The organism is Pseudomonas sp. PGPR N4 (genome assembly GCF_059693665.1).
The window spans coordinates 1317494-1429216 of the sequence record NZ_JCAUKV010000001.1 but is presented as its reverse complement, the minus strand read 5'-3'; the positions used below and the strand labels follow the sequence as shown (position 1 = coordinate 1429216).

103 protein-coding genes, 2 tRNA genes and 5 pseudogenes (1 of these 110 running past the window's edge) are annotated in these 111723 nt (G+C 62.0%); 48 read left to right on the top strand and 62 right to left on the bottom strand.

What is annotated here, in order from left to right; all coding sequences use genetic code 11:
* The 6 genes from gnd to AC58X1_RS06425 form a co-directional block, all read left to right on the top strand.
* On the top strand, positions 1 to 930 hold the 3' portion of the coding sequence (gnd, locus tag AC58X1_RS06450; protein WP_497428542.1) for a phosphogluconate dehydrogenase (NAD(+)-dependent, decarboxylating). 54 nt of this gene lie to the left of the window's left edge; only the last 930 of its 984 coding nucleotides appear in the window; its start codon lies off the left edge, out of view; it ends in the stop codon at positions 928 to 930.
* Positions 927 to 2429 carry a glucose-6-phosphate dehydrogenase gene (gene zwf, locus AC58X1_RS06445; protein ID WP_497428541.1) on the top strand — a complete coding sequence of 501 codons (1503 nt, stop codon included), beginning with the start codon at positions 927 to 929 and terminating at the stop codon, positions 2427 to 2429. Before gnd ends, zwf begins: the two co-directional genes overlap by 4 nt.
* A 72-nt stretch (positions 2430 to 2501) precedes the next feature.
* On the top strand, positions 2502 to 4292 hold the full coding sequence (locus AC58X1_RS06440) for a glycoside hydrolase family 15 protein (RefSeq protein WP_259072553.1): 1791 nt from the start codon (positions 2502 to 2504) through the stop codon (positions 4290 to 4292).
* A 38-nt stretch (positions 4293 to 4330) separates the two neighbouring features.
* Complete coding sequence (locus tag AC58X1_RS06435) at positions 4331 to 4789, top strand: GNAT family N-acetyltransferase (protein ID WP_312391725.1); 459 nt, start codon at positions 4331 to 4333, stop codon at positions 4787 to 4789.
* A gap of 121 nt (positions 4790 to 4910) precedes the next feature.
* On the top strand, positions 4911 to 6101 hold the full coding sequence (locus AC58X1_RS06430) for an MFS transporter (RefSeq protein WP_181108559.1): 1191 nt from the start codon (positions 4911 to 4913) through the stop codon (positions 6099 to 6101).
* A 54-nt stretch (positions 6102 to 6155) separates the two neighbouring features.
* Positions 6156 to 6776 (top strand): TetR/AcrR family transcriptional regulator, encoded by a 621-nt coding sequence (locus tag AC58X1_RS06425; RefSeq protein WP_101320893.1) that lies wholly within the window; start codon positions 6156 to 6158, stop codon positions 6774 to 6776.
* A 52-nt stretch (positions 6777 to 6828) separates the two neighbouring features.
* On the opposite strand, the gene preA is transcribed toward AC58X1_RS06425, so the two are convergent.
* The 3 genes from preA to hydA all read right to left on the bottom strand — a co-directional run bounded on the left by preA (position 6829) and on the right by hydA (position 11041).
* Positions 6829 to 8103, bottom strand: a complete 1275-nt coding sequence (gene preA / locus AC58X1_RS06420) for an NAD-dependent dihydropyrimidine dehydrogenase subunit PreA (protein WP_101320890.1) — start codon at positions 8101 to 8103, stop codon at positions 6829 to 6831.
* Complete coding sequence (locus AC58X1_RS06415; RefSeq protein ID WP_497428540.1) at positions 8104 to 9471, bottom strand: NAD(P)-dependent oxidoreductase; 1368 nt, start codon at positions 9469 to 9471, stop codon at positions 8104 to 8106. It abuts the gene before it with no gap.
* Between the two features lie 130 nt (positions 9472 to 9601).
* Positions 9602 to 11041, bottom strand: a complete 1440-nt coding sequence (gene hydA, locus AC58X1_RS06410) for a dihydropyrimidinase (RefSeq protein WP_150573604.1) — start codon at positions 11039 to 11041, stop codon at positions 9602 to 9604.
* 599 nt (positions 11042 to 11640) lie between these two features.
* Between hydA and AC58X1_RS06405 the strand changes: the two genes are divergently transcribed.
* Together AC58X1_RS06405 and AC58X1_RS06400 are read left to right on the top strand one after the other, a co-directional pair.
* Positions 11641 to 13131 carry an NCS1 family nucleobase:cation symporter-1 gene (locus AC58X1_RS06405; RefSeq protein WP_150569886.1) on the top strand — a complete coding sequence of 497 codons (1491 nt, stop codon included), beginning with the start codon at positions 11641 to 11643 and terminating at the stop codon, positions 13129 to 13131.
* A gap of 50 nt (positions 13132 to 13181) precedes the next feature.
* Positions 13182 to 14465: a Zn-dependent hydrolase gene (locus AC58X1_RS06400; RefSeq protein ID WP_101320881.1), complete on the top strand. Its 1284-nt coding sequence runs from the start codon at positions 13182 to 13184 to the stop codon at positions 14463 to 14465.
* A gap of 43 nt (positions 14466 to 14508) precedes the next feature.
* Here the strand turns inward: AC58X1_RS06400 and AC58X1_RS06395 are convergent, their stop codons facing one another.
* Positions 14509 to 14814: an NIPSNAP family protein gene (locus AC58X1_RS06395; protein ID WP_101320879.1), complete on the bottom strand. Its 306-nt coding sequence runs from the start codon at positions 14812 to 14814 to the stop codon at positions 14509 to 14511.
* 152 nt (positions 14815 to 14966) lie between these two features.
* Between AC58X1_RS06395 and AC58X1_RS06390 the strand changes: the two genes are divergently transcribed.
* Both AC58X1_RS06390 and AC58X1_RS06385 read left to right on the top strand, forming a co-directional pair.
* Entirely contained in the window at positions 14967 to 17327 is a 2361-nt protein-coding gene (locus AC58X1_RS06390) for an FdhF/YdeP family oxidoreductase (RefSeq protein WP_150573602.1), read from the top strand.
* 135 nt (positions 17328 to 17462) lie between these two features.
* Positions 17463 to 18104 carry a LysE family translocator gene (locus AC58X1_RS06385; RefSeq protein WP_101320875.1) on the top strand — a complete coding sequence of 214 codons (642 nt, stop codon included), beginning with the start codon at positions 17463 to 17465 and terminating at the stop codon, positions 18102 to 18104.
* Between the two features lie 10 nt (positions 18105 to 18114).
* Here AC58X1_RS06385 and nhaB read toward each other — a convergent pair whose 3' ends face one another.
* The gene (gene nhaB, locus AC58X1_RS06380; protein WP_497428539.1) at positions 18115 to 19617 is read right to left on the bottom strand and encodes a sodium/proton antiporter NhaB; all 1503 of its coding nucleotides are present in this window, start codon (positions 19615 to 19617) and stop codon (positions 18115 to 18117) included.
* A 217-nt stretch (positions 19618 to 19834) separates the two neighbouring features.
* Here nhaB and AC58X1_RS06375 point away from each other — a divergent pair, with 217 nt between their 5' ends.
* Together AC58X1_RS06375 and nudC are read left to right on the top strand one after the other, a co-directional pair.
* Positions 19835 to 20647, top strand: coding sequence for a crotonase/enoyl-CoA hydratase family protein (locus AC58X1_RS06375; RefSeq protein WP_101320871.1), 813 nt, complete (start codon positions 19835 to 19837; stop codon positions 20645 to 20647).
* A 35-nt stretch (positions 20648 to 20682) separates the two neighbouring features.
* Positions 20683 to 21513, top strand: a complete 831-nt coding sequence (nudC, locus tag AC58X1_RS06370; protein ID WP_497428538.1) for an NAD(+) diphosphatase — start codon at positions 20683 to 20685, stop codon at positions 21511 to 21513.
* On the opposite strand, the gene AC58X1_RS06365 is transcribed toward nudC, so the two are convergent.
* A complete protein-coding gene (locus AC58X1_RS06365) occupies positions 21481 to 22260 on the bottom strand; it encodes a TSUP family transporter (RefSeq protein ID WP_101320867.1) in 780 nt (259 codons plus the stop codon). The genes nudC and AC58X1_RS06365 overlap by 33 nt on opposite strands.
* Positions 22261 to 22366: 106 nt before the next feature.
* Positions 22367 to 23707, bottom strand: coding sequence for a glutamine synthetase family protein (locus tag AC58X1_RS06360; protein WP_497428537.1), 1341 nt, complete (start codon positions 23705 to 23707; stop codon positions 22367 to 22369).
* 136 nt (positions 23708 to 23843) lie between these two features.
* Between AC58X1_RS06360 and AC58X1_RS06355 the strand changes: the two genes are divergently transcribed.
* From AC58X1_RS06355 to AC58X1_RS06345, 3 genes are all read left to right on the top strand, one after another.
* Positions 23844 to 24731 carry a LysR substrate-binding domain-containing protein gene (locus AC58X1_RS06355; protein WP_101320864.1) on the top strand — a complete coding sequence of 296 codons (888 nt, stop codon included), beginning with the start codon at positions 23844 to 23846 and terminating at the stop codon, positions 24729 to 24731.
* A 96-nt stretch (positions 24732 to 24827) separates the two neighbouring features.
* Positions 24828 to 25937, top strand: coding sequence for an agmatine deiminase (gene aguA / locus AC58X1_RS06350; protein ID WP_188036308.1), 1110 nt, complete (start codon positions 24828 to 24830; stop codon positions 25935 to 25937).
* Positions 25937 to 27034, top strand: coding sequence for an extracellular solute-binding protein (locus AC58X1_RS06345; RefSeq protein ID WP_497428536.1), 1098 nt, complete (start codon positions 25937 to 25939; stop codon positions 27032 to 27034). The genes aguA and AC58X1_RS06345 overlap by 1 nt, the downstream gene beginning before the upstream one ends.
* Positions 27035 to 27049: 15 nt before the next feature.
* On the opposite strand, the gene AC58X1_RS06340 is transcribed toward AC58X1_RS06345, so the two are convergent.
* From AC58X1_RS06340 to AC58X1_RS06305, 8 genes are all read right to left on the bottom strand, one after another.
* A complete protein-coding gene (locus AC58X1_RS06340) occupies positions 27050 to 29017 on the bottom strand; it encodes a DNA topoisomerase III (RefSeq protein ID WP_497428535.1) in 1968 nt (655 codons plus the stop codon).
* 175 nt (positions 29018 to 29192) lie between these two features.
* Positions 29193 to 29627, bottom strand: a complete 435-nt coding sequence (locus AC58X1_RS06335) for a GNAT family N-acetyltransferase (RefSeq protein ID WP_101320856.1) — start codon at positions 29625 to 29627, stop codon at positions 29193 to 29195.
* On the bottom strand, positions 29620 to 30786 hold the full coding sequence (locus tag AC58X1_RS06330) for a ribosomal protein uL16 3-hydroxylase (RefSeq protein ID WP_497428534.1): 1167 nt from the start codon (positions 30784 to 30786) through the stop codon (positions 29620 to 29622). Before AC58X1_RS06330 ends, AC58X1_RS06335 begins: the two co-directional genes overlap by 8 nt.
* Positions 30787 to 30867: 81 nt before the next feature.
* A complete protein-coding gene (gene purB, locus AC58X1_RS06325; protein WP_101320851.1) occupies positions 30868 to 32238 on the bottom strand; it encodes an adenylosuccinate lyase in 1371 nt (456 codons plus the stop codon).
* 258 nt (positions 32239 to 32496) lie between these two features.
* The gene (gene hflD, locus AC58X1_RS06320; protein WP_101320849.1) at positions 32497 to 33123 is read right to left on the bottom strand and encodes a high frequency lysogenization protein HflD; all 627 of its coding nucleotides are present in this window, start codon (positions 33121 to 33123) and stop codon (positions 32497 to 32499) included.
* Positions 33120 to 34244, bottom strand: coding sequence for a tRNA 2-thiouridine(34) synthase MnmA (gene mnmA / locus AC58X1_RS06315; RefSeq protein ID WP_101320847.1), 1125 nt, complete (start codon positions 34242 to 34244; stop codon positions 33120 to 33122). Before mnmA ends, hflD begins: the two co-directional genes overlap by 4 nt.
* A 56-nt stretch (positions 34245 to 34300) precedes the next feature.
* Entirely contained in the window at positions 34301 to 34741 is a 441-nt protein-coding gene (locus AC58X1_RS06310) for an NUDIX hydrolase (protein ID WP_101320845.1), read from the bottom strand.
* 67 nt (positions 34742 to 34808) lie between these two features.
* Positions 34809 to 37034 carry an NADP-dependent isocitrate dehydrogenase gene (locus AC58X1_RS06305; RefSeq protein ID WP_101320843.1) on the bottom strand — a complete coding sequence of 742 codons (2226 nt, stop codon included), beginning with the start codon at positions 37032 to 37034 and terminating at the stop codon, positions 34809 to 34811.
* A gap of 427 nt (positions 37035 to 37461) precedes the next feature.
* On the opposite strand from AC58X1_RS06305, the gene icd reads away from it, so the two are divergent.
* On the top strand, positions 37462 to 38718 hold the full coding sequence (gene icd, locus AC58X1_RS06300; RefSeq protein ID WP_103437880.1) for an NADP-dependent isocitrate dehydrogenase: 1257 nt from the start codon (positions 37462 to 37464) through the stop codon (positions 38716 to 38718).
* A gap of 69 nt (positions 38719 to 38787) precedes the next feature.
* Here icd and cspD read toward each other — a convergent pair whose 3' ends face one another.
* Positions 38788 to 39048, bottom strand: coding sequence for a cold shock domain-containing protein CspD (cspD, locus tag AC58X1_RS06295; protein WP_178080777.1), 261 nt, complete (start codon positions 39046 to 39048; stop codon positions 38788 to 38790).
* A 228-nt stretch (positions 39049 to 39276) separates the two neighbouring features.
* Between cspD and clpS the strand changes: the two genes are divergently transcribed.
* Together clpS and clpA are read left to right on the top strand one after the other, a co-directional pair.
* On the top strand, positions 39277 to 39639 hold the full coding sequence (gene clpS, locus AC58X1_RS06290) for an ATP-dependent Clp protease adapter ClpS (protein ID WP_101320839.1): 363 nt from the start codon (positions 39277 to 39279) through the stop codon (positions 39637 to 39639).
* A gap of 30 nt (positions 39640 to 39669) precedes the next feature.
* Positions 39670 to 41940: an ATP-dependent Clp protease ATP-binding subunit ClpA gene (gene clpA / locus AC58X1_RS06285; protein WP_101320837.1), complete on the top strand. Its 2271-nt coding sequence runs from the start codon at positions 39670 to 39672 to the stop codon at positions 41938 to 41940.
* 87 nt (positions 41941 to 42027) lie between these two features.
* Here clpA and infA read toward each other — a convergent pair whose 3' ends face one another.
* From infA to aat, 3 genes are all read right to left on the bottom strand, one after another.
* A complete protein-coding gene (gene infA / locus AC58X1_RS06280) occupies positions 42028 to 42246 on the bottom strand; it encodes a translation initiation factor IF-1 (RefSeq protein ID WP_002553999.1) in 219 nt (72 codons plus the stop codon).
* A gap of 102 nt (positions 42247 to 42348) precedes the next feature.
* Positions 42349 to 43056, bottom strand: coding sequence for an arginyltransferase (locus tag AC58X1_RS06275; protein ID WP_101320835.1), 708 nt, complete (start codon positions 43054 to 43056; stop codon positions 42349 to 42351).
* Positions 43057 to 43111: 55 nt separating this feature from the next.
* The gene (gene aat, locus AC58X1_RS06270; protein ID WP_497428533.1) at positions 43112 to 43792 is read right to left on the bottom strand and encodes a leucyl/phenylalanyl-tRNA--protein transferase; all 681 of its coding nucleotides are present in this window, start codon (positions 43790 to 43792) and stop codon (positions 43112 to 43114) included.
* A gap of 402 nt (positions 43793 to 44194) precedes the next feature.
* Between aat and ftsK the strand changes: the two genes are divergently transcribed.
* The 6 genes from ftsK (at position 44195) to cysG (ending at position 51654) form a co-directional block, all read left to right on the top strand.
* Positions 44195 to 46561: a DNA translocase FtsK gene (gene ftsK, locus AC58X1_RS06265; RefSeq protein WP_178080833.1), complete on the top strand. Its 2367-nt coding sequence runs from the start codon at positions 44195 to 44197 to the stop codon at positions 46559 to 46561.
* 62 nt (positions 46562 to 46623) lie between these two features.
* Positions 46624 to 47247 (top strand): outer membrane lipoprotein periplasmic chaperone LolA, encoded by a 624-nt coding sequence (gene lolA, locus AC58X1_RS06260; RefSeq protein WP_101320829.1) that lies wholly within the window; start codon positions 46624 to 46626, stop codon positions 47245 to 47247.
* Between the two features lie 12 nt (positions 47248 to 47259).
* Positions 47260 to 48585 (top strand): replication-associated recombination protein A, encoded by a 1326-nt coding sequence (locus AC58X1_RS06255; protein WP_101320827.1) that lies wholly within the window; start codon positions 47260 to 47262, stop codon positions 48583 to 48585.
* Positions 48582 to 48956, top strand: coding sequence for a fluoride efflux transporter CrcB (gene crcB / locus AC58X1_RS06250; RefSeq protein ID WP_497428532.1), 375 nt, complete (start codon positions 48582 to 48584; stop codon positions 48954 to 48956). The genes AC58X1_RS06255 and crcB overlap by 4 nt, the downstream gene beginning before the upstream one ends.
* Before the next feature lie 28 nt (positions 48957 to 48984).
* The gene (gene serS / locus AC58X1_RS06245) at positions 48985 to 50265 is read left to right on the top strand and encodes a serine--tRNA ligase (RefSeq protein WP_101320823.1); all 1281 of its coding nucleotides are present in this window, start codon (positions 48985 to 48987) and stop codon (positions 50263 to 50265) included.
* The gene (gene cysG, locus AC58X1_RS06240; protein WP_150569898.1) at positions 50266 to 51654 is read left to right on the top strand and encodes a siroheme synthase CysG; all 1389 of its coding nucleotides are present in this window, start codon (positions 50266 to 50268) and stop codon (positions 51652 to 51654) included.
* A 90-nt stretch (positions 51655 to 51744) separates the two neighbouring features.
* Here the strand turns inward: cysG and AC58X1_RS06235 are convergent, their stop codons facing one another.
* The 5 genes from AC58X1_RS06235 to AC58X1_RS06215 form a co-directional block, all read right to left on the bottom strand.
* Positions 51745 to 53055: an OprD family porin gene (locus AC58X1_RS06235; protein WP_497428531.1), complete on the bottom strand. Its 1311-nt coding sequence runs from the start codon at positions 53053 to 53055 to the stop codon at positions 51745 to 51747.
* Between the two features lie 110 nt (positions 53056 to 53165).
* Positions 53166 to 53564, bottom strand: a complete 399-nt coding sequence (locus tag AC58X1_RS06230; protein WP_101320816.1) for a PPC domain-containing DNA-binding protein — start codon at positions 53562 to 53564, stop codon at positions 53166 to 53168.
* Entirely contained in the window at positions 53561 to 54112 is a 552-nt protein-coding gene (locus AC58X1_RS06225) for a PPC domain-containing DNA-binding protein (protein ID WP_497428530.1), read from the bottom strand. The genes AC58X1_RS06230 and AC58X1_RS06225 overlap by 4 nt, the downstream gene beginning before the upstream one ends.
* The gene (locus AC58X1_RS06220) at positions 54109 to 55686 is read right to left on the bottom strand and encodes an acyl-CoA synthetase (RefSeq protein ID WP_497428529.1); all 1578 of its coding nucleotides are present in this window, start codon (positions 55684 to 55686) and stop codon (positions 54109 to 54111) included. Before AC58X1_RS06220 ends, AC58X1_RS06225 begins: the two co-directional genes overlap by 4 nt.
* Positions 55683 to 56852, bottom strand: coding sequence for an acetyl-CoA acetyltransferase (locus tag AC58X1_RS06215; protein ID WP_497428528.1), 1170 nt, complete (start codon positions 56850 to 56852; stop codon positions 55683 to 55685). Before AC58X1_RS06215 ends, AC58X1_RS06220 begins: the two co-directional genes overlap by 4 nt.
* Positions 56853 to 57243: 391 nt before the next feature.
* Here AC58X1_RS06215 and AC58X1_RS06210 point away from each other — a divergent pair, with 391 nt between their 5' ends.
* The 3 genes from AC58X1_RS06210 to AC58X1_RS06200 are packed head-to-tail and all read left to right on the top strand — an operon-like array spanning position 57244 to position 60962.
* Positions 57244 to 58275, top strand: coding sequence for a TRAP transporter substrate-binding protein (locus AC58X1_RS06210; protein ID WP_497428527.1), 1032 nt, complete (start codon positions 57244 to 57246; stop codon positions 58273 to 58275).
* Positions 58275 to 60155, top strand: a complete 1881-nt coding sequence (locus tag AC58X1_RS06205; protein WP_202883886.1) for a TRAP transporter large permease — start codon at positions 58275 to 58277, stop codon at positions 60153 to 60155. The genes AC58X1_RS06210 and AC58X1_RS06205 overlap by 1 nt, the downstream gene beginning before the upstream one ends.
* Positions 60156 to 60167: 12 nt before the next feature.
* A complete protein-coding gene (locus tag AC58X1_RS06200; protein ID WP_101320806.1) occupies positions 60168 to 60962 on the top strand; it encodes an SDR family NAD(P)-dependent oxidoreductase in 795 nt (264 codons plus the stop codon).
* A gap of 3 nt (positions 60963 to 60965) precedes the next feature.
* Here AC58X1_RS06200 and AC58X1_RS06195 read toward each other — a convergent pair whose 3' ends face one another.
* Complete coding sequence (locus AC58X1_RS06195) at positions 60966 to 61889, bottom strand: LysR family transcriptional regulator (RefSeq protein WP_312388700.1); 924 nt, start codon at positions 61887 to 61889, stop codon at positions 60966 to 60968.
* A 158-nt stretch (positions 61890 to 62047) separates the two neighbouring features.
* Between AC58X1_RS06195 and AC58X1_RS06190 the strand changes: the two genes are divergently transcribed.
* Both AC58X1_RS06190 and AC58X1_RS06185 read left to right on the top strand, forming a co-directional pair.
* Positions 62048 to 63088: a sigma-54-dependent Fis family transcriptional regulator gene (locus AC58X1_RS06190; protein ID WP_497428526.1), complete on the top strand. Its 1041-nt coding sequence runs from the start codon at positions 62048 to 62050 to the stop codon at positions 63086 to 63088.
* Positions 63089 to 63178: 90 nt separating this feature from the next.
* A complete protein-coding gene (locus tag AC58X1_RS06185; RefSeq protein ID WP_497428525.1) occupies positions 63179 to 63961 on the top strand; it encodes an SDR family NAD(P)-dependent oxidoreductase in 783 nt (260 codons plus the stop codon).
* 36 nt (positions 63962 to 63997) lie between these two features.
* Here AC58X1_RS06185 and AC58X1_RS06180 read toward each other — a convergent pair whose 3' ends face one another.
* From AC58X1_RS06180 to AC58X1_RS06145, 8 genes are all read right to left on the bottom strand, one after another.
* Positions 63998 to 64960, bottom strand: a complete 963-nt coding sequence (locus AC58X1_RS06180) for a glutathione S-transferase family protein (protein ID WP_497428524.1) — start codon at positions 64958 to 64960, stop codon at positions 63998 to 64000.
* A 96-nt stretch (positions 64961 to 65056) separates the two neighbouring features.
* A complete protein-coding gene (locus tag AC58X1_RS06175; protein WP_497428523.1) occupies positions 65057 to 66070 on the bottom strand; it encodes a glycosyl transferase family protein in 1014 nt (337 codons plus the stop codon).
* On the bottom strand, positions 66067 to 66402 hold the full coding sequence (locus AC58X1_RS06170) for a TusE/DsrC/DsvC family sulfur relay protein (protein WP_497428522.1): 336 nt from the start codon (positions 66400 to 66402) through the stop codon (positions 66067 to 66069). Before AC58X1_RS06170 ends, AC58X1_RS06175 begins: the two co-directional genes overlap by 4 nt.
* Positions 66399 to 66695 (bottom strand): sulfurtransferase complex subunit TusB, encoded by a 297-nt coding sequence (gene tusB, locus AC58X1_RS06165; protein ID WP_101320794.1) that lies wholly within the window; start codon positions 66693 to 66695, stop codon positions 66399 to 66401. The genes AC58X1_RS06170 and tusB overlap by 4 nt, the downstream gene beginning before the upstream one ends.
* Positions 66695 to 67054, bottom strand: coding sequence for a sulfurtransferase complex subunit TusC (gene tusC / locus AC58X1_RS06160; RefSeq protein ID WP_497428521.1), 360 nt, complete (start codon positions 67052 to 67054; stop codon positions 66695 to 66697). Before tusC ends, tusB begins: the two co-directional genes overlap by 1 nt.
* Before the next feature lies 1 nt (position 67055).
* Positions 67056 to 67448, bottom strand: coding sequence for a sulfurtransferase complex subunit TusD (gene tusD / locus AC58X1_RS06155; protein ID WP_101320790.1), 393 nt, complete (start codon positions 67446 to 67448; stop codon positions 67056 to 67058).
* A 73-nt stretch (positions 67449 to 67521) separates the two neighbouring features.
* The gene (locus tag AC58X1_RS06150) at positions 67522 to 68901 is read right to left on the bottom strand and encodes a nucleobase:cation symporter-2 family protein (protein ID WP_101320788.1); all 1380 of its coding nucleotides are present in this window, start codon (positions 68899 to 68901) and stop codon (positions 67522 to 67524) included.
* 185 nt (positions 68902 to 69086) lie between these two features.
* Positions 69087 to 69758, bottom strand: coding sequence for a Bax inhibitor-1/YccA family protein (locus tag AC58X1_RS06145; RefSeq protein WP_101320786.1), 672 nt, complete (start codon positions 69756 to 69758; stop codon positions 69087 to 69089).
* A gap of 120 nt (positions 69759 to 69878) precedes the next feature.
* Here AC58X1_RS06145 and AC58X1_RS06140 point away from each other — a divergent pair.
* Positions 69879 to 69966, top strand: a tRNA-Ser gene (locus tag AC58X1_RS06140).
* A 160-nt stretch (positions 69967 to 70126) separates the two neighbouring features.
* Here AC58X1_RS06140 and AC58X1_RS06135 read toward each other — a convergent pair.
* From AC58X1_RS06135 to AC58X1_RS06115, 5 genes and pseudogenes are all read right to left on the bottom strand, one after another.
* Positions 70127 to 70648, bottom strand: a pseudogene (locus AC58X1_RS06135) (phage tail protein).
* Positions 70632 to 70898: an Rz1-like lysis system protein LysC gene (gene lysC / locus AC58X1_RS06130; RefSeq protein ID WP_219860468.1), complete on the bottom strand. Its 267-nt coding sequence runs from the start codon at positions 70896 to 70898 to the stop codon at positions 70632 to 70634. The pseudogene AC58X1_RS06135 and the gene lysC overlap by 17 nt, the downstream one beginning before the upstream one ends.
* Positions 70819 to 71190: pseudogene (locus AC58X1_RS06125) on the bottom strand (Rz-like lysis system protein LysB); the annotation flags it as partial. The gene lysC and the pseudogene AC58X1_RS06125, both read right to left, overlap by 80 nt.
* A gap of 235 nt (positions 71191 to 71425) precedes the next feature.
* The gene (locus AC58X1_RS06120) at positions 71426 to 72259 is read right to left on the bottom strand and encodes an N-acetylmuramidase domain-containing protein (protein ID WP_101320782.1); all 834 of its coding nucleotides are present in this window, start codon (positions 72257 to 72259) and stop codon (positions 71426 to 71428) included.
* Positions 72256 to 72369, bottom strand: a pseudogene (locus AC58X1_RS06115) (phage holin, lambda family); the annotation flags it as partial. The pseudogene AC58X1_RS06115 and the gene AC58X1_RS06120, both read right to left, overlap by 4 nt.
* A gap of 199 nt (positions 72370 to 72568) precedes the next feature.
* On the opposite strand from AC58X1_RS06115, the pseudogene AC58X1_RS06110 reads away from it, so the two are divergent.
* The 3 genes and pseudogenes from AC58X1_RS06110 to AC58X1_RS06100 form a co-directional block, all read left to right on the top strand.
* Positions 72569 to 72904, top strand: a pseudogene (locus AC58X1_RS06110) (terminase gpP N-terminus-related DNA-binding protein); the annotation flags it as partial.
* Between the two features lie 275 nt (positions 72905 to 73179).
* Positions 73180 to 73578, top strand: coding sequence for a TonB family protein (locus AC58X1_RS06105; protein WP_497428520.1), 399 nt, complete (start codon positions 73180 to 73182; stop codon positions 73576 to 73578).
* Positions 73579 to 73825: 247 nt separating this feature from the next.
* Positions 73826 to 74122 (top strand): annotated as a pseudogene (locus AC58X1_RS06100) (transposase); the annotation flags it as partial.
* 169 nt (positions 74123 to 74291) lie between these two features.
* On the opposite strand, the gene AC58X1_RS06095 reads toward AC58X1_RS06100, so the two are convergent.
* On the bottom strand, positions 74292 to 74924 hold the full coding sequence (locus AC58X1_RS06095; protein WP_150569947.1) for a polysaccharide lyase family 7 protein: 633 nt from the start codon (positions 74922 to 74924) through the stop codon (positions 74292 to 74294).
* A 314-nt stretch (positions 74925 to 75238) separates the two neighbouring features.
* A complete protein-coding gene (locus AC58X1_RS06090; RefSeq protein WP_497428519.1) occupies positions 75239 to 75970 on the bottom strand; it encodes a LexA family protein in 732 nt (243 codons plus the stop codon).
* Positions 75971 to 76086: 116 nt separating this feature from the next.
* Between AC58X1_RS06090 and arfB the strand changes: the two genes are divergently transcribed.
* On the top strand, positions 76087 to 76500 hold the full coding sequence (gene arfB / locus AC58X1_RS06085; protein ID WP_181106836.1) for an alternative ribosome rescue aminoacyl-tRNA hydrolase ArfB: 414 nt from the start codon (positions 76087 to 76089) through the stop codon (positions 76498 to 76500).
* Positions 76501 to 76593: 93 nt separating this feature from the next.
* Positions 76594 to 77211, top strand: a complete 618-nt coding sequence (locus AC58X1_RS06080) for a hypothetical protein (protein WP_497428518.1) — start codon at positions 76594 to 76596, stop codon at positions 77209 to 77211.
* Positions 77212 to 77438: 227 nt separating this feature from the next.
* On the opposite strand, the gene AC58X1_RS06075 is transcribed toward AC58X1_RS06080, so the two are convergent.
* Positions 77439 to 78056 carry a glutathione S-transferase family protein gene (locus AC58X1_RS06075; RefSeq protein WP_497428517.1) on the bottom strand — a complete coding sequence of 206 codons (618 nt, stop codon included), beginning with the start codon at positions 78054 to 78056 and terminating at the stop codon, positions 77439 to 77441.
* Between the two features lie 237 nt (positions 78057 to 78293).
* Between AC58X1_RS06075 and AC58X1_RS06070 the strand changes: the two genes are divergently transcribed.
* The 4 genes from AC58X1_RS06070 (at position 78294) to AC58X1_RS06055 (ending at position 84110) form a co-directional block, all read left to right on the top strand.
* Positions 78294 to 78812 (top strand): sigma-70 family RNA polymerase sigma factor, encoded by a 519-nt coding sequence (locus tag AC58X1_RS06070; protein ID WP_101320772.1) that lies wholly within the window; start codon positions 78294 to 78296, stop codon positions 78810 to 78812.
* On the top strand, positions 78796 to 79755 hold the full coding sequence (locus AC58X1_RS06065) for a FecR domain-containing protein (RefSeq protein WP_497428516.1): 960 nt from the start codon (positions 78796 to 78798) through the stop codon (positions 79753 to 79755). The genes AC58X1_RS06070 and AC58X1_RS06065 overlap by 17 nt, the downstream gene beginning before the upstream one ends.
* 116 nt (positions 79756 to 79871) lie before the next feature.
* Positions 79872 to 82358, top strand: a complete 2487-nt coding sequence (locus tag AC58X1_RS06060; protein ID WP_497428515.1) for a TonB-dependent siderophore receptor — start codon at positions 79872 to 79874, stop codon at positions 82356 to 82358.
* Between the two features lie 153 nt (positions 82359 to 82511).
* On the top strand, positions 82512 to 84110 hold the full coding sequence (locus AC58X1_RS06055; RefSeq protein ID WP_497428514.1) for a histidine kinase famiy protein: 1599 nt from the start codon (positions 82512 to 82514) through the stop codon (positions 84108 to 84110).
* 21 nt (positions 84111 to 84131) lie between these two features.
* On the opposite strand, the gene AC58X1_RS06050 is transcribed toward AC58X1_RS06055, so the two are convergent.
* Positions 84132 to 84734, bottom strand: coding sequence for a LuxR C-terminal-related transcriptional regulator (locus AC58X1_RS06050; protein WP_101320763.1), 603 nt, complete (start codon positions 84732 to 84734; stop codon positions 84132 to 84134).
* Between the two features lie 123 nt (positions 84735 to 84857).
* Here AC58X1_RS06050 and AC58X1_RS06045 point away from each other — a divergent pair, with 123 nt between their 5' ends.
* A complete protein-coding gene (locus tag AC58X1_RS06045; protein ID WP_178080831.1) occupies positions 84858 to 86462 on the top strand; it encodes an ATP-binding response regulator in 1605 nt (534 codons plus the stop codon).
* Here the strand turns inward: AC58X1_RS06045 and AC58X1_RS06040 are convergent.
* From AC58X1_RS06040 to AC58X1_RS06025, 4 genes are all read right to left on the bottom strand, one after another.
* Positions 86452 to 86787, bottom strand: a complete 336-nt coding sequence (locus tag AC58X1_RS06040) for a hypothetical protein (protein WP_150572300.1) — start codon at positions 86785 to 86787, stop codon at positions 86452 to 86454. The two genes, AC58X1_RS06045 and AC58X1_RS06040, sit on opposite strands and share 11 nt — an antisense overlap.
* A 190-nt stretch (positions 86788 to 86977) precedes the next feature.
* Positions 86978 to 88219 carry a DUF1835 domain-containing protein gene (locus AC58X1_RS06035; protein WP_497428513.1) on the bottom strand — a complete coding sequence of 414 codons (1242 nt, stop codon included), beginning with the start codon at positions 88217 to 88219 and terminating at the stop codon, positions 86978 to 86980.
* A 215-nt stretch (positions 88220 to 88434) separates the two neighbouring features.
* Positions 88435 to 88770, bottom strand: coding sequence for a hypothetical protein (locus tag AC58X1_RS06030; RefSeq protein WP_150569952.1), 336 nt, complete (start codon positions 88768 to 88770; stop codon positions 88435 to 88437).
* A 105-nt stretch (positions 88771 to 88875) separates the two neighbouring features.
* Positions 88876 to 89142 (bottom strand): hypothetical protein, encoded by a 267-nt coding sequence (locus AC58X1_RS06025; protein ID WP_497428792.1) that lies wholly within the window; start codon positions 89140 to 89142, stop codon positions 88876 to 88878.
* On the opposite strand from AC58X1_RS06025, the gene AC58X1_RS06020 reads away from it, so the two are divergent.
* A complete protein-coding gene (locus AC58X1_RS06020; RefSeq protein WP_101323060.1) occupies positions 89129 to 89443 on the top strand; it encodes a hypothetical protein in 315 nt (104 codons plus the stop codon). The genes AC58X1_RS06025 and AC58X1_RS06020 overlap by 14 nt on opposite strands.
* Before the next feature lie 11 nt (positions 89444 to 89454).
* On the opposite strand, the gene AC58X1_RS06015 is transcribed toward AC58X1_RS06020, so the two are convergent.
* On the bottom strand, positions 89455 to 89658 hold the full coding sequence (locus AC58X1_RS06015; protein ID WP_224785525.1) for a hypothetical protein: 204 nt from the start codon (positions 89656 to 89658) through the stop codon (positions 89455 to 89457).
* A 246-nt stretch (positions 89659 to 89904) separates the two neighbouring features.
* Positions 89905 to 90852, bottom strand: coding sequence for a LysR substrate-binding domain-containing protein (locus tag AC58X1_RS06010; RefSeq protein ID WP_497428512.1), 948 nt, complete (start codon positions 90850 to 90852; stop codon positions 89905 to 89907).
* Between the two features lie 126 nt (positions 90853 to 90978).
* On the opposite strand from AC58X1_RS06010, the gene AC58X1_RS06005 reads away from it, so the two are divergent.
* A complete protein-coding gene (locus tag AC58X1_RS06005; RefSeq protein WP_150569954.1) occupies positions 90979 to 91470 on the top strand; it encodes a GNAT family N-acetyltransferase in 492 nt (163 codons plus the stop codon).
* Between the two features lie 64 nt (positions 91471 to 91534).
* Positions 91535 to 91888 carry an SH3 domain-containing protein gene (locus AC58X1_RS06000; protein WP_150569955.1) on the top strand — a complete coding sequence of 118 codons (354 nt, stop codon included), beginning with the start codon at positions 91535 to 91537 and terminating at the stop codon, positions 91886 to 91888.
* A 545-nt stretch (positions 91889 to 92433) separates the two neighbouring features.
* Here AC58X1_RS06000 and AC58X1_RS05995 read toward each other — a convergent pair.
* The 3 genes from AC58X1_RS05995 to AC58X1_RS05985 all read right to left on the bottom strand — a co-directional run bounded on the left by AC58X1_RS05995 (position 92434) and on the right by AC58X1_RS05985 (position 96378).
* Positions 92434 to 93846 carry a GGDEF domain-containing protein gene (locus AC58X1_RS05995; RefSeq protein ID WP_497428511.1) on the bottom strand — a complete coding sequence of 471 codons (1413 nt, stop codon included), beginning with the start codon at positions 93844 to 93846 and terminating at the stop codon, positions 92434 to 92436.
* A 104-nt stretch (positions 93847 to 93950) separates the two neighbouring features.
* Positions 93951 to 95780, bottom strand: coding sequence for an SLC13 family permease (locus tag AC58X1_RS05990; RefSeq protein WP_497428510.1), 1830 nt, complete (start codon positions 95778 to 95780; stop codon positions 93951 to 93953).
* A 202-nt stretch (positions 95781 to 95982) separates the two neighbouring features.
* Complete coding sequence (locus AC58X1_RS05985) at positions 95983 to 96378, bottom strand: glycine zipper domain-containing protein (RefSeq protein WP_220633972.1); 396 nt, start codon at positions 96376 to 96378, stop codon at positions 95983 to 95985.
* A gap of 244 nt (positions 96379 to 96622) precedes the next feature.
* Here AC58X1_RS05985 and AC58X1_RS05980 point away from each other — a divergent pair, with 244 nt between their 5' ends.
* Positions 96623 to 97783, top strand: coding sequence for a GGDEF domain-containing protein (locus AC58X1_RS05980; RefSeq protein WP_497428509.1), 1161 nt, complete (start codon positions 96623 to 96625; stop codon positions 97781 to 97783).
* Position 97784: 1 nt separating this feature from the next.
* Here AC58X1_RS05980 and AC58X1_RS05975 read toward each other — a convergent pair whose 3' ends face one another.
* On the bottom strand, positions 97785 to 98081 hold the full coding sequence (locus tag AC58X1_RS05975) for an RcnB family protein (RefSeq protein ID WP_497428772.1): 297 nt from the start codon (positions 98079 to 98081) through the stop codon (positions 97785 to 97787).
* Positions 98082 to 98204: 123 nt separating this feature from the next.
* Between AC58X1_RS05975 and AC58X1_RS05970 the strand changes: the two genes are divergently transcribed.
* Positions 98205 to 98555 (top strand): hypothetical protein, encoded by a 351-nt coding sequence (locus AC58X1_RS05970; RefSeq protein ID WP_101320737.1) that lies wholly within the window; start codon positions 98205 to 98207, stop codon positions 98553 to 98555.
* 9 nt (positions 98556 to 98564) lie between these two features.
* On the opposite strand, the gene AC58X1_RS05965 is transcribed toward AC58X1_RS05970, so the two are convergent.
* From AC58X1_RS05965 to AC58X1_RS05950, 4 genes are all read right to left on the bottom strand, one after another.
* Positions 98565 to 99332 carry an SDR family oxidoreductase gene (locus tag AC58X1_RS05965; protein WP_497428508.1) on the bottom strand — a complete coding sequence of 256 codons (768 nt, stop codon included), beginning with the start codon at positions 99330 to 99332 and terminating at the stop codon, positions 98565 to 98567.
* Positions 99333 to 99355: 23 nt separating this feature from the next.
* Positions 99356 to 100423: a phosphotransferase family protein gene (locus tag AC58X1_RS05960; protein ID WP_497428507.1), complete on the bottom strand. Its 1068-nt coding sequence runs from the start codon at positions 100421 to 100423 to the stop codon at positions 99356 to 99358.
* Positions 100424 to 100640: 217 nt separating this feature from the next.
* Entirely contained in the window at positions 100641 to 100958 is a 318-nt protein-coding gene (locus AC58X1_RS05955; RefSeq protein ID WP_101320731.1) for an SCP2 sterol-binding domain-containing protein, read from the bottom strand.
* Between the two features lie 54 nt (positions 100959 to 101012).
* On the bottom strand, positions 101013 to 101723 hold the full coding sequence (locus AC58X1_RS05950; protein ID WP_150568823.1) for a histidine phosphatase family protein: 711 nt from the start codon (positions 101721 to 101723) through the stop codon (positions 101013 to 101015).
* 197 nt (positions 101724 to 101920) lie between these two features.
* Between AC58X1_RS05950 and sohB the strand changes: the two genes are divergently transcribed.
* Together sohB and AC58X1_RS05940 are read left to right on the top strand one after the other, a co-directional pair.
* A complete protein-coding gene (gene sohB, locus AC58X1_RS05945) occupies positions 101921 to 102940 on the top strand; it encodes a protease SohB (protein WP_101323058.1) in 1020 nt (339 codons plus the stop codon).
* Positions 102941 to 103093: 153 nt separating this feature from the next.
* A tRNA-Cys gene (locus AC58X1_RS05940) sits at positions 103094 to 103167 on the top strand.
* 200 nt (positions 103168 to 103367) lie between these two features.
* Here AC58X1_RS05940 and AC58X1_RS05935 read toward each other — a convergent pair.
* The 3 genes from AC58X1_RS05935 to AC58X1_RS05925 all read right to left on the bottom strand — a co-directional run bounded on the left by AC58X1_RS05935 (position 103368) and on the right by AC58X1_RS05925 (position 105862).
* Positions 103368 to 103730 carry a response regulator gene (locus AC58X1_RS05935; RefSeq protein ID WP_101320727.1) on the bottom strand — a complete coding sequence of 121 codons (363 nt, stop codon included), beginning with the start codon at positions 103728 to 103730 and terminating at the stop codon, positions 103368 to 103370.
* 44 nt (positions 103731 to 103774) lie between these two features.
* Positions 103775 to 105193 carry an ATPase domain-containing protein gene (locus AC58X1_RS05930; protein WP_101320725.1) on the bottom strand — a complete coding sequence of 473 codons (1419 nt, stop codon included), beginning with the start codon at positions 105191 to 105193 and terminating at the stop codon, positions 103775 to 103777.
* Positions 105194 to 105373: 180 nt separating this feature from the next.
* Positions 105374 to 105862 (bottom strand): Lrp/AsnC family transcriptional regulator, encoded by a 489-nt coding sequence (locus tag AC58X1_RS05925; protein WP_150571736.1) that lies wholly within the window; start codon positions 105860 to 105862, stop codon positions 105374 to 105376.
* A gap of 131 nt (positions 105863 to 105993) precedes the next feature.
* Here AC58X1_RS05925 and AC58X1_RS05920 point away from each other — a divergent pair, with 131 nt between their 5' ends.
* Positions 105994 to 107454, top strand: a complete 1461-nt coding sequence (locus tag AC58X1_RS05920) for an L-lactate permease (protein ID WP_259072916.1) — start codon at positions 105994 to 105996, stop codon at positions 107452 to 107454.
* Between the two features lie 69 nt (positions 107455 to 107523).
* On the opposite strand, the gene AC58X1_RS05915 is transcribed toward AC58X1_RS05920, so the two are convergent.
* From AC58X1_RS05915 to AC58X1_RS05905, 3 genes are all read right to left on the bottom strand, one after another.
* A complete protein-coding gene (locus tag AC58X1_RS05915; RefSeq protein WP_497428506.1) occupies positions 107524 to 109233 on the bottom strand; it encodes an FAD-dependent oxidoreductase in 1710 nt (569 codons plus the stop codon).
* A 112-nt stretch (positions 109234 to 109345) separates the two neighbouring features.
* The gene (locus AC58X1_RS05910) at positions 109346 to 110155 is read right to left on the bottom strand and encodes a sugar phosphate isomerase/epimerase family protein (protein WP_497428505.1); all 810 of its coding nucleotides are present in this window, start codon (positions 110153 to 110155) and stop codon (positions 109346 to 109348) included.
* Positions 110156 to 110178: 23 nt separating this feature from the next.
* Positions 110179 to 111522 (bottom strand): MFS transporter, encoded by a 1344-nt coding sequence (locus AC58X1_RS05905; protein ID WP_101320714.1) that lies wholly within the window; start codon positions 111520 to 111522, stop codon positions 110179 to 110181.
* Positions 111523 to 111723 lie beyond the last annotated feature (201 nt).

The following is a 111723-nucleotide window of genomic DNA, read 5'->3' as shown; positions in this document are numbered from 1 at the left end:
CTGATGCGTGCCGGGCATCGTACCGTGGTTCATGACCGCAATCGCGACGCGGTCACCGCCCTGGAAAATGAAGGCGCCCAGGGTGCCCACGACCTGGGCGCAATGATTCAAAAACTCAAAGCTCCGCGCGCCGTGTGGGTGATGCTGCCAGCCGGCGAGCCGACCGAGCAGACCATCCGCCAGCTGGCCGACCTGCTCGAGCCAGGCGATGCGATCATCGACGGCGGCAATACCTTCTACAAAGACGACATGCGCCGCGCGGCCGAGCTGTCCCAGCGTGGCCTGCATTATCTGGATGTCGGCACCTCCGGCGGCGTCTGGGGCCTGGAGCGCGGCTATTGCATGATGATTGGCGGCGAGAAAGACGTGTTTGAGCGCCTGGAGCCGCTGTTCAACGCACTGGCCCCGGGTGTTGGCGAGATCCCGCGCACCCAGGGCCGCGAAGGTGAGCACGCACGTGCCGAGCACGGTTACATCCATGCCGGCCCGGCAGGCTCCGGCCACTACGTGAAGATGATCCACAACGGCATCGAATACGGCTTGATGCAGGCCTATGCCGAAGGCTTCGACCTGCTGCGCAGCAAGGGCGGTGATGAATTGCCCGAGGCCGAGCGCTTTGACTTGAACGTGGCAGAAATCGCCGAAGTCTGGCGCCGTGGCAGCGTGGTCACCTCGTGGCTGCTCGACCTGACCGCCGACGCGCTGGTCGCCGACCCGGCCTTGGCTCAGTTCAGTGGTTCGGTGTCGGACAGTGGTGAAGGCCGCTGGACCATCGACGCTGCCGTCGAGCAGGCCGTGCCGGTACCGGTATTGTCCAGCGCGCTGTTTGCCCGCTTCCGTTCACGCCAGCAGCAGGGCACCTTCGGCGACAAGGTCCTGTCGGCCATGCGCCTGGGCTTTGGTGGGCATGTCGAGAACAAGCGCCCATGAGCCAAACGAAGATACCCGCAGCACCGCCGTGCACGTTGTTCCTGTTCGGCGCCAATGGTGATCTGGTCAAGCGCCTGCTGATGCCGGCGCTGTACAACCTCAGCCGCGACGGCCTGCTCGATCGCAATCTGCGTATCGTCGGCGTTGACCACAACGCCGCCAGCGCAGAGGAGTTTGCCGAGCGCCTGCACAGTTTCATGGCCAACCGCGAGCAGGGCGAGGGCGCGCCCAAAAATCTCGATGAAAAGGTCTGGGCGCGGCTGGCCAAGCGGCTGGATTACCAGACCGGTGATTTCCTCGACCCGGCCACTTATCAGGCCCTGGCCAAGCGCATCGAGGGCACCCGCCATGGCAATGCCATCTTTTATCTGGCCACCTCGCCGCGATTCTTCCCTGAGGTCGCGCAGCGGCTGGGCGAGGCGGGCTTGCTCGATGAGTCGGCAGGGGGCTTCCGCCGGGTGGTCATCGAAAAACCGTTTGGCACCGACCTGGCCAGCGCCGAAGCGCTCAACGCCTGCCTGCTCAAGGTCATGCATGAACGACAGATCTACCGCATCGACCATTATCTGGGCAAAGAGACCGTACAGAACATCCTGGTCAGCCGCTTCTCCAATGGCCTGTTTGAATCGTTCTGGAACAATCACTACATCGACCACGTGCAGATCACCGCTGCCGAGACCGTCGGCGTCGAGACCCGTGGTGCGTTCTACGACAACACCGGGGCGCTGCGCGACATGGTCCCCAATCATCTGTTCCAGCTGTTGGCCATGGTTGCCATGGAGCCGCCAGCGGCATTCGGCGCCGATGCGGTGCGCGGCGAAAAGGCCAAGGTGATCGGCGCCATCCGTCCCTGGTCGACCAAGATGGCCCTGAAGAACTCGGTGCGCGGCCAGTACAGCGTCGGCAAGCAAGGCCGCAAGCGCGTGCCGGGATACCGCGAAGAAGCCAACGTAGCCCCTGACAGCCAGACCGAAACCTATGTCGCCTTGAAGGTGATGATCGACAACTGGCGTTGGGCTGGGGTGCCGTTTTACCTGCGTACCGGCAAGCGCATGAGTGTGCGTGACACCGAGATCGCCATCTGCTTCAAGCCAGCGCCGTACGCACAGTTTCGTGAATCGGAGCTGGAGCGGCCCAAGGCCAACTACCTGAAAATCCAGATCCAGCCCAATGAAGGTATGTGGTTCGACCTGCAGGCCAAGCGCCCGGGGCCGGAGATGATCATGGAGAATGTCGAGCTCGGCTTTGCCTACAAGGACTTTTTCAAGATGCCGCCGGCCACCGGCTACGAGACGCTGATCTACGACTGCCTGACCGGTGACCAGACGCTGTTCCAGCGCGCTGACAACATCGAAAACGGCTGGCGTGCCGTACAGCCTTTTCTGGATGCCTGGGCCAGCGAGAGCAAGGTGCATGAATATCCTGCCGGCGAGGATGGCCCGGAAGCGGGCAACGAGCTGCTCAGCCGTGACAAGCGCGAGTGGCATAGCCTGGGCTGATGTTGCCGGGTCGGTAGAACTTTTCGGTGATTTAACCCGCCAAACCTGTTCAACCCATGCCAAGGAGTTTCAATGCCAGCCCCGATCGAAGACTACGCTCTGCTCGGCAACTGCCGTAGCGCCGCCTTGGTCAGCCGCGACGGCTCGATCGACTGGCTATGCCTGCCGCGCTTCGACGCCCCGGCGGTGTTTGCCGCCTTGCTCGGCAACGAAGAGAACGGCCGCTGGCGCCTGGCGCCCTCCGATCCGGTTGAGAGCAGCACGCGCCAGTACCTTGAAGACAGCCTGATTCTGGAGACGGTGTACAGCACCGCCAGCGGTCGGGCGCGGGTGCTTGATTTGATGCCGCTGGGTGACACCAACTCGGTGATTCGCATCGTCGAGGGCCTGGCTGGCGAAACCAGCTTCGAGATGGATCTGGTGCTGCGTTTTGATTATGGCCGCAGCGTGCCGTGGGTGGAAAAGATCGACCCGCTGACCCTCAGCGCGGTGGCTGGGCCCGACCGCCTGATTCTTTCCAGCAGCGTCGCCACTCATGCCTGGGATCACCATACCGGTGTGCGCTTTCGCGTAGCTGCCGGCGAGCGCCATGTGTTCAGCCTGCGCCATCAGCCTTCGCATCTGCCGGTGCAGCCCGACTGCGACCTGGACGAGGCATTTGCCCATACCCTCAACGAGTGGCAGACCTTTGCCGGCCGCTGCCCCGACGTTGGCCGCTATAGCGCTCAGGTGCGGCGTTCACTGATTACGCTCAAAGCGATGACCTATGCGCCAACTGGCGGCATCGTCGCGGCGGTGACCACCTCGCTGCCAGAACGGGTCGGTGGTGAGCGCAACTGGGACTACCGATATTGCTGGCTGCGCGATGCGACCATGACCTTGCTGGCATTCATGAACCTGGGCTACTTCGACGAGGCGCAAGCCTGGCGCGAATGGCTGCTGCGTTCGGTGGCGGGCAACCCGGAGCAGATGCAGATCATGTACGGGCTGGCCGGCGAGCGCGATCTGCAGGAGTACGACCTGCCGTGGCTGGCGGGCTATGAGCACTCTCAGCCGGTACGGGTCGGCAACGCTGCGGCCGGGCAGCATCAGCTGGATATTTATGGCGAAGTTGCCGATGCCATGACCCAGGCGATCAAGGGTGGCCTGCCGCGCCATCCCCGCAGCGCGGCCATTGCGCGGTTGATTCTGCCGTATGTGGAGAGCATTTGGCGCGAGCCCGATGAGGGTATCTGGGAAGTGCGCGGCGGCACTCAGCACTTTGTGCACTCCAAGGTCATGGCCTGGGTCGCCTTTGATCGTGCCGCCAGCCTGGCAGAAACCACCGAGGAAGAGGTTGAGCGCGGCCAGCATTACCGCAGGGTAGCGGACGAGATCCACCGTGAAGTCTGTGCCAACGGGCTGGACCCGAGTGGCGAGTATTTCGTTCAGGCCTATGGTTCCAGTGAAATGGACGCAAGCCTGCTGCAGATTGCCCTGACCGGATTTTTGCCCGCCGACGATCCACGTTTTGTGCGCACGCTTGAGCAGATCGAAAGCCGGCTGTTGAAGGATGGCTTGCTGCTGCGTTACGACAGTGAGAGCGGCGGCGATGGGCTGTCGGCGGGCGAGGGGACGTTCCTGGTGTGTTCGTTCTGGTTGGCTGATGTGTACGTGTTGCAGGGCCGTCACGAACAGGCCGAAGCGTTGTATCAGCGCCTGCTCGGGCTGTGCAACGACCTCGGCCTGCTGGCCGAGCAATATGAGCCGACAGCACAGCGCATGCTTGGCAACTTCCCACAGGCGTTCAGCCATATCGGCATCATCAACACCGCGTTGAACCTGCACAAGGCACAGTGCCCGGCGCGGGCGCGTTGTGGTTGAATGCGGTCTTCAGGGATCTGCCTGTAAAGGATTTGCTCATGCATTCGCTGCACTGGCTCGAACAGCACATGCACCACTGCGCCGATATGGCGCAACGGCTTCACCAGCAATTCAGCTACGAGTATGCAACCCAGCCGCTGGCCGACTGGCAAGCGGAGTTTGCCGAGGGCCAGCGCAATGGTGACTGGAAATGCCTGGTCGCGCTCGAGCAAGGGCGCTTGCTGGGCGGCGCCTGCCTGGCAGCCGCTGACCTGCCTGAGCGACCAGACCTCGGCCCTTGGCTGGCATGTGTACTGGTCGAACCCGAGGCTCGCGGCAGGGGCCTGGCGGCGCAGTTGATCGAAGCGATCTGCGCCCATGCCAGCTCACTGGGCATTCCTCGCCTGTACCTGCACACCCACGACCAGAGCGCTTACTACGCCAAGCGCGGCTGGCATGTATTGGAGCGCTTTGAAGCCTGGGACAAGCAGCAGTGGCTGATGGCTCGCGATCTCTAGCGAGCGGGGTCATCCAGACTGAAAGATGCAATCCTGGTTAACTCAACTCCGGCATTGGCATGCCTAAGGCAGCCTCCGGCCGTGTTAGAAAGCAACTCCCAGTCGCCCACGGATCGCGCCGATGAACTCACCCGCCACCCCTCGATTCGGCGCCTTTTGCTTTGCCAGCTTCCTGCTCTCGATTGCCTATGGCGCGACCTTTCTGCTGTCGCTGCTGGTGCGCTCGTTCGGCGGTAACGAGCACGATGCTGGTCAGGTATTCGCGGTGGCCATGGTCAGTACTCTGATCGCGGTGCTGGTATCCGGCCACGTGCTGCAGCGCTTGGGCGCGGCCCGCTGTATTGCGCTGGGTGCACTGTGCCTTGTGCTCGCGTCACTGGGCTTCGCCACGGCGCCGGGACTGGGCCTGATGCTGATGGCCTGCGGTGCACTGCTTGGCATCGGCTGGGGCGTGTTCTACACCGTGGGGCCGATCATGGTCGCGGCGATGGTCGCGCCGGCGCGGCGCACGCACTGCTTTGCGCTATTGTCCGGGAGCATGCTGGCCGGCATCGGCAGCGGCCCGTTGGCGGGCAAGTTGGCGGCGCTGGCGGGGCTGCCGGTGCAGGCCGCGTTCATCACTGCCGCGTTGACCGCAGCGCTGGGCGGTGGCTACTTCTGGCGCTTGGGCGCGGCCACTGCCATCGCCCAGCAGCGCCCCAGCGAGCCGGTACAGATCAGCCTGCGCTCGGCGGCCGAGGTGCTGCGCTCGCGCTCGGCGTTGTCGATCGTGATGGTCGGCCTGGGTGGGGCGATCTTTGGCGGCATGGGCAGTTTCCAGACCAGTTACGCGGCCAGTCTTGGTCTGGACTATTCGCTGTTTTTCATCGGTTTCATGGGCGCCGCCATCACCTGCCGGTTGTTGATCGCCGGTTGGGTGGTCAAACGCAGTCCGCTGCCGGCCTCGCTGGCCTTGACCACACTCATGCTGATCGCCGTGCTGGGCTTTGCCAGCTGGGTGCATGACAGCTTCAGCTATGTGCTGGCTGCCGGCGTGCTGGGCATCGGCTACGGCCTGAATTACTCGGTGATCAATGGCCTGGCAGCCAATGAAGCGCCGCCGCACCTGACCGCGCAGGCGTTGCTGCTGTTCAGCCTGGCGTATTTCATCGGCGTATTCGGCTTCCCGTTCTTCGCCGGCAAGCTGATCAGCCAGAGCGGCGTCTCGGGCATGCTGTTCAGCGTCAGCGTGATCGCGCTGTTGGTCTGGGCGCTTGCAGCTGGCCGTTGCCTGCTGCAACGCCTGCAGCGCAGCGCGCCGCTTGCCGAGTGAGTAACGCCGGCAAAACTGTTAGCCTTGACGGGTTTCAGTCGTTTTGGACAGGCCATGGCCAACCACAAGATCGAGATCCGCCGCCGTAACGTCGAAAAGATTCTGCACGCTGCCGAAAAGGTTTTCGCCGAGAAGGGCTTCGGCGCGACGTCGATGGGTGATATCGCCGAGCAGGCCGAGCTGCCGCGGTCCAACCTGCATTACTACTTCAACACCAAAGACGACCTGTACCGCGCCGTGCTGCAGGACCTGCTCGAGGTTTGGAAGCAGGACGCCCTGTGCTTCGAGCGTTTCGACGACCCGCGGGTGGTGCTGACCAGTTACATCCGGGCCAAGATGAGCCACTCGCGCTCGCGCTCGCTGGGCTCAAAGATCTGGGCTGAAGAGATGCTTCACGGCGCGCCGCTGCTCGGCACCAGTCTGGACGAAAGCCTGGTGCCGTGGGCGCAGTTGAAGGAGAACAAGATCCGTCGCTGGGTCGAAGAAGGGCAGATTCTGCCGGTCGAGCCGTCTGCCTTGCTGTACATGATCTGGGCCGCCACCCAGCACTACGCCGACTTCGGCTATCAGGTAACGTTGCTCAACGGTGGTGAGCCGCTGTCGGACATGGCTTTTGAGCGCGCCATCCAGACCGTAACCGGGGTGATCCTGCGCGGGATCGGCCTGGAGCCCTGAAACAGCTGCGCCGGGCTTGAGCCCGGCGCACTCTATAGCCGCTGTTCAGCCCTCAGCTGGCTTCGCGGTAGGGGTTGCGCGGGTCCTGGGTCCAGTTCAGATAAGGCTTGCCGGTGTCCTGCGGGACCATCTCGATACAGTTCTCGACCGGGCAGGTGATCTGGCACAGGTTACAGCCCACACACTCCTGATCGATCACGCTGTAGATGTGCGTGCCATCCGCCTTGACTGTGCTGTCGATGGCCTGGTGCGAGGTGTCTTCGCAGGCAATATGGCAGCGGCCACAACCGATGCAGGCATCCTGATCGATCTTGGCGATGACCTGATAGTTGATGTCCAGGTACTTCCAGTCAGTCGTGTGCGCCACCGCCTGACCGCGGAACGCTTCCAGGCTTTGATGGCCATGCTGATCCATCCAGCGCGACAAGCCGTCCTGCATGTCCTCGACAATCCGAAAACCATGCAGCATCGCCGCCGTGCACACCTGTACTGCGCCACTGCCCAGGGCGATGAACTCGGCAGCATCACGCCAGTTGCCAATGCCACCGATGCCGCAGATCGGCAAGCCGCGGGTCTGCGGATCGCGTGCAATTTCCGCAACCATGTTCAGCGCGATCGGCTTGACCGCCGAGCCGCAGTAGCCGCCGTGGGTGCTCTGATCGCCAACGATAGGGTGGGCGACCATGCGGTCCAGATCGACGCTGGTGATCGAGTTGATGGTGTTGATCAGCGACACCGCATCGGCGCCTCCGCGATGGGCCGCGCGGGCCGACTGGCGGATGTCGGTGATGTTCGGCGTCAGCTTGACGATCACCGGCAGCGAGCAGTAGGTCTTGCACCAGCGGGTGACCATCTCGACGTATTCGGGCACCTGGCCGACGGCCGCGCCCATGCCGCGCTCGGGCATGCCGTGGGGGCAGCCGAAGTTGAGCTCGATGCCGTCGGCACCGGTGGCTTCGACCAGCGGCAGGATGAACTTCCACGACTCCTCTTCACAGGGCACCATCAGCGACACGATCAGCGCGCGATCCGGCCAGTCCTTCTTCACCTGGGTGATCTCGCGCAGGTTGATCTCCAGGGAACGGTCGGTGATCAGTTCGATATTGTTGATGCCCTGCACCAGCCGGTTGGCGCCGAAGTGCGCCGAGTAGCGCGACGACACGTTGACTGCGGCCGGGTCTTCGCCGAGGGTTTTCCAGACCACACCGCCCCAGCCAGCCTCGAACGCGCGGACCACGTTGTAGGCCTTGTCGGTGGGTGGTGCGGAGGCCAGCCAGAATGGGTTGGGCGCCTTGATGCCAGCGAATACGATGGACAGATCGGCCATTTATGCGGCCTCCACATTGAGCATGAGTTGGGCATGGATGGCTTCAGCGGCCAGTTTGCCGTGTTGCACTGCCTGTACGGTGAGGTCCTGGCCGAGCGCCGTGCAGTCACCGCCGGCATACACGCCGGGTAGGCTGGTGCGCAGGCACTGGTCGACGCGAATGCGCTCGCCGTCGCGCGCCAGTTGCGCCGCCAGTGGGTCGCTCAGGCTGGTGTCGTCGAAGCATTGGCCAATGGCCTTGAAGATGGCATCGGCTGCCAGTTCGAAGCTTTCGCCGGTGTCGCGCAGGCGACCGTCGGCCATCTCGGTACGTATGAAGCGCATGCCACGCACGCGACCCATGTCATCCAGCAACAACGCATCGGGGCGCGCCCAGGTGTGCAAGCGGACCTGGTTGGCCTTGGCGATATCCTGTTCATGCTCGGTGGCGCCCATGTCGGCATGGCCGCGGCGATACACCAGGTTGACGTCGCGAGCGCCGAGGCGGCTCATCTGCACGGCCATATCGATCGCCGTGTTGCCCGCGCCGATCACCAGGCAGCGCTCTGCCAGCGGCAGTTGGCTGAGATCATCAGCCTGGCGCAGCTCGCGGATGTACTCGGTGGCTGCAAGCAGGCCTGGCGCCTCTTCGTCCGCCAGACCCAGCTGGCGCACAGCATTCAGGCCCACTCCGAGGAACACCGAATCGTATTGCTGATGCAGCTCGGTGAGGCTGAGGTTGGCGCCCAGGCGCTGGCCATGGCGAATCTCGATGCCGCCGATGCCGAGCAAGAAATCAACCTCGCGCTGGGCGTAGTCGTCCACCAGCTTGTAGCGGGCGATGCCGTATTCATTGAGGCCACCGGCCTTCTCTTGTGCTTCGTAGACCACCACGTCATGCCCGTGCATGGCCAGCCGGTGCGCGCACGACAGCCCGGCAGGGCCTGCGCCGACCACGGCAATGCGCTTGCCGCTGGCAGGTGAGCGCTTGAACGGGTGTTCACTGAAATTGGCATTGTCTACTGCGTAGCGTTGCAGCAAGCCGATCAGGACCGGTGCGCATTCCTGGGCGTTGTTGCGCACGCAGGCTTGCTGGCAGAGGATCTCGGTCGGACAGACCCGCGCGCAGCTGCCGCCGAGGATGTTCGCCGAGAGGATCTTCTCGGCGGCACCCTGCAGGTTGTCGTCGCTGATTCGGTGGATGAACGACGGGATGTCGATATCGCTGGGGCATGCGTTGATGCACGGTGCATCGAAGCAGTACAGGCAGCGGGCGCTTTCCACGGCAGCCTGGCGGGCGGTGAGGGGTGGGGCGAGATCGCCGAAGTTATCGGCCAGTTGTTCGGCGCCGGCACGCGGGCGCGGCAAGTGCTTCAGGGCATCGATCACGGTTGGAGCCTCTCTCTTTTTTTGTCGGTACAGGCGGCGGTTACTCGCCTGGCCGGTCTGGGTTGATGGCAGACAACAGCAATACGGCTGCGCCCGGCCTCTCCCGGGCCGGTGCGCCTTGCAGGCTGAATCAGCGCTCGACGGGCGTCGGGCGCTGGTGCTCGGCGCGGCGGCTGAGCACTTCGAATACCGAGGGGTAGGCGGGCCGTTCCAGGTAGCGCCCGGCGCCGGCTTCGGCGCGCAGGTCACCGTCAGCCCAGACCAGTCGGCCTTGGCTGATGGTGTGGCTAGGGATACCGCGCACGGTGCGGCCTTCGAAGATATTGAAGTCGACCCGTTGATGGTGGGTCTTGGCCGAAATCGTCCGTGTGCCTTGCGGGTCCCACAGCACCAGGTCGGCATCGGCGCCGACGCGAATCGCGCCCTTGCGCGGGAACAGGTTGAAGATCTTCGCGGTGTTGGTCGAGGTCAGCGCAACAAACTCGTGCATCGACAACCGGCCACTGTTTACGCCGGCGTCCCAGAGCACGGCCATGCGGTCTTCGATGCCGGCGGTGCCATTGGGGATGCGACTGAAGTCATTGCGCCCGGCGCCTTTCTGGTCGGCGCAGAAGCAACAGTGATCGGTTGCAGTGGTGTGCAGGTTGCCCGATTGCAAACCGCGCCACAGCGCCTCCTGGTGCTCGCGCGGGCGGAACGGCGGGCTCATCACATAGCCGGCGGCTGTGGACCAGTCCGGGTGGCGATAGACGCTATCGTCGATCAGCAGGTGGCCGGGCAGCACTTCGCCGTAGACCGGCTGGCCCTTGGCCCGGGCGTAGGTGATTTCGTCGAGTGCTTCGCGGGTCGAGACGTGCACCAGATACACCGGCGTACCCAGCGTCTCGGCGATGCGGATGGCACGGCTGGCGGCTTCACCTTCTACCTGCGGCGGGCGTGACAGCGGGTGTGCCTCGGGGCCGGTCATGCCCTGGGCCAGCAGCTTTTGCTGAAGGTGATAGACCAGCTCGCCGTTTTCGGCATGCACGGTCGGCACCGCGCCCAGTTGCAGGCAGCGCTCGAAGCTGGCGACCAGGGTGTCGTCGGCTGCCATGATCGCGTTCTTGTAAGCCATGAAGTGTTTGAAGCTGTTGACCCCATGCTTGGCCACCAACTCGCCCATCTCTTCGGCAACCTGTTCGCTCCACCAGGTGATGGCGACATGAAAACCATAGTCACTCGCCGACTTCTCGGCCCAGCCGCGCCAGGTATGAAAAGCCTCGAGCAGCGACTGCTGCGGGTTGGGGATGACGAAGTCGATGATCGAGGTGGTGCCACCGGCCAGGCCTGCAGCGGTGCCGGTGAAAAAGTCATCGCTGGCCACGGTGCCCATGAACGGCAATTGCATATGGGTGTGCGGGTCAATGCCTCCAGGCATCAGGTACTGGCCACTGCCATCGAGGATCTCGCAGCCGGCGGGTACATCGAGGTTTTGCCCAATGGCCTGGATACGGCCATCGACACACAGGACATCGGCGGGGTAGCTCTCTTCGTGGGTGACCACGGTGGCACCACGGATCATCAGGGACATGCCGTCTTCCTCGCAGGCTGACCGGTCTTGGCCGGTTCTTGAAATTATCGTGCTGCCAGTAGCTGGAGGATATTTTCAATCCTGTCAGACCTGACAAGAATGAAATCTAGTTGTTGATCTACTATAGTTCAAGAAATATTTTTATAAGCATATATTGTTATTAATTGTTTGATTTATAAGGATAAAAATCAAAATTCACCAAAATGGTGAGGCGCCTCACCATTTTGACGCACTTGACAAGATGCCAATTTGGTCAAGATTTCTCATGCGAAATCAAATGTTTAAATCCAGCGATTCACAGGCACCCCAGAGTGAAAATAAATTGCCTGCACCAGTTTGAAACCCGCTGCTGTGAATCGGCTTTGACGTTCACCGGCCGCCGCCACCGAGGGCAACACCGAACAATGACTTGAATGCTTTGCACAACAGCACGTTACCTGCGGCCGGCGGCGGCAAGCGAGACAGCCTTTGGCCGACTCGGCACGTTTATTGAGTGCGCCCGCAGCCAGGCCGGGCCGCAGGTGCAGTACTGCTGGTGGTACTCCGGCCATCGCATTAGCCCGATGAGCAAACAATTAGAAAAACCTGGAGAAGGCCCCATGCAACAGAGCAGATCGCAAGTGATCGAAAAGGACGGCTTGTGCGAGTTGTCCGAAGGCTCCGACGTCCTCGACAGCCCGCGCTACAACCACGACATGGCACCGACCAAGGTGCACCAGCGCACCTGGAACAAGTGGCACATCACCGCGCTGTGGGTGGGCATGTCCATCTGCGTGCCGACCTACACCCTGGGCGGTGTGCTCACGGCGTATTTCGGCCTGAGTGTGGGCGAGGCGCTGCTGGCGATCCTGCTGGCCAACCTGATCGTGTTGATCCCACTGACCCTGAATGCCTTCCCCGGCACCAAGTACGGCATCCCGTTCCCGGTGCTGCTGCGTTCGTCATTCGGCATCATCGGCTCGAACGTGCCGTGCCTGATCCGGGCGGTGGTGGCCTGTGGCTGGTTTGGTATCCAGACCATGTTCGGCGGCCTGGCCATCCACCTGTTTCTCAGCTCGATCTTCGATGGCTGGAAGGCCCTGGCCGGCACCGGTGAGGTGATCGGCTTCATGATCTTCTGGGTGCTCAACCTGTGGGTAGTGCTGCGCGGGGCGGAGTCGATCAAGTGGCTGGAGACGCTCTCAGCGCCGCTGCTGGTGGCGGTCGGTTTTGGCCTGCTGTTCTGGGCCTTGCCGCATATGTCGATGACCGAACTGCTGGCGCAGCCGCCAAAACGCCCGGAAGGCGCCAGCGTGGTGAGTTACTTCTGCGCCGGGCTGACGGCGATGGTCGGCTTCTGGGCGACCTTGTCGCTGAACATCCCCGACTTCAGCCGCTACGCCAAGAGCCAGAAAGATCAGATCCTCGGGCAGATCTTTGGCCTGCCGCTGACCATGTTCCTGTTCGCTTCACTGGGCGTGGTGCTGACCGCGGCCTCGGCGTCGCTGGTGGGTGAAACCATATCCGACCCGGTCAGCCTGATCGGCCGCATCCAGAGCCCAGGCTGGGTCGCGCTGGCCATGGCCTTGATCGTGATTGCCACCTTGTCGACCAATACTGCGGCCAACATCGTCTCGCCGACCAACGACTTTCAGAACATCGCCCCGCGCCTGATCGGGCGCACCCGCGCAGTGCTGCTGACCGGTGTCATCGGCCTGCTGCTGATGGGCCACGAGCTGCTGAAGAAACTGGGCTGGATCGTCTCCGACCTGAGCCTTGAGAGCGTGTACTCCAACTGGCTGCTGGGCTATTCGAGCCTGCTCGGGCCGATCGCCGGGATCATGGTGGTGGACTACTTCCTGATCCGCCGCCAGCAACTGGACCTGGCCGGGCTGTACCGCGATGACGTCTATCCGGCCTGGAACTGGGCCGGTTTTGTGGCCTTTGCCCTGCCAGTGGCGCTGACGGTGATGTCGATCGGCAACAGCAGCTTCAGCTGGTTCTACGACTATGGCTGGTTTACCGGTTCGCTGCTGGGTGCGGCGCTGTACTACGTGCTCGGCCCGCTGGCCGCACGCAGCCCGGTGCGCCTGGCCAAGCCGTTGCCATGAAGCCGCACGCACAACCACGCAGCCACTCATTTGCCTGAGGAGATATGCCCATGACCCCTGCCAAGGATGTCCTGCAATCCAGCCACAGCCACGTCGACAGCCAGCGCTTGTGGCAATCATTGATGGAATTGGCGCGCCTCGGTGCCACGGCCAAGGGCGGCGTCTGTCGGCTGGCCCTGACCGACCTCGACCGCCAGGCGCGCGACCTGTTCGTGCAGTGGTGCGAGGCCGCTGGCTGCAGCGTCAGCATCGATGCGGTCGGCAATATCTTTGCCCGCCGGCCCGGGCGTAATCCTGCGCTGGCGCCGGTGATGACCGGCAGCCATATCGACACTCAACCCACTGGCGGCAAGTTCGACGGCTGCTTCGGTGTCATGGCCGGGCTGGAGGTGATCCGCACCCTGAACGACCTCGGCGTGGAAACCGAAGCACCGCTGGAAGTGGTGGTGTGGACCAACGAAGAAGGCTCCCGCTTTGCGCCGTGCATGATGGGTTCCGGGGTGTTCGCCGGCAAGTTCACCCTGGAAGAGACGCTGGCCAAGACCGATGCGCAAGGCGTCAGCGTCGGCGAGGCGTTGAACGGGATCGGCTACGCCGGCACGCGCGCGGTACTCGGCCATCCGGTGGGCGCCTATTTCGAGGCGCATATCGAGCAGGGGCCAATCCTTGAGGACCAGGCCAAGACCATCGGCGTGGTGCTCGGCGCGCTTGGTCAGAAGTGGTTCGACTTGACCCTGCGCGGGGTCGAGGCGCATGCCGGGCCGACGCCGATGCACCTGCGCAAGGACGCTCTGGTCGGCGCGGCGGCGGTGGTCGAAGCGGTCAACCGCACCGCGCACAGCCATCAACCGCATGCCTGCGGTACCGTCGGCTGCCTGCAGGCGTATCCCGGCTCACGCAACGTGATCCCTGGCGAAGTACGCATGACCCTGGATTTCCGTCACCTTGAAGCCGATCGGTTGCAAGCGATGATCGCCGAAGTGCAAGCGGTGATCGAGGCGACCTGTGCCAAACATGGGCTGAGTTTCGAGCTGACGCCGACTGCGGATTTCCCTGCGCTGTACTTCGACAAGACCTGTGTCGCGGCCGTCCGCAGTGCTGCAGGTGCGCTGGGGCTGTCGCACATGGATATCGTCAGCGGGGCAGGGCATGACGCGATCTTTCTCGCTGAGCTGGGGCCGGCCGGGATGATCTTTGTGCCGTGCGAAAACGGCATCAGCCACAACGAAATCGAGAACGCCACGCCGGAAGATCTTGGCGCTGGTTGCGCGGTGTTGTTGCGCGCGATGCTGGCGGCCTCGGAAGCGATTGCCAGCGGGCGCCTGGCGGCCTAGCGGGGCACATGTGCAAGGGGCAGCAGACGCTGCCCTGATGCACTTACTCGAACACGGGGCGCATGAAGCTGCGCTCGTAGCTGAGGATAAAGCGCTGTTCGGTTGCCAGGGCAAATGCGGCCTGGCACTCAGGGTCGCTCTCCGAGTCCTTGCGGTACTGCTCGTAGGCGGCAAGGCTGGGGAAGCTGAACTGGCAGTAAGCGATATTGCTCGCGCCCTCGGCGGGCAGCAGATAACCGTGATGGGTGCCGCCCATGCGATTGACTAAGCCGATCCATAGCCGCGCGTAGGCCTCGAATGCAGGTATCTGATAGGGGTCGATAACGTATTTCAGGTGGCAGGTGATCACAGCTTCAATCCTTTGCGTGAGGGAACTCGGCCGCCCACAGTAGCCGGATCGACCGTTGGCGTCGACCCGCCGCAACCGCCCTGAACTTTAGCCCTCAGTCTCGCCTCGTAATATCTAGACAAATCCTCTGATCCAGCCAACCGAGGCACGCCATGTCGTCGCTTATTCATCCGCACGCCCGCTTCAAGCCCTATCACTCGGCGGCGGGAGGTTGGGGGTCGGCGCACTCAGTGATGACCATCCTCTGGCGTGAGCAGGCCTTGGCCAAGTCACCCAAGGCGCTGTTCAAGCAGAACAAACCGGACGGCTTTGCCTGCGTCAGTTGCGCCTGGGCCAAACCGGGTAATCCGCACGCGCTGGAGTTCTGTGAAAACGGCGCCAAGGCTACCGCCTGGGAGCTGACTTCGTTACGCACCGAGCCTGAGTTCTTCGCACGGCATACCCTCAGCGAACTGCGCAGCTGGAGTGACCATGACCTTGAACAGCATGGGCGCCTGACCGAGCCGCTACGCTATGACCGTGCCAGTGATCGCTATCTGCCGGTGAGCTGGGAGCAGGCCTACCGTGAAATCGGCCAGACCCTGCGCAGGCTGTCGCCCGAGCAAGTGGTGTTCTATGCCTCGGGGCGGGCTTCGCTGGAAGCCTCGTTCATGTACCAGCTGTTTGCCCGTGCCTACGGCAGCAACAACCTGCCGGACAGCTCCAACATGTGCCACGAGAGCACCTCGGTTGGCTTGCAGGAGAGCATTGGCGTGCCGGTCGGCACCGTTACTCTGGAAGACTTCGAGCAGACCGACTGCATCTTCTTCTTCGGCCAGAACGTCGGCAGCAACAGCCCACGCATGCTTCACCCCCTACAGCACGCGCGCAGGCGCGGGGTGCCGATCATCACCTTCAACCCGCTGCGCGAGCGCGGCCTGGAGCGCTTCGTCAACCCGCAGTCACCGCGCCAGATGCTTGGCCCAGACTCTACGGTGATCAGCAGCCAGTATCATCAAGTGGCCATCGGCGGCGATCTGGCGGCGGTGCTTGGCATCAGCAAGACGCTGCTGGAGATGGACCGCGTGGCACATGTCGAGGGCCGGCCGGCGGTGCTCGATCATGCCTTCATCGCCGAACATACCGAGGGATTTGCCAGCTTTGTCGAACAGGTCGACAGCTACAGCTGGGCTACGCTCGAGCAGCGCTCGGGGCTGGCCCGCGCAGCGATGGAAGCCGCCGCCACGGTATATGCCCGCAGTGAGCGGGTGATGCTGGTGTTCGGCATGGGCATGACCCAGCATCGTCATGGCGTGGCCAACGTGCAGATGCTGGTCAACCTGTTGCTGCTACGCGGCAACATCGGCAAGCCCGGCGCCGGTGTGTGCCCGGTGCGTGGCCATTCCAACGTGCAGGGCCAGCGCACGGTCGGGATCACCGAAGACCCGGCCAAAGTGCCGGTGGACAAGATTGAAGCGCTGTTCGCCTTCAAGGTGCCCGAGCAGATGGGGCTGGCTACCGTGGATACCTGTGAGGGCATCCTCGCAGGATCGGTGAAAGCCTTCATCGGTCTGGGCGGTAACTTCCTCCGGGCTATCCCGGACACCTCGCGAATGGAGCCGGCCTGGGCCAACCTTCAGTTGAACGTGCAGGTCGCCACCAAGCTCAACCGCACCCACTTGCTGCCGGGGCGCGATGGCTGGTTGCTGCCGTGTCTGGGGCGTATCGAGATCGACCGCCAGGACGGTGTGGCGCAAAGCTACAGCACCGAAGACAGTACCGGCTGCCTGCATGGCTGGCGCGGCACCGCGGAGCCGGCCAGCGAGCACTTGCGCGCCGAAGTAGCGATCATTGCCGGTCTGGCCGAAGCGACCCTGACCGCGGGGCAGGCGAACATCCCCTGGGACGCCTGGCGCCGTGACTACGCGCTGGTACGCGAGGCGATCGCAGCGGTGTATCCGCAGATCTTCCACGACATGGAAACCCGCATGTGGCAGCGCGGTGGTTTCCATCGGCCGCTGCCGGCCTGCGAGCGCCAGTGGCAGACCGAATCGGGCAAGGCGCAGTTCGTCACGGCCGGGCGCCTGGATGAGGATGATGACGTGTCCGTCAGCCCTGAGCGGCGTGATGTACTGCAGTTGATGACGCTGCGCAGCAACGATCAGTTCAACACCACCATCTATGGCTACGATGACCGCTTTCGCGGCGTGCATGGCACTCGCAGCGTGGTGTTCATGAACCACAGCGACGTCACTCGGCTGGGTTTTGCCCCGGGCGACTGGGTCAACCTGCGCACCGCCGTCGAGCCTGACGTGCGCCGCGAAGTCGGGCCGATGCAGATCATCGCCTACGACATCCCCGCAGGTTGCGCGGCGGCGTATTACCCCGAGTGCAACGCATTGATCCCGCTGTGGCATCACGCCGAACGGAGCAAAGTGCCGGCGGCCAAGTCGGTGCCGGTGACGCTGCATCCTGGGCAGCCCTCGGCGCAGGATCTGCAGCGCGCACTGCCCAAGGGCGAGCAGATTGCTTGAATGCTGCGAGGGCTCTGTATGGCCTGATTCAGGGTCATCTGTAACTTATGCGGGGTGAGTGAGTGCTTTAGCATCGGAGCCTCTTGTGCACAGCCAAGCGCTGCAGCACCTCACTTGCTTATCGGGTTACACGCCATGGACAGCCACTCGCTACTTGCCTACACCCTGGTCGCCGCGATCGCCATTGCCAGCCCAGGGCCGGCCTCGTTGATGGCGATCAACAACAGTATTCTGTACGGCGCACGTTCCGCGATCTGGTCATCGCTGGGCAATGTCAGCGGGCTGTTCTGCCTGTCGGCTGCGGCGATGCTCGGCTTGGGCGCGCTGCTGGCCAGCTCGGAAGTGCTGTTCAACGCGGTGAAGATTCTCGGTGCAGCCTACCTGTTCTATCTCGGCGGCAAGCAGCTGCTGAAGAAGAATCCGATGCTGGCGGAGGCGGGCGCAGCACCGGTGAAGGTGCTCAGGCCGACGCGGCTGAAACTATACAAGTCGGCGTTTCTGACCGCAGCGACCAACCCCAAGGCGACCATGTTTTTCACCGCCTTGTTTCCGCAGTTCATCGATCAGGGCGCGGCATTGCTGCCGCAGTTCTTGATCCTGACCGCGATCTTCATGGCGTTGTCGCTGCTGTCGCTGGCGGTCTACGCCAGCCTCGCAGCACGGGCCAAAGGCGTGCTGACCCGGCCGCAGTTTGCCCGCTGGGTCAGCCGGGTGGTGGGCACTACCTTCATCGGCTTTGGCGCTGCGATCCTGGCCATGCGGCGGCAGAGCGCCTGAACACTGCCGGTCACAACCAGTAGGTCACCGCATACCAGCCCAGGCCGCCCATGACCACGGTGTAGGGCAGCGCCATCCACACCATGCGCCCGTACGACAGGCGCACCAGCGGCGCGATCGCCGAGGTCAGCAGAAACAGAAACGCTGCCTGGCCATTGGGCGTGGCCACGCTGGGCAGGTTGGTGCCGGTATTGATCGCCACCGCCAGGGTCTCGAAGTGCTCGCGGCTCATGCGTCCGTCGATGAACGCCTGCTTCACTTCGGTGATGTAGATGGTGGCAACGAACACGTTATCGCTGATTGCCGAGAGCAAGCCGTTGGCCAGATAGAGCATGCCCGGTTGTTGCTCGGGCGGCAGGGCCAACACCGCTGCGATCAACGGGCTGAACAGCTGCTGCTGGTGGATCACCGCCACTACCGCAAAAAACACCACCAGTAGCGCGGTGAATGGCATGGCGTCCTGGAAGGCACGGCCCAGACGGTGCTCATCGGTAATACCTGTGAAGGCCGTGATCAGCACGATCACCATCAGGCCGATCAAGCCGACTTCGGCAATGTGCAGGCCCAGGCAGACAATCAACAGCAGCGCCGCCAGCCCTTGCACCCACAGTGCCAGGCGCTGGGCCGGCGTGCGTGCGGCATCGTCCTCGGCCGCGTGGGCGGCCAGCACCTGGCGCACGCGCGTCGGCATCAGGGTGCCGTAGCCGAACAGGCGTAGCTTTTCCAGCACGACGCAGGTCAGCAGGCCGGCACCCAGCACCGGTAGCGATACCGGCGCGACCTTGAAGAAGAAGTCAGCGAAGTGCCACCCCAGCTCATGCCCGATCAGCAGGTTCTGCGGCTCGCCGACCAGCGTGCAGACGCCGCCCAGCGCAGTGCCGACAGCGCCGTGCATGAGCAGGCTACGCAGAAAGGTGCGGAACTGGTCAAGGTCTTCGCGGTGCAGCTGGGCGACCTGCTGGTCGCTGCCCAACTCCGAGTCTTCACGTGGATTGGCACCGGAAGCGACCCGGTGATACACCGCATAAAAGCCGACTGCGGCACTGATGATCACTGCCGTCACCGTCAGTGCATCGAGAAACGCCGAGAGGAACGCTGACAGTACGCAGAACAGCAGCGCCAGCACGGTCTTGCTGTGCACCCCGAGCAGGATCTTCGAAAACAGGAACAACAGCAGTTCCTTCATGAAGTGAATGCCGGCGACCATGAACATCAGCAGCAGAATCACCGGGAAGTTGTGCAGTAGTTCGTCGTACAGCGCCTGGGCGGTGGTCAGCTTGAGCAACAACGCCTCGATCAGCAGCAGCCCGCCTGGCATCAGCGGGTAGCACTTGAGTGCCATGCCTAAGGTGAAGATGAACTGGATCACCAGCAGCCAGCCCGTCGCTACCGGGCCTAGAGTGGCCAGCACCAGCGGGTTGAGCAACAGGAACAGGCAGATGACCGCCTTGTACCAGCGTGGCGACTGGCCAAGAAACGAATGGGCGAGGGTGCTCGGCAGGGAGCGTTCCATGAATTTGTATCCTTATGATTCTGCAGTCGCGCACGGTGCCGCAAAGCACGCTCATTGCGCAACTGTAGGAGCGGCCTTGTGTCGCGAAAGGGCTGCAAAGCAGCCCCGGACGTCCTCAAACCAGGCGCAGTATTCAGAATCCAGCAGACCTTAAGCAGATGACCAACAGGTGCGCTATAGTCCGGCGCAGACCCCATTTGCCACCAGAGTGCCACCGATGACCGACTACACCGCGTTCACAGTCGAACTGACCGAAAACATCGCTCACGTGCAGATCAACCGCCCGGAAAAAATCAACGCGATGAACGCGGCGTTCTGGCAGGAAATCATCGAGATCTTCCAGTGGATCGATGACACCGATGCGGTCCGCGCAGTGGTCATCAGCGGCGCCGGCAAGCACTTCTCGTCCGGCATCGACTTGATGATGCTGGCCTCGCTGGCCAACCAGCTGGGCAAGGACGTCGGCCGCAATGCGCGCTTGCTACGCAAGACCATCCTCAACATGCAGGCGTCGTTCACCGCCGTCGACAACTGCCGCAAACCGGTGCTGGCAGCGATCCAGGGCTACTGCCTGGGCGGCGCCATCGACCTGATCTCGGCCTGTGACATGCGTTATTGCAGCAGCGACGCGCAGTTCTCGATCAAGGAAATCGACATGGGCATGGCCGCCGACGTCGGCACCCTGCAGCGCCTGCCGCGGATCATCGCTGATGGCGTGATGCGCGAAATGGCCTACACCGGGCGCCATGTCGAGGCGCAGGAGGCGCACCAGATCGGCCTGGTCAACCGGGTTTACCCCGATCACGCGGCGCTGCTCGACGGAGTCTTTGCCATTGCCCGTGAAATTGCGGGAAAATCCCCCATTGCCGTGGCCGGCAGCAAGCAGATGCTCAATTACATGCGCGAGCACAGTATCGCCGATGGCCTTGAGTACATTGCGACCTGGAACGCCGCCATGCTGCAGTCCGAAGACTTGCGGGTCGCCGTTGCGGCTCACATGAGCAAACAGAAACCGACGTTCGCCGACTGACCGAGGCGGTGGACGCGCTTGAAGGAAAGCCCACCATGTCAGCACGCTGGACTAGCGCAGTACTCGACCCCAATGTCGCCGGAGGGCTGGCCGTGGCCCGCGGCCCGGACGGGTTTCTGCTGGACGATAACGGCGTGCTGTTCCCGCGTGAATGGCTCAAGCGCCAGGACCTGGACATCCTCTGCGAGCACGGCATCGGTCACTTCGACGGTGAGCCGGTGTTCCTGCTGGAGCTGCGCAGCACCGCTGAGGTGAGCGGTTGCGGTTGGCGTGGCCTGCGCCAGTTCATGCTCGAAGGCGACTTCGATATCTACAAGCTGCTTGGCTACGCGGCGCAGATCGGCACCTGGGCGCGTGAGCATCGCTTTTGCGGCAGCTGCGGCCAGGCCATGACCCAGATCCACTGGGAGCGGGCCATGCACTGTGCCCGCTGCGACCTGCGCAGCTACCCGCGCATTTCGCCCAGCATGATCGTGCTGGTCACCCGCGGCGACGAGATTCTGCTGGCGCGCTCACCGCGCTTTGTCACTGGCGTGTACAGCACCCTGGCCGGGTTTGCCGAGCCGGGCGAGTCGGCTGAGGACTGCCTGGTGCGTGAAGTGCGTGAAGAGGTGGCGGTAGAGGTGAAGAACATCCAGTACGTCGGCAGCCAGTGCTGGCCGTTCCCGCACTCGATGATGCTCGGTTTTCACGCCGAGTACGCCGGTGGCGAGATCGTCATGCAGCCGGACGAGATCGAGGATGCGCAGTGGTTCAACGTGCATGCCCTGCCGCCACTGCCGGCCGGGCGTTCGATTGCCCGGCACTTGATCGATCTGTATGTGGCGCGCCGCTTAGGCCTGGCCGAACCAGTGCTGCCAGGCTAGGCGCACGGTCAGCGCCAGGACCACAGTGATGAATACCGGGCGGATGAACTTGCTGCCGCCGCTGATTGCCGTGCGTGCGCCAAAGAACGCCCCGACCATCACCGCCAGGCCCATGGCCAGGCCCACGATATAGTCGACCTGACCAGAGGCGATGAACACCGTCAGCGCCGCCGCGTTGCTGACGAAGTTCATGCTCCGCGCCACACCACTGGCGCGGACCAGATCGATCGGATACAGCAGCAGCGTGCTGACTGTCCAGAACGCACCGGTGCCTGGCCCGGCGACGCCATCGTAGAAGCCCAGGGTGAAGCCCTGAGGCAACTGCCAGGTTTTCTTGATCGGCGCATCGGCGTCCAGCGGCGCCTTTGGCGTGCCACCGAACAACAGGTAGATGCCACAGGCAAACACCACCACCGGCAGCATCTTGTTCAGCCACTCCGCCGGCAGGTAATGGGCGATCACCGCGCCGAGCAGGGCACCTACCAGCGTGCCGAACAGCGCCGGACGCCACTGCGCCGGGTGGAACAGCTTGCGCCGGTAGTAGGTGAAGCCGGCGGTGGCCGAGCCGAAGGTCGAGCTGAGTTTGTTGGTGCCCAGCACCAGATGCGGCGGCATCCCCGCGGTCAGTAGCGCAGGGGTAGTCAACAGACCACCGCCGCCGGCAATGGCGTCGATAAAGCCGGCAACAAAGGCAACCAGTGTCAGGATCAGCAGCGTCAGCGGTTCAACGGAGAGTTCGAAAGGCATGAGGATTCGGGCTTAGCGGCAGTGCGCGGCAAAAGGCCGCGGCAAAGGCTGCCATGGTAAACGCCAGCGTCGGGTGTGGCCAGTATCGAGGCGGTTTTGCCGCCCGCTACAAGAACCAGTGATACTCGCGTGCGCTGACTTCATCCATGAAGGCCAGGTGGTCCTGGCGTTTGTTTTCGCAGTACACCTTCACAAACTCTTCACCGAGCCCGGCACTGACCGCAGGATGCGCTTGCATCGCGGCCACCGCGCTAAGCATGTCCTTGGGAAAGTCGATGCCGCTGGTGCGATCATCATTGAGCGGGGCAATCGGCTCTTGTCGGGCCGCCAGGCCTTGCTCCATGCCACAGAGGATTGCCGCCAGCACCAGGTACGGATTGGCGTCGGCGCCGGCCAGGCGGTGCTCGATGCGCAGGTTGCGTGAGTCCGACTCGGGGATGCGAATGCACGCGTCACGATCTTCAAAGCCCCAGCTGGCGCGGCTGGCGGCGTTGACCATGGCGCCATAGCGGCGAAATGCATTGTGGTTGCCGGCAAAGATCGGCATGCACTGTGGCAGCAGGGCCAGGCAGCCGGCCACGGCATGGCGCAACGGCCGCTGCTGGTCGGCGGCGAGCACATTGTTGCCGCTGCTGTCGTAAAGGCTGACATGCACGTGCATGCCACTGCCGGGTGCCTGCAGGTAGGGCTTGCTCATGAAGCTGGCGCGCAGGCCGTGCTTGCGCGCCACACCGCGGCTGCTGCGGCAGAACAGGGCGGCCCAGTCGGCGGCGCGCAGGCCGTCGTCGCAGTGGCCGAAGTTGATCTCGAACTGACCCGGGCCGAGTTCTGCGGTGATGACGTTGGCATCGACGCCTTGGGCGTTGGCGGTTTCGACCATGTCGTGCAGCACTTCGCAGAAGCGCGACAACCGCTCGATATGCAGGTTGGGCTGGTCATCGCGATCGCCACTGACCGGGTCGCGGGGAAACTGCGGCAGGCCGTCCTGCAGCGCGCGGTCGAACAGGTAAAACTCCAGCTCGAATGCAACCACCGGGCGAATGCCCAGCGCCTGCAGACGCTGCAGCACCCGGGCGAGGACCTCGCGCGGCTCGAACTCTATGGGCGCATCGGTGCCGTCGGAGCTGATCAGCATCTGCCCGAGTGGCTGCTTTTCCCAGCTGACCGGCTTGAGCGTACCGGGGATCAGCCGGCGCAGTGCATCCGGGTCGCCATCGTTGAAGCAGTAATCGCCAATCGGGAACAAGCCACCCTGGGCACCGAGCAGCACGCAGTTCTGCGGCAGCTTCAGCGGGCTGCCGGCGGCGAGCTTTTCGAGCATGTCGATGGGGTAGCGTTTACCGTAGAAATGCCCGGGGATGTCCAGGCTGATCAGGTCGACATAGCGCACTTCGGGGTGTTGGCTGCGAAACGCGCGGACTTCGTCCAGCAGGGTAGTGGGGGTCATTGCGAGCTCTAGACGGCGCTGTGATTCAGCCTGAAAAATCTAGCAGCTGGTGCTGGTTTCGCCAGCAAGCTTGTATTTATTGCAACGCCTGGCTGATGCTGGCTATGCCCATCAGCCGCCTGTCAGGACTTCAATCATGCGCCGTCTGCCCTCGCTGACCGCCTTGCGCACGTTCGAGTGCGCCGCCCGCCATGGCCATTTCGGCCGGGCCGCCGCCGAGCTGTGCGTCACCGACAGCGCAGTCAGCCACCAGATTCGCCAGTTAGAAGCGCAGCTGGGCGTGGCGTTGTTCGAGCGGGTCGGCCGCCAGGTGCGCCCGAGTGCTGAAGCCGAGCGCCTGCTGCAGCAGTTGCAACAGGCCTTCGAGTTGATCGGCAAGGCCTGTGACGAGCTGCGTGACCCGGCTTCGCAGGCAGTGCTGCGGGTTGCGGTTACGGCAGAGCTGGCGCAGAAATGGCTGATCAATCGTCTGGCTGACTTCAGCAGCCGCTACCCGCACATCACCCTGCATCTACTCGAACAGCCGATCAATGCCGGGGCGCCAGCGCTGGACGTTGACCTGGCGATCACCTACGGCACCAGCGCGCTGGACGCCAGCACGCACTTCGTGCGGCCGTTGCCGCTGCTGCAGTTCTTTCCAGTGTGCAGCCCCGGCCTGTTCAACCAGAGCGCCATGAAGCGCCCGCGCGACCTGTTGCGCCACTGTCTGTTGCACGACGACCAGGACGGCAAGACCTGGACCTCGTGGCTGGCCACCCACGCCGAAGACGGCCAGCCCAACCGCCAGCTGTACTTCCCCCATGCGGCGTTGGCGCTGGAGGCGGCGCTGCTCGGCCAGGGCGTAGCCATGGGCGACAACCTGACCTGCCAGGCCGACCTGCAAAGTGGCCGACTGGTGCGCCCGTTCAGCGCCAGTGTGACCGCGCAGGGGCAGTACGCGCTGGTCTGCGAACGCTTGCGCCTGGAGCGCGGTGCAGTGGGCGACTTCGTTGACTGGTTCATCGAACAGATCAGCGAACCGTGAATTCAATTCACCAATCGCTGAGTTTTCATCGTTGGATGTGTGCCCGCTGGCGGCGTAGCTTCGGCTCATCCCACTCAGTCACGACGAGGTTGACCCATGGCACGTTCGCTCAGCACTACCCCCAAGGCCGATGGTTTCCGCTTGCCCGGCGAGTTCGAAGCCAAGGCCGGCTGCTGGCTCGGTTGGCCGGAGCGGCCGGACGTGTGGCGCAATGGCGCCAAGCCGGCGCAGCAGGTGTGGGTCGAGATCGTCAAGGCGATTGCCAGCAGCGAGCCGGTCACTGTGTGTGCCTCCGCCGCGCAATACGCCAATGCCCGACGCTTGCTACCGGAGGCGGTGCGGGTAGTGGAGATGACTTGCAACGACACCTGGTTTCGCGACAGCGGACCGTGCTTCGTGGTCAACGATGACAGCGGCGAGGTACGCGGCGTCGACTTCGAATTCAACGCCTATGGCGGCCTCGACGGTGGCCTCTACTACCCATGGGACAAGGACGACCAGATCGCTCGCAAGGTCCTCGAGATCGAAAACCTGGACCGCTACCGCGCGCCGTTGATCGCAGAACTCGGCGGCATCCAGAGTGACGGCCAAGGCAGCCTGCTGACCACCGAGCAATGCCTGCTCAACCGCAATCGCAACGCTCATCTGGGCAAAGCAGAAGTGACCCGGCGCCTGCAGGATTACCTTGGTGCCGAGCAGGTGATCTGGCTGCCACGTGGCTGCAAGTTCGATGAAACCGACGGCCATGTCGACGACCTGGCCTGCTTTGTACGGCCCGGCGAGGTGGTGCTGCAATGGACCGACAACCGCGATGACCCGCAGTGGGAGATCTACCAGGAAGCCTACGACATCCTGCGCAGCACCCGCGACAGCCGCGGCCGTGAGCTCAAGGTGCACAAGCTGCCCCAACCCGATGTGCTGCAGTGGACCGCTGCCGAAGCCGCCGGGCTGGATCAGGTCGACGGCACTCATGTGCGCGAAGCCGGCACGCGGATCTGTGCGTCTTACATCAACTACTACGCCGGCAACTCGGCCATCGTCGTGCCGTTGTTCGGCGACCGCAATGACAGCGTCGCCCAGGCGACCCTGGCAGAGCTGTTCCCGGGCAAGCGCATCATCGGCATCGAAAACTCGCGCGAGATTCTGCTCGGCGGCGGCAACGTTGCCTGCATCACCATGCCGCAATACGCCGGAGGGCCTCGCTGATGAAAGCCTCTGTGCTGGCAATTGGGTTGGCGCTGGCCGGCAGCGCGGCGGCGGGGCACGCCGCCGATGCGGCGCAGCCCACCGTCAACCTGTACATCTGGGGCGAGTATTTGGCGCCAGACACGCTGAGCAATTTCGAGAAGGAAACCGGCATCCGCGTGGTCGCCGACCACTTCGATTCGCTGGAAACCGCCGAAACCAAACTGCTGACCGGACGCAGCGGCTATGACCTGGTGCTCAGCGCCGGTCAGCACCTGAGCCGGGCCATTGCCAGCGGCGCGTTGCAGCCGCTGGATAAAAGCCGGCTGCCCCATCTGCAGGGTGTGGGCGAGGAGTTTCGTCAGCACATGGACGTGTTCGACCCCGGCAACCGTTATGCCGGGACCTACGCCTGGGGCACCACCGGGGTCGGCTTTCAGCAGCAGGCCGTGACCGCACGCCTGAACGATGCGCCGCTGGACAGCTGGGCGATGCTGTTCGACCCGGCGGTGGTAGCGAAATTTGCCGATTGCGGGGTGAGCCTGCTCAATGACCCCAACGAAGTGTTTGCCGCAGTGATGCGCTACATGGGCCTGGACATCAATCAGCAGCGCCTCGAGGACCTCAAGCTGGCCGAGGCACAACTGCGCAAGATCCGCCCGTACATCCGCTACTTCGACAATGACCGCAACATCAACGACCTGGCCAACGGCGAGACCTGCGTGGCGATGTCGTGGAACGGCAACGTGGCTATCGCCCAGGGCCAGGCGCAGCAGGCGGGCAAAACCTACAGCCTCGATTACCGAATCCCCAAGGAGGGCACGTTGATCTGGCTCGACGCGCTGGTGGTGCCCAAGGACGCACCGCACCCGCAGGCGGCCTGGGCCTTGATGGACTACCTGATGCGCCCGGAGGTGATCGCACCGATCACCGACACCATTCACTACGCCAATGCGATCAGTGCCGCCGACAACCTGGTCGATGCGCAGATCCGCAACGCCCCCGGCACCTATCCGCCGGCCGAGGTGCGCGCGCGGTTGTACAGCAAGAACGACAATGGCAAGCAATTCAACCGCGAACTGACCCGAGCCTTCAGCCGACTCAAGAGCGGCACCTGAGGCCAGGTCTGAGGCTCAGGTAGTGGCCTTGCGCCTGGCAACCCTCGGCTTGGCCGCCTTGGGCTTGCCGTCGGCCGCTTTGGCCTTGGTGCCCGAGCGGCGCTTCTTGCTCCAGGGCGCCTTCTTGCCACCGGCGGGTGCCAGCGGGCCGCTGATGGTCATGCGCATGCCGCTACAGCGCTCCACCAGCTTGCCCATCCAGGCCGATTGGCGGGCAACGAATTCCTCGAGGGTCATTTCGCCGCTCTGGACCATGTCCAAAGCCTGCTCCCAGATCGCCGTGGTGCCCGGGTCGGCAATGGCCCGTGGGACGGCGTCAATCAGGCTGAACGCGGCTGGGGTGGCGGCCAGGGCCTTGCCGTTCTTGACCAGATAACCGCGGTCGAGCAGGCCCTGGATGATGCTGGCGCGGGTGGCCTCGGTGCCGATGCCGGTGGTGTCCTTGAGCTTTTGCTTGAGCTTGGGGTCATCCACCAGCTTGGCGACGTTTTTCATCGCCTTGATCAGGTCGCCTTCGGTGAAAGGCTTCGGCGGCTGGGTCCACAGGTCCTTGAGCTGGACGTTGCGCACTGCGCAGACCTGGCCTTGCTGCAAGGGCGGCAGCACCTGCGCCGGCGGCGCTTCACGGCCCTTGGCCGGCGTCAGCGCCTCTGGCAGGGCGCGGCGCCAGCCGGGTTCGACGATCTGCTTGCCGACGGCGCGCAGGGCGTGGCCAGCGCAATCGAAATCAGCCTGGGTGCGGTCGTATTCATGGTTGGGCAGAAATTGCGCCAGGTAACGCGCGCGGATCAGGGTGTAGACGGCCTTGTATTTGGGCGGCAGGCGCGTCGGGTCACTGGCGGCGGCAGTGGGGATGATGCCGTGGTGGGCGCTGACCTTGGCGTCGTTCCAGGCGCGCGAGCGGCGTTGCGGCTGCAGGTGCGCTTGCAGCGGCGCCAGGCTGGCATCGGCGCGCTGCAATGCAGCGAGAATGGCCGGCGCCTCGGCGTGCTGGCTCATTGGCAGAAAGCCGCAGTCGCTGCGCGGGTAGGTGATCAGTTTGTGGGTTTCGTACAAGGCCTGGGCGATGTCGAGGGTTTCCTGGGCGCCGTAGCCGAACTTCTTCGAGCAGATTTCCTGCAGGGTGCCCAGATCGAACGGCAGTGGTGCGGCTTCGCGCACGCGCTCGGTGACCAGCTTGCTGACCTGCGCACTGCCAGCCGCAGCGATATCGGCGGCGGCTTGCTGGGCCAGGCTCTGGTTAAGGCAGCGGGCCTGATCATCGCAGGCGTCTTCAGGCGCGCGCCACTGTGCGTTGAACAGGCTGCCGGCATGCTCAAGCTGCACGTCGATGGCCCAGAACGGAACTGGCACGAAGTCAGCGATGCTGCGATCGCGGTCTACCACCAGGCGCAGGGTCGGGGTTTGCACACGGCCGACGGGCAACACGCCTTGATAACCGGATTGACGCCCGAGCAGGGTGAACAGCCGACTCATGTTCATGCCGATCAGCCAGTCGGCACGCGAACGGCCCAGAGCTGAATGGTACAGGCTGAAGGTCTCGCTGCCGGGCAGCAGCTTGGCCAGAGCCTTGCGGATCGAGGCATCGTCCAGCGCCGACAGCCACAGGCGCTGGATCGGGCCGCGGTACCGGCAGTGCTCGACCAGCTCACGGGCGATCATCTCGCCTTCGCGGTCGGCGTCGGTGGCGATGACCAGTTCGCGCGCTTCGCCAAGCAGGCGTTTGACTGCCTTGAACTGGCTGGCGGTTTTTGGCTTGACCAGCATTTTCCACTGGCCCGGGATGATCGGCAGGTCGTCCAGGCTCCAGCGCTTGTAGCGGGCGTCGTAACTGTCGGGCGGGGCGGTTTCGAGCAGGTGGCCGATGCACCAGGTCACGCACACGTCAGTGCCTTGCCAGCAGCCGTCACCGCGGCGGGTGGCGCCGAGCACTTTGGCGATATCTTTGGCCTGGGAGGGTTTTTCGCAGAGAAACAGGCGCATGGCCGAGAACGCTTCATGGGCAGACGATGAGCGTCAGGATGGACAAAGAAGCGCCGCCAGGCAAGTTTTATCTGTATGCATATACAGCTGGCTGGTGAACCAATGTTGCAGAGCACGCAGCGGGCCATTGCAGCCCGCTGCGAAACAGGGCCGGTTCAAGCGGCCCTGAGGTTGCTCAGGAGAGGTCGCAGGACTCGCGCACCATCTCCACGTGGGGGATGCCGGCTTCGAGGAACTCCTCGCTGACCACCTTGAAACCCAGCCGCTCATAGAACGGCGTGGCATGCACCTGGGCGCTCAAGGTCTGTTGCTTGAGGTCGCGAGCCTGGGCTTCGGCGATCACCGCATGCATCAGTGCGTCGCCCACTTTCAGCCCGCGCCAGTCCTTGAGTACCGAGATGCGGCCGATGGTGCCGTCTGCCAGCAGGCGCGCGGTGCCGATCGGGTAGTCACCCTCAAGGGCCAGGAAATGCACGGCCTGGGGGTCTTCGGCGTCAAATTCCAGCTCAGGCGGAATGTGCTGCTCGGCAACGAACACCGCATCGCGGATGTGGCGGATATCACTGTTGTCCTTGATCCAATCGGCAAGCCGAACGCTGATTCTATTCATTGGCAAAACCCAGACTTCCTTGTTCGACCAGCTGGCAGACCAGAGTCAGACCTTCTTCATCCTTGAGCCACTGGCCGAGGTTTTCGATGTGCAGCGCATCGGCGGCGCAGATCATTTTCAGCAGATCGCGCAGGTGGCCCGAAAGCAGACGGCTCTGGCCGCTGGCGAACAGCAGCAAATTGTCATCGACCTCCGACCAGGCCAGGCGTGCGCTTGGGTTACGGATAAGAATAGCGCCTTGTTCCAGGCTGTCGATCAGCTCTTCTTCCTTGAGCGGCTCGCCGGCGACCTGCTCAGGGTAGCGTGGCTCGGTCATGAACTGGCCAAACCAGGTCAGCAGCAGGCGCTCGTCACCCATGTGCTCGGCCAGCAGGGCCTTGAGGCGGTCCAGAGCGTCGTGCTGGATCTGGTGCGGGTCGCTGACCGGCTGGGCGTCGGCGTCGCTGTAGCGCTCTTCGTCCGGCAGGAACTGGCTGAGGAAGTCGGTGAAGTGGGTCAGCACTTCAGCAGCGCTTGGCGCGCGGAAACCGACCGAGTAGGTCAGGCAGTTGTCTTCGGCAACGCCGAAGTGGGCCAGGCGTGGTGGCAGGTAGAGCATGTCACCCGGCTCCAGGCGCCACTCGTCGGTCTGCTCGAAGTCAGCCAGGATGCGCAGGTCGGCGTGCTCGAGCAGCTTGCTGTCGCTGTCGCACTTCTGGCCGACTTTCCAGTTGCGGGTACCGTAGCCCTGCAGCAGGAACACGTCGTAGTTGTCGAAGTGCGGGCCGACGCTGCCGCCGGGCGCGGCATAGCTGATCATCACATCGTCGATGCGCCAGCTCGGCAGGAAGCGGAAGCTTTCCAGCAGTTCGGCCACTTCTGGCACGAACTGGTCGACCGCTTGCACCAGCAGGGTCCAGTCGCGCTCTGGCAGGGTGGCGAAGTCGTCCTCGGTGAACGGGCCGCGACGCAACTCCCACGGGCGTTCGCCGTGTTCGAGGACCAGGCGCGATTCGACTTCCTCTTCCAGGGCCAGGCCAGCCAGCTCGTCAGGGTCGATCGGGCTTTCGAAGTCGGTGAACGCCTGGCGCACCAGCAATGGCTTCTTCTGCCAGTAGTCACGCAGGAACTCGCGAGCAGTCAAACCGCCAAGCAGCTGAAGTGGAGTATCAGAATTCATGTTCAACCTATTGAAAAAACGTAATTTTCGTCCGGGAATAAAAACGCCCGGCTAGGCCGGGCGTCAGACGCAGGCGTAATCTTAGATACGTTTGGCCTGCGCGACTGCGTTACCTATGTAGGTCGCAGGAGTCAGCTGCTTGAGCTCGGCCTTGGCATCGGCTGGCATGTCCAGGCCATCGATGAAGGTCAGCAGCGCCTCAGGGGTGATGCCTTTGCCACGGGTCAGCTCTTTGAGCTTCTCGTAGGGGTTTTCGATGTTGAAACGACGCATGACGGTCTGGATCGGCTCGGCGAGCACTTCCCAGCAGGCGTCCAGGTCAGCAGCGATGCGCTGAGTGTTGACTTCCAGCTTGCTGATGCCCTTCAGGCTGGCTTCATAGGCGATAACGCTGTGAGCGAAGCCCACACCCAGGTTGCGCAGCACGGTGGAGTCGGTCAGGTCACGCTGCCAGCGCGAAACCGGCAGTTTGCTGGCCAGGTGCTGGAACAGGGCGTTGGCGATACCGAGGTTGCCTTCGGAGTTTTCGAAGTCGATCGGGTTGACCTTGTGCGGCATGGTCGACGAGCCGATTTCACCGGCAACGGTGCGCTGCTTGAAGTAGCCCAGCGAGATGTAGCCCCAGATGTCCCGGTCGAAGTCGATCAGGATGGTGTTGAAGCGGGCGATCGCGTCGAACAGCTCGGCAATGTAGTCGTGCGGCTCGATCTGGGTGGTATACGGGTTGAACTGCAGGCCCAGCTCGTCTTCGATGAAGGCGCGGGCGTTCTCTTCCCAGTCGATCTGCGGGTAGGCCGACAGGTGCGCGTTGTAGTTACCGACGGCGCCGTTGACCTTGCCCATCAGCGGCACGGCAGCGACTTGCGCAATTTGGCGCTCGAGGCGGTAGACGACGTTGGCCATCTCTTTGCCCAGGGTGGTCGGCGAGGCTGGCTGGCCGTGGGTGCGCGACAGCATCGGCACGTCGGCATGCTGGTGGGCGAGCGCGCGGATCGCTTCGGCGATCTGGCGCATCAGCGGCAGCAGCACGTCATCACGGCCCGCGCGCAGCATCAGCGCATGGGACAGGTTGTTGATGTCCTCGCTGGTGCAGGCGAAGTGGATGAACTCGCTGACGTTGGCCAGCTCAGGCAGTTGTGCAGCCTGCTCCTTGAGCAGGTACTCGATGGCCTTGACGTCGTGGTTGGTGGTGCGTTCGATTTCCTTGACGCGCTCGGCGTGGGCCAGCTGGAAATCGCTGGCCAGGGTATCGAGAACGGCGTTGGCCTCGGCCGAGAATGCCGGCACTTCACCGATTTGCGGGTGGGCGGCCAGGCGTTGCAGCCAGCGCACTTCGACCAGGGCGCGGAAACGGATCAGGCCGTATTCGCTGAAAATAGGGCGCAAGGCCTGGGTTTTGCCGGCGTAGCGGCCGTCTACAGGGGAAACCGCAGTGAGCGAGGAAAGCTGCATGGGGTGTTCTCGGACAGTCAGGCTTTTGGAGGGCGCATATCATACATGAAAAATGCGCCGAGGTCGGGTGGCTGACCAAAGGTCGAGCCGTTTCAAAGCTTATCGCGGTCGCTGTAGGAGCGGCCTCGTGTCGCGAAAGGGCTGCGCAGCGGCCCCAGGATTTGTGCCGCACCCTAGGATTGCTGGGCGCGCTTCGCGCACCTTTCGCGACACGAGGCCGCTCCTACATGGACCGTGCCAGGCGGGGATGCGCAGCATTCAGGAATTGGTGCGCATCATGCCGTACAGTTCGTTGAGCAACTTGCGCCGGCTGAATACCAGCTGCCAGCGGTGCCCGCCAAGCTGGCGCCACAGGCGTGCGGCGCGAATCCCGGCCAGCAGCAGTGCGCGGATCTTCGAGGCGTTGCTGGCTTGCTGCAGGAAGCGCATGTCGCCATGCACCTGAATGCGCTGACGCAAGGTGCTCAGGGTGTCCTGATACAAGGCGCCACTGGAAGCGATGACGTTCTCGTGGGTCAGGCCGAAGTGATCGGCCTGCCCCTGGATTTGCGGCAGGCGGTTGCCGATGGTTTCCAGCAGGTCGCCACGCTTGGCCAGCTGGCGCTCGAGGCCGAGCATCGACAGGGCATAGCGCAGCGGCTCGCGCTGCAGGCTGCTGGGCTCGCGCTCGAGTGCGCCGACCAGGGCGCGGTAACCGTCGCGCAGGTTAAGGTCATCACCACCGAACACCTCGAGGGTGTCCTTGGGATCCATCACCAGCAGGCTGCCAAGCATGCAGCCAAGCTCGGCGTCATTGGACTGGCCGGTGCGTGCCAGCTTGTCGACCAGCACTGCAGCCTGAAACACGCCGCCCAGGGCAATCAACTGCTCGTGCAGGTTGCTCATGGGCGCGGGCTCCACGGCTCAGCAGTCTCGATCACGCCGCCGCCCAGGCACACCTCGCCATCATAGAACACCACCGACTGGCCGGGGGTGACCGCACGTTGCGGCTCGTCGAACACGGCGCGGTAGCCGCTTTCGGTGCGTTCCAGGGTGCAGCCCTGGTCGCCCTGGCGATAGCGCACCTTGGCCGTGAGGCGGCGCGGGGTGGCGAGGTCGATCGGGTTGACCCAGAAGATGTCCGAGGCGAGCAGGGCGCGGGAGAACAACCATGGGTGCTCGTTGCCCTGGCCGACCACCAGCACGTTGCGGGCGAGGTCCTTGACCAGCACGTACCACGGGTCGTCACCGGCGTCCTTGAGGCCGCCGATGCCCAGGCCCTGGCGCTGGCCGATGGTGTGGTACATCAGGCCATGGTGGCGACCGATGACTTCACCTTCGGTGGTTTCGATATTGCCCGGCTGGGCCGGCAGGTACTGCTTGAGGAAGTCGCTGAAGCGTCGTTCGCCAATGAAGCAGATGCCGGTGGAGTCCTTTTTCTTGGCAGTAGCCAGGCCATGTTTCTCGGCGATGGCGCGCACTTCGGGTTTTTCCAGCTCGCCGACCGGGAACAGGGTGCGGGCGATTTCCTTGCCGCCGACGGCATGCAGGAAGTAGCTCTGGTCTTTGTTCGGGTCCAGGCCCTTGAGCAGCTCGGTCAGCTCGCCGGTGTCGCGCCGGCGTACATAGTGACCGGTGGCGATCAGGTCGGCACCGAGCGACAGCGCGTAGTCGAGGAAGGCCTTGAACTTGATCTCGCGGTTGCAGAGGATGTCCGGGTTTGGCGTGCGCCCAGCCTTGTACTCTTCAAGGAAGTGCTCGAACACGTTGTCCCAGTACTCGGCGGCAAAGTTGGCCGTGTGCAGCTTGATGCCAATGCGATCGCACACGGCCTGGGCGTCGGCCAGGTCTTCGCGGGCGGTGCAGTAGTCGGTGCCGTCGTCCTCTTCCCAGTTTTTCATGAACAGACCTTCCACCTGGTAGCCCTGCTCGATCAGCAGAAGGGCGGAGACGGAAGAGTCGACGCCGCCGGACATGCCGACGATGACGCGGGTCTTGGCGGGGTCTTTGAGTGCTGGGCTGGTCATGGCTACCGATGTGTATCAGGGAAAAAGGTCGATTCTATCAGGCCCGCTCGTGCGCGTCAGTCGCGCAGCAAGGCGAGGCTGTGCAGCGGGCCTGCCAGGTAGTCGTCGATGCAGCGCGGCACCAGCTCACTGCGCCAGCGTTGTGGCTCGGCCAGCAGCTCGGCGCGGGTCATCCACAGCGCGCGGGTTATATCGCTGTCGAGGGCGCGTTGCGGATGGTGCCGGACGGGGCGGGCAGCGAAGCAGATGCGTTGGTAGGTGACGCCGTTACTGGGGGCGGTGTACAGGTAGATGCCCACCACGCCGGTCAGTTCGACATCCCAGGCGGTTTCTTCGAGGGTTTCGCGCAGGGCGGCCTGCTGCAGGGTTTCGTTGGGCTCGAGGTGGCCGGCCGGTTGGTTGAAGACGTGCTGGCCGGCTTTGAACTCCTCGACGAAGAGGAAGCGGCCCTGGTCTTCGACCACGGTGGCTACGGTGATGTGGGGGTGCCAGGTCATAGTGGAATCCTGAAAAGCACAAACCCCGGTGCGTGGCCGGGGTTTGTGGGGTTACTTCAAGCGAACCTTACAGCGCAGCAATCGCGTTGTTGAGGGTCTGGCTTGGACGCATCACCTTGGCGGTCAGCTCGGCATCCGGGGCGTAGTAGCCACCGATGTCGACTGGCTTGCCCTGTACGGCGTTGAGTTCGGCGACGATGGTCGCTTCGTTCTCGGTCAGGGTCTTGGCCAGCGGGGCGAAGCGCGCTTGCAGCGCAGCGTCGTCGCTCTGCGCAGCCAGGGCCTGAGCCCAGTACAGGGTCAGGTAGAAGTGGCTACCGCGGTTGTCGATACCGCCAACCTTGCGCGAAGGCGACTTGTTGTTGTCGAGGAACTTGCCGGTAGCCTGATCCAGGGTGTTGGCCAGAACCTTGGCACGTGGGTTGGCGTAGGTGTCGCCCAGGTGCTCGAGCGAGGCCGCCAGAGCGAGGAATTCACCCAGCGAATCCCAACGCAGGAAGTTCTCTTCGACCAGCTGCTGCACGTGTTTGGGTGCCGAACCGCCAGCGCCGGTTTCGAACAGGCCACCGCCGTTCATCAGCGGCACGATCGACAGCATCTTGGCGCTGGTGCCGAGCTCCATGATCGGGAACAGGTCGGTCAGGTAGTCGCGCAGAACGTTGCCGGTCACCGAGATGGTGTCCTTGCCTTCGCGGATACGGGCCAGGGAGAACTTGATCGCCTCGACCGGCGGCAGGACGCGAATGTCCAGGCCAGTGGTGTCGTGGTCTTTCAGGTACTTCTGGACTTTCTCGATCATCACGCCGTCGTGGGCGCGTTCCGGGTCGAGCCAGAACACCGCTGGGGTACCGCTCAGGCGGGCACGGTTGACGGCCAGCTTGACCCAGTCCTGGATCGGCGCGTCTTTGGTCTGGCACATGCGGAAGATGTCGCCGGCTTCGACGTTCTGTTGCAGAACCACGTTGCCTTTGCCATCAACGACGCGCACGACGCCATCGGCCTTGATTTCGAAGGTCTTGTCGTGGGAGCCGTACTCTTCGGCTTTCTGCGCCATCAGGCCAACGTTCGGTACGCTGCCCATGGTGGTCGGGTCGAAGGCGCCGTTGACCTTGCAGTCTTCGATGGCAGCCTGGTAGATACCGGCGTAGCAGCGGTCCGGGATCACGGCCTTGGCGTCTTGCAGCTCGCCGGCAGTGTTCCACATCTTGCCCGAATCACGGATCATGGCCGGCATCGAGGCGTCGACGATTACGTCGCTCGGCACGTGCAGGTTGGTGATGCCTTTGTCGGAGTTGACCATGGCCAGGGCTGGACGTACGGCGTAGAGGGCCTGGATGTCGGCTTCGATCTGCGCTTGCTGGTCAGCTGGCAGGTCCTTGATGCGGGCGTACAGGTCGCCGATGCCGTTGTTGGCATTGAAGCCGATGTCAGCCAGCGCTGCAGCGTGCTTGGTCAGCACTTCACCGTAGAACTCTTCGACGATGACGCCGAACATGATCGGGTCGGAAACCTTCATCATGGTTGCTTTCAAGTGCACCGAAAGCAGTACGCCGCTGGCCTTGGCATCGGCGATCTGCTCGGCGATGAAGGCTTTCAGGGCTTTGCGGCTCATGGTCGCGCAGTCAACCACTTCTGCGGCTTTGACAGCGGTTTTTTCCTTCAGAACGGTAGTTGCGCCGTTCTTGTCCAGCAGTTCGATGCGCAGGCTGTCGTCAGCTTCGATCAGTGCGGCTTTTTCGCTGCCGTAGAAGTCGCCTTGGCTCATGTGGGCCACGTGCGATTTCGAATCGGAAGCCCAGGCGCCCATTTTGTGCGGGTGCTTGCGAGCGTAGTTCTTGACCGAAAGCGGCGCGCGGCGGTCGGAGTTGCCTTCGCGCAGTACCGGGTTCACGGCGCTGCCCTTGATGCGGTCGTAGCGCGCGCGGGATTCTTTTTCGGCAGCGCTGGCAGGCTCGTCGGCGTAGTCAGGGACGGCGTAACCCTTGGCTTGCAGTTCCTTGATCGCAGCCTTGAGCTGAGGCACCGAGGCCGAGATGTTCGGCAGCTTGATGATGTTGGCTTCAGGGGTGGTGGCCAGTTGGCCCAGCTCCGCCAGATGATCGCTTACCTGCTTGTCTGCGCCGAGTTGCTCCGGGAATGCCGCAAGGATACGGCCAGCCAGGGAGATGTCGCGAGTTTCGACGGCGATGTCAGCCGAGGCGGTGAACGCTTCGACGATCGGCAGCAGCGAATAGGTGGCGAGGGCAGGGGCTTCGTCGGTGAAGGTATAGATGATCTTAGAGCGGGTGGGCATGCGGGTTAACTCTCTGTTTTGCTGAGCGTACTCGAGTCTCGGGGTGCGCTGGGTAGGCGCATCGCCCACGGCGCGCCATGGGCAAAAGGTCGAGAGGCTACGAGCGGTGATGGTGGATGCATCAGTCGAGCGTCAAGCGGCTGGGATGCGGTAACAGCCCAGACTTTGTGGCCTTCGAGGGCCGGGGGCAAGCCGCGATTTCCGGGGATTCGCCCCCATGACCTTACGGTCAGGGCCGGAGTATACCAAACCCTTTGGGCTAATCAGCAAGGCCAAGTGGTATCAGCGCATTTATAAGACCAAAGACTTACCTGCAATGTGGTGCATTGCCGCAGGTACAAGTCCGGCCTTGCAGGTCGGCAGATGTGGTTTAGGCTGATTGGATCGCATGATGTCCAACCACACCCGACTCCGGAGTAGTGCAAGCATGGGATACCAGAAAATCACGGTGCCGACCGACGGCGCCAGGATCACCGTCAATGCCGACCATTCGCTCAATGTGCCCGACAACCCGATCATTCCTTATATCGAAGGCGATGGCATCGGGGTCGATGTTTCCCCGGTGATGATCAAGGTAGTCGATGCCGCCGTGCACAAGGCCTACGCCGGCAAGCGCAAGATCGCCTGGATGGAGGTCTATGCCGGTGAAAAAGCTACGCAGGTGTATGACCAGGACACCTGGCTGCCGCAAGAGACCCTCGACGCAGTCAAAGAATACGTGGTGTCGATCAAAGGCCCGCTGACTACGCCGGTCGGTGGCGGCATCCGCTCGCTGAACGTGGCCCTGCGTCAACAGCTTGACCTGTATGTGTGTCTGCGCCCGGTGGTGTGGTTCGAGGGTGTGCCGAGTCCGGTGAAAAAGCCGGGAGACGTCGACATGGTGATCTTCCGGGAAAACTCCGAAGACATTTATGCCGGCATCGAGTGGAAGGCCGGTTCGCCCGAAGCCATCAAAGTGATCAAGTTTCTCAAGGAGGAAATGGGCGTCACCAAGATTCGCTTCGACCAGGACTGCGGCATCGGCGTCAAGCCGGTCTCCAAGGAAGGCACCAAGCGCCTGGTGCGCAAGGCGTTGCAGTATGTGGTCGACAATGACCGCGAGTCGCTGACCCTGGTCCACAAGGGCAACATCATGAAATTCACCGAGGGCGCGTTCAAGGACTGGGGCTACGAGGTGGCCAAGGAAGAATTCGGCGCCGAGTTGCTCGATGGCGGGCCGTGGATGCAGTTCACCAACCCCAAGAGTGGCAAGAAGGTGGTGGTCAAGGATGCGATCGCCGATGCCATGCTGCAGCAGATCCTGCTGCGCCCGGCAGAGTATGACGTGATTGCCACGCTCAACCTGAACGGTGACTACCTGTCCGATGCGCTGGCGGCAGAAGTGGGCGGGATTGGCATCGCGCCTGGGGCGAACCTGTCGGATACGGTGGCAATGTTCGAAGCGACGCACGGTACCGCGCCCAAGTATGCCGGCCAGGACAAGGTCAACCCGGGGTCGGTTATCCTCTCGGCCGAAATGATGCTGCGGCATATGGGCTGGACCGAGGCTGCCGACCTGATCATCAAAGGGACCAACGGCGCAATTGCGGCGAAAACCGTTACCTATGATTTCGAGCGCCTGATGGACGGCGCCACGCTGGTGGGTAGCTCAGGCTTTGGCGATGAGATGATCAAACACATGTAGACACGAAAAAACCGATCGCCTCGTTGAAGAGGCGATCGGCCCGTTCACATCTCAGCGGCAGACAAATGGTCAGACAGTGGCCTTCGTGCGTTCAGTCGCCGGATCTGCTGAACTTGTGACCTCGGCTTTGGCGTCGCTGATGTTCACCGCGTGCAGGCCCTTGGGGCCCTGGATGATTTCGAACTTGACCAGCTGGCCGGCCTTCAGCGTCTTGTATCCGTCCATTACGATGGCCGAATAGTGGGCAAAGAGGTCTTCAGTCTTGCCGTCCTCGTTGATGAACCCATAGCCCTTGGCATTGTTGAACCACTTGACTTTACCGCTTGTCATCCCTATGTCCCTCTGCAAAGGACTCCATCACTGGAGTATCATCCACGTATCCGCATACGAACCTTGCGAAAAATCTGGTTGACTGCGCGGATCTTTATCGCCCACGGTGGGTTCTATTGGTTGTAACACCGTTTTGCCGATAGTCAAGGTCATGCGGCGCCTGCGCTGGCGCCAGCTCTATGCGGTCAACCCACAACCTTAACTTGTCGATGTGATGAAATTCTTTCCATGCATGCACACAGTCAGATTCGACTAACATTCAATCAGGATGGTCCTCAGACCAACGAGGACGATGGCTCCGGTCTGGCTGTTCAAGAAGCCAAGCCGATCCTGCAGGCGCCACCCATGTACAAGGTGGTTTTATTCAACGATGACTACACGCCAATGGATTTCGTCGTCGAAGTGCTCGAGACGTTCTTTAGTTTGAACCGCGAGCTGGCGACCAAGATCATGCTGACCGTCCATACCGAAGGGCGGGCAGTATGCGGATTGTTTACCCGCGATATCGCCGAAACGAAGGCGACGCAGGTCAACCAATACGCCCGGGAGAGCCAGCATCCGCTACTCTGTGAAATCGAGAAGGACGGTTAATCGCCGACCACTTGGGTATGAGGTGAAGCTATGTTAAACCGCGAGCTCGAAGTCACCCTCAATCTGGCCTTCAAGGAGGCCCGTTCGAAGCGTCATGAGTTCATGACCGTCGAACATCTGCTGTTGGCACTCCTTGACAATGAGGCGGCCGCAACCGTTCTACGCGCCTGTGGCGCCAATCTCGACAAGCTCAAGCACGACCTGCAAGAGTTCATCGACTCCACTACCCCCCTGATCCCGGTGCACGACGAAGACCGCGAAACCCAGCCAACACTGGGCTTCCAGCGCGTGCTGCAACGCGCGGTGTTCCATGTGCAGAGTTCGGGCAAGCGTGAAGTGACCGGCGCCAATGTGCTGGTGGCTATCTTCAGCGAGCAGGAAAGTCAGGCCGTGTTTCTGCTCAAGCAGCAGAGCGTGGCCCGTATCGACGTGGTCAACTTCATTGCCCACGGCATTTCCAAGGTGCCAGGCCATGGGCCTAGCGCCGACAGCGACCAGGACATGCAGGATGAAGAGGGGGGCGAAACGTCGTCCTCGAGCAATCCGCTGGATACCTACGCCAGCAACCTCAACGAGCAGGCGCGTCAGGGTCGCATCGATCCGTTGGTGGGCCGTGAGCAAGAAGTCGAGCGCGTAGCGCAGATTCTCGCTCGCCGGCGCAAGAACAACCCGTTGCTGGTCGGTGAAGCGGGCGTCGGCAAGACGGCCATCGCCGAAGGCCTGGCCAAACGTATCGTCGACGGTCAGGTGCCTGATCTGCTGGCGCAGAGCGTGGTCTATTCGCTCGATCTCGGCGCACTGCTGGCCGGGACCAAGTACCGTGGCGACTTCGAGAAGCGCTTCAAGGCGCTGCTGGGTGAGCTGAAAAAACGTCCGCAGGCCATCCTGTTCATCGATGAGATCCACACCATCATCGGTGCCGGCGCGGCCTCGGGCGGGGTAATGGATGCGTCCAACCTGCTCAAGCCACTGCTCTCATCAGGTGATATCCGCTGCATCGGCTCGACTACCTTCCAGGAATTTCGTGGCATCTTCGAGAAGGACCGGGCCCTGGCGCGGCGCTTCCAGAAGGTCGATGTGTCGGAGCCGTCGGTGGAAGACACCGTGGGTATCCTGCGTGGGCTGAAAGGCCGCTTCGAGTCGCATCACCACATCGAGTACAGCGACGAGGCCCTGCGCGCCGCTGCCGAGCTCGCTGCGCGCTATATCAATGATCGGCATATGCCGGACAAGGCCATCGACGTGATCGACGAGGCGGGCGCCTACCAGCGTCTGCAGCCGGAGGCCAATCGGGTCAAGCGCATCGAAGTGGCGCAGGTCGAAGATATCGTCGCGAAAATCGCTCGGATTCCGCCAAAGCACGTGTCCAGTTCCGACAAGGAGCTGCTGCGTAACCTGGAACGCGACCTGAAACTGACCGTATTTGGTCAGGACCCAGCGATCGACTCGCTGTCGACTGCGATCAAGCTGTCGCGAGCCGGCCTCAAGGCCCCGGACAAGCCCGTAGGCTCGTTCCTGTTCGCTGGCCCTACCGGCGTCGGCAAAACCGAGGCTGCGCGTCAGCTGGCCAAGGCGCTGGGCGTTGAGCTGGTGCGCTTCGACATGTCCGAGTACATGGAACGGCATACTGTGTCGCGCCTGATCGGTGCGCCGCCAGGCTATGTCGGTTTCGACCAAGGTGGCTTGCTCACCGAGGCGATTACCAAGCAGCCGCACTGCGTACTGCTGCTCGACGAGATCGAGAAGGCCCACCCGGAAGTCTTCAACCTGCTGCTGCAGGTGATGGACCACGGTACCCTGACCGACAACAACGGGCGCAAGGCGGACTTCCGCAACGTGATTCTGATCATGACCACCAACGCCGGCGCCGAAACCGCCGCCCGGGCTTCGATTGGCTTCACTCATCAGGACCACGCGTCGGATGCGATGGAAGTCATTCGCAAGAGCTTCACGCCAGAATTCCGCAACCGCCTGGATACCATCATCCAGTTCGGTCGCCTGAGCCACGAGACGATCAAAAGCATCGTCGACAAGTTCCTTATCGAACTGCAGGCTCAGCTGGAAGACAAGCGTGTACTGCTTGAGGTCAGTGATGAGGCACGTGGCTGGCTGGCTGCCAGCGGCTATGACGTGCAGATGGGTGCCCGGCCGATGGCACGGCTTATCCAGGACAAGATCAAGCGGCCCCTGGCTGAAGAGATCCTGTTCGGTGAGCTGGCCGAGCATGGCGGCGTGGTGCACATCGAGCTACGTGATGGCGAGTTGGTGTTCGACTTCGAGACCACTGCCGAAGTGGCGTGATCGAGCAGAGTGGGCCGCCTCGGCGGCCCTTTTTCTTTGGCCACAAAAAAGCCCGGCACATTGGCCGGGCTTTTTCATGACTGGAGCTTAACGGGCGCGGTAGGTGATGCGGCCCTTGCTCAGGTCGTAAGGCGTCAGCTCGACGCGGACCTTGTCGCCGGTGAGAATACGGATGTAGTTCTTGCGCATTTTTCCGGAGATATGCGCGGTTACGACGTGCCCATTTTCCAACTCCACGCGGAACATGGTGTTGGGCAGGGTGTCGACGACAGTGCCTTCCATTTCGAAGCTGTCTTCTTTCGACATGCAGTAAAGCCCTCGGTATCCAGTGTAGGCCCGACGCGCAACTGCACCGGGCAAAAAAGTGGCGTGGATTATGCCCGAAAAGAGTATTTCAAGCCAATGCTTTCAATTGAGGCTGACCCAACGTTGGTTGATCAGCAGTTCGATGGGGCGATACTGGGTCTTGTAACTCATCTTTTTGCAGTTCTTGATCCAGTAGCCAAGGTACACCGCCTCAAGGTTCTGGCGCAGTGCATCGCTGATCTGCCAGAGAATGGCGAAGCGCCCCAGACTGCGGCGTTCTTCATCCGGCTCGTAGAAGGTGTACACCGCCGACAGCCCGTTGGGCAGCATATCGCATACCGCCACCGCAAGCAGCCGCCCATTCAGGCGAAACTCATAGAACCAGCAGAATGGCAGATCGCGCACCAGAAAGGTGGAAAACTGATCGCGACTGGGTGGATACATGTCGCCGTCGCTGTGGCGCTGCTCGATGTAGCGCCGGTACAGGTCGAAGTATTCCTCCTTGAACGATGGCCGGGCGGCAGTTACCTGCAGGTCGCTGTTGCGCTTGAGGATACGCCGCTGCTGGCGATTGGGGATGAACCGGGCGACGGGGATGCGCGCCGGTACGCAGGCGTTGCAGTTCTGGCAATGCGGGCGATACAGGTGGTCGCCACTGCGGCGAAAGCCCATTTCGGAGAGGTCGGCATACACATCGACGTCCATCGGCTGGCTAGGGTCGAGGAACAGCGTGGTGGCCTGCTCATCGGGCAGGTAGCTGCAGGAGTGGGGCTGAGTGGCATAGAACTTCAACCGCGCCAACTCTGTCATGATCGACCCCTCGGCAAGACGTAGTCCTAAGTGTAAGCCAGCTGGGCAAACTCGCCTAGCGAACCCAGCTGATGTCGACGGTCTGGTCGAGGTCGCGTGCGAGGTGCTCGGCAAAGCTGGCGCGGCTGATTTCGCGGGCGCCGAGGCTGTGCAGGTGGTTGGTTGGCATCTGGCAGTCGATCAGGACGAAACCGGCCGCACGCAGGTGCTCGACCAGGGTAACGAAGCCCACTTTGGAGGCGTTGTCGGCGCGGCTGAACATCGACTCGCCAAAAAACAGCCGGCCCATGGCCAGGCCGTACAGGCCGCCGACCAGCTCGCCGTTCTCGCGTACTTCCACCGAATGGGCGAAGGCGCGCCGGTGCAGCTCGCAGTAGGCTGCGCGCATGGGGTCAGTGATCCAGGTGCCGTCGGTGTAGTCGCGTGGCGCTGCACAAGCGGCAATTACAGTTTCGAAGTCAGTATCGAAACTGACCTGGTAACGCTGCTGGCGGATCAGCTTGGCCAGCGAGCGTGACACGTGCAGCTCGTCGGGGAACAACACCGTGCGTGGGTCGGGTGACCACCAGAGAATGGGCTGACCATCCTGAAACCACGGAAAGCAGCCATGCCGATAGGCCTGAACCAGGCGCTCAGGGCTCAGGTCACCGCCAGCGGCAAGTAATCCGTTGGGCTCCTGCAGAGCCTTTGTCAGGGGCGGAAAGGTCAGCGAGTCGCGGGTCAGCCAGGTCAGCATGGGCGTCATGTGCAGTGGGGGAGGGGAGGGCTGACAGCATGGCCCGCCCTCGTCAGCAGGTCAATCCAACGCCAACCCGCAGCGCTGACGCTCGCCAAGGCAATTGCCAGCAGATTTTTCAGGCAATCGGCACCAACCCGAGGCTTTGTTGTCACACCTGTGCAAAAACACAGCATAAGCCTTTGTCACGCAAGGCAATGCGTGCTCAAATTGCACCCATGAAAGTTTGCTCACCGTTCGCGCCCATCCGGCGCGCCGCCATGGCGGCTGGCGGGCAGTAATGTTAAAAGTACGGGTTCATTGACCGGACATCGGGTCGATCACTACTGGACGCGCAGCAAGCGCAGGAATAGACGCGTTTTGAAGAAATCCACCGCAACTCCGCCCCCTCTGCCGGTACCGATGTGGCGCCAGCAGTTGCATTATCGCCTCAAGGAAGGTGCGCTGATCGCCGTCGGCGCGCTGTGCCTGTACCTGTGGATGGCGCTGCTGACCTACGACACCGCCGACCCAGGCTTCACCCACACCAGCAATGTCGATCAGGTGCAGAACGCGGCTGGCCGCGCTGGCGCGTACTTCGCCGACATTCTGTTCATGGTGCTGGGCTACTTCGCCTATATCTTCCCGTTGCTGCTGGGGATCAAGACCTGGCAGATCTTCCGTGAGCGCCATCAGCCGTGGCAGTGGAGTGGCTGGTTGTTCTCCTGGCGGTTGATTGGTCTGGTGTTTCTGGTGTTGTCGGGCGCAGCCCTGGCCCATATCCACTTCCACCCGTCGGCAAGCCTGCCGTTCTCGGCCGGCGGCGCGCTGGGCGAGAGCCTCGGCGACCTGGCCCGCAGCCTGTTGAATGTGCAGGGCAGCACCCTGATGTTCATTGCCCTGTTCCTGTTCGGCCTGACGGTGTTCACCGATCTGTCCTGGTTCAAGGTCATGGACATGACCGGCAAGATCACCCTCGACCTGTTCGAGCTGGTGCAAGGTGCGGCCAATCGCTGGTGGGAAGCTCGCAACGAGCGCAAGCGCCTGGTGGCGCAGCTGCGTGAGGTCGACGAGCAGGTCGACACGGTCGTAGCGCCGGTGGTGGCCGACAAGCGCGAGCAGCTCAAGGCGCGCGAACGCATCATCGAGCGTGACGACGCGCTGACCAAGCACGTTGCCCAGCGCGTGCAGCAGCCGGCGCCGGTGATCATGCCAGCCCCGGTCAAGGCGCCGGAGCCGAGCAAACGCATCCTCAAGGAAAAACAGACGCCGCTGTTCGTCGACAGTGCCGTCGAAGGCACTCTGCCGCCGATCTCGATCCTCGATCCGGCAGAAGAAAAGAAAATCGAATACTCGCCAGAATCCCTGGCCGGTGTTGGCCATCTGCTGGAAATCAAGCTCAAGGAGTTTGGTGTCGAGGTCTCGGTTGACTCGATCCATCCTGGCCCGGTGATCACCCGTTACGAGATCCAGCCGGCAGCCGGGGTCAAGGTCAGCCGTATCGCCAACCTGGCCAAGGATCTGGCCCGTTCCCTGGCCGTGACCAGCGTGCGGGTGGTCGAGGTGATCCCCGGCAAGACCACCGTCGGTATCGAGATCCCCAACGAGAACCGGCAGATGGTGCGCTTCTCCGAGGTGCTGTCGTCGTCCCAGTACGATGACGCCAAGTCGCCAGTAGCATTGGCCCTGGGTCACGACATCGGCGGCAAGCCGGTGATCACCGACCTGGCCAAGATGCCGCACTTGCTGGTGGCCGGTACCACCGGCTCGGGTAAGTCGGTGGGGGTCAACGCCATGATCCTGTCGATCCTGTTCAAGTCCGGCCCGGAAGACGCCCGCTTGATCATGATCGACCCGAAAATGCTCGAGCTGTCGATCTACGAAGGCATTCCGCACCTGCTCTGCCCGGTTGTTACCGACATGAAGGACGCAGCCAACGCCCTGCGCTGGAGCGTTGCCGAAATGGAGCGCCGCTACAAGCTGATGGCGGCCATGGGCGTACGGAACCTGGCCGGCTTCAACCGCAAGATCAAGGACGCCCAGGAGGCTGGTGAGGTCATTCATGACCCGTTGTACCGTCGTGAGAGCATGGATGACGAGCCGCCAACCCTGAAAACCTTGCCGACCATCGTCGTGGTGGTCGACGAGTTCGCCGACATGATGATGATCGTCGGCAAGAAGGTCGAAGAACTGATCGCCCGTATCGCGCAGAAGGCGCGGGCGGCAGGTATTCACCTGATCCTCGCTACCCAACGGCCATCGGTTGACGTCATCACCGGCCTGATCAAGGCCAACATCCCGACCCGTATGGCGTTCCAGGTGTCGAGCAAGATCGACTCGCGGACCATCATCGACCAGGGTGGCGCCGAGCAGCTGCTGGGTCACGGTGACATGCTCTACATGCCGCCGGGCACCAGCCTGCCGATCCGCGTGCACGGTGCCTTTGTTTCCGACGAAGAAGTCCACCGCGTGGTGGAAGCGTGGAAGCTGCGTGGCGCGCCGGACTACAACGACGACATCCTCAACGGTGTCGAAGAGGCCGGCAGCGGCTTTGAAGGCAGCAGCGGTGGCGGTGATGACGATGCCGAAACCGACGCCCTGTATGACGAAGCCGTGCAGTTCGTACTTGAAAGCCGCCGCGCCTCGATCTCGGCGGTGCAGCGCAAGCTGAAAATCGGCTATAACCGCGCCGCGCGGATGATCGAGTCGATGGAAATGGCCGGGGTAGTCACCGCCATGAACACCAACGGCTCGCGCGAAGTGATTGCGCCGGGCGGCCCACGCGATTGATCATCACCCTGCCGGGCGCCAATCACGGCGCCCGGCCCATCTACTGTTCAACGAGGATTTCCATGCGCGCGATTCGCATGCTGTTGGTTTCCGCCCTGGCTCTGGGCACCCTGTCGGCGCATGCCGGCGAGAACGATGTGAAGCGCCTGACCGATCTGCTCGAGAAGTCGCAGACCATCGAAGCCAATTTCTCCCAGCTGACCCTGGATGCCGGCGGTACCAGTCTGCAGGAAACCACGGGCAAGATGACCGTCAAGCGTCCGGGCCTGTTCTACTGGCATACCGATGCGCCGCAGGAGCAGGTGGTGGTCTCCGACGGCCAGAAGGTCACCCTGTGGGACCCGGACCTGGAACAGGCCACGGTGAAGAAGCTCGATGTACGTTTGAACCAGACCCCGGCGCTGCTGCTGTCGGGCGATGTCTCCAAGATCAGCCAAAGCTTCGATATCACCTCCAAGGAGCAGGGCGAGGTGATGGACTTCACCCTCAAGCCTAAAACCAAGGACACCCTGTTCGATTCGCTGCGCGTGTCGTTCCGCAAAGGCCTGATCAACGATATGCAACTGATCGACAGCGTCGGCCAGCGCACCAACATCCTGTTCAATGGGGTCAAGGCCAACCAGCCGGTGCCTGCTGACCGCTTCAACTTCAAGATTCCGCAAGGCGCGGACGTTATCCAGGAGTAATCAGAGGCCGTCATGGACCTGTTTCGTAGCGAACCCGTCTCTCAGCCACTGGCTGCCCGGCTGCGTCCGTCCAACCTGGACGAGTATGTAGGCCAGGAGCACCTGCTGGCGCGCGGCAAGCCGCTGCGCGAGGCGTTGGAGCAGGGAGCGCTGCACTCGATGATCTTCTGGGGCCCGCCGGGGGTTGGCAAGACCACCCTGGCGCGGCTGCTGGCGCAGTTCTGTGATGCCCACTTCGAAACGGTCTCGGCAGTACTGGCCGGGGTCAAGGAGATCCGCCAGGCGGTTGAGGTGGCCAAGCAGCAGGCGGCTCAATACGGCCGGCGGACCATCCTCTTCGTCGATGAAGTGCACCGCTTCAACAAGTCGCAGCAGGATGCATTTCTGCCGTTCGTTGAAGACGGCACGCTGATTTTTATCGGTGCGACCACCGAGAATCCCTCATTCGAATTGAACAACGCCTTGCTCTCGCGGGCGCGCGTCTATGTGCTCAAAAGCCTGGATGAGGATGCGTTGCGCAAATTGGTCAATCGCGCCCTCAGCGAAGAGCGCGGCCTGGGCAAGCGTCAGCTGACGGTGGGCGATGAAGCCTTCAAGATGCTCATGGCCGCTGCCGATGGTGACGGCCGGCGCATGCTCAACTTCCTCGAAAACGCTTCGGACCTGGCCGAAGACGGCGCTGATATCGGCGTTGACCTGCTGCAGAGCCTGCTCGGCGACAGCCGCCGGCGCTTCGACAAGGGCGGTGAAGCGTTCTACGACCAGATATCGGCGCTGCACAAGTCAGTGCGCGGCTCCAACCCGGATGGCGCGCTGTACTGGTACGCGCGCATGCTCGATGGCGGCTGCGACCCGCTGTACATCGCCCGGCGCGTGGTGCGCATGGCCAGCGAAGATATCGGCAACGCCGACCCGCGGGCGCTGAGTCTGTGCCTGTCGGCGTGGGACGTGCAGGAGCGCCTTGGCAGCCCGGAAGGCGAGCTGGCGGTGGCCCAGGCCATCACTTACATCGCCTGCGCGCCGAAGAGCAATGCGGTGTACATGGGCTTCAAGGCGGCCATGCGCGAGGCAGCCGAGCACGGCTCGCTGGAAGTGCCGCTGCACCTGCGCAATGCGCCGACCAAATTGATGAAGCAACTGGGCTACGGCGAAGAATACCGCTACGCCCACGATGAGCCGGATGCCTACGCCGCAGGCGAAGACTATTTCCCGGACCAACTCGAACCACGACCTTACTATCAGCCAGTGCCACGCGGCCTGGAACTGAAGATCGGCGAGAAGCTGCGCCACCTTGCCGAGCTCGATCGCAACAGCCCTCGCCAGCGGAGAAAACCATGATTGCCTTGATTGCGGCCGTCAGCGCCGGCGGCGTCGTCGGCACCCTGCTGCGGTTTGCCACCAGCAACTGGGTCAGCGCCCACTGGCCACGGCACTTCTATCTCGGTACGCTGGCGGTCAATCTGGTCGGCTGCTTGCTGATCGGCCTGCTGTATGGGCTGTTTCTGTACAAACCGATGGTCCCGGTCGAGCTACGCGCTGGTTTGATCGTCGGTTTTCTCGGCGGGCTGACCACGTTTTCGTCATTTTCGCTCGATACCGTGCGCCTGCTGGAAAACGGCCAGATACCGCTGGCCCTGGGCTATACCGCTATTAGCGTATGCGGCGGGTTGCTTGCCACCTGGGCCGGCCTGTCGCTAACCAAATTCTGAACCAACACACCTATAACGAGAGAACGATATGCTCGATGCCAAACTGTTACGCGGCCAACTTCAGGAAGTGGCGGATCGCCTGGCCTCCCGTGGCTTTAGCCTGGATGTCGCGCGCATCGAATCACTGGAAGAGCGCCGCAAGGCGGTGCAGACCCGTACCGAACAGCTGCAGGCTGAGCGTAACGCCCGTTCCAAGTCGATCGGCCAGGCCAAAGCCAAGGGCGAAGACATCGCGCCGCTGATGGCTGATGTCGAGCGCATGGCCAACGAACTGGCGGCCGGCAAGACCGAGCTGGACGAGATCCAGGCTGAGCTGGACGGCATTCTGTTGACCATCCCCAACCTGCCGGACGCCAGCGTGCCGGTCGGTGCCGATGAAGACGGCAACGTCGAAGTGCGCCGCTGGGGCACCCCGCGTGCCTTCGACTTCGAGGTCAAAGACCACGTTGCCCTGGGTGAAATCAGCGGTGGCCTGGACTTCGAGACCGCGGCCAAGCTCTCCGGCGCGCGCTTTGCCCTGCTGCGTGGCCCGATCGCCCGCCTGCACCGCGCCCTGGCGCAGTTCATGATCAACCTGCACACCAGCGAGCACGGCTACGAAGAAGCCTATACCCCGTACCTAGTGCAGGCGCCTGCCTTGCAGGGCACCGGCCAGCTGCCGAAGTTCGAGGAAGACCTGTTCAAGATCAGCCGCGAAGGCGAAGCCGACTTCTACCTGATCCCGACCGCCGAAGTGTCGCTGACCAACATCGTTGCCGGCGAAATCCTCGACGCCAAGCAAATGCCGATCAAGTTCGTTGCGCACACACCGTGCTTCCGCAGTGAAGCCGGTGCGTCGGGCCGCGATACCCGCGGCATGATCCGTCAGCACCAGTTCGACAAGGTCGAGATGGTCCAGATCGTCGAGCCGAGCAAGTCGATGGAAGCGCTGGAAGGCCTGACCGCCAACGCCGAGCGCGTCCTGCAACTGCTGGAGCTGCCGTACCGGGTATTGGCCCTGTGCACCGGCGACATGGGCTTCAGTGCGGTCAAGACCTATGACCTGGAAGTGTGGGTGCCGAGCCAGGACAAGTTCCGCGAAATCAGCTCGTGCTCCAACTGTGGCGACTTCCAGGCGCGCCGCATGCAGGCGCGCTGGCGCAACCCGGAAACCGGCAAACCCGAGCTGGTACACACCCTCAACGGCTCCGGCCTGGCGGTAGGCCGGACCTTGGTTGCAGTGCTCGAGAACTACCAGCAGGCCGACGGTTCGATCCGTGTGCCGGAAGTGCTCAAGCCGTACATGGGCGGCGTCGAGGTCATCGGTTAAATGGATTACCTGCCGCTGTTTCACAAGTTGCAGGGCGGCCGGGTACTGGTCGTCGGCGGTGGCGAAATCGCCCTGCGCAAGGCGCGCTTGCTGGCCGATGCCGGCGCCGCGCTGCGCGTGGTGGCGCCGCAGGTCGACAGCCAGCTGATCAGCTTGACCGAGGCAACCGGCGGCGAGGTGCTGGTGCGTGGCTACCAGGTCACGGACCTGGAAGGGTGCCGGCTGGTGATCGCTGCCACCGACGATCCGCAGCTCAATGCTCAGGTGTCGGCCGAAGCGCAGGCACGCAGCCTGCCGGTCAATGTGGTCGATGCGCCGGCGCTGTGTACGGTGATCTTCCCGGCCATCGTCGATCGCTCGCCGTTGGTGGTAGCAGTGTCCAGTGGCGGCGATGCGCCGGTGTTGGCGCGGCTGATCCGGGCCAAGCTGGAAGCCTGGATTCCGGCGGCCTATGGGGAGCTTGCCGGGCTTGCCGCGCGGTTTCGCCATCAGGTGAAATCGCTGTACCCGGACGTCAATCAGCGCCGCGGCTTCTGGGAGACGGTATTCCAGGGCCCGATTGCCGAGCGTCAGCTGGCCGGGCAGAGCGCTGAAGCCGAGCGTTTGTTGCAGGCGATGGTCGACGGCGCACCGGTACAGCAGGGCGGTGAGGTGTATCTGGTGGGGGCTGGTCCGGGTGATCCGGACCTGCTGACCTTCCGTGCCTTGCGCCTGATGCAGCAGGCCGATGTGGTGCTGTACGACCGCTTGGTGGCACCGGCGATCATCGACATGTGCCGGCGCGATGCCGAGCGGATCTACGTCGGCAAGCGCCGCGCCGATCACTCGGTGCCGCAGGAACAGATCAATCAGCTGTTGGTTGAGCTGGCCTTGCAGGGCAAGCGCGTATTGCGGCTCAAGGGCGGCGACCCGTTCATCTTCGGCCGCGGTGGCGAAGAGATCGAGGAGCTGGCCGAGCATGGTATTCCGTTTCAGGTAGTCCCAGGCATTACCGCTGCCAGCGGTTGCTCGGCCTACGCCGGGATTCCGCTGACTCACCGTGATTACGCGCAGTCTGTGCGCTTCGTTACCGGTCACCTGAAGGACGGTAGCAGCAACCTGCCGTGGCACGATCTGGTTTCACCCGGGCAGACTCTGGTGTTCTACATGGGCCTGGTCGGCTTGCCGACGATTTGCGCTGAACTGATCCGCCATGGCCGTGCGGCGACTACGCCAGCGGCCTTGGTGCAGCAGGGCACCACGCGTAATCAACGAGTGTTCACCGGCACGTTGGCAGATCTGCCGGCGATGGTGGCTGAGCATGAAGTGCATGCGCCTACTCTCGTGATCGTGGGTGAGGTGGTGCAGTTGCGCGAGAAGCTGGCCTGGTTCGAAGGCACTCAGGACTAAGCTGCGCTGTTCTGTTTGAAACTCGGGGCCATTGCGGTCAGGTTGTAAAAACCTGCTGCAATGGCCCCGAGTCGTTTCAGGGTTGTGTGCCTAGAACAGCGGTATTGAATAGCTGACGGTCAAGCGGTTCTGATCCTGATCCCACTCGCTGGGCACACCGCTGCGCAACATGCCATTGCGCCAGCTGAACCCCAGCCCCTTGAAGGTGCCGCCCTGCACCACATAATCCAGGGCGATATCGCGCTCCCATTCCTTTTCGTCGCCGCCTGAGGCCATGCGAATATTCGTGCCCTTCAGGTAGGTGACCGATGCCACCAGCCCTGGCACCCCGAGTGCGGCGAAATTGTAGCCGTATTGACCAAAAGTGGTGCGCTCGCCAGCGCGGGTAAAGCTGGTCACCAGGCGGTCAGTGAACAGGTAGATGCTCGACCCTGCGGCGCCTTCGCCGGTATTGCCCTGGTTGAGCTGAACGAAGTTGCCACTGTCGGACACGCGCTGATGCCCGAGCAGTATGCTGTGGCCGCCAATGGCATAGGTGAACATGGCGCTCCAGGTATCGTTGTCGATCTTGCCCGGTGTATCGGCCAGGCCACTGACGCGATAACCCTCGCCGCGCCCGCTGGCCGAATCGTTGCGTCCGCTTGCATCGGTCTTGAAGTAGCGCAGGTCGGTGGTCAGCGATTGGTTGTCGCTCAGTGCCCATACATGCACCAGGCCGCCGAAGTGCTGCACGTAATAGTCTTCGAGCTGGGCGGCATAGTACTGCAGCTTGAGCGCCTTGCTCAGTTGATAGTCAGCACCGGCGAAGATGAACTCGTTGCTTTGCTCGGTGCCGCCTGCCACGGCCAGCCCTGAGCGGTTGGTCGAGGCGCGCCCGGTGGCATGCTCGAGGCGCCCGCCGATGAGGGTCAGGCCGTCGATTTCTTGCGAGGTGATCATGCCGCCTTCAAAAGTCTGCGGTAGTACCCGACCATCGTTGGCCACCAGAATCGGCAGCTTGGGCTGCAAGGTGCCGTAGCGCGCTTCGGTTTTGGACAAGCGCATCTTGCCGGTCAGGCCCAGCCGGCTCCATTCGTCGACAGCGCTGCCGTCGCTGTCGTCGGGGATCATCGAGCTGCCGCGATGATTGCCGGCGCCGCCGTCCAGGCGCACCCCAAGCAGGCCGAGGGCATCGACGCCAAAGCCGACCGTGCCGTCGGTGAAGCCTGACTTGTAGTCGAGCATGAAGCCTTGCGCCCATTCGGCCGTCTTGCTTTGCCCGGCGGCACCGGGGCGGTCGCGCATGTCATTGTTGAAGTAGTAGTTGCGCAAGTTGAGCGTGGCCTTGCCATCTTCGATGAAGGCCGCCTGGGCGGCGGGGACGAGCAGGGCGCTGGTAGCGGTCAGCAGTGAAAGGTGCATTAAGGGCTTTCTTGTCATTGTTGTTTTCCTGATGCAGTGGGGCGCCCAACGTGCGGGCGCAAGAAAGCCGGGCGCGGCAACGCCCGGGTGATGCTCTTCAGTGAGGGCAGTCAGTCAGGCAGCCATTCCTGCAAGGTCAGCTCGACGGTGATGAACGACAGGTTGCGGCCACGCTGCAGGCGGCCGGCGAAAATCTTGCCGTCGGCGTCGGCCAGCACCGCTTGCAGGCTGCTCGCGCCGGGGGCGATTTCACCACTGAGGCTGAGGATTTCCACCCCTGGGCCTGGCACATGGATGTCCTGCATGCCGCTGCGGCCCAGGTACTGCAACTCGCCGTCGATCAGGCTGCCGAGGCCGCCACGGACCACAGCCAGGCTGATGCCGTGGCTGGCGCAAAGGGCTTCGGCGCTGTCGATGATGTCTTCGTTGGGTTTGAGCCGGGCCACTACAAGGCGGCCAAGCCGGCCACTCTGTACCTGCGCTTCGCTCTGGATTGCTGCAGTGTTCATGACGCCTCCTGGAACACCGGATGAAGCAGGTTGAAGTGGGTTTCGGCATCAGGCTTGACCTGATACGCGACCTGGTCGAACAGGCACAGGCGCAGCACCAGCGGCTCGCTGCCGACCACCAACCGGTCGAGCACCAGATGGCCGCCATGCTGCTGGCCGTCGCGGTCGATGAAGCCGGCGTGGCAGTGCAGCAGCGGCGCGCCGTGGGCATCGCGGCCGACGGTGATGGCGCCGCTGACAAAGGTGATATAGCCGTCCAGCACCACCGCCTGGCCGTAGTCGTAGGGCCGCTGCTGGTCAGTGGTGGTGACCATGCGGTGATAGCTCAGGTGCGCTGCACCGCCACACAGAATGCGCCCGACTGCACTGCGATAGCGGCGGCCCTGCAGCGCCTGCAGCAGGCCTTGGGCAACGTTGCAGGCCAGTGGCAGCACTACGCGCAGTTCTTCGCAGTCCGGCACTTCACAGTCGAGCAAGCGCGGCTGTTGCGGTTGGCCGCCGTGGATGAATATGCGCACGCCGTTGCGCTCTTCAAAATGCGGGTTCATAGCACCGCCTCGCTGGCGTCGAGTAGGGCGCGGATCTGTTTTTTGACGATTTTGCCGTAGCCGGACTTGGGCATCTCGGTCCAGCGCACAAAACGCTTCGGCCATTTATAGCGGGCCAGGCGTGGCTCCAGGTGGGCCAACAGTTGCTCGTCGCTGACCTCGGCAGTGACCACGATCACGGCGCAGCCGCACTCGCCCCACTTCTCGTCGGGCAGCCCCAGTACTGCGACTTCGGTGACTGCCGGATGAGTCAGCAGCGCCTCTTCGATCTCGCGTGGATATACGTTGGAGCCGCCGGAGATGTACATGTCCGAGGCGCGCCCCGTGATGAACAGATAACCCTCCTGGTCAACGTGGCCGAGGTCACCGGTATGGAACCAGCCATGGCGGAAGCACTCGGCGTTGGCCTTGGGATTGTTGTAGTAGCCGGCGAACACGGCCGGGCCGCGTACGCAGATCTCGCCATCGCTGCCGGTTGGCAGTTCAGTGCCGTGCTCATCGAGGATGGCCACCTGCATGCCGGTGCGCGGGTATCCGCAGGAGCCGACCTTGGCCTGGGGGCTGTCCTCGGCATCGTGGCAGTTCGCAGGCAGCACGGTGATGTTGCCGGTCACCTCGCCAAGGCCGTAGTACTGCACCAGCACCTTGCCCAGGGTGCGCAGGGCGTGGCACTGATCGGCGCGGTACATCGGCGCGCCCGCGTAGATCACATAGCGCAGGCTGCTGTGGTCGTAACGGTCGACGGCCGGGTCTTCGGTGAGCATCTTGACGATGGTTGGCACGGTGAACAGGTTGTCGACCCGGTGCTCCTCGACCAGCCGCCAGGCTTCGTCGCAGTCCAGCCGGTCGCCGGCCGGCAGCACGCAGGCGGCGCCGCGGGCGGCATTGATCAGGGCATGAATGCCGGCGCCATGGGACAATGGCGCCAGCACCAGCGAGCGCGAGTGTGGGCTCAGGCCGGGCATCAGGTCGGCCAGGTGATTGTTGATGACGAACGCCATCTGGCCGTGGGTGAGGATGCCCGCCTTGGGGTGGCCGGTGGTGCCGGAGGTGTAGAAGAACCACAGCGGGTCGTGATAGCTGACCTCGGCTGGGCGAAACGCTGGTTGCAGTGGCGCGCCTTGGTCGAGCAGGGCGTCGTAGCTCAGCTCGCCGTCACGCGGGGCGCCGATGGCGATGACCACGCGCAGTGCTGGCGAAGCTTCGCGCACCGCGTCGACATAGGCCGCCATGCCATCGTCGTAGAGCATCGCCACCGCGCCGCTGGAGCTGCCCAGGTAAGCCGCTTCGGGCGGGGTGATGCGCACGTTGGTCGGCACCCAGACCATGCCCAGGCGGAACGCCACCCAGGCACTCTCGAACAGCTGCAAATTATTGCGCGAGTGCACCAGCAGCTTGTCGCCCTTGCCCAGACCACGCTCGCGCAGGGCCGCGGCGACGCTGTCGACGCGGGTCAGCAGTTGCAGCCAGCTGTAGCTGTCGGCACCGCGGATGAAGCCGGGGGCATCGGGCAGGCGCCGGGCGATCTGGGCGAGCAGCTCGCCGAGGTTCATGACATTGTCGATCCCGGTCATTGCACAGCCTCCAGGATGCTGACGTAGTTGGTTACCGCCGCGCCGCCCATGTTGAACACCCCGGCGCGGTCAGCCCGTGGCAGCTGCATGTCGCCAGCCTGGCCGGTTAGCTGCATGGCGGCCATTACGTGCATCGACACGCCGGTAGCGCCGATCGGGTGGCCTTTGGACTTGAGCCCGCCCGACGGGTTGACCGGCAGGCGGCCATCCTTGCGGCTAATACCCTCGGCGATCACCCGCGCGCCCTGGCCGCGCGGGGCCAGGCCCATGGCTTCGTATTCGAGCAGTTCGGCGATGGTGAAGCAGTCATGGGTCTCGACCAGTGACAGGTCGGCCAGGCTCAAGCCGGCCTCGCTCAAGGCCTGCTGCCAGGCGCGTGCGGCGCCTTCGAACACGGTCGGGTCGCGGCGTGACAGCGGCAGGTAATCGTTGACCTGTACCGCAGCGCGCAAGCGCACAGCCGGTTGTTGCCCGGGCAGTTGTTCGGCACGGCTGATCACCAGCGCCGCAGCGCCATCAGTAATCAGCGAGCAGTCGCTGCGCTTGAGCGGGCCCGCCACAAATGGGTTTTTCTCGGACGGGTTACGGCAGAAGTCATAGCCGACATCCCGGCGCATATGAGCAAACGGGTTGAGGGCGCCGTTGGCGTGGTTTTTTGCAGCGATCATCGCCAGCGCGTCGGACTGATCGCCGTGGCGCTCGAAGTAGGCCTGAGCGATGTTGCCGAACACACCAGCAAAGCCGTTTTCGATCTGCGCTTCTTCGCGGGCATAACAGCACTTGAGCAGGATCTTGCCGACTTCGGCGGTGGGCAGCCCGTTCATCTTCTCGAAGCCCACCACCAGGGCATGGCGGGCCTGGCCGCTGAGCACGGCCTGCAGCGCCGAGTGGATCGCTGCGGAGCCTGTGGAACAGGCGTTTTCAACCCGCACCGACGGGGTGAAGCGCAGCGCCGGCAGATGATTGGCCAGCAGCGCGGAAGGGAAGTCCTGGTAGATCAGGCCTGCATTGAAGTGGCCGACGTGAACCGAGTCGATCTGCTCGGCGTCGAGCCCGGCGTGCTGCAGGGCGCCGATGGCGGCATCGGCCATCATCTGCTCGGGGTCGATCTCGGGAAACTTGCCAAATGGGGAATGGTACCAACCGCTGATTACCGGGGAATCCATGAGGTGCGTCCTCGCATGATGTTGTTTGCGAGGTCAATAGCAAGGGCGGTGCCAAGCTCGGTAATAGCCCTCTAGGCTGGGGCTTTGCTGGCGCAAGAGGGTGGTTGTCGGTAGCGAATGCCGGTCTACAGGTGTCGCCCTGGCTGCCAGGGCGACAGTTCAAGGAGACACCTGTTACACCTGCTGGGCGCCTCTGGCAGGCCTGTCACAAAATCTAACAAGCCCTCGGATAAATATTTTCTCAAGATAAATCAGTCGCTTGCCCGGTGCTTGCGAGCCTGCAAAGGGGCCTGCTGAGCGCTGTTACTCAAGCGTGGCACCCGTATTGCTAACAACATGCCTATCATCGCCGCAACTCGATCAATAAGAACAAATAGGTCAGGAGAGCTTCATGAGCGATTTCACCCGCCGTTCCTTTGTCAAGACCGCCTCGCTGGCAGGGGCTGCTGTTGCCGCTGCCGGGATGGGCCTGTACAGCGGCAACAGCCGCGCCGCGGACTTCAAACTGAAGTTTGCCAACAACCTGCCCATCAGCCACCCGATGAATATCCGCGCCCGGGAAATGGCCAAGGCGATCAAGGAGGAAACCAACGGCGCTTTGAGCGTGCAGGTGTTCCCCAGCAGCCAGCTGGGCAGCGACACCGATACCCTGGCGCAGGTGCGCTCGGGGGCGGTTGACCTGTTCTCACTGTCGCCGGTGATCCTCGGCACCATGGTGCCATCGGTGCAGATCAGCGCCGTGGGCTTTGCCTTCAAGGACTATCAGCAGGTCTGGAGTGCCATGGACGGCGCGCTCGGAGCCCACGTGCGCAGCGAGATCGCCAAGACCGGCACCCTGTTCGCCTACGAGCGGATGTGGGACAACGGCTTCCGCGTGACCACCACCAGCACGCGCCCGGTGGCCACCCCGGATGACCTGCGCGGGATGAAGCTGCGGGTGCCGCCAAGCCCGATCATCATGTCGATTTTCCGTGCGCTGGATGCGGCGCCGACCAGCATCAACTTTGCCGAAGTGTATTCGGCGTTGCAGACGCGCATCGTCGAAGGGCAGGAAAACCCGCTGACCCTGGTGTCATCGGCCAAGCTGTATGAAGTGCAGAAATACTGCTCGCTGACCAACCACGTCTGGGACGGCTTCTGGATGCTGGGCAACAGCGCTTCGATCGGGCGCCTGCCACCGGAACTGCAAGAGGTGCTGCGCAAGCACATCGAGAAGGCAGTGATGGCCCAGCGCGCCGACCTTGCCACCCTTGAAGGCAGCACCCGCGACACCCTCAAGGGCAAAGGCCTGGAGCTGGTCGAGTCGCCGGCAGAGCCGTTCCGCGAGAAGCTGCGCAGCGCCAATTATTATGCCGACTGGCATGGCAAGTTTGGTGACGAGGCGTGGGCGATTCTTGAGCAATTCTCCGGGAAGCTGGCCTGATGAGCGCGCCAGCCGTCATGGCCCCCAATCAATCGCTGCGCCTGCCGGCCCGGGCGCTGATCTGTCTGAACAGCTGGATCATGCGCGTGGTTGGCGCACTCGCCGTTACCTTGATGGTAATCGAGACGCTGGTGCTGCTGGCGGGGGTGATCTCCCGTTATGTGCTGCACAGCCCACTGATCTGGACCGACGAGCTGGCCTCGTCGCTGTTTATCTGGCTGTCGATGTTCGGCGCAGTGCTGGCGCTGGACCGCGGCGAGCACATGCGCATGTCGGCCTTGGTCAACAAGCTGCCGATTGCTTGGCGCGGGTTCAGCGAGACGTTGTCGGCGCTGATCGTATGTTTGTTCGTGGCGATGATCATCTCACCGGCCATGGAACACTCCCACGAGCAGATGTCGATCACCACGCCGGCGCTGGGCATTCCCGACGGTGTGCGGGCGGCGGCCTTGCCGGTTGGCGCGGTTTTGATGCTGCTGGCTGCGGTGGCGCGAATGGCGCGTTATTCGACGGTGCGCCAGTTTATGGCTGGGCTGGTGGTGGTTGCGGCAGTGGCCGCGGTGTTGTGGCTGGCGCAGCCGCTGCTGGCGGCCATGGGTAACTACAATCTGGTCGTGTTCTTTCTGGTGCTGCTCGGCGCCTGCGTGTTTGGCGGTATCCCGATTGCCTTTGCCTTCGGCACCGCGACCATGGCCTATCTGGCGCTGGTGACCCATGCGCCGCTGTCGATCGTGGTCGGCCGGATGGACGAGGGCATGTCGCATCTGGTCCTGCTGGCGGTGCCGCTGTTCGTGCTGCTCGGCGTGGTGCTGCAGCTGTCGGGCATGGCTCGCACGCTGATCGACTTCATGGCCTCGCTGCTCGGTCATGTCCGTGGCGGCCTGCAGTATGTGCTGCTGGGGGCGATGTTTCTGGTGTCGGGGATTTCCGGCTCGAAAGTGGCCGACATGGCTGCAGTCGCACCGGCACTGTTCCCTGAAATGAAAAAACGCGGCTCCAAGCCCGAGGAACTGGCGGCGCTGCTGGCCGCTACCGGGGCCATGACCGAGACCATTCCGCCGAGCCTGGTGCTGATCACCATCGGTGCGGTGTGCAGCGTTTCGATTACCGCGCTGTTCATCGGCGGCCTGATGCCCGCCGTGGTCGCGACCATTGCCATTGCGGCGGTGTGCTGGTGGCGTTCACGCAAGGAAGACGCGCCGAAGATCGAGCGCGCGCCGATGTCGCGGGTCGGCAAGACCTTCCTCATCGCCTTGCCAGCCTTGGCCCTGCCGTTGCTGATCCGCGTGGCAGTGCTCGAAGGCGCGGCGACCGCGACCGAGGTGTCGACGATCGGTGTCGCCTACGTGGTGCTGGTCGGCCTGGTCATGCACTTGTTCATGCGCCATATCGACTTTGCCCGGCTGTATCCGATGCTGCTGGAAGCGGCGTCGCTGTCCGGGGCGATCCTGTTGATCATCGGCATGGCCTCGGCGATGGCCTGGGCGCTGACTCAATCTGGCTTCTCCGCCTCGCTGGTGGAGCTGATCGAGGAAATCCCGGGCGGCACCTTCGGCTTCATGGTGGTGACGATTCTGGTGTTCCTGATTCTGGGCAGCGTGCTCGAAGGCATTCCGGCCATCGTCCTGTTCGGGCCGTTGATGTTCCCGCTGGCAGAGATGCTCGGCATTCACCCGGTGCACTACGCCATGGTGGTGATCCTGGCGATGGGCGTGGGCTTGTTCGCACCGCCGTTGGGGGTGGGTTTCTACGCCGCCTGCGCCATCAGCAAAACCTCGTCCGACCACGTTATTCGCCGCGTCTGGGGTTACCTCGGGGCGCTGCTGGTAGCGCTGGCGGTAGTGGCCTGCTTCCCGTGGATTTCCATTGGTTTCCTTTAAGAGAGTCCTGTCATGAGCCAAGCTGCGAAAACAACAACACGCAACGCGCCGGGCTATGGTCGGGTGGCCGTGGTGACCGGGGCTGCCATGGGCATCGGCGCTGCCATTGCCGAGCGCCTCGGCCACGATGGCCACACGGTAGTGGTGGCCGATATCAACCTGGCGGCGGCAGAGGAGATGGTCGCCGGGCTGCGGGTGCAGGGCATCGAGGCCCAGGCGATGGCCATCGATGTCGGTGATGCGCAGTCGATCAGGGCATTGTTCGCCGCGCTGCGCGAGCGCTTCGGCCGCTGCGATGTGCTGGTCAACAATGCTGGCGTGGCGCGCACCCAGGCGTTTCTCGATACCGAGCTTGAAGGCTGGCAGCGCTTGATGAATATCAACTTGACCGGCACCTTGCTCTGCAGCCAGCACGCCGCGCAGCTGATGCGCGAACGGGGCTGGGGGCGGATCGTCAACGTCGCCTCGATCAGCGGCATGCGCGCCAGCATGGGCCGTACCGCCTATGGCACGTCGAAGGCTGCGGTGATCGGCCTGACCCGGCAGATGGCCGTGGAGCTGGCCGAGCACGGCATCACCGTCAACGGCATCGCGCCAGGGCCGGTGGATACGCCGCTGACCCAGGCGCTGCATTCGGCGGCCACCCGTGAGTCGTATGCCCGCGCGGTGCCGCTGCGCCGCTATGGCACGCCGGCGGAGATGGCGGGTGCGGTGGCGTTTCTTGCGTCCGAGGATGCCTCCTACATCAGTGGCCATGTGATCCCGGTGGACGGCGGGTTCATGGCCTCGGGCATCCTCGAAATCTGAGGGTTATCCCTCCAGCAGCCGCTGCGCGTGGTCCTCGCGCGTAGCCTGCTCGCCGGCCTGCAGCGCCGCCTCGACGAAGGTGGCAATGCACGGGTTGTGGTTGTCTGCCTTCCATACCGCTACCACTTCGATCACCGGTGCATCGCGCAGCGGCTTGAAGCTGGTGGTGGCCAGGCGCATGTTGCGCATCGAGCGCGGCACGATGGCCACGCCCAGGCCTTCGCCGACCAGGTTGACGATGGTCTGCTGCAGGTTGATCTCCATGCCGATGTTGGGCGTCACGCCGTGTTGCAGGCAGTAGTTGCAGATCATGTCATGCAGCGCCGGGGCGATTCGCCGCGGCACGATGATGAACGGCTCGCCCGCCAATGATTGCGGCTCGATCAGCGCCTGCTGCATCAGGCGGTGGCCGGGTGGCAGCACCAGGGTCATCTCTTCGCGGTACAGCGTGACCGTCTCCAGCCCGCTGCAGTCCTGCGGTCGGTACATGATGGCGACGTCTTTGTGGCCGCTGCTGATGTCCTGTGCCAGGTCCAGCGGCAGGGTCTCGGTCAGCTTCAGATTGACCTGCGGGAACAACGCAGCATACCGGCGGGTGATGGCCGGAGTGATGCTGTAGGCGGTCGACATCATGAACCCCACCGACAACTCGCCCGCAGCACCGCGTGCCGCTGCCAGGGCGTTACGCTTGGCCTGCTCGAAGGCGGCGAACACCGTGCCGGTATCCAGGTAAAAGCGCTGCCCGGCCTCGGTCAGCTCGACCCGCCGCCGTGAGCGGTCGAACAGCTTCACTCCAAGTTCCTCTTCCAGCAGGGCAATCTGCCGCGACAGCGGCGGCTGGGAGATATGCAGGCGCTCGGCGGCGCGGCCGAAGTGCAGGGTCTCGGCCAGGGTGCGGAAGTACTGAAGATGGCGAAGTTCGATCATGATGCTCGCAAAGGTATCAGTGGATGCTTGATTATGTATTGGAAAATATAAGTCCGCCTACCTAATGTGATCAGGCCACACCCCATCGGCCCCGGCCACGCCACAAGCGTCGTCCGCCGACATAGTCACAAGCTATAGAACAATAAAAGGTGACGCTGATGCATTCCCTGACCGACCCCGCTGCTTGCCACGCCGAAGTTGCCGAAACCGATATCGCCCACGACAGTGACCCGCAAGTGCGCCAGGCGTTTCGCCGGGCGCTGCGCTTGATGGAGCGCGGCATCGCGGTATTGATCCGCGGTGAAACCGGCACCGGCAAAGAGATCCTCGCCCGCGCCCTGCATGCCCACAGCCAACGTCGCGCCGCACAGATGGTGGCGCTCAACTGTGCCTCGATCCCGGAGACGCTGATCGAGAGCGAGCTGTTCGGCTACAGCCGTGGTGCGTTTTCCGGGGCATTGCCCGGCGGCAAGAAGGGCAAGGTGCAGCAGGCGGATGGCGGCACCTTGTTTCTCGACGAGATCGGCGACATGCCTTACGAGCAGCAGACTCGCCTGCTGCGGGTAATCGCCGAACGTGAGGTGACCCCGCTGGGTGCCGAACGCAGCGTACCGGTCAACTTTGCCTTGGTCTGCGCCACCCACCAGGACTTGTCGGCGCGGGTAGCCGACGGCAGTTTCCGTGAAGACCTGTTCTATCGCATCGCCACCGGCGTGGTCGAACTGCCGCCGCTGCGCGAGCGCACAGACCGCGGCGAACTGCTGTGCAACATGGTCGCCCATGAACTGCCGGGGTGTGATCCACGCCAGGTGATCAGCGCCGAGGTCTGGTCGCTGCTGTTGACCCACGCCTGGCCGGGCAACCTGCGCCAGATGCGTGCGGTGATTCGCTACGCCTGTGCGGTGATGGAAGGCGCGCGGATCACCCGCGCCGACCTGCCAGTAGACTTTATCGCCCAACTGCCGGCCGCTAGCGCAGCTGTGCGCGTGGTGGTGCCGAACGTGACACCGATCCGCCCGAGCCGCGCCGGTGACGAGCGCGCCGATGTGCTGGAAGTGCTGCAGACCTGCCGTTGGAACATGTCGGCGGCCGCACGCGAACTGGGCATCTGCCGGCCCTCGCTGTACCGGGTACTGCGTCGGCTGGATATCCCGCCGCTCAAGGAACAGCTGGCGCTGGACGCCTGCCGCCGTGCCTGAGCCGCATTCCACCTGATCCTCTTTGCTTGAACACCCCTTGCTGCGCAGGGGGTGAGCCCGAGTTCGCCCTTCATCAAGGACATAACAATAATGAGTACAGCTGCCGCCTACGCCCCGATGAACTTCAGCCTCGCTGGCCGCACCGCTTTGGTGACCGGTGCCGCCCGCGGTATCGGCCATGCGATTGCCATCGCGCTTGGTCATTGCGGGGCCCAGGTGGCCCTGGCCGACCTTGATCCGATTGCAGCCGAACGAGCTGCCGAAGCGCTGCGTGCGCAGGGCATTCAGGCCATCGGCGTGGCCGTGGACGTGGCTCAGGAGGAGCAGGTGCTGGCGATGGTCGATGAGGTCGAGCGGCTGCTTGGGCCGGTCGATATTCTGGTCAACAATGCCGGCATCGTCTCCACCGTACCGCTGCTGGAGCTGACCACGGCGGAATGGAACCGGGTCATGGCGATCGACCTCAACAGTGTGTTCTTCTGCGCCAAGGCGGTGCTGCCGGGCATGATGGACCGCCGCTGCGGGCGCATCATCAATATCGCCTCGGTGGCTGGCAAGCGTGGAGGAGGGTTGCTGGGCAACAGCTGCTATGCCGCCGCCAAGGGCGCGGTGATCGCACTGACCAAAGGTCTGGCGCGCGAGGCCGGGCCTTTCGATATCACAGTCAATGCAGTCTCACCGGCGCTCACCGACACTGAAATGACTACTGCGCTGGCACCTCAGGCACGCGCTCAGGTGCTGGCGCAGATGCCCTTGGGCCGGGCGGGCACGCCGCGGGATATTGCTGCCGCGGTGTGCTTTCTGGCGTCGGTCGAGGCGGGCTTTGTTACCGGCGAGATCATGGACGTGGACGGCGGCTTCATGCGCGACTGACCTTTGCTGATCTGCCACCGCGGTGGCAGGCTCGGTTCAAACGCCTTGGTAGATACCTCTACCTGGCAGACGCTGACGATCATGCGCTGCATTGAAGTCCTGCAGCGGGCCCTTGGGCACGATGCCGTTGGGGTTGATGGTCTTGTGGCTGAGGTAGTAGTGCTTCTGGATGTGCTCCATGTTCACCGTCTCGGCCACACCCGGCCACTGATATAGCTCGCGCAGCCAGTTGGACAGGTTAGGGTAATCGCTGAGACGGCGCAGGTTGCACTTGAAGTGGCCGTGGTACACCGCATCGAAGCGCACCAGCGTGGTGAACAGGCGCACGTCGGCTTCGGTCAGGTACTCGCCCGCCAGGTAGCGTTGGCCACTCAGTAGCTGCTCGAGATGGTCCAGTTCGTTGAACACCTCATCGAACGCGGTTTCGTAGGCTTCCTGCGAAGTTGCGAAGCCCGCCCGGTAGACACCATTGTTGATGGCCGGGTAGATCCGCTCGTTGAGCGCATCGATGGTAGGGCGCAGCGCTTCGGGATAGAGGTCGAGGTGGTTGCCGGTCAGCGCATTGAAGGCGCTGTTGAGGATACGGATGATCTCGGCTGACTCGTTGTTGACGATGCGTTGTTCCTGCTTGTCCCACAGCACCGGCACCGTGACGCGACCGGTATAGTTGGGGTCGTCGCGAGTGTAGCGCTGGTGCATGTACTGCAGGCCATCGAGGTGATCACCGCTGGAGCCTTGCTGCTGATCGAAGGTCCAGCCGTGCTCGCCCATCAGCCAGCTCACCACCGAGACATCGATCAACGGCTCAAGGCCTTTGAGCGCGCGGACGATCAGCGTGCGATGCGCCCACGGGCAGGCCAGCGACACATACAGGTGATAGCGACCGGCTTCGGCCTTGGGCAGCTGATTGCGCCGTTGTGCGTTCTCGCGCTGAAACGCGCCGTCCTTGCTGGTCTGGTACCACTGGTCATGCCAGCGACCGTCAATCAAAAGGCCCATGCCGAGCTCCTTGTACAAAAGTGATTTGTCTTTGGAGCCCAGTCTAGGGACTAGCGTTCGAATAAATAGCGCAAAGACTGCGTGGTATCTATCGAATTAGTCGATCTTGTTGCGATCCGCCCACAACCGCTGCGCGTCGGCAAAGGCCTGATCGCGATCCTTACCCAGACCACGCAGGGCCAGCGCCATGGTGGCGACCACGGCCATTTCGCCATAGCTGTCCTGCGCCTCGCCGCGCCAGACCGCCAGCAGATGCTCGGGTTGCAGGGAGGCCGGTTTGACATGGCGCTGGGTGCTCATGGCGGGCCATTCTTCGTCCCAATTCTCGCCGCCGCTGGTGCCGTACAGGTGGCTGGCCACGTCCGGGTTGATCTCGATCTCACCACCATCGCCCTTGACCACAATCACGTGATCGCCAAGCAGGCGGCTGGCTTCACGGTGCACGGCCTGATAACCCGGGTGGAAGATACTCTGCAGGCCGCAGCGCGCCGCCAGTGGGTTAAGCACCCGTGCCAGTGAGTGGATCGGCGAACGCAGGCCAAGGGTGTTGCGCAAGTCGATCATCCGCTGCAACTGCGGCGCCCAGTCCTGCAGTGGGAAGAACGCCAACTGTTGCTCGTCCAAGGCGCGCGCGAGTGATGCCCAGTCGCGGCACAGCGGAATCTCCAGCAGGTCCAGCACCTGTTCGGCATACATGCGCCCGGCGGTATGCGCGCCGCCACCGTGGAGCATGATGCGCACGCCATTGCCTGCCAGGCACTTGGCGGCCAGCAGGTACCACGGCAGGTGACGCTTCTTGCCGGCATAGCTCGGCCAGTCCAGGTCGACCGCGATCTGCGGGGCTTGCAGGTGCGCGCGCAGGGCCTCGGTGAAGCCAGCGAGTTCTTCAGCGCTTTCTTCCTTGTGCCGCAGCAGCATGAGAAAGGCACCCAGTTGGGTGTCCTCGACCTTGCCTTCAAGCAGCAAGGTCATCGCCGCACGGGCTTCTTCACGGCTCAGGCCGCGGGCGCCGCGCTTGCCTTTGCCGAGGATGCGCACGAATTCGGCGAACGGGTGCTCGGCAGGGGTATGCAGGGTCAGCGGGCGCGGTTCGGGGAGTTGCTCGGTCATATGCAATTGGTCGGCTTGGGCAGGCCCGCCAGCTTGGCGGCAAGTTTGGCGGGAGTGCCATTGAACAGGCGATTGAGGTGCGGGCTGTTGCCTTTTTCCACGCCCAGCTTGAGCGCGGTGTACTTGATCAGCGGGCGCGTGGCCGGTGACAGCTGGTATTCCCGGTAGAACCCACGCAGCACCTCGAGCACTTCCCAGTGCTCGGGGCTCAGCGCGATACCTTCGCGCTCGGCCAGAGCCTCGGCGACGGCGGGGGACCAGTCTTGCAGGTCGAGCAGAAAGCCGTCCTTGTCCAGGGCGATGTGATGCTCGCCGACAGTCAATGCGTTCATAGCCAGCTGTTCACTTTGTCGAAGCGCAACGACAGCTCGACGAAGGCGGGGTAGTCCACCGCTTCGGCCAAGGTGCTGTCGATGGCACGCGCCTGGACATCCTCAGCGAGGGCGAACAGGCGGTGCTGCAACCGGGCCGTTTGCAGCAGTTGCTGCGGCGCAGTGCCTGCGCGCAGTGCGTAAACCGCATCGCCGCAGAGCAGGATGGCGTCGTTGGCGGCGAGCAAACGCAGGCAGCTGGCCAGGCGATTGTCGCCAAAGGGCGAATGGCTGATTACATGCAGGGTCGTCATCAGAGCGTTACCACCTGGTCAAAACGGCCAATCAATGCCGCCAGCGCTGCATCATCCAGCAGCTCGACCGGCAAGCTCAGGCTGGCCGGGTCCAGGCCGCGTTCAGCCACACTGTGGGCACAGACGAACAGCTCTTCTACACCAAACATCGGCAGCGCCTGCAGGTTGGCGGCGAGGTCTTTGAGCTGCACCGAGGCCGGTTGCTGGGCAGCGGCGAGCTGGAACACGCCGTCATCCATGAACAGCATGCCCAGCGGCAGATCAAAGGCGCCGCCAGCCAGGGCGATGTCCAGCGCTTCGCGTGCGGACGGGCCGCTCCACGGTGCCTGGCGGCTGATGATCAACAAGGATTTGGCCACTTCAATCGCCTCCAAAACAGACCAGACGGTCGGCAACCTGCGCCGCCTCGTGCAACTGGCCCAGCCCCGACAGCTCCCAGGGTGCCGGCAGGTTCACGGCAGGGCGCTGGTAGCGGTTGGCTTCGGTCGCATCCAGCACGCCGCGGCGCAGGGCGGCAGCGATGCACACCACCGCGTCGAGCTGGTTGCCTTCGATGAACGCACGCCACTGCGCAGCCACATCCAGTTCATCCTGCGGCGTGACGACGTTGGCCGAGGCGCTGTGCACCCCGTCCTGATAGAAGAACAGGCGGGCAATCTGATGCCCGCCGGCCAGCGCCGCCTCGGCGAAGCGCAGGGCGCGACGCGAGGAGGGCGCATGGGCCGGGGAAAAAACCGCGATGGCGAATTTCATGGGAGGCTCTTGCAACGTGATCCGACCATGATAAAGCAAAACAACCCCGCCACCGCTACTGGCGGGGCAATGCTCACTGTTGCGCCTTGCTCTCGGGCAAGAACCAGTTCAGTACCAGCGCGCAGATGCCACCGGTGGCCACGCCCGATTCCAGCACGTTACGCAGCGCCGACGGCATGTGCGCAAGAAACTCCGGCACCTGCGCCACGCCCAGGCCCAAGGCCAGCGATACCGCGATGATCAGCAGGGCACGCCGGTCCAGCCGCGTGCTGGCGAGGATATTGATCCCCGAAGCAGCAACGGCGCCAAACATCACCATCGCTGCGCCACCGAGCACCGGCTCCGGCACTGCCTGAATCACCCCGGCAACGCTCGGGAACAAACCCAGCAATACCAGCATGGCAGCGATCCAGATACCAATGTGGCGGCTGGCAATCCCGGTCAGCTGAATCACGCCATTGTTCTGCGCAAAGATCGAACTCGGGAAGGTATTGAACACCCCAGCCAGCAGCGAGTTGGCGCCGTTGACCAGCACGCCACCCTTGATCCGCTGCATCCACACCGGGCCTTCGACCGGCTCACGCGAAACCTTGCTGGTCGCCGTTACGTCACCTATGGCTTCCAGCGACGTCACCAGATAGATCACCAGCATCGGAATGAACAACGCCCACGAGAAACTCAGGCCAAAGTGCAACGGCGTCGGCACTTGGAACAGCGCCGCCTCGTGCATACCGGTAAAGTCCAGCCGGCCCATGTAACCGGCCAGGGCATAGCCCGCCGCCAGCGCGATGACGATGGCGCAGCTGCGCATCCACACCACCGGGATGCGGTTGAGCAGCACGATGATCGCCAGCACCACGCCCGACAGCAGCAGATTTTCGCCGTTGGCAAAAGTGCCATTGGCCATCGCCGTGAAGCCACCGCCCATGCTGATCAAGCCGACCTTGATCAAGGTCAGACCGATCATCAGCACCACGATGCCGGTCACCAGCGGGCTGATCAGGCGTTTGATGAACGGCAGAATGCGCGACACGCCCATCTCGACGAAGGAGCCGGCAATCACCACACCAAAGATCGCCGCCATCACACCCTCAACCGGCGTGCCTTGCTTGACCATCAACGCACCACCGGCAATCAACGGCCCGACAAAGTTGAAGCTGGTGCCCTGTACGATCAACAGCCCCGCACCAAACGGCCCGAAGCGCCGACACTGAACAAAGGTGGCAATCCCCGAAATCACCAGCGACATGGATACGATAAGGTTGGTATCCCGCGCTGAAACGCCCAGCGCCTGACAGATCAGCAGGCCCGGGGTAACGATCGGCACGATGATCGCCAGCAGATGCTGCAGGGCAGCGAGCATGGCGATCAGCGGCCGCGGCTTGTCCTCCAGGCCAAGGACCAGTTCATTGTCAGGCGCTGCCGCGCCGGGCCCTTGTTCGATCGAACTCATGGGTAGCTGCCCCGGAAGAAAAAAGGAGCGCATTCTAAGGGCCGCTGGCTGATTCGGGTAGCCTAAATGCAGCGGTTCAGCCCAGCGTCTGGCTGGATACGGCTGGTAATGTCGGCCACCGCCAAACGTCGCCCACAAAAAAGCCCGCCGAAGCGGGCTTTTTTGCGTTACCGGTCAATCAACGATCAGTCATCACGACCCATGATGCCGAACAGCTGCAACAGGCTGATGAACAGGTTGTAGATCGATACATACAGGCTGATGGTCGCCATGATGTAGTTGCGCTCGCCGCCGTGAATGATCGCGCTGGTCTGGAACAGAATGCAGACCGACGAGAACAGCACGAAACCAGCGCTGATCGCCAGCTGCAGGCCGCTGATCTGGAAGAAGAAGCTCGCAACCACCGCGCCCAGCAGGACGAAGAAGCCAGCAGTGATGAAACCGCTGAGGAAGCTCATGTCTTTACGGCTGATCAGCACGTAGGCCGACAGACCACCAAACACCAGTGCAGTCATGGCAAATGCCGAGCTGACCACTTCCGCACCACCGGCCATGCCGAGGTAGCGATTGAGGATCGGGCCAAGAATGAAGCCCATGAAGCCGGTCAAAGCGAAGGTCGACACCAGGCCCCAGACTGAGTCACGCAGTTTGGCAGTGAGGAAGAACAGCCCGTAGAAACCGATCAGCACCACGAAGATGTTCGGGTAGCCGACACGCATCTGCTGCGCAACGAACGCCATCAGACCGCTGAATGCGAGGGTAAGCGCCAGCAAGCTGTAGGTGTTACGCAGGACCTTGCTGACCTCCAGCTGCTCGGCCTGCTGGCCGTGTTGTAGGGCATAATCCTGTTCGCGCATGGCGACACTCCTGTGGGTAGAAACCTATGGATGCTGAGAGCATACCAGAGCCACCGCAGGCCGCGACACAGAGAGTTTGACAGCGTGTTTCATTACGGTATTATGGCGCCCGCTGTATCCGGAAGCGTGGCCGAGTGGTTTAAGGCAACGGTCTTGAAAACCGTCGATGGGCAACTATCCTAGAGTTCGAATCTCTACGCTTCCGCCACACAAGTGCTTGATTTCATTGATGTTCGCCACCGCTGAACCCGCAAATGGGAGCGTTTTGGGAACACTTTGGGAATGACAGGCAGAAGAAAGGGGCCCTAGCGGCCCCTTTTTTGTGCGTTCAGGCCAACCTGAGCGCCTGATTCAACAACCCCACCACATCAGGGCCGTCCTCGCTGATCCACTTCGCGTAGTGCTTGAAGATCATCGCCGTCGATGCCAGGTGGCGATCGGTTCGTCATCCGCAAATAGAGTGACAGACCCCTGCTCGGCGTGGCCCTCGTATTGGGCTCGGCGGCGTGCTCGACAGCAAAGCCGCCGCCACCTCTGCGAGTCACGATCACGCGCTCAGTTAATGGCAGGGTGAGGCTGAGATCCACCTTACTGCGGTCAAGCATATCGGCCTCAAACTTGAGACCCTCGGCAGACTTGTCCATGTTTACGAGCAATTCGGATTGATTGACCCGCAGCCAGTCTAGGATTGGGATCATCACACTGTCAGTGTGCCCGTCGAAGTCGGTCAAGATCATCTGCAGGGTGTAGCTGTATTCGAACTACAGACTCGCAGCCGCCGTGCAGCGGACCTTGCCTTGATCAATGAACATCAACAGACGCTCGGGGTTTTTCCTCAGCCCGGGCACGGCCTGCAGCAGGAGGTCACGAAGACTATCGGGTTTGTTCATGGGTCACCTGGTACTGGAATACTGCGTCGACTTGGGCAGCGCATTCGGCCCAGGCCAGCTCGGTACGCTCTTGATCAGTCAGTAGATGGCCGTTCCGGGCTGGCTTCGTCGCCGGCAGCTGGCAAGGGACCACCACGGGACAGCCACTGACGGTAGGCGGCGGCTCCGGTGATCGCAGGACGCTGCCGCAGCCGGCGAGCAGCACCAGGAATAGGCTGATCAGCCCAGTTGCGAAGTTCTTCGTTCTCATTCTTGAGGTCCTCGATCTGGCTTTCGCGGTTCGCCAGCCCTGCGCGGAGCTCGCCCTGTATCAGCAGCAGCTTGGCTTGGCTCTCGCGTTCACGCTCCAGGGTGGTTTTCAATGTGTTGGCAGCGGCCAGGTTGTCGCGGGCTTCGCCCTGGGCTGTGGTGAGTTGGTCCTGGAGGGCCTTTGATTTTCCCTTCTCAGTCCCTAGCAAGACCTGCTGGCCCCACCCCCACAGACCAGCCGAAACCGCAGCAAGCAAAGCTCCGGCCAACAGCCCTTCGCGCAAGCCAATCACTTTCGATACCAGCCGGCTGCGTTCATGTCTGCTTCATCGAGAGCCTGCAGATCGCCGCAGATCACCAATGGCGGGGTAGGCATCACCTGTTTTAGTGCGTCGGCGGTCTTCTGGCATTCCTCGATGTCAGTCCCCGCCGGCAGAAGCACAGCCCTGCATCCCCCAGTTGGTGACAGGCTCGTCATGCGCTGGATAAGTTCTCGATATGGGAAGCGATGTTTCTGCCCTCGCTCGCTCATGCCGCCACCAAAGCGCGGTTCTGGTGCCGCTCGAAAGCGCGTTCCAGCTTCACGTCGTAAAGGTTCCGCTGGTAGTCCGGGCCGTTGTAGAGCTTGGCTACCGTTGCCCACTTCTGGGCTTTCAAGGCTTTGAGCAGATTGGCGTCGGCTTCGATGTAGCGGACGAAGGCTTCCAGGTGGTCCGCTTCGCTGCGCATCATTGCGTCGACAAAATCATGCACGCTGGAGTAACCCAGACGCTGCCAGTGATAGCCCATTACCTGGAAGCCACCCCAGCTCGCGGACTCCAGTGCGGCTACTTCATCCAGCTGCCGGGCCTGAGCAAGGCGCTGATGCTCGGCGCTTCCGCCGATGTAGCCGCCGGCTTTTGGATTGACCAGGTTCGGCGCCTGCTTGGCCAGCAGATCGGCGCGGTGGAGCAACTGCTCCTGGTCATCGCCCGGCGAACCAGCCAGTTGCAGACGCTTGTACATGACGTGGCGCTCAAAGAGGATCACCGGCTTTCCATTGTCCAGGAAGCCGCGGCCCTTCGATTCAACTTCGTTCAAGGCGTACACAGCCGCGACCGGCACGCCGAGGCGAGCGGAGGCCTGCAGCAGATCCGAATGTTTGAGGAGCTTGCGTATGTCCAGGCCTTGCAGACTGGCCATGGTCTTCGGGCCGGCTTTGCCGTCGGAGACGAGCCCGACCTTCCCCTGGTAGGTCCGGACTGCCGCCTCGGTTGCATCGCCAAAGGCACCGTCGGCGTCCAATTCGGCGCCGTTGGCGTTGAGCAGGCGCTGCAGCTCACGAACAGCCTGTGAGCGATCGCCGTGTCGAAGTGTGGTCATGCGGTTCCCTCTTTGCGTGTGAAGAACTTCTTCGCGGTGGCGCGGGTGAACTCGACGCCCAGCAGGCCAATGACACCGCCGAAAAACGGAGCAGCACTGATTGGGATGCGGAACCAGTCGGAACGAAGTTTCTTGGCGGGTGCGGTGCTTGCGGCCATTCGGGCTGTCCTCGGTGCAGTGGCGTTGTGCCTAGCGATGAGGGCATGGTCCGCAAAGCGCTGCTGTACGGCAACGCGGCGGCTTTGTAGGAGGGCGGGCTACAGGGTGCGCCAGTGGGGCAACGCGCGAGTGAGCGTCAGCATCGGCGCCATGAACACTACAGCCCAACCGACCACCGACTCGCGCCGACACGCCAAGTTCCTGTACTGGACCGGTTGGCGCATCACTGATATTGCCGATTACCTGGACGAGAAGGAGAAGACCGTCCACAGCTGGAAGGCCCGAGACGAGTGGGACCGGGCAGACAACGTAGAGCGCATCGGCGGCACCCTGGAAGCCCGACTCGTGCAGCTGATCCTCAAGGACGGTAAGAGTGCCGGGGACTTCAAGGAAATCGATCTGCTGCACCGCCAGTTGGAGCGCCAAGCCAGAATTCAGCGCTTCCAGAGTGGCGGTACCGAAACCGAGCTGAACCCGAATATAGCCCCCGCTTTCGGCCGCCTCCTGACTGCCTCCTCGCGCGAGTCATCCCAACTGTGGCGTAGCATCGACGTGGTCACTCGTTTGCCCGCCTGGGTCACTCCGCAGCAGAGCGCGCTGGAGGATGTAATGATGTGTCTGCGCAGGCTCGGTCAAGTGGGATCCTGCGATTGCTATCGCGTTACACTGGGGCCGGCCTGCCTTACACGAGGTGGGTTCACCGGACGCTCGCAACACTTGGAGCAGAGTTACTCTGTGACTTTTAGGGAAAATGAGAACGCATGCGCAACTTGATACCAGCTCTAGCCTTGATGGTGGCCGTACTCGCAGGGTGCCAAAGCGGGCCGAGCCCACAGGAGCAGGCCGAGCAAAACCTGTGGGTAAGCCAGGTACTACACCAAATTGCTCTATCCAAGACGTTCCCGGAAGAGGCGCGTGCTCGAAATTTACACGGAATCGTCAAGGTTGCTTTTGTCCTCGATGCCAAGGGCAATCTGTTGCGACAAAGAATAACTGAGCACTCAGGTTCACCTTTTTTTCTCGCGGTCGCGCAGCAGATTGTCACAGATGCATCGCCTATGCCTGCCCCTCCTTCATGGGTGTTGGAAAACGGCGAGATTGAAGTGGTAGCGCCCTTTGTTTTCGTTCCTGGTGAAGATCCTTGCGGCCTCTGCCAGTAGACCGTGCAGGCTGAAACGCCATAGCCCAGCCTCGCGCTGGGCTGTTTGCATGCGCACTGTCGCTACTGCGTTACCCTGAGCCGCTCTGCATCCACTCTATCCACTCTGGATGTGCTCCCGATTTCTTGCGTTGCATCGTCCTTGGAACAACAAAACGCGGCCTATTTAGTCTAGGCTCTGTACGAAATCCCGAGAAACCCAATCGGCATCCCTCGGAAGCTGATTTTTTGTAAGGTTTCCAACCAGGTTGCTTGCCGACAAGGGCTACGATGCAGAAGCGCTACGCCGTTATTGCGACCGATATCGAATACAACCCGTCATCCCGCTGCGCTCGATGAAGCGCAAACCCAAGCCTGGCTTACCAAGGCTGTTTGATCGGCCCAAGTACCGACAGCGCAACATCATCGAGCGCATGTTTGGCTGGCTGAAAGAGAACCGACGCATGGTGACGCGCTTCGACAAGCTCGCGAAAAGCTATGCCGCTATGGTCTCGCTGGCTTGTTCCCCGCGGTGTTTGCGACATCTCTTTTCGTACAGAGGCTAGTACAGCGATTGAATGACGGTTAAATGAAGTGGAGATAGTGGCACAATAATGGCCACCATGACAGGCGACCGCTGTAGCGCGGATCGTTGGGTATGATGCCTCTGATTGTGAGAGCCCTGACTTGTCAGGGCCTTTTACGTTTTTGGGGCATGCAAACCCAGCCCTGTGATCAAGCGGGCAGCACTCCGTCGATCACGTCGAGCGCCTCGTAAACCACCCATCCGCCCTCGCTTGCATCGCCTTTGTTATCGATCACATAAGCACCTGCCTTGAAGTAGAACGGGTACTTGCTCCACTTCGAATTCACCGGCGCGCTGGCGCTGAGCTCGTCGAGCGTGGCAGTTAGCTGGCTGCGTTCGTCGACCTGGATGCAGTAATCGAACACTTGGCCCAGCGGCATCTGCTTCTTGAGCAGCGTGCGGGTGACGCCGAGCGGCACATCGCGAATCTCGATGCGCACATACCCATTCCACCAGATCACCATCAGAAAAGGGTTGAGCGCATTGACTGCGTGGATCTGGCCGATGATGACCTTGCCGCTGGAAGGCGCCTGCTCGACCCGCACCCGGCCGGACATGGAGTGCCTGGCGCTGCCCGGGAGCCAGTTGAAAGACACAGCGGTGCCTGGCAGCGTTTGCCGGCCCTCGGTGCGTGGGTTCTTTGAGCTGCCGCTGGTGCCAGCCTGGACCGAGCACCAGTAGTTGGTGTGGCCATTCTGGTCGACCCAGAGCAGGTCTCTGGGCAGCTCGGCTGGGTAAAGATAGACCTTGCCGTTTGCGGTGATGTTGCCAAATGCGTGCATGGTGATCTCCTTGTTCAAGGTAGGAATCCAGGCCGCGTTGTAGACACGTAATGGCCTGGGTGCATCAAGGTGGACACGTCAGGTTGGGCGGAGCGTCATGGCTAGCGAAGCCAAAAATAACTTGTGTTATTGATCGATGATAATTCAGGTTTCCCTTATGTCAATAACGCAAGTTATAATTTCCGCCATGGAATCCCGCTACGCGCGGGACCCCTTCGTGCCGAAGGTTCTCAATGCTTGAGAACTGGGCGCGGCGAAATACGCTAGGCGAAAAAAAGCCCAGCTCGATGGCTGGGCCTTGGGAGGGTAAGCGCTTAAAGCTTGATCATGGCGCGCACTACCACACCGACAATGCGACAGCCCTCCATGCACTGCTCTACTGGGTATGCAGGGTTCAGTGGCTTCAAGAAGCGGCGGCCTCCATCCTCTACAAGCTTCTTGAAGGTGGCCTCGTTGCTGTCGGAAAGTTTGGCGATGACCAGCTTTCCGGAAATCGCTTCAGCCTCCGGGTCTACCAGGATAAGCATGCCCTCAGTGATGCTGGTGCCTACTGGGGAGGTCATGGAGTCACCTTTGACCTCAAGCCAGAAGGCAGTGCCCTTCGAGTCGTAATCGGACATTTCATACCTGTCCGAGTAGCCAGGCGGGAAGGGTTCTACCGCTTCGGCCCAGGCGCCTGCAGCAACCCAGCTGATCACCGGATACCGGTATGAATCTGGCAGAACGTGCGTCGACTGCACATTGCTCCTTGCCGGTGGAGCCTCTTGCCCCGAGCCCAGCCACTCCGCGGTTACGCCGAGCGCCCTCGCGATCTCCAGCAACTTCTTCGACGTCGCGTTTCGGCCGCTCTCCAAGTGCTGAATAGTGACCTGGCTCACCCCTGATCTTTCGGCGAGCTGCTGCTGGCTCAAGCCCAGGGCTGTGCGGCGTTGGTGAATTCGATCTTTGAGCATTTCGGGGGCTTTGGTCATACCGCCTAGGGTAAAACACGCGTTATAAAGCTTCAAATAACCTATGTTTTTGTTATCTATAGCTTGGGTTATCATCTATAACGCGTTCCGTTGGGGAAGGGCGACTTCGGCACTGTTTCAGGGAGTTTGCTGTGCTGCTATGGGCGAGCCGCCAACCCTGTGATAATGCGCGCAACCACAAAGGCCATCTCATGCTGACCATCTCCAACACTGTGCATCTGCCGGATACCGACATCGAACTGACCTACATCCGCGCTCAGGGCGCCGGTGGCCAGAACGTCAACAAGGTGTCCAGCGCTGTGCACCTGCGCTTCGATATCCGCGCCTCGTCGCTGCCCGACTTTTACAAGGAGCGGCTGTTGGCGCTGCGTGACAGCCGCATCACCAGCGAAGGCGTGTTGATCATCAAGGGCCAGCAGTACCGCACCCAGGAGCAGAACCGCACCGACGCCTTGGCGCGGCTTGCCGAGCTGATCATTGCTGCCGGCAGGACCGAGAAGAAACGCCGCCCGACCAAACCGACCCTGGGCTCGAAGACCCGCCGCCTTGAAGGCAAAGCCAAGCGCAGCACCATCAAGTCAGGTCGGGGCAAGGTGGATTTCTAGTACTGCTGGCGGGAACAAGGCCACTGAAGCTTTTGCTATAGCAGGATTGAACCAACGGCCGCGTCACATCACAACAAACAGAAAGGATCTCTCGTGAATTTCAGCTTGATTGCCATCGCAGTGCTTTCATTGGTCTTTGCCAATAGCGCCCACGCGGCTACCGACAAGAAGAGAGTAAAGATTGAAGCGCGGTGGTATACGCAGGCTTATATCAAACAGCACCTTGCCCAGAATGATCCGCGCCGGCTGTCATCTGCTTATCCCGCGACGGTTAGCTATATTTTCGCTGCGGATGCTTCTGGCGTGCCGTCTGCGGGTGAGAATTTGCTGAAAAAGGATGTCACGAGCGTCAAGAGTGATTTTGTCCGATGGCCATCCAGCAGGGACTCCAGACCCCTCAAGACGCAGTTGGATGACATGTGCGTTCGTTTGATTGCCGGAAGGCTCAGGGGGCTGGGGCAGGGAGTCAGGCAACGGTCGCAGAAGACGACTCCCAAAAATATCGTGGTTGCCGAGATTTACGCGGGAGAGTTGACAGCCGCGCCGTTGAGCCTGGAAAGAACCACAGGTCCAGATGCTATCAGAGTGATTCCACCTAAGGGCGAGGGCAGAATGCTCTGTAATATTTACAAGACAACAAGAGGGGGCGACATCATGTACGACGTCTCTGTCGTTCTTGTTGCCAAAGCGGCCTACCCAAGGAGTCGCTAAGCTGACGAGCGCTGCTGGTCTCGAAGTTGTCAGGCTTTTACATGCCCGCTTCAAGGCCATCCTTTTCAAGGTCTCTGCATTTTTCTGGATTTTTCTCTCGCTTGTGATCGCTGGGGCGCGCAGCGGCCCCAGCGATCTTGAAGCATGTGCAATTTCAGAACACCTTGAAAGGGATGCGCTTCAAGGCGACGGCCTCGGACCGACCTCAGCTGATACTACGGACCTTTTTATCTGTAGTGGCTAGCCTCGATCGCCTGCGCCTTCTTCCAGCTCTCAAGCGTTTTCAGATTGAGCAGATACTTCCCGATGTTCGGGTATTCACCCTTGCGGTCAAAGCGCTGAATAAGCTCGGCCACAAAGTACATCATGAAGTCAGCGCCGCTCAGTTTGCCGCCCACCAGGTAGTCTTTGTTCTCCAGCTGGTCATCCACATAAGCGAAGATCTTCTTGCCCTCGGCCTGGGCATAGCTCGGCAGGAAAACCAGCTCGGCCGTCTCGCGCTGCATGAACACCTGAAGCAGCGGCGGCAGCATGGCGGAGCTTTCAGAGAAGTGCAGCCATTGCAGGTACTCGACGTACTCATCGCTGTCTCTCGCCGGCGCCAGGTGCGGGGCGTAACGTTCGATCAGAATCTCGGTAATCGCACCTGACTCCGCAACCACCTTACCGTTGAGCTCGATCACCGGCGACTTGCCGAGTGAATGAATGGCCTTCAGCGACTCAGGGGCGAAATGGGTTGCTCGATCACGAGTATAGAACTCCGTTTTGTAAGGCACGCCCATCTCTTCCAGCAGCCAGAGCGTTCGAATGGAGCGCGATTCGTTCAAGTGATGCAGGGTGATCATGATGGTGATCCTCAGTCATGGTGGTGGCGAGGGCATGAATAGAGCCGCGCTGCCGAATACATACTGACCGCGTGATGAGGTTATGTTCACAGAACAGGTTTCACAGTTGCGGTGCCGACGGTTACGCAGAGGATCGCCGCGGTCCAAACATGCGCTCGCTGCAGCGGGCTATTGCCATCCCCACACCCCTTGGCCAAAATGAGAGTCATTATCAGATCCTGGGCCAGGCCGCTTCTCATGTCTTCTGTCGACTACTCCCAGCAAAACGCCGTGCAGTCACTCTACGAGACCCATCACCAGTGGCTTTGCGGTTGGTTGCGCCAGCGCCTCGGCTGTGTCGACAACGCTGCGGACCTCGCCCAGGACACCTTCATCCGGGTAATCACCCAGCGCAAGGCAACCGAATTGCGTGAGCCTCGCGCCTATTTGAGCACCATCGCGCGCAGTTTGATGATCGACATGTTCCGCCGTCGCTACCTGGAACAGGCCTACCTGGAAACCCTCGCGCTCAGCCCCGAGCCGCTGGATATTTCGCCTGAAACCCGCGCGCTGATCATCGAAACCCTGATGGAAATCGACCGCATGCTGGACGGCCTGGGTGGGCGCACGCGCGAGATTTTTCTGCTGGCCCAGCTCGATGGGCTGAGCTATGTCGAGATCGGCCGCCGCCTGAACATCTCGGTAAACACGGTCAAGAAACACGCAGTGCGTGCTCTGACTCATTGCCTGCTGCTGGCAGATGACGAACGTGCGTGAGCAAGCCCTTGACCACGCAACACTCGAGGCCGCCGCGCGCTGGTACGTCGACTTGCGCACCGAAACGCCCGATGCTGCCTTGCGTGAAGCGCATCTGCGTTGGCTGGAGCGTGATCCGCGGCATGTGCAGGCGTGGGAGCGACTGGCTCGACTGCAGGACAAGCTCGCCCAGGTCACACCAGGCATAGGCCGGCCAACGCTGAGCAGTGCCCGGGCCAAACGTCGCGAGGTGCTCAAGGTCCTTTCGCTTTTGCTGGCCGCAGGCGGGGCTGGCACGCTGGCCTGGAGCACAACGCCACTGCCAACCTTGATGGCCGACCAGCGTACCGTTACCGGCGAGCGGCGTCGGCTGCGCCTGGATGACGGCAGCTTGCTGATGCTCAATACCGCCACTGCGTTGGACATTCACTACAGCGCGAGCGTGCGTGAAATACAACTGCTCAGCGGTGAAATCCAGATCGAGACGGCGCCGGACGCGCAGGCGCGCCCCTTCATCGTGCATACCCCTTCGGGCAGCATCCGCGCCCTGGGTACTCGCTTCGTGGTGCGCTACGGCTCGCAACATACTCGGGTCAGTGTGCAGGAGCATTCGGTTGAAGTGCGCTGCGCAAGCGCCATAGGTTCGGCGGTACGCGTCAATGCCGGTCAACAACTGGATTTCGTCAGCACCGAGGCCGGTACGCTGCAGCAGTCCCCGTCGCAGCTGGATGCCTGGACGCGCAACATGCTGGTTATCGAGGACTGGTCCCTGGGCGACTTCATTAGCGAATTACAACGCTATCGCTGGGGCCATCTGGGCTGTGCGTCGGCGGTGGCTCAGCTGCGGATTTCAGGTGCCTTCCACCTCGGTGACAGCGACGTCATCCTCGACAATCTGACGTCGACCTTACCCGTGCGCCTGCGTCGGTTCAGCCGTTATTGGACGCGCGTCGAGCCAGCTTGAAACCGTTGTAAAAATAATCCAGCGCAGGGGTTGTTGATTTTTATTCTCGTTCGACTTGGAAGGTAGAGGCGCACACAGACGCCGTCATCTACTGCCACCGGGCGCAAGGAAACCGCATGATCCCCCGCAAACCTCAATCGCGCGAAATCTTCAGCAAACCTGCAGTCAAACCCCTGAACCGTGCGGTGCACGCCGCGCTGCTGGGGATGGCGCTGTCTCTGCCAGTCGGCACCGCGCTGATTGCCCAGCCTGCGTCGGCTCAGACCAACATTGAAAGCAGGTTTGATATCCCCGCCGGCGCACTGGGGTCGGCGCTCACTCAGTTCGCGGCCGCTGCCGGCGTGACGGTCTCGTTCGATCCGGCCCACGCTGCCGGGCAGCAGACCAGCGGCTTGCGCGGCCGCTACAGCACTGATGCCGGGCTGCAGAAGCTGCTGGCCGGTACCCGCTTGCAAGCGGTTCGTTTGGCCAGCGGCAGCTACTCGCTGTTGCTGCGTGAGCAGGGCGCCGCCATGCAACTGGGTGCTACCAATATTTCCGGCGAGGCCATCGAGTCGGCCTACGGACCGGTCGACGGCTATGTCGCCACGCGCAGCGCTACCGCGACCAAGACCGATACGCCGATTCTGGAAATCCCCCAGGCGATCAACGTGGTGACGGCCGATCAGGTCGCCGTGCAGGGCGCGCGCAACCTGACCCAGGCCCTGCGCTACACGCCGGGCTTGACCACCGGCGGCTTCACCGATCGCAACGTGATCGCCGACGAGATCACCAGCCGCGGCTTCGCCCCGACGCCGCTGTATTTCGACGGTGCCTACATACCTTATGCCGGTAGCCTCGGCGGTGCGCCGCAGATCGACCCCTATACCCTGGAGCGCATCGAAGTGCTCAAAGGGCCGTCATCGGTGTTGTTCGGGCAGAACCAGCCGGGCGGCCTGATCAACCTGGTGTCCAAACGCCCCACCAGCGAACAGCGCAGCCAGATCAAGCTCGGCGCGGGTAGCTATAACCGGGTCAACGGTGCAATCGATACCAGCGGCCCGCTCGACGAGCAAAAGGAATTCAGCTATCGCCTTGTCGGCGTTGCCAAGAAAGGCAATGAGCAGGTCGCGCATACCCACTCCGAGCGAATGTTGCTGGCGCCGAGCTTGACCTGGACACCCACTGAAGACACCTCGTTAACCCTATTGGCTCAGATCCAGCGCGACGATGGCCAGGCCGACTATCAATCGTTGCCACGGGTCGGCTCACTGGACCGTGGCCCGACCGGGCAGAAGATCAAGCGGGAGTTTTTTTCCGGTGATTCGCGATACAACGACTACAAGCGTGACCAGTATATTTTTGGCTATGACTTCAGCCACAACCTGAGTGACGACCTGACTTACCGCTCCACCGCGCGCTACACCGACGTGCGTGACCAGTACAAGGGCTTTTATCTGCGCAGCTTCGTCACCGATGCGGCCGGGGTGGTTGATCAGACCCGGGCCAATCGAGTCAAACTCGACTGGCGCCAGCACAACATTGCCTACACCATCGATAACAACCTGGAATACACCTTCAACACCGGTGCGCTTGAGCACACCGTGCTGACCGGCGTCGATTATCGTCACTTCACTCGCAAGTACGATGGCTATAACGCCTACAACGTGTTGCCGGTCGATCTGTATGGCAAGAACAACTACGACAGCTCCAGCGTAACCCCGGTGCTCGACACCCAATGGGACAACACCCTACGCCAGACCGGCGTGTACCTGCAGGACCAGATCCGCTTCGACCAATGGGTCCTGACCATTGGCGGTCGCCAGGACTGGGCGGAAATCGACAACAAGGACCTGCTCGCCCACACCGTAGCGTCGCAGCGGGACAACAAGTTCACCGGACGAGTCGGTCTGACGTATGTCACCGAGTTCGGCCTGGCGCCCTATGTCAGCTACTCCGAGTCGTTCCTGCCGACCCTGGGCACCGCCGCCCCCGAGCGCGGTGGCAAAGCCTTTACGCCAACCGAGGGTGAGCAGTACGAAGTGGGGGTGAAGTACCAGCCCTTCGACAAGACGCTGATTACCGCGTCGGTGTTTCAGGTCAAACAGAAGAACGTGCTGACGGGCGACACCCAGTACCCGCAATACTCGACGCAAAGTGGTGAAGTGCGCGCCCGGGGTATCGAACTGGAAGCCAAGTCCAGCCTCGACAATGTTGATGTGATGGCCGCCGCCACCTACATCGACGCGTTCTATACCAAAAGCACCTACGGCGATGAGGGCAACCGCAGTGAGGCAACGGCGCCGGTGTCGGCCTCGTTGTGGGTCGATTATCACTTCACTCAGGCAACGCTCGCTGGCCTGACCTTCGGTGCCGGCGCTCGCTACACCGGACGCAAGCCGGGGGACTCGGCCAACTCGTTCGACGTGCCTGCCTATGTGGTTTATGACGCCACCATCAGCTACGACCTGGGCGGGCTGGATGCCGGCCTGCGCGGTTTGCGTACCAGCCTGAACGTGCAGAACGTGTTTGACCGCGAGTTCATTTCGGACTGCAACTATGCGTTTGGCTGCTACTACGGGCAGGAGCGGGTTGCATCTGTGGAAATGACTTACGATTGGTGACAGCGAGCTGAATCGAAAAATCTGCGAACCTTTGCTGCTGCCCAATGATCCAAGCGCAATGCCTTGGATCTGGGCGCGCTGCCCTGCATCCCCCGTCATCATTGGGTCTCGACAATTTGCAGACCCCAGCGCACCTTCGCAGAGGACTCCGCAGTGCCGACCAGTGGGATTAGAGTAGACAATCGATTCACTGCTGAAGTCATGGGCCATCCGAAGGACATTTTCTTCGCCGCGGTCGAAAGCACGCGCATGCCGATGATCGTCACGGACCCCAATCAGCCGGACAATCCGATCATCTTTGCCAACCAGGCTTTTCAGGAAATGACCGGTTATGGCGAAGATGAGTTGATCGGCCACAACTGTCGGTTCCTGCAGGGCAAGGATACGGATCAGGACGTGATCTCTGCGATCCGCCAGGCCGTCGCTCAGCGCTATGACTTTTCCACCGAGGTGCTGAACTACCGTAAAGACGGCAGTTCGTTCTGGAATGCGCTATTCATCTCGCCGATCTATAACGACAGCGGTGAGCTCAAATACTTTTTCGCATCCCAGCTGGACGTCAGCCGGCGTCGAGATGTGGAAGATGCATTGCGCCAGTCGCAGAAGATGGAGGCATTGGGGCAGCTGACCGGCGGCATCGCGCACGATTTCAACAACCTGCTGCAGGTCATCGGTGGTTATGTCTCGTTGGCCAAGTCGGCTGCCGAGAAGGAGCAGCCCGATCTGGCCAGGATCGTCAGGGGCCTGACCCATGCCACCCAGGCGGTGGAAAGGGCCAATACGTTGACCAAGCAATTGCTGGCCTTCTCGCGCAAACAATCGCTGCAGGGGCGGGTGATCAATATCAATCAGATCGTCGCTGACGCACAGGTGTTGATCAACCAGACGTTGGGCGATGGTGTCTCTGTATCGCTCAGCCTGGATGACGAATTGCACAACTGCCGTATCGATCCGGCTCAGGCGCAGATCGCCTTGCTCAACGTCATCATCAATGCGCGCGATGCCATGGCTGGAGATGAGCGCCAGGCACTCAATATTGAAACCAAGAACGTCATCGTGACCGAAGATGCGCGAGCGTCTTATGAAGGGCTGCATGCGGGACATTACGTCTGTGTCTCGGTCACCGACAACGGTGAGGGCATGCCCGAGGCCGTGCGCGGTCGAGCGATGGACCCGTTCTTTACCACCAAGGACGAGGGCAAGGGCACTGGACTTGGGCTGTCGATGGTGTATGGCTTTGCCAAGCAGTCCGGTGGGGCAGTCAAGATCTACTCGGAAGAGGGCGTAGGGACTACCGTGCGCTTTTACTTCCCCGCCGATGCCAGCGAGCTGCACCCCTTGGAGCGCGCGAGCCTGCTCAAGTCCAAAACCGGTGATGAGCGCATCCTGATCGTGGAAGACCGCGCCGATGTTGCCGAGCTGGCCCAGGTGATCCTCGAAGAGCAGGGCTATGAGACCCAGGTGGCCAAAGATGCCAAGGATGCGTTGATGATCCTGGAGAAGGGGCTGCACTTCGACCTGCTGTTCACTGACCTGATCATGCCGGGCGGCATCAATGGCGTGACGCTGGCGCGCAAGGTGCAGTTGCAGCATCCGTCGATGAAGGTGCTGCTGACCACTGGCTATGCCGAGAGCTCGATCGAGCGAACTGACATTGGCGGTTCTGAATTTGAAGTGATATCCAAACCGTACTTACCGCAGGAACTTGGCCGCAAGGTGAGGATGGTGCTGGATTCACCGGGCGGCGTGTAACAGTGTCCCGGCAGCGCTGACTTACAAGGATGCGCTGTATTTGACGGCTGCCGCTGCCCGCGATGGCACGTTGAGGGTTCGCAGCAATCCGGATACATGGATGCGCACGGTAAACGGCGAAATATCCAGGGCCTTGGCGATTTCCTTGTTGGTCTTGCCTTGAGCGATCAGCCGCAACACTTCCTGCTGGCGCGTAGTCAGGGTGTTGGTGTCCAGAGGTAATAGCCCTGAAGGTGCGAACTTGACCAGCACCTCGCCTTCGCGGATGGCGAGCAGCGCCTGGCCGATCTCCTCGGGCGCGATGTTCTTGCCGATGAAGCCATCGGCTCCCATCGCCATCACCTGTTCGATCAACAGCGGGTCATCGACCATCGACACCACGATCAATGTGGTACGCCGCAGCTGCTTGCGCAGCTCACCCAGTTGGCTGATGCAGGTCAGGCCGGGGAAGCGCAGGTCGAGGATCAGCGTGTCCACGTCGCTGTCGCGTTCGAGCATGTTCAGCACTGTGTCCAGATCGCCGGCCTGCTCTACCTGAGCCTCGGGCAGCAAGCGTTGCACCGTGCGCAGCATCCCCTCGCGAAACATGGGGTGGTCGTCAGCGATGATGATGCGGCATGTCATGGAGTGCCCCTCCCTGGGGGTCAGGTGTTGCGCCTGCGTGGTACTTTAACACTCTGCTCAGGGCCTGCTTGCTCGGCGTGCCAGCATGACGATGACCGTACAAGGACGTTGCCCGTGAAGTTCATGAAAGACGCTGAACTGGATCAAGCCAACCTGCGTATTGTGGTAGCCCTTTGCGCCATGGTGTACATCGGTGTGCTGGGCTTCTTGCCAGGGCAGTCGGTGGCGCACTACGTGCCGGTGATGCTCTATATCGTGGTGTTCCTGCTGGCCTCGATCGTACTTCGTCAGGTCATCGCGCGCTGGCCCGGGCATTACCCGGCGCGGCGGGTTTTCGGGATGATTCACGACTATACCGGCACCTCGTTCGGCCTGGTGATCGGCGGCGAGGCGGCGTTGCCGCTGTATGCGGTGATGGTCTGGGTCAACCTGGGCAACGGCATGCGCTATGGTTCGCGCTATCTGGCGATTGCCACCGTCCTTGGCTTGCTGGCGCTGCTGGTCGTGTACGGGCTGAATCCGTTGTGGCAGGCGCAGCCGTTCATGATGCTGATGCTGATGATCACCAGTACGGTGATTCCGGTCTACGCCCACCTGCTGCTGGAGCGCACGCGCAAGGCCTCCGAAGAGGCCATCGCCGCCAACCTGGAAAAGTCGCGCTTTCTGGCCCAGGCCAGCCATGATCTGCGCCAACCCATTCACTCCATCGGCCTGTTCACCGCCTGCCTGCGTGAGGCGCGCCTGGGCGAAGAGGAGCGGCGGCTGGTGGACAACATCGACCGGTCGCTGTTGAACGTCTCGCAATTGTTCCGCTCCATTCTCGATCTCTACACCCTGGACAACGGCCGCTTGCTGCCCAAGTACCAGGAAGTTCACCTGGGCGAGTTGCTCGCCGAGTTACTCCGCCAGAATGCCGAAGCCGCCCGTTGGGCCGGGGTCGAATTGCGCCTGCGGCCATGCAAACACTGGGTGAGGGTTGACCCGGCACTGTTGGCGACCATGGTGCAGAACGTGCTCTCCAACTGCTTGAAGTACGGCCGCCAGCGCCCTGTACTGGTCGGCGTGCGCCGGCGCCACGGCGGGCTGGTGGTGGAGATCCACGACCAAGGGCAGGGGATTGCCGAGGAGCATCTGTCGCGGGTGTTCGAGGAGTTCTATCGCGTTCGCCAGCTGCGCGATAAAGACGTTGAAGGGGTCGGTCTGGGCTTGTCTATCGTCAAGCGCCTGGGGCTGTTGATGGGCATGGACGTGATGCTGCGCTCGCGGGTGGGCCGTGGCACTTCGGTCAGCCTCAGCGGCTTGCCGCTGGCGACCGCGCCGGAGCAACTCGTTGTGCGCGACGATCCACGTCAGGCGGGGCTGTTGACCGGTTTGAAAGTGTGCCTGGTGGAAGATGACCACAACGTGCTGCTCGCCACCCAGGCATTGCTGGAGCGCTGGGGCTGCAAGGTGCAGGCGGAGTCGAGCGGGCATGATCTGGTCAGCGATTGCGACATCATCGTTGCCGACTATGACCTGGGCAACCACGCCACCGGTATCGAATGCATCGACCACCTGCGCGCGCAGCGCGGCGTGGCGGTGCCAGCGCTGATTCTGACCGGGCATGATCTCGAGCGGATCCAGGCAGCCCTGCACGATCGGCAGATCGCCATTCTGTCCAAGCCAGTGCGCCCCGCTGAACTACGGGGCGCTCTGCGCGAGCTCAGTCAGGGGCCGCTTACTGGTTGAACGGGGTCAACCCATTACCGCGGGCGCCTTTGGGCTGGCAGTAGGCGGCGGGTTTCATCATGCCGAAGCTGGCCACGGCGAACATTCCGCCACTGGCACCGCTGGGCACGGAGCAGTTGTAGTCACCGGCAGCGGTGCTGGCGATGTAATACGTGGTCATGGAGTCACTGCGCACATTGGAAACGCGCTTGACCGTCTCACCGATATTGGTTTCCGAGAGCGTTTTGAGATGGTCTTCGGTGGGTTTCATATGGCTGCAACCGGCAACGCCGATCATCAGGGCGCCGAGCAGGGCGAGGCGGGTGACTGGAGCGTGCAGTTTCATGGCGCTTCTTCCTTGGGGATGTTTTGGTTTTTTTTTTGCGCAACGATCCCTTGCACGGCGAATTCGCCGTGCTGGCGGGGAGCATTGGGGTTGCTGGCGAATATAGCGCCAGGTGGGTGCGGGGTCGATTAGCACAAGTGTGCTAGTGGCACTTTAGGGCTGCGGTAAAAGGAGCGCGTTGATCACTGAATCAACGCCGCCAGACGTCCCCGTGTTCACTGACGACCCATGGCTTTTGCTCAGCAACGATCTGCACGCCGCCAACCCAGCGCTCGGCTGGGGCACAGTCGAGCCAGTTCACGGTGCCTCGTAATACGCGCTCACCCAGGTCGGTGATTCGAACAAGACCGTGCTGCCACTCACCGCCCGGCTGTTCCTGCACCAGTGGCTGCGGCGCATCGATGAGCGGGCGCAACAGCGTAGCGAACATCAAATCCCCCAGAAAGGGCAGAGGTTCATAGTCCTTGTTCAAATGAGCGAAGACTTTGCCGGCAGGCAACGCTCCGTGATCTGCCAGTATCCGCAGGGTCAGACGCTGGGTCAGACTCAAGCCATCCGAGGCGCCCGGGAGTTCCTGGAGTTGCCTGGCCAACGCGGGCCCGAGCAGCGGCAATGCCGGATGCACCTGGCCTGCCATCCGCGCCCAGTTGCCAGGGTCGGCTGAGGTATAGGCCGCCCATGCCTCCCGTGCCAGCGCCAAGGCATTTGCAGCCAGTGCTCGCCGCTGTGGCCAGAGCCATGCAAGCACATCCGGCGCCAGCTGGCCCAGCCCAATGAAACGCTCAACGCCCGGCACGCGGTTGATCTCGATCAGTTCCAGCCTGCGCGGCAGCGTAGCCAAACTCGCCAGGAGCCGAATCAGAAACAACTGATCATAGGCATCGCCCTCGCACCACAGCACCAATTCACTATCGTGGCCAAGTTGCGCGAGGGCATGGCGTTGTGAGGCTTGGCGTTGCTGGGCATCACGTGGCGATAAGCCGAATGTCTGCTGAATGAACGCTGCACGCACTTGCCAGTAATCGTCGTCAGGCAGGGCCGGAACAGGGCCCATGACCATCGGATCATCGAACATATGAAATGTGCCCGTGAAGCCAGCGACTCGCAGGCTGTGCTCGATATCGTTGCCGCAGCGCCAGTGCTGAACGGTGGCTTCATTGGTCGCAGCAAAGTCCGGATGACGTGCGGCGAAGGCGACGCTGTCGGCATGTGCAATCAACTTTGGCCAACTGGAGAAACCCGTTTCACGCGCTACCAGCCACTGAGTGTCGGCGAGCTTGTACTCAGGGCCAGGCACACCGATTGCGCGCAACTGCACGCGGGTATCTTCGGCTTGGTTGTTCTTGAGGGCTTTGAGCAACTGCTTTGCGCGTTTGCGCAGCGAGGGCAGGTCAACAAGACCATGATGGCGGGAAGCATTAATGGTGGGCATGCCAACTCCTTACAGGGCTCGGTCCGCCGACAAGCCGGGAGCTGGAATGGGCAATGTACAACGCATGCCTGGGAAACCCCTTCGCGCGGACCGCAGGCGCAGCACACGCCCAGGCATCGACTGTAACGGCCAGGCGTCACGGAGGTAAAGCCTGATCGCGTGCTGGCACACATAAGAAAGCCCGGCGAACCGGGCTTTATCAAGCAAGACGCTACTTACTGAGCAGTCTTCAGCTTGATCACATCACCGGAAACGGTGGTGGTGTAGCCATTCAGAACCCATGCCCAGAACCAGCTCTCTTGTACCTGGGTGTTGATCATCGCATCGCCGCCCTTGGCCTTGATGGCGTAATCTTGCGCGCGTACGAAGCGGCTGTTCTGGCGAATCGGGATCAAGCCGAACAGCATCAGGCCGGTGGCACTGGCTTCGCTGTGGCCAACAATGGTGTACTGGCTGCTGTCGTACTGCTGAGTTTTCATGGCGGTGCCGGTGCAACCTGCCAGAGCGAGACCCAGTACTGCAGAAGCGATGACTTTGCTGAATGACTTCACGTTACTACTCCATGGACTAGAGCCCGAATCCAAATATTGGGCGGCGGCACTTTACCAGAACACCTCGACGTTCTGCAGTTGGCTGTCTTCATTCCCGCGTCACTGTCAGAAGCGCCACTTGGCATTGACCACCGCATTGCGGGGTTCGCCGCAGGAACCTGAGGCAAAGGTGCCCAAGCCGTCGTAGTACTTCTCGTCGAAGGGGGAAGAGCGGTCGCGTTCAGTCAGTACGGACTTTGCAATTGGTCTGCGCGCTTGTAACAATCCCGGCCTTTTGGCGGTCATGCAGCCGCCGCAAAAGCCCTGCCCATTCTGACAAGGAGCTTCAACCGTGGAATCACGCAGTCTGGCTGCAGAGATCTTCTTCAGCATGCCATCCCATCTGTGGGTCTTGCCAGTAGCGGGCGTGGTCGCCTTTTTCGGGATGCGCCTGGCCGCACAATCGCCCGAGCGAGAGTCATTGTTCAAAGGCGTGACGTATCTGATCCTGCTGGCGTTGGCATTGTTGCCCAACGCCTACTACCTGCTGAGCCCGCCGACGCCGGATATGGCCGAACTGCTGGCACAGGGTGGGCTGCTGCCCAACTACAAAGGCCTGGTTTATCTAGACGCGTTCTACGCATTCGCCGGCTGGGCATTGAGCTGGGTCGTGCGGCAGAAATTCGACGCCTGAGGCGGCTCAGATCATTGCAGGGTCGTCGGCTTGAACGTGTCCTGCAACTGGGCGAAGGTCTGCTCGATGCCGGTAATCAGCTTGTCCAGATGATCAGCTTCGGTGTGGTTGCCGACTGCGCGCTGACGATCGCGCTGCTGACGCAGGGTGAGTAGGTTTTTCTGCAGTGCTAGGGCGGACTGGTCGTAGTTTTCCATCTCGATTCTCTGGCTCATGGCGTCCCTGCCGTTGTAGGAATGAGCCGACCGTATCAGCTCACTCTGGGAGCCGGAACTGCGTTTTCGTACAGGTATTGCACTGCTGTAGGCTTAATCCTACAAGCAGATCAGAGCCGTCCTACGATGGGTGTGTGCCGATATTTCGAAGCGTTTGTATTCAATGCACTCACAGGCCAAGCGGTGCAGTGTTTCCAAAGTTTTTGTCTGCGCTCTGAAATAATTTGTTACTGCACCTATAGCCGCCTAGCTGCGCGGCTGGCGTGAAATGACCTGTTGCAATTGACCCGGCTCGGCGGCCTCCTGCTCTAGCCATTGGGTGACCAGCGCGGCTGCCGAACCAACGGCCGCAGCTTCCCCCGTAAGTATGTAGAAGCCCGCACTGGTGGGTAACTCATGGCCCGCCAAGGCCAGTACCAGCGTGCCAGCCTGCAGGGCGTTGGCTACCAGCAGTGCTGGCACCAAGGCGATGCCCATGCCTTGCTCGGCAGCCTCTATCGCCAGAATGGTTTGCGAGAACGCTGGGCCGGTAAACCGGGTGCCTGGCTGGCCGTAGTGATCGAACCAGCGCTTCCAGTTGTTGTGGCTGTCGGAAACCAGCGGTGCACTGGCCAGATCGCTAGGTACCTGCCAGTCACCCGCGTTACGTAGTGACGGCGCGCACACGGGCAGAGCCTGGCCCGCCAGCAGGTGACGCGCGTGACAGCCCGCGAAAGGGGCAGTGCCCCAACGCACGGCCATGTCCACCGCGCCTTTGCCGGTCAGTTGCCGGGTACTGTCGGAGGCATCGATCATCAGCGCGATCTGCGGATGTGCTGCCGCCAGCCGGCCCAGTCGTGGGATCAACCAGCGGCTGGCAAAGGCTGGCGTGGTGCTGAGCACCACCTGGTGGGGATCGTCTGGGGCACCTTGAGCGAGGAGCTCGGTGGTGGCGTCTTCGATGATGTGCAATGCCTGCTGCACTCGCAGCAGGTACTCGCGGCCCTGGGGCGTTGTGCACAGGCCGCGTGGCAGGCGTTCGAACAGGGCCATGCCGAGCTTCTCTTCCAGCGTGCGTACCTGCTGGGCGACTGCGCCTTGGGTGACGCTCAACGCCTCGCCTGCCGCGCGAAAGCTGCCCAGCCGGGCAGCGGCCTCAAAGGCAACCAGATGATTGATCACGCTGGGCGCGGTGCGTCGCTTGGCGGTGCTCATGGGGGCGGCTTCCTGCGGCGCGTGTGGGCTGATCGGCTGATTCTGGCGTCAGTCTGTCCCGCGAGCAACAAGTTCGCCGGCAGTTGCGCTAGCATGGCGGGCTTTACCGAAACGGGGGACAGTTTGATGACCACGCCAACCTTGCGCCAGGCCAGCTTGCAGGATGTGGAGCGCTGCTACCAGATCGAAACCAGCGCCTACGAGGGCGATGAGGCGGCCACTCGGGAAAAGATAGCCATGCGCATCGAGCAGTATCCAGAGGGCTTTCTGATTCTGGAACTGGATGGCGAGATTGCTGGTTTCATCAACAGCGGTTGCGCCGAGCAGGTGGTGATGTCCGATGAGGCCTTCAAGGAGCTGGTCGGGCATGATCCGCGCGCTGCCAATGTGGTGATCATGTCGGTGGTGGTAGACCCGGCGCTGCAGGGGCGCGGCTTTGCCGGGCTGCTGATGGCGCACTTCGTCGAGCAGATGCGCGCGCGGGGCAAGGCGACGATCCATCTGATGTGCAAGCAACGCCACGTCGCCCTGTACGAAAAACTCGGCTATCGCTATGTGCAGCCATCACCCTCCGATCACGGTGGCATGAGCTGGCACGAGATGGTCATGGCGTTGTAAGGCAGTTATATGATTTCCGGCGCGCCAACGTTGGCCCGACGCACACTCAGCCAGGGAGAGGCAAGTGAAGTACGTTGTTATCCAAGCGCATCGATCCGGATACCCGCGACCCATCCGGGTCGCCAAGGGCGATCTGCTCGAGATCGGCCAGCGTTACGAGGGTAACGAGAGCTGGCTGGACTGGTACCTGTGCACCTGCGCCGGGCAGGAGCCTGGCTGGATCCCGGCGCAGCTTATCGAGCGGGTTGGCGTCGCCCAGGGCAGGGCGCTGGAGCACTACTCGGCGCATGAGCTGGATGTTGATCCGGGGCAGCAAGTGCTCGCCCTGCTGCCCATGAACGGCTGGTTGTGGTGCCGCCGTGCTGGCAATGGTGAGTTGGGCTGGCTGCCTCTCGAGAAGCTGCAACTGCTGGAGTGACGCTTTGAAAAGGTGCCTGCGGCCAGCTGCCGGCCTCATCTGATCTGCTTTTTTTCCGCGAACCTGCATCTGTAACCGTATCAGCCGAAGGCGGAAAATACCTCACAAGCCCAGTCGACTGACCGTTGCACGCCAAGCTACTTGTGCCGCGATGGTCCGCCCCGGGCCAGCTACGCCAATTCGTGTTCACACTGTAGAGGTTCCAATGGGCAAGCTTGCGCTGTTCCTCGGTGGTTTTCTGCTGCTGACAATCTGTATCGGCCTTTTGGGCACCATTCCGCCGCCTTGACCGGCGATACCCCGCTGCCGGCCCGCTGCTTCCCCAGGCGGGCCAGAGCTGCGGCGCTCACCCTTGTGCAACTACCCATAGCCGAGTGGCCTACAAGCCGACTCGGCGTTGTCGTATGTGCGATAAGTCGTTCTTTGTCTTGGGAAAACTGTCCACAGAAAACGTGGGTAGGTCTGTGGATAAATCGCTGCAGGTAAGGTGGTTAGCGGCCTGCGTTAGATTGAGCAGAATTTGAGCAGCGATTATCGGCCTGGATTCAGACGGTCTGCTGTAGCGTCTGTTCGGCGAGCTCGACGCAATTGCGGCCACGTGCCTTGGCGCGATACAGCGCCTTGTCGGCGCATACCAGCAGCGCGTCCAGCGCAGGCGATGGGCCGCCCTCGGCACAACCTGCCAAACCGATGCTGACGGTCATCTGCAGGCGCGGGTCGGCGTGGTTCAGGTGTAGGTCCTGCACTGCCCGGCGCAGGCGTTCGGCAGTGAACTGGGCATGCTTGGGCGCAAGCCCGGGCAAGACCACGACGAACTCTTCGCCACCCAACCGGGCAAACAGCTCGCCATCGCGCAGCTGCTCTTGCAGGGCGTGGGCGAAGGTGCGCAGCACTTGGTCGCCGACACCGTGGCCATGGCGGTCATTGATGCTTTTGAAGTGATCGATATCGAGCATCATCAAGGTCAGCGGCATGGCCTGATCAAGCTGCTGGCGGCTGTCGAGCAGGGCATTGGCCAAACGCGTGAAGGCGCTGCGGGTGAGGGCGCCGGTCAGATGATCGATAGTTGCCTGATGTTCAAGCCGCGCCAGCAGGCTCCGGTTGGCATTGCTCACGCAGGCCACTACCAGAGGGCCCAGTACCAGCATGGCGATGCCCAGCCGTGCCGACATCAGCGTGGTCACCCCCGACACGCTCTGCGGCACGCTGAAGTGCATGAGGTTTTGCGCCACGGCGACGATCAAGCTGCTACCCGCCATCAGCGCCAGTAGTGACACAAGGAAGGGGGAGTAAGTCCAGGCACACCAGAGCAAGGCGGCGATCGGGAACGCAATCGCGCCAGGGCCGCCAAATACGATGCTCAATGCCAACGAACCCATCAGCACCAGCAGCGGTGCCAGGCGAACGGGCTTGCCGCCGCCATGCAGCAACACGCCCCGCGAGGGCGCGGTCAGCAGGGCCGGCACGATCAATATGCAGGTGGAAAACTGTTCGCTGAACCAGGCCAGCCAGGTTGCGCGCATCGATTCCTGAAACCACGGTGACGACATCAGGCAGGCCATGCTTGCCGCCACCATGGCGCCAGCGGCGCACGCGGCAAACACGCAAAGCACGCCCTGAGGGCTGCGCATACGCCGATGCTGGCGCGGCAAGCGGACCAGCAGCAGCCAAACCGTAACGATCACGCTCAGATTGCACAGGTTGAACCACAGCGCCGGTTGCCAATTACTCCCGCAGGCCAGGTCGGCAGCCACCATGGCCAGCCACACCAGGGCGAAGCCAAGTGGAGTCGCCTGGCGGGGATAGCGCAGCAGGACGCCTGCCAGCACTGCGTTGACCGGCCAGAACAGCGACAACGACTCGATCGGGCGGGCGAGAACGCCGCCAAGGGTAATGACCAGGGTCAGGCTGAACAGGACAAAATAAGGCAAGAGCTGCGAGCGTGCTGGAAACACCATGGGTTCTACCGGCTGGCATAGACGGATCCAGGACAACGACTGCAGGCACCTGGGTAATTAGTGTCAGTGTGTTTCGCCAGCCCGCCTGCTGTCAAATTGCCTCACTAGAGCCCAAAGAACCACGGCACCATCACCACAGTTACCAGCATCACCAGCAAGGTGAACGGCACCCCCACTTTGACGAAGTCAGCAAAGCGGTATTGGCCAGGCCCCAGGACCAAGGTGTTGACCGGTGAAGACACCGGCGTCATGAACGCCGCCGAGGCTGCCAGTGCAACAGTCATGGCGAACGGGTAGGGCGACATGCCCAGTTGATGGGCGGTGCTGATCGCCACTGGCGCCATCAGCACTGCGGTGGCGGTGTTGGAGATGAACAGGCCGATAATCGCAGTCACGGCGAACAGGCAGGCAAGAATGGCGCTGGGCCCGGCATTGCCGAGCAGGCTGACCAGGCCGCCGACCGCCAGATCGATGCCGCCGGTCTGCTGCAGGGCCAAGGCAAATGGCAACATGCCGACGATCAGCACCAGGCTCTGCCAGTGGATCGCGCGGTAGGCGCTGTTCATGTCGATGCAGCGCCCGGCGCCCATCAGCAGGCAGCCGATCAGCGCGGCGATGACGTTGGGGACCAGCCCGCTGACCATCAAGCCAACCATCACCGCCAGGCTGATCAAGGCGTATGGCGCGCGGCTTCGTGCCGGCGCCACCTGATCGATCTCGGCAGGCAGGCTCAGCACCAGAAAATCCTTGGGCTGGCTTTGCAGCTGACGCACGGCCTTCCAGGGACCGACCACCAGCAAGGTATCGCCTTGGCGCAGTTTTTCTTCCACCAGTTGCTCGTCGATGGCGGCCTGTTCGCGGCGCAGACCGACTACGTTGAGGTCGTAGCGGCTGCGGAAGGTCAGCTCAAGAATGCTTTTGCCGATCAGCTGCGAGCCAGGTGGCAGCGACACTTCGGCCATGCCCAGTTCCTGCGACTGATCGATGAAGTAGGCCGCCTTGAAGTGCAGCGGCTCAAGGCGCATCGATTGGCACAGATTGCGCAGATCATCGCGGTTGGCAAACAGATCGAGCAGCAGCACATCGCCTTGTTGCAAAACGCTGTTGGAGTCGGCGCTGATCACCCGGGTGGTGAACTTGTGCTGGCGCTCGATACCGATCACGTTCGCGCCGTGGCGGGTGCGTAATTCCAGTTCACCCAGGGTATGCCCCACCAGCGGTGAGTCAGGGCGAATGCGCAAGCGCCGTTCGCGGCCATTGAGCTTGTAGTCGAGCACCAGGTCGAGCAAGGTGCGGCGGCTTTCGGTGCGGCCATCCTTGCGTACTTCGCCGTTGAGCCAGCGTCGGGTCAGCAGCATGTAGCCGATGCCCAGCACCAGCACTACCAGGCCGAACGGGGTGAAACTGAAAAAGCCGAAGCCCTGCTCGCCATGACGCACCAGCTCGCTGTGTACAACCACGTTGGGCGGCGTGGCAACCAGGCTGAGCATGCCGCTGATCAAACCGGCAAAGCTCAACGGCATCATCAGTCGGCTGGGTGCCAGGCCAAGCCGCGCGGCAATGCTTAGCACCACCGGGATAAAGATAGCGACGACTCCAGTCGAGCTCATCACCGAACCCAGGCCGGCTACCGAAACCATCAGCAAGACCAGCAGACGCGCTTCGCTGTTGCCTGCGCGGGCGCTCATCCATTCACCGATGCGGTAGGCAATGCCGGTGCGTACCAGGCCTTCGCCGATGACGAACAGCGCCGCGATAAGGACCACGTTAGGATCGCTGAAGCCGGCCAGGGCTTGCTCTACAGTGAGGATGCCGGACAGCGGCAGAAATACGATGACCAGCAACGCAACCACGTCCATGCGTGGGCGGTTGAGGATGAATAACAGGATAACCGCGGCCAGCAGGCCGAGCACCATGAGTAGCTCAGGGTTCATGACGAGGAAGTGATCCTTCACGCAGGGGGCACACAAGACAGTAGCAGTCAGTGTGGCAGTTTGGCGTGATGGGGGTGTTGATGTGATGCAGGTTTTTGACGCGCTGCATTGGTGCAGTGCGGCAGCAGCCTAAGCGTTGTGAGGGTGGGGCGGCTTGCGATTGCCGGGGCTACAACGTGGCCCCGGCGTTCTGAGATTGCAATCAGTGGCGATGGCGGCGCTTGTGCTTCTTCTTGCTGCCGCCGTTGTCGCCCATGTGATTACCCAAAGCGCCACCCGCTGCGCCGCCCACGCCAGCGCCGACGGTCGAACCGGTCGAGCCGCCGAGGGCGCCACCGACCAGCGAGCCACCTGCCGAACCCAGGCCGCCGCCCAGCGCTGCCTCGGTGCGATTGCCTTTGCGCGCGCCGACGGCGCTACCAGCTGCGCCGCCCAGGCCCGCGCCGATAGCTGCGCCGGTGCGGCCCCCCATCTGTTGACCGACCACATTACCGAGCACGCCGCCGAGGCCGCCGCCGATAGCTGCAGTGCCGTCACCGGCAAAAGCGCTTTGGCTCAGCAACAGACCCAAGGCGAGAGAAGGCAGAGTCAGACGCATAATGGTGAACCTCGAAACAAGTGGCTAAGTCAGGTCATTGATCCGTAAGGGATTACGGGGTACTCAGTAGGACCGGGTTCGATCGATTTGGTTTCTTCGACAATGGATTTTTTGTCACTCGATGGAACGCTCGGGCTTGATGGCTGCTGATCTGTCCCGTTCGGTCATGGCCGGTTTGCGCGGGGCGCCCTAGACTGGTTTGCAGGCCGCAGTGAGACGGCCACCCGCCGCCTGGTTAAACACGATGATCGCCCATACACCTACACTGTTCGCCGCCGTCGCGCTGGTCGCCACCATCATGGCGTTCTGTCTGTTGCTGGTGGGTCAAAACAATCGCCGTGACAACCTGCTGCTGACTGGCTGCGGCCTGCTCGCGCACGCCCTCGCATACATCTGCTACACGCTGTATGCCCAGGCCCCGCTGTGGGTCAGCTATGCCTTGGGCAACAGCCTGCTGTCGCTGGCGTTGGCGTTCTACTCGGCAAGCTTGTTTCGGGTGCGTGAACTGAAAGTACCGTGGCGAGTTATTTTCATCATTCCGTTAGGCATGTTAGGTGGGCTGATGCTTCTGCTGGAGACGCTCGAGCCGCGCATGCTGCTGGCCACCGTAGTGCTCATGGCTCAATGCGGGCTGTTGCTGCATTGGGCGCGACGTCATGCCGAACGTCCCGGTCGGGCGCATCTGCTGTTGGTGATCGGCGCTTCTATAAGCCTGGTAGGCCTGGGCATGCGGGTTATCGCGGTGCTGGCTGGGGAGGCAGCCGATATGCGCTACGACATTAGCAACCTCAAGCAGACAGTATCGGTGGCGATCGGCACGGTAACGGTGATGATGTATTCGCTCGGCCTGGTGCTGATGGCCAAAGAGCGCAGCGAGTCGCGCTTGCAGCACATGGCGCTGCACGATGTGCTGACCGGCACTTACAACCGGCGGGCCATCCTCCAGCGTTTCGACCAAGAGCTGGAGCGCGCACGTGATGAGGGCAGTCACCTGGCCGTGGCGATGATCGATATCGATCACTTCAAACGGATCAACGATCTGTATGGCCACCTGGCTGGGGATGAGGTGCTGTGCCACTGCGTTCGCCAGCTACAACGGCGCCTGCGTGCGGCTGACAGCCTGGGACGTTATGGCGGGGAGGAATTCCTGCTGCTGTTGCCACATACCGAGCGTGAGGGCGCGATGGCGGCACTGCAGGGCTTGCGCCAGGCCATCGCACAAAGCCCGGCGCAGTTCGCTGACGACACTATCGAGCTGCGCTTCAGCGTCGGCCTGTGGTGCGCAGTGCCCGGGCCTGATGACAGTGCGGCAGCGCTGCTCGGGCGAGCGGATGCGGCGCTGTATCAAGCCAAGGCGGATGGGCGCAATACTGTGCACATGGCAGCAGTGCCAGGCCCCTGCTAGATCACTTCGAGTGAATGGCCAGCACGACGCCGTTGGTGATCTGCACCAGCACGAAGCGATTGCCCATTTTTACCCAGTGGCTTTCTTTTTCCGGCGCTGGCAGGCCGTTGGCTTTCCAGTCAACCACGGCGGCATCATCGCGTTTGTATTGATCCGGGGCCTTGTCACCGACCTTCAGTTCGCGGTCGTGAGACTCCGGCGCCTTGACGCTCTCGACGTTGCTTTCGGCTGCAGTGGCAGCCAATGGCAGGCAAGGCAGGGTGGCGGTGAACAGCAGGGCGGACAGCAGTGGGCGCATTTTCATGCACAGTCTCCAAATGCAATAGGTGTGTTAATGCGACAACAGCTGAGCGTCGAGAATTCACTTGTGCAGGCACGCAAATGCTAGAGTCGCGTTCTTTTTTGCCTACGAGGATGAAACATGCGTGCAATTGTGCCGATGGCCGCAGCATTGATGCTGCTCGGGTGTGCCTCGTCGACCATGGATGCCGCGCGCGGCACTGCGCCGACTGCACAGCTGAAATCGCAAAAGGCTGCAGAACTGGTTGCCCAATGCATCCAGTTCAGTTGGCAGGATGAGGCAGTGTTTGGGGTCGACGCCAGTGGTTACCTGCAGCCGCGCAAGAGTGGCGGCTTGACGGTTTATACCCGTGAGGCAGAGTCGTTTGCCGACATCTATCCGCAAGACGGTGGCACACGCGTCGACTATTACGCGCAAAAAGCCGACACCACCGCACTGCGCCGCCGGGCTGCTGCGGCGACCTGCCTGTAACCGGCCGGCTCAGGACAGGAAACCACCGTCGACATTGAGCAGGGTGCCGGTAGTGTAGCTCGAGGCGTCGCTCGCCAGGTACAACACTGCGCCGGCCATCTCGCTGGGCGCCGCCACACGCTTGAGCGGTATCTGCTGCAGGGCGACGTTGAGGATGGCGTCATTCTTGACCAGTGCCGAGGCGAACTTGGTATCGGTCAGGCCTGGCAGCAAGGCGTTGCAGCGGATGCCGAACTGCGCGCACTCCTTGGCGAACACCTTGGTCATGTTGATCACCGCGGCCTTGGTCACCGAGTAGATGCCCTGGAACAGCCCCGGGGACACGCCGTTGATCGAGGCCACGTTGATGATGCTGCCACCACCGTGCTCACGCATCAGTTTGCCGGCCTCTACAGACATGAAGAAGTAACCGCGAATGTTGACGTCGACGGTTTTCTGAAAGGCGCCCGGGTCGGTGTCCAGCACGTTGCAGAACTGCGGGTTGGTGGCCGCATTGTTGACCAGGATGTCGAGCCTGCCGAACTGATCGCGAATGCCGGCAAACACCTGTTGGATCTGTTCCAGCTCACCGATATGGCAGGCCACTGCAGTTGCTTTGCCGCCGGCTGCGATGATCGCGTCGGCGACCTGCTGACAGCCGTCGAGCTTGCGGCTGGAGACAATCACATGCGCGCCTTGCTCTGCCAGCAGGTGGGCGATGGCTTCGCCGATGCCGCGGCTGGCGCCGGAAACGAAGGCAATCTTGCCGTCGAGGTCGAACAGTTGCGTCTTGGCCATGGTGTGTCCCTTGTTGTGTGTGGTCAAAGTGCGGACTTGCCGATCACTTGCAGCGCCATCTGCTCAAGCAGGCGGTTCATGTGAATGAACTGCGCGAAGCGTTTGTCCTGCGTCTGGCCGTGGTGGAAGCGGTAATAGATCTGCTGGACGATCCCTGCGAGGCGGAACAGTCCATAACAATAGTAGAAGTCGAAGTTGTCGATGCGGATGCCGGCGCGCTCGGCGTAGTAGGCAACGAACTGCGCCCGGCTGAGCATGCCCGGAGCGTTGCTTGGCTGGCGCCGCATCAGTTGCATGGGGGCGGGGTCGTCGGCCTCGATCCAGTAAGCCAGGCTGTTGCCCAGGTCCATCAACGGGTCACCGAGGGTGGTCATCTCCCAGTCCAGAACGCCGATGATCTGCATCGGGTTGGCTGCGTCGAGGATGACGTTGTCGAAGCGGTAGTCGTTGTGCACGATGGCTGAGCGCGGGTGGTCGGCTGGCATCTTTGCCCGCAGCCAGTCCATGACCTGCTGCCAGCGCGGTGCATCCGGGGTGGCGGCCTGCTCATAGCGGCTGATCCAGCCCTCGATCTGGCGCTGCACGTAACCCTCGGGTTTGCCCAGGTCAGCCAGGCCGCAGGCGCGGTAATCGACTTGATGCAATTGCACCAAACGGTCGATGAAGCTTTTGCACAGGGCTTCGGTGCGCTGGGCATCGAGGCCCAGCTCCAGCGGGATGTCCGAGCGCAGGATGATCCCTTCGACCCGGTCCATCAGGTAGAACTCGCTGCCGATCAGGCTTTCGTCGGTGCAGTGCAGGTACGCCTTGGGGCAGTAAGGAAAACCGCTGTTGAGCTGATTGAGGATACGAAACTCACGGGCCATGTCGTGCGCTGACTTGGCTTTGGCGCCAAAGGGCGGACGCCGCAACACGAACTCACGCTGTGGGTAGCTGACCAGGTAGGTCAGATTGGAGGCGCCGCCCGGGAACTGACTGATCAGCGGCACGCCTTCCAGGCCAGGCAGATGAGCTTTGAGATAGGGATCGATGACGCTGGCATCGAGTTCTTCGCCGGGGCGTACCTGGGTGGACTGGTCAGTCAGCGTCATGCGTGGTCCTTATTCTCGGTATCGAGGATTATTGGCTAATCTAATCGGCCCGCTGTAATGGAACAAGCGTGCCAGTCGCCATATAGGCAGGCGTGTTGGCGCTTGATCAGTACGCTTGATGCGCGTTACCTACACTGGGCGATGAGCGCCGTAGCAGGCAAAAAAAAACCGAAGCCGGTCCTGGCTTCGGTTTCTTTCAGACAGTCGTCGTTGCCACTCAGGCAGGGAACAGCTCGCTGAGCTTCATCGACAGCATCATGTCGCCTTCAACGCGCAGCTTGCCGCCCATGAACGCTTGCATGCCATCGGTTTCGCCGCTGACGATGCCTTTGAGGGTCTCGCTGTCCAGCACCAGGGTGCAGTTGGCGTCTGGGTTTTCACCTTCCTGGATGTCGCAGGTGCCGTCTTTGACGACCAGCGCGTACTGCTTGTCTTCGTCGGTGATGTTGAAGCCGAACACCAGGTCCAGGCCTTCAGCAGCAGCGGGATTGAACTTGGCTTTCATCGCTTCGACGGCTTTAGCTACATCGCTCATGGTGTATTCCTTGTTAAGTGAAATTCGCGTCCGCAGGGACACAACAGGCCGGGCTCACCTATAGGTGATGAGCTCCGGCGCCTTCAACAGCTGCACATGGGCCTGACAGTTGAAGGAAGCCAGTGCCACGTCATGGCCGCGAAACTTCAGCTGGCTGAACGACGTGTTGATAATCTGCCAGTTCAGCGCAAACGCCTGGCTGGGGGTGATGCCGGTAATCAGGTGGAGCAGGGCGGCGATGCTGCCGCCCGAGGTGAAAACAGCCACGTTGTCGCCGCTGTCGGCGGCGTCCAACACCCGCTGCAGGGCACTGCGCAGGCGGCCGGTAAAAGCCTCCCAGCTCTCCAGCCCATCGGCCGGATGCTGGCCGTCGTGCCAGCGCTGCACCATCAAGGCAAACAGGCGCTGAAACTCGCTGCGGTTTTGCGCAGCGTTGCTGAGCACATGCAGCGCCCGCGGCTCCTCTGGCAGCAGCGCCGGCAGCAGTGTGCGAATCACCCCGTCGGCGTCGAATTCATTGAAGCCGGCATCGGTCTCCAGCGCCGGCACCGCGCAGCCCAGGGTGCTCATGGTTTCGAGCGCGAGCAGGGCGGTGTCCTGTTGCCGGCGCAGGTCGCCGGCGATACAACGATCCAGGCGCAAGCCGAGGTTGGCCAGATGGCTGCCCAAGGCCTGGCTCTGACGCACGCCGACCGGCGACAGTACGTCGTAGTCGGTGGCACCAAACGAGGCTTGGCCATGTCGGATCAGGTAGAGGTTGCCCACATCGATATCCGGCCGAGTGAAGTTGCTGGGAGGTTAGGATGCGCCAGAGTGGCTGTCAACGAAAAAACATACAAGCGTTTGAAAAGCTTGTTTGAAAGATGTTGCCAGCGTTTTCGCCTGCTGGCAGTGCCCGGTACGCCCCGGTATGCTGGCAGCAGTTTCGCACCGTGCAGGTGCTGATTTATAAAGGAGTCAACGTGGAGTTTCTTGCAGAATACGCAAGCTTTCTCGCCAAAACCGCCACCCTGGTGATTGCTTTTCTGGTGGTGCTTTCGGCTATTGCCGGCCTGCGCGGCAAAGGCCGCGGCAAGCCCGGCGGGCAGTTGCAGGTCACCCGTCTCAACGACTTCTACAAGGCGCTGCGTGAGCGGCTCGAGGCGGGCCTGTTCGACAAGGCTCAACTCAAGGCCCTGCGCAAGCAGCAGGCCAAGGCCGACAAGCAGCAGAAGAAAGCCAAGGGCGAGGACAAGGCGCGGGTCTTCGTTCTTGATTTCGATGGCGACATCAAAGCCTCTGCCACCGAAAGTCTGCGTAATGAAATTACCGCACTGCTGACCCTCGCCACTCCGCGTGATGAAGTCGTGCTGCGGCTCGAGAGCGGCGGTGGGCTGGTGCACAGTTACGGCCTGGCCTCGTCGCAACTGGCGCGCATCCGTCAGGCCGGTATCCCACTCACCGTGTGCATCGACAAGGTTGCTGCCAGCGGCGGTTACATGATGGCCTGCATCGGCGACAAGATCGTCAGCGCACCGTTTGCCATCCTTGGCTCGATCGGCGTGGTCGCTCAGTTGCCAAACGTCAATCGCCTGCTCAAAAAGCACGACATCGATTTTGAAGTGCTGACCGCCGGTGAGTACAAACGCACGCTGACCGTATTTGGCGAGAACACCGAGAAGGGCCGCGAGAAGTTCCAGGAAGACCTCGACGTCACCCATCAGCTGTTCAAGGACTTTGTTGGTCGTTATCGCCCGCAGCTGCACATGGACGAAGTGGCCACCGGCGAGGTCTGGCTGGGTGTTGCGGCGCTGAACATGCAGCTGGTTGATGAGCTGCGCACCAGCGACGAATACCTCAGTGACCGCGCCCGTGAAGCCAACCTTTACCACCTGCGGTTTGCCGAACGCAAAAGCTTGCAGGAGCGCATTGGTGTGGCCGCCAGCGGCGCGGTTGAGAACACCTTGGTGGGGCTGTGGAGCAAGCTCGGCCGCCTACGCTAACACCTTGAACCCCTTGAAGATTTTTTCTGACATGGGGGTTGCAAGGCCAAGCGAATGCAGACATAATGGCGTCCATTGAAGCGCAGCAAGCTTGAAAAAGCGCTGAAGTTTCAAGGAGATAGCAGGGCGCAAGCCGCTAGATCCAACCTTTGAGGCCGAGTAGCAAAGTGGTTATGCTCCGGATTGCAAATCCGTCTACGCCGGTTCGATTCCGACCTCGGCCTCCATATTTGAAAGCCCCGCAGATTAACGTCTGCGGGGTTTTTCTTTGTGGGCCGGAAAAGTATGGAGTGAAGCAGCTGAAGTCCAATGTTTATTGGTGGGTGCCGAACAGGCAGAAATCACCGATGAGGCAGCTGCGCAACCGAGCGGGCTCGGGCGATGACTCGGCTGTAGCCGGTGCAGTCAGTGAGCCGCGCGGGCACGGCTACGCTGAATGCAGCAGTTTTCTGACCTCGGCGATAATTGCATCGATATTGAAGGGCTTAGGCAATACCGCGTCAAATAAATCCGGTCGCTGCATACCGATATGTGCCTGGGCGCCGCTTATCAGAATAATCGGTACTTGATGTAGCGATGGCAGGGCTCGCACGGCGGTAGCGAATTCCAGGCCGTCCATGGCCGGCATCATGAAGTCGGTGATGATCAAGGCAGGCTTGACTCTGTCCAGAGCATCGAGTCCTTTTCGGCCATTGCTGGCCGTTACCACGGAAAACCCCTCATCCTCCAGCGCGAAGCTGAGAATGTCAGCAATTAAATATTCGTCGTCGACGACCAAGATGGTAGTCACTTTATTTTAATCCACTCAAAAACCTAAGAGATAGAACCAGGACATCACTCAGTTGGGACTGATGGTTCATGTCTTGAAGCCTTTTTGAGTAAAACATCCTGGGCTTGGATGACGACCTCGAATCGGGAGGGATCATAAGCGCTGTCTCGGACTTTAAGAACGGACAGCGTTCGCTTTAGTTCAAAGTCATTCTCGGCGAAGCGCATCAGCATCAGGTTGTCGACGATGCTCGACAGGTCGGAGTTGGGCGCGCTGACCTCGGAGCCCAGCAGATCGCGCATTTCCCACGTTGCCAGTACCGTGACACCTCGGGCGCGCAGCTCGTTCATCAGCGCGCTGAGGAAGTCAGTAATTCTTGCCGGATTGGTCGCGACTCGGGTCATGCCGCTAAGGCTGTCGACGAACACGCGCTTGATACCTTTGTCTTCGACAATGCTCAGCAGTCGAGCACCGAGCCCGTCCAGCAGACCTTCGGTTGTTGGCTGCCAGGCGATGGTCAGGGCGCCACTGTCTTCCATGCCTTTGATGTCGATGCCCAGTGAGTCGCCCTTGAGCCGTAGCCGTTGCGGGCTTTCGTAGAAGCCAAAATGCAGCCCTGGGCTGTCCACCGTCGACTCCGCCAAGAACTTCAGACCCAGCGTTGTTTTGCCGATGCCGGAAGGGCCCATGACCAAAGACACGCTGGAACTGTAAAGGCCGCCTCCCAGTATCGTGTCCAGTGAGGCAATCCCACTGCCAATGCGCGTCATGTCAGCACTGTCGGGTGCGGACGGGTGGCTGTACAGGCTTTCCAGACGAGGATAAACCACCAGCCCGTTGTCAGTAATCTCACACTCGTGAAGGCCTGCCAGCGCAGCACTGCCGCGCGTTTTACGCAGTTGAATGCGCCGTACCGAGCGGGTGCCGAACAGCTCTTCGCCTATTTCAATGACGCCATCGACCATGGTGTGCTCAGGGCTACCGTCGTCAAGCCGTGAACTGGTGAGAAACAGCACGGTGCAACCGGCAAAAGCAGCGTGGCCCTGCAGCTCTGAGATGAACTTTTTGGTGTCGATGTGTGAGTCGGCTTTGGAGCGCGCATTGAGCAGGCCATCGACGACCAGTACGGTGGCTTTGCGACGGCTGATCTCGCGACGCAGCAGCTTCACTACCTCATCCAGACCTTCGTTTTCCAGCGTGTCAAATGCGCTGACGAACTGAATTTCTTCGCCAATCCTGGATGAGTCGAAAAAGCTCAGTGTGGAAAGAAACTGAAAAAGACGGTCATGTGACTCGGCCAGCAGAGTGGCAACCAAAACGCGGCCGCCATTGTTCGCATGATGGAATCCAAGTTGGTTGGCCAGGATCGTTTTGCCGGAACCTGGGCGCCCTTGGATAATGTACGAGGCACCTGCGACCAGCCCGCCCTTGAGCAGAGCGTCCAGTCCTTCTATTCCACTTTGGAGGCGTTTGAGCTTTTCCACGATGCGACCCTGATCTGAAAAACAGGCTGTTAAGCCGACTAAGGGTGTGATGCTAACGCCAAATTCGTTCAGGGGCTATTGCCGACTAGTGCGCAGCAGTCGTGGCTTTTGTTGAGCTGGCGACCTGGGCCGCAAGTTTGCTGCCATGGCGCGAGCCACCAGAGGCTTTTGCATGAGCCTCTACCCGGCCATGCTTGGTACATCAAGTCCGACTTTCACACGGTCCAGCGCGACGATTGTCTTGAACCAGGTAACGTTGGAGTTTTCAGCAAACAGTCGCCGCGCCAGAGTCTGGTATTCCTTCATGCTGGCAACGGTGAGTACCAGAACGAAATCCACTTCGCCGGTGACGTAGTAACACTGCTGAACTTCGGGCACCGCGAAGTGTGCCTTCATCGCCTCCAGCGCCTCGATGCTGGTGCGCTCAGCCATCACTTCCACGATGATCGTGATCGGCCGGCCTACGGCGGTGGGATCGACGATGGCTACGTTGCCCGTGATGACTCCCCCGTCTTCCATTCGTTTGATGCGGCGCTGAACGGCGGCCGTGGAAAGATTGACCTGCTCGGCCATAAGCCGCAGTGGCATGGTGTTGTCACGTTGGACCAGGTCCAGGATGGCACGGTCAAATTTGTCCAACGATTCAGGTGCAGCGTCGTTTTTCGCCATTGTAAATCCGTGAGAAATTTTCTCGAAAACTACCAGAAAACTGCGGCCCTTTATCTAGGTAAGAGCAATATTATCTTGCCAGCAGTCTGCGTACGCAGCCTATTCGGGAACACACACAGGATATTGTTGGCATGCTCGCACTGTTCCATCTTTCCCCGGTCCTGTTGGTTACAGCCATGCTCGTGGTATTGCGCCGGCCGCCCGTTCACGCCGCCGTTGCAGGCACTCTGTTAGTCATTGTGCTCTGGCTCGCCGGCGCGGCAGACGCATGGCGTCTGAGCAGTATGGTGGCCGCCGCTCAAGATACCGCCGTGCTGTTTGCAAGTACCGCTTTCGTGATCGTCCCAGGTCTGCTCTTCGTGATTTTTATCGAGCGCATGGGCGTCAATCTGGCGCTGAGCCAATGGGTGCGGTCACTGGGGCTTGGGCGCGGCGATCAAGTCGTGTTAATTGTCCTTGGGTTGGCACCGTTGCTCGAAGCGATGACTGGTTTCGGCGTGTCGTTGATCGCTACAGTGCCCCTGCTGCTCAGTCTCTTCGAGCGTCGGGTCGCGTTACGGATCGCACTGGCCGGCATGGCCATTATGCCCTGGGGAACGCTGGGCCTTGCATCTGTCATTGGTGCTTCGTTGGTTCATCTGGACGCATCCATGCTGGCATCGACCTCGGCATTGACCAGCGCCCCGGTTTTCTTCGCCCTCAGTGCACTCGCGCTCTATCTTGCAGGCGTTCGTGACTCGCGGGGATGGGGGGCGTTGGGCGTTTTCTGGCTGCTGTTTGTGGGCGTTCTTTACAGTGCAAGTCGGTGGCTGGGGCCGGAAGTAGCCGGCGTTGCTGCGGGCCTGGTGACGGCAGCAGCGATACTCTCTGTTGGGCTGTGGCGCCTGCGCCGCAACGACAGCGAGCGCGGTCCGGTGCAATGGCCGCGTCAGGCATGGCCGTATCTGGTGCTGATTGTCTGCATTGTCGGCTTGAAGATGCTGTGGGCGATCACCTCCTGGCAGGAGCACTGGGTTGTACAGGGCGCCCAGGTCAACTGGAAGCCACTCGCCTCACCAGGTCTGGCGTTGGTCATGGTGCTGATCGTGCTAGGCGCTCACGCGCGCAACATACAATCCTGGACCGCACACGACGTTAACTTGCCTGCTGCGCTGTTGGCTCGGGCGAAGCGGCCATTGCTGACTATTTTCTTCTTTCTCGCGATGTCGCAGATGATGGTTAAGGCCGGCTTCCTTGCGGGGTTGATGCAACTGCTGGCTGGGCTGTCGCCCACCGCCGCGACGTCGTTGGTTGCCCTGTTTGGCGCGTTGTCTGGCTACATGACCGGGTCGAATGTAGGCGGCAATGCGATCTTCATGCCGGCCATCGCGATGTTGCCCGAGTCCTCCCGCCTACTGCTGGCTGCCGTCCAGAACAGCTCGGCGGGGCATGCGGCGCTGGGCTCGCTATCGGTTGTCATGCTGATTCTGGGGCTTGCCAAAACCCAGGCCAAGGAGGAAGGCGAACTGATAAGGTTCGGCTTCATGCTGGTCTGCCTCAATACCGCGTTAGTCGCGTTGGGCGCCGCGATGCTGAGTGGATGGCTTGGCTAGCCTGGTGTTGGCGGATGGCACTTTTTCACACAGCCTGAACCCGAAGCAGGCGCTCACTGGTCGCTAGCTTCAACACTGGCGATCAGCAACTCGCGCAGCGTGCCGCGCCACTCGCCAGCCGAATACGATCGCAGGTCCCAGCGTGGTGCCTGGGCCTGGGTAGGTGCCGCGAAAGATTGAAGCAAGGTCATTGCCGCAAGCGTATAGCCCCTCGATCACCTGGCCTTGCATGTCCAGCACCTGGCCATCGGCGTTACCACTCAAGCCTGCGCTGCAGGCGAGATCGGCCGGTTGCACTGTGACGGCATAGTAGGGCCCATCGCCTATGGGGCGCACGCAGGGGTTGGGCAGTTGCTGCGGGTCGCCATTGTGACGGTTCATGTGGCTGCTACCGCGGTTGAATGCAGGGTCGTCACCGTTTGCAGCGGCGGCGTTGTAGGTTCTGACTGTGTTTGCCAGCCCCTCGGCATCAACCTTGAGCTTGCTGGCAAGTTCGTCCAGGGTGCTGCCTTTGATCAAGTAGCCGGCTTTGACGAACCTGGCATTATTGATGGCGCTGCGCAGCGGCATGACCAGGCCCAGGCCGTAGCGTTGCAGGAAGGTCTGGTCACAGATCAGGTGAGCAGTGGCGCTGCCGTCGTTAAGCATGCCCATGACGAAGTCGTGGTAGGAGTCCGACTCGTTGACGAAGCGCTTGCCTTGGGCGTTCACGGCGATCAATCCAGGCTTGGCGCGGTCGAGCAGGATGTGTGGCCATATGGCCTGGTAGCCGTCCTTCGCGGTGCGGATCGAGCAGGGCATCCACAGGCCTGGACTGTCGTGGCCGTCGTCGAGCTGGGCATTGGCCTTCAGCGCGCGATCGATGCCGTCGCCGGTGTGGGTCAGGGGCGACAGTGAAAGGGCTTGGGCAGCGCTCGGGAACAGCTGTTTGCGTAGGGTTGGATGGCGCGTCAGGCCCCCGGTAGCCAGCACCACGCCACGACGCGCGCGGATGCGCATGGCCTCGCCGTTGTGCAGCACCACGGCGCCCATTACGTGACCGTTGTCCACAATGAGTTCGTGCAAAGGGGTTTCAAAGCGCAGCGCCACCTTGTGCTGGCGCAGGCTGTAGAACAGCCTGGCGACCAGGGCGTTGCCCATCACCAGATTGGTGCCGCGTGGGTAGCTCAGGCGGTCGATGCAATAGCGGCCGACTGTGCTCAGGGTGCGAGTCAGGTGGTGCATCGAAGCGAAGGGCGAAAGCAGCGCATCCAGATCGGCGCGTGGCACCATCATGCCGCCCAGACCCATGAACTCGCGCCGAGGTGGGCGCACGCGGGCGAAGTCTTTGCCCAGCAGCCTGCCATCGAACGCGAGGGGCGCCAGGGCGCGGCCACCGAACGCTGCACCGGGGCCGCTGACGTAATCGGGATGAGCGGCGGCTGCAACGAATTTAACCTCGCTGATGCGCTCGAGTTCATCAATCGCTTGTGGCCCGCTGGCAAGGAAAGCTTCGCGCAACGCTTCACCGCCGCGTTCGCCAACCACCGCCTTGAGGAAGGTCGCGGCCTCTGCCGCGCTGTCCGGTACACCTGCGCGTTGGCTTTGGTGGGTGCCGGGTACCCAGGTGGTGCCGCCTGAGGTCGCGCTGATGCCGCCCACCACGGCGGTCTTTTCACACAGCAGCACGTCCAGCCCGTGGTGGCTGGCCATCAATGCGCTGGTCATGCCTGCAGCGCCTGCGCCGAATACCAGCAGGTCGACTTCCTGGTCCCAGGGGAGGGGGGCGATGGTGCTCATTATGGTTGCTCCTTCATGGCGTGGTAATTCATGGGCGGTTTGGCAGCCCGCCCTTGTGCAGGTGAAGTGTCGGCAGCATTCAGCAGTTGCCTGCTGTGGTTGCTCAAACGGATCAGAGCGGTTCGATAATTGCCTTGGCAGCGGTCAGCGCCTGTCGTGCCCAGGCTTCGACGCCCACTTGCGCAACCCTGCGGTCATGGGGGATTTCGACGCTGACCGGGACCGTAGCCGGGAGGCTGCGCCAGATCCTCGCCAGGTCGATATCGCCCTCGCCCGGCAATAGACGCTCGCCACGCGCTGCTTGAATCAGGCCGTCACGGGTGTTCGGTCGCAGCGCTGGGCCGTCGCATATCTGCGCGTAGTTCAGCCATTGCGTGGGGATACGTTGCAAGTCCTCGAAGCGACTGTCGGAACGGTCGAAATGCAACGCGTCAACCAGGATGCCGCCGTTGGCGCGGTCGGCCTGTTCAACGATGTGCAGTGCACTGGCCAGGTCGCGGACAGCCGTCCACGGCATGAACTCCAGGTCTGCCGACAGGCCGAAGGGCTGCATGGCGTCGCATAGCCGCGCATAGTGTTCGATCAGCCGGTTGGGTTCCGGGTCGTCGCCTGCCACCAGTACGGCCTTGGCGCCGAGCTGCGCGCCGACTTCGAGGAACGGCAGATAACGCTGCACGTCGAATTGCCCGTCGAGGCGGATCAATTCCAGATCAAAGACTTTGACCCCGGTGTCGTCGATGCGCGCGAGGGTTTCGCGCAACATCGGTTTGTCGTCCATCAAGGAATAGGCGACTGCCCCTGGCGCCACCGGCAGCAAACGCACGCCAGCCTGGTCATAGCCGGTGCGTGCAGCCAGTTCGATCATTTCCGGCGGGGTTAACGCGAGCGCGGTCAGTTGTGCAATGGAATAGCTGGCTTGCATGGCGTGTCTACCTACAGTTGGCTTCAGTTGATGGCAGCGGGGATTGCCGACGCGTCGCGCTTGCGACTTTTGATCCACAGCGCTGTAACCCCGATCAGGGAAGGAATGGCGAGGAACAGGAAGACCTGGCTGAAATTCCATTGCGAGGCGAGCATCAGTGCACCGATCCCGGCGCCGCTGATCGCGCCCAGCCGGCCAATGCCAGTGGCCCAGCAAACGCCGGTGGCGCGGATCTGAGTGGGGTAGAAGGAGGCGGCCAGCGCGTAGCCGCCGACGTTTACGCCGTTCAGAAAGTAGCCCAGTAGCAGTATCAACGGGCAGAGCACCTGCATGGTCGGCTGCTGCAAGGCGATCAGCACTGCGCAGGCCCCGCCGCAGAACACCGTGGCGCCGACCACCTTGTGGTGTTCCCAGCGGTCCATCTTCATGCCGACGGTGAAGTTGCCCAGCATGCCGCCGATCTGCAGCAACGAGCCCAGCAGCGCCGCCTGACCCATGCTCAGACCAGCATCGCGGCTGAGCAGCGGCAGCCAGCTCGACAGCAGGTACATGGTCAGCAGACCCATGAACAGAGTGACCCAGATCATGCAGGTGCCCAGGGTGAAACCGGGCGCGAAGAGGGCACTGACCTTGCCTGTCGCCTTGATCGCCGCTTCGCTGCTATGGAAACGCGTCTGGGCGTTGGCCAGGCCCGGAGCAACCTTGTTGATTTCCTTGATCAGGCGGTCCTTCAAGGCACTGTTCTGCGCCAGGAAGCGGATGGACTCCGGAAGGCTCAAGAGCAGCAGAAGGGCGAACGCAATCGGCAGCACGCCGCCGGCCACCAACACTGACCGCCAGCCGAAGTTTTCGATCAGCCACTCACTGCCCAAACCACCCAGTGCCGCACCAAAGGCAAAGCCGCAGTAGATGAACGAGACCATGTGAGAGCGGTAGCGCTTGGGGGCGTATTCCGAGATCAGGGTCGCCGTATTGGGCATCGAGGCACCCAGCCCAACCCCGGTCAGAAAGCGCAGTATCGTCAGGCTGGTGATCCCGGTCGACCAGGCGGAGGCCAGGCTCCAGAAACCGAACAACAGCACCGAGCCGATGATGACTGGCCTGCGGCCGAAGCGGTCGGCCAATGGCCCGGCAGTCAACGAACCGAATGCCAGCCCGAGCAGCCCGCTCATCATTACCGGGCCGAGGTCCTGGCGCAGCACGCCCCAGTCGTCGACCAGCGCCGGGGCAATGAAGCCGATCGCGGTGGTGTCGAAGCCGTCAAACACCAGCACCATGAAACCGAGGAACAGCACCAGCCACTGTCGGGTGCTCATCTTTCGAGCATCCATGAAGGTGCTCACATCTACATCTGGAGGGTTCGCCATGGATAACTCCTGCTTTTTGTTTTTATGAAAATGCCTTTTCCGGGTGATGGGCTGGCAGGTTGGCGCCAAGGCATTACCGGGGTCGGTAAGCCGATATTATCATAATTGGAAATCCATTCCATATTCATATTGGATTCCAATTCGTTTTTGGGCGCTGGCAATCCACGGCCTGTGAAGGGCCTGCTGTCGAGCAATTGCTAG

What these genes read in the sequence shown, in the direction of transcription:
- zwf (WP_497428541.1), top strand. Translation starts at nt 927, where the DNA reads ATGAGCCAAACGAAGATACCCGCAGCACCGCCGTGCACGTTGTTCCTG.
- AC58X1_RS06440 (WP_259072553.1), top strand. Translation starts at nt 2,502, where the DNA reads ATGCCAGCCCCGATCGAAGACTACGCTCTGCTCGGCAACTGCCGTAGC.
- AC58X1_RS06435 (WP_312391725.1), top strand. Translation starts at nt 4,331, where the DNA reads ATGCATTCGCTGCACTGGCTCGAACAGCACATGCACCACTGCGCCGAT.
- AC58X1_RS06430 (WP_181108559.1), top strand. Translation starts at nt 4,911, where the DNA reads ATGAACTCACCCGCCACCCCTCGATTCGGCGCCTTTTGCTTTGCCAGC.
- AC58X1_RS06425 (WP_101320893.1), top strand. Translation starts at nt 6,156, where the DNA reads ATGGCCAACCACAAGATCGAGATCCGCCGCCGTAACGTCGAAAAGATT.
- preA (WP_101320890.1), bottom strand. Translation starts at nt 8,103, where the DNA reads ATGGCCGATCTGTCCATCGTATTCGCTGGCATCAAGGCGCCCAACCCA.
- hydA (WP_150573604.1), bottom strand. Translation starts at nt 11,041, where the DNA reads ATGTCCCTGATGATCCGTGGTGCCACCGTGGTCACCCACGAAGAGAGC.
- AC58X1_RS06405 (WP_150569886.1), top strand. Translation starts at nt 11,641, where the DNA reads ATGCAACAGAGCAGATCGCAAGTGATCGAAAAGGACGGCTTGTGCGAG.
- AC58X1_RS06400 (WP_101320881.1), top strand. Translation starts at nt 13,182, where the DNA reads ATGACCCCTGCCAAGGATGTCCTGCAATCCAGCCACAGCCACGTCGAC.
- AC58X1_RS06390 (WP_150573602.1), top strand. Translation starts at nt 14,967, where the DNA reads ATGTCGTCGCTTATTCATCCGCACGCCCGCTTCAAGCCCTATCACTCG.
- AC58X1_RS06385 (WP_101320875.1), top strand. Translation starts at nt 17,463, where the DNA reads ATGGACAGCCACTCGCTACTTGCCTACACCCTGGTCGCCGCGATCGCC.
- nhaB (WP_497428539.1), bottom strand. Translation starts at nt 19,617, where the DNA reads ATGGAACGCTCCCTGCCGAGCACCCTCGCCCATTCGTTTCTTGGCCAG.
- AC58X1_RS06375 (WP_101320871.1), top strand. Translation starts at nt 19,835, where the DNA reads ATGACCGACTACACCGCGTTCACAGTCGAACTGACCGAAAACATCGCT.
- nudC (WP_497428538.1), top strand. Translation starts at nt 20,683, where the DNA reads ATGTCAGCACGCTGGACTAGCGCAGTACTCGACCCCAATGTCGCCGGA.
- AC58X1_RS06365 (WP_101320867.1), bottom strand. Translation starts at nt 22,260, where the DNA reads ATGCCTTTCGAACTCTCCGTTGAACCGCTGACGCTGCTGATCCTGACA.
- AC58X1_RS06360 (WP_497428537.1), bottom strand. Translation starts at nt 23,707, where the DNA reads ATGACCCCCACTACCCTGCTGGACGAAGTCCGCGCGTTTCGCAGCCAA.
- AC58X1_RS06355 (WP_101320864.1), top strand. Translation starts at nt 23,844, where the DNA reads ATGCGCCGTCTGCCCTCGCTGACCGCCTTGCGCACGTTCGAGTGCGCC.
- aguA (WP_188036308.1), top strand. Translation starts at nt 24,828, where the DNA reads ATGGCACGTTCGCTCAGCACTACCCCCAAGGCCGATGGTTTCCGCTTG.
- AC58X1_RS06345 (WP_497428536.1), top strand. Translation starts at nt 25,937, where the DNA reads ATGAAAGCCTCTGTGCTGGCAATTGGGTTGGCGCTGGCCGGCAGCGCG.
- AC58X1_RS06340 (WP_497428535.1), bottom strand. Translation starts at nt 29,017, where the DNA reads ATGCGCCTGTTTCTCTGCGAAAAACCCTCCCAGGCCAAAGATATCGCC.
- AC58X1_RS06335 (WP_101320856.1), bottom strand. Translation starts at nt 29,627, where the DNA reads ATGAATAGAATCAGCGTTCGGCTTGCCGATTGGATCAAGGACAACAGT.
- AC58X1_RS06330 (WP_497428534.1), bottom strand. Translation starts at nt 30,786, where the DNA reads ATGAATTCTGATACTCCACTTCAGCTGCTTGGCGGTTTGACTGCTCGC.
- purB (WP_101320851.1), bottom strand. Translation starts at nt 32,238, where the DNA reads ATGCAGCTTTCCTCGCTCACTGCGGTTTCCCCTGTAGACGGCCGCTAC.
- hflD (WP_101320849.1), bottom strand. Translation starts at nt 33,123, where the DNA reads ATGAGCAACCTGCACGAGCAGTTGATTGCCCTGGGCGGCGTGTTTCAG.
- mnmA (WP_101320847.1), bottom strand. Translation starts at nt 34,244, where the DNA reads ATGACCAGCCCAGCACTCAAAGACCCCGCCAAGACCCGCGTCATCGTC.
- AC58X1_RS06310 (WP_101320845.1), bottom strand. Translation starts at nt 34,741, where the DNA reads ATGACCTGGCACCCCCACATCACCGTAGCCACCGTGGTCGAAGACCAG.
- AC58X1_RS06305 (WP_101320843.1), bottom strand. Translation starts at nt 37,034, where the DNA reads ATGCCCACCCGCTCTAAGATCATCTATACCTTCACCGACGAAGCCCCT.
- icd (WP_103437880.1), top strand. Translation starts at nt 37,462, where the DNA reads ATGGGATACCAGAAAATCACGGTGCCGACCGACGGCGCCAGGATCACC.
- cspD (WP_178080777.1), bottom strand. Translation starts at nt 39,048, where the DNA reads ATGACAAGCGGTAAAGTCAAGTGGTTCAACAATGCCAAGGGCTATGGG.
- clpS (WP_101320839.1), top strand. Translation starts at nt 39,277, where the DNA reads ATGCATGCACACAGTCAGATTCGACTAACATTCAATCAGGATGGTCCT.
- clpA (WP_101320837.1), top strand. Translation starts at nt 39,670, where the DNA reads ATGTTAAACCGCGAGCTCGAAGTCACCCTCAATCTGGCCTTCAAGGAG.
- infA (WP_002553999.1), bottom strand. Translation starts at nt 42,246, where the DNA reads ATGTCGAAAGAAGACAGCTTCGAAATGGAAGGCACTGTCGTCGACACC.
- AC58X1_RS06275 (WP_101320835.1), bottom strand. Translation starts at nt 43,056, where the DNA reads ATGACAGAGTTGGCGCGGTTGAAGTTCTATGCCACTCAGCCCCACTCC.
- aat (WP_497428533.1), bottom strand. Translation starts at nt 43,792, where the DNA reads ATGCTGACCTGGCTGACCCGCGACTCGCTGACCTTTCCGCCCCTGACA.
- ftsK (WP_178080833.1), top strand. Translation starts at nt 44,195, where the DNA reads ATGTGGCGCCAGCAGTTGCATTATCGCCTCAAGGAAGGTGCGCTGATC.
- lolA (WP_101320829.1), top strand. Translation starts at nt 46,624, where the DNA reads ATGCGCGCGATTCGCATGCTGTTGGTTTCCGCCCTGGCTCTGGGCACC.
- AC58X1_RS06255 (WP_101320827.1), top strand. Translation starts at nt 47,260, where the DNA reads ATGGACCTGTTTCGTAGCGAACCCGTCTCTCAGCCACTGGCTGCCCGG.
- crcB (WP_497428532.1), top strand. Translation starts at nt 48,582, where the DNA reads ATGATTGCCTTGATTGCGGCCGTCAGCGCCGGCGGCGTCGTCGGCACC.
- serS (WP_101320823.1), top strand. Translation starts at nt 48,985, where the DNA reads ATGCTCGATGCCAAACTGTTACGCGGCCAACTTCAGGAAGTGGCGGAT.
- cysG (WP_150569898.1), top strand. Translation starts at nt 50,266, where the DNA reads ATGGATTACCTGCCGCTGTTTCACAAGTTGCAGGGCGGCCGGGTACTG.
- AC58X1_RS06235 (WP_497428531.1), bottom strand. Translation starts at nt 53,055, where the DNA reads ATGCACCTTTCACTGCTGACCGCTACCAGCGCCCTGCTCGTCCCCGCC.
- AC58X1_RS06230 (WP_101320816.1), bottom strand. Translation starts at nt 53,564, where the DNA reads ATGAACACTGCAGCAATCCAGAGCGAAGCGCAGGTACAGAGTGGCCGG.
- AC58X1_RS06225 (WP_497428530.1), bottom strand. Translation starts at nt 54,112, where the DNA reads ATGAACCCGCATTTTGAAGAGCGCAACGGCGTGCGCATATTCATCCAC.
- AC58X1_RS06220 (WP_497428529.1), bottom strand. Translation starts at nt 55,686, where the DNA reads ATGACCGGGATCGACAATGTCATGAACCTCGGCGAGCTGCTCGCCCAG.
- AC58X1_RS06215 (WP_497428528.1), bottom strand. Translation starts at nt 56,852, where the DNA reads ATGGATTCCCCGGTAATCAGCGGTTGGTACCATTCCCCATTTGGCAAG.
- AC58X1_RS06210 (WP_497428527.1), top strand. Translation starts at nt 57,244, where the DNA reads ATGAGCGATTTCACCCGCCGTTCCTTTGTCAAGACCGCCTCGCTGGCA.
- AC58X1_RS06205 (WP_202883886.1), top strand. Translation starts at nt 58,275, where the DNA reads ATGAGCGCGCCAGCCGTCATGGCCCCCAATCAATCGCTGCGCCTGCCG.
- AC58X1_RS06200 (WP_101320806.1), top strand. Translation starts at nt 60,168, where the DNA reads ATGAGCCAAGCTGCGAAAACAACAACACGCAACGCGCCGGGCTATGGT.
- AC58X1_RS06195 (WP_312388700.1), bottom strand. Translation starts at nt 61,889, where the DNA reads ATGATCGAACTTCGCCATCTTCAGTACTTCCGCACCCTGGCCGAGACC.
- AC58X1_RS06190 (WP_497428526.1), top strand. Translation starts at nt 62,048, where the DNA reads ATGCATTCCCTGACCGACCCCGCTGCTTGCCACGCCGAAGTTGCCGAA.
- AC58X1_RS06185 (WP_497428525.1), top strand. Translation starts at nt 63,179, where the DNA reads ATGAGTACAGCTGCCGCCTACGCCCCGATGAACTTCAGCCTCGCTGGC.
- AC58X1_RS06180 (WP_497428524.1), bottom strand. Translation starts at nt 64,960, where the DNA reads ATGGGCCTTTTGATTGACGGTCGCTGGCATGACCAGTGGTACCAGACC.
- AC58X1_RS06175 (WP_497428523.1), bottom strand. Translation starts at nt 66,070, where the DNA reads ATGACCGAGCAACTCCCCGAACCGCGCCCGCTGACCCTGCATACCCCT.
- AC58X1_RS06170 (WP_497428522.1), bottom strand. Translation starts at nt 66,402, where the DNA reads ATGAACGCATTGACTGTCGGCGAGCATCACATCGCCCTGGACAAGGAC.
- tusB (WP_101320794.1), bottom strand. Translation starts at nt 66,695, where the DNA reads ATGACGACCCTGCATGTAATCAGCCATTCGCCCTTTGGCGACAATCGC.
- tusD (WP_101320790.1), bottom strand. Translation starts at nt 67,448, where the DNA reads ATGAAATTCGCCATCGCGGTTTTTTCCCCGGCCCATGCGCCCTCCTCG.
- AC58X1_RS06150 (WP_101320788.1), bottom strand. Translation starts at nt 68,901, where the DNA reads ATGAGTTCGATCGAACAAGGGCCCGGCGCGGCAGCGCCTGACAATGAA.
- AC58X1_RS06145 (WP_101320786.1), bottom strand. Translation starts at nt 69,758, where the DNA reads ATGCGCGAACAGGATTATGCCCTACAACACGGCCAGCAGGCCGAGCAG.
- lysC (WP_219860468.1), bottom strand. Translation starts at nt 70,898, where the DNA reads ATGAGAACGAAGAACTTCGCAACTGGGCTGATCAGCCTATTCCTGGTG.
- AC58X1_RS06120 (WP_101320782.1), bottom strand. Translation starts at nt 72,259, where the DNA reads ATGACCACACTTCGACACGGCGATCGCTCACAGGCTGTTCGTGAGCTG.
- AC58X1_RS06105 (WP_497428520.1), top strand. Translation starts at nt 73,180, where the DNA reads ATGCGCAACTTGATACCAGCTCTAGCCTTGATGGTGGCCGTACTCGCA.
- AC58X1_RS06095 (WP_150569947.1), bottom strand. Translation starts at nt 74,924, where the DNA reads ATGCACGCATTTGGCAACATCACCGCAAACGGCAAGGTCTATCTTTAC.
- AC58X1_RS06090 (WP_497428519.1), bottom strand. Translation starts at nt 75,970, where the DNA reads ATGATAACCCAAGCTATAGATAACAAAAACATAGGTTATTTGAAGCTT.
- arfB (WP_181106836.1), top strand. Translation starts at nt 76,087, where the DNA reads ATGCTGACCATCTCCAACACTGTGCATCTGCCGGATACCGACATCGAA.
- AC58X1_RS06075 (WP_497428517.1), bottom strand. Translation starts at nt 78,056, where the DNA reads ATGATCACCCTGCATCACTTGAACGAATCGCGCTCCATTCGAACGCTC.
- AC58X1_RS06070 (WP_101320772.1), top strand. Translation starts at nt 78,294, where the DNA reads ATGTCTTCTGTCGACTACTCCCAGCAAAACGCCGTGCAGTCACTCTAC.
- AC58X1_RS06065 (WP_497428516.1), top strand. Translation starts at nt 78,796, where the DNA reads ATGACGAACGTGCGTGAGCAAGCCCTTGACCACGCAACACTCGAGGCC.
- AC58X1_RS06060 (WP_497428515.1), top strand. Translation starts at nt 79,872, where the DNA reads ATGATCCCCCGCAAACCTCAATCGCGCGAAATCTTCAGCAAACCTGCA.
- AC58X1_RS06050 (WP_101320763.1), bottom strand. Translation starts at nt 84,734, where the DNA reads ATGACATGCCGCATCATCATCGCTGACGACCACCCCATGTTTCGCGAG.
- AC58X1_RS06045 (WP_178080831.1), top strand. Translation starts at nt 84,858, where the DNA reads ATGAAAGACGCTGAACTGGATCAAGCCAACCTGCGTATTGTGGTAGCC.
- AC58X1_RS06040 (WP_150572300.1), bottom strand. Translation starts at nt 86,787, where the DNA reads ATGAAACTGCACGCTCCAGTCACCCGCCTCGCCCTGCTCGGCGCCCTG.
- AC58X1_RS06035 (WP_497428513.1), bottom strand. Translation starts at nt 88,219, where the DNA reads ATGCCCACCATTAATGCTTCCCGCCATCATGGTCTTGTTGACCTGCCC.
- AC58X1_RS06025 (WP_497428792.1), bottom strand. Translation starts at nt 89,142, where the DNA reads ATGCTGAAGAAGATCTCTGCAGCCAGACTGCGTGATTCCACGGTTGAA.
- AC58X1_RS06015 (WP_224785525.1), bottom strand. Translation starts at nt 89,658, where the DNA reads ATGAGCCAGAGAATCGAGATGGAAAACTACGACCAGTCCGCCCTAGCA.
- AC58X1_RS06010 (WP_497428512.1), bottom strand. Translation starts at nt 90,852, where the DNA reads ATGAGCACCGCCAAGCGACGCACCGCGCCCAGCGTGATCAATCATCTG.
- AC58X1_RS06005 (WP_150569954.1), top strand. Translation starts at nt 90,979, where the DNA reads ATGACCACGCCAACCTTGCGCCAGGCCAGCTTGCAGGATGTGGAGCGC.
- AC58X1_RS05995 (WP_497428511.1), bottom strand. Translation starts at nt 93,846, where the DNA reads ATGGTGTTTCCAGCACGCTCGCAGCTCTTGCCTTATTTTGTCCTGTTC.
- AC58X1_RS05990 (WP_497428510.1), bottom strand. Translation starts at nt 95,780, where the DNA reads ATGAACCCTGAGCTACTCATGGTGCTCGGCCTGCTGGCCGCGGTTATC.
- AC58X1_RS05985 (WP_220633972.1), bottom strand. Translation starts at nt 96,378, where the DNA reads ATGCGTCTGACTCTGCCTTCTCTCGCCTTGGGTCTGTTGCTGAGCCAA.
- AC58X1_RS05980 (WP_497428509.1), top strand. Translation starts at nt 96,623, where the DNA reads ATGATCGCCCATACACCTACACTGTTCGCCGCCGTCGCGCTGGTCGCC.
- AC58X1_RS05975 (WP_497428772.1), bottom strand. Translation starts at nt 98,081, where the DNA reads ATGCGCCCACTGCTGTCCGCCCTGCTGTTCACCGCCACCCTGCCTTGC.
- AC58X1_RS05970 (WP_101320737.1), top strand. Translation starts at nt 98,205, where the DNA reads ATGCGTGCAATTGTGCCGATGGCCGCAGCATTGATGCTGCTCGGGTGT.
- AC58X1_RS05965 (WP_497428508.1), bottom strand. Translation starts at nt 99,332, where the DNA reads ATGGCCAAGACGCAACTGTTCGACCTCGACGGCAAGATTGCCTTCGTT.
- AC58X1_RS05960 (WP_497428507.1), bottom strand. Translation starts at nt 100,423, where the DNA reads ATGACGCTGACTGACCAGTCCACCCAGGTACGCCCCGGCGAAGAACTC.
- AC58X1_RS05955 (WP_101320731.1), bottom strand. Translation starts at nt 100,958, where the DNA reads ATGAGCGATGTAGCTAAAGCCGTCGAAGCGATGAAAGCCAAGTTCAAT.
- AC58X1_RS05925 (WP_150571736.1), bottom strand. Translation starts at nt 105,862, where the DNA reads ATGGCGAAAAACGACGCTGCACCTGAATCGTTGGACAAATTTGACCGT.
- AC58X1_RS05920 (WP_259072916.1), top strand. Translation starts at nt 105,994, where the DNA reads ATGCTCGCACTGTTCCATCTTTCCCCGGTCCTGTTGGTTACAGCCATG.
- AC58X1_RS05915 (WP_497428506.1), bottom strand. Translation starts at nt 109,233, where the DNA reads ATGAGCACCATCGCCCCCCTCCCCTGGGACCAGGAAGTCGACCTGCTG.
- AC58X1_RS05910 (WP_497428505.1), bottom strand. Translation starts at nt 110,155, where the DNA reads ATGCAAGCCAGCTATTCCATTGCACAACTGACCGCGCTCGCGTTAACC.
- AC58X1_RS05905 (WP_101320714.1), bottom strand. Translation starts at nt 111,522, where the DNA reads ATGGCGAACCCTCCAGATGTAGATGTGAGCACCTTCATGGATGCTCGA.